Origin of the sequence: Microbulbifer agarilyticus S89 (assembly GCF_000220505.1) — a bacterium.
Lineage (GTDB): Bacteria > Pseudomonadota > Gammaproteobacteria > Pseudomonadales > Cellvibrionaceae > Microbulbifer > Microbulbifer agarilyticus_B.
The window spans coordinates 57,672-173,014 of the sequence record NZ_AFPJ01000009.1; the positions used below are offsets into that span (position 1 = coordinate 57,672).

91 protein-coding genes (2 of these 91 cut by a window edge) are annotated in these 115,343 nt (G+C 56.3%); 37 read left to right on the forward strand and 54 right to left on the reverse strand.

Annotation, left to right across the window (positions count from 1 at the left end):
- Positions 1 to 712 carry the 3' portion of a metallophosphoesterase gene (locus AS89_RS18095; RefSeq protein ID WP_081475656.1) on the forward strand. The gene continues 128 nt to the left of window position 1, outside the view, so the window shows 712 of its 840 coding nt (coding positions 129-840); the start codon falls outside the window, past its left edge; it ends in the stop codon at positions 710 to 712.
- 711 nt (positions 713 to 1,423) lie between these two features.
- Here AS89_RS18095 and ltrA read toward each other — a convergent pair.
- The 6 genes from ltrA to AS89_RS0102840 all read right to left on the reverse strand — a co-directional run bounded on the left by ltrA (position 1,424) and on the right by AS89_RS0102840 (position 9,090).
- Positions 1,424 to 2,686 (reverse strand): group II intron reverse transcriptase/maturase, encoded by a 1,263-nt coding sequence (gene ltrA / locus AS89_RS0102815; protein WP_010130801.1) that lies wholly within the window; start codon positions 2,684 to 2,686, stop codon positions 1,424 to 1,426.
- A gap of 700 nt (positions 2,687 to 3,386) precedes the next feature.
- A complete protein-coding gene (locus tag AS89_RS18100) occupies positions 3,387 to 3,776 on the reverse strand; it encodes a hypothetical protein (RefSeq protein WP_010130802.1) in 390 nt (129 codons plus the stop codon).
- Positions 3,763 to 5,760, reverse strand: coding sequence for a tyrosine-type recombinase/integrase (locus AS89_RS0102825; RefSeq protein WP_010130803.1), 1,998 nt, complete (start codon positions 5,758 to 5,760; stop codon positions 3,763 to 3,765). The genes AS89_RS18100 and AS89_RS0102825 overlap by 14 nt, the downstream gene beginning before the upstream one ends.
- Entirely contained in the window at positions 5,760 to 7,421 is a 1,662-nt protein-coding gene (locus AS89_RS0102830; protein ID WP_010130804.1) for a hypothetical protein, read from the reverse strand. Before AS89_RS0102830 ends, AS89_RS0102825 begins: the two co-directional genes overlap by 1 nt.
- Position 7,422: 1 nt before the next feature.
- Positions 7,423 to 8,529, reverse strand: coding sequence for a tyrosine-type recombinase/integrase (locus tag AS89_RS16775; protein ID WP_237709618.1), 1,107 nt, complete (start codon positions 8,527 to 8,529; stop codon positions 7,423 to 7,425).
- 195 nt (positions 8,530 to 8,724) lie between these two features.
- Positions 8,725 to 9,090, reverse strand: a complete 366-nt coding sequence (locus AS89_RS0102840; protein WP_010130806.1) for a secondary thiamine-phosphate synthase enzyme YjbQ — start codon at positions 9,088 to 9,090, stop codon at positions 8,725 to 8,727.
- Between the two features lie 104 nt (positions 9,091 to 9,194).
- On the opposite strand from AS89_RS0102840, the gene trmA reads away from it, so the two are divergent.
- Entirely contained in the window at positions 9,195 to 10,298 is a 1,104-nt protein-coding gene (trmA, locus tag AS89_RS0102845) for a tRNA (uridine(54)-C5)-methyltransferase TrmA (protein ID WP_010130808.1), read from the forward strand.
- Between the two features lie 61 nt (positions 10,299 to 10,359).
- On the opposite strand, the gene AS89_RS0102850 is transcribed toward trmA, so the two are convergent.
- From AS89_RS0102850 to rmuC, 3 genes are read right to left on the reverse strand one after another with little or no spacing between them, the layout of a single operon-like run.
- Entirely contained in the window at positions 10,360 to 10,824 is a 465-nt protein-coding gene (locus AS89_RS0102850) for a DUF2489 domain-containing protein (protein ID WP_010130809.1), read from the reverse strand.
- Positions 10,821 to 11,765, reverse strand: coding sequence for an AEC family transporter (locus AS89_RS0102855; protein WP_010130811.1), 945 nt, complete (start codon positions 11,763 to 11,765; stop codon positions 10,821 to 10,823). The genes AS89_RS0102850 and AS89_RS0102855 overlap by 4 nt, the downstream gene beginning before the upstream one ends.
- Positions 11,766 to 11,768: 3 nt before the next feature.
- Positions 11,769 to 13,172, reverse strand: a complete 1,404-nt coding sequence (rmuC, locus tag AS89_RS0102860) for a DNA recombination protein RmuC (protein WP_033229870.1) — start codon at positions 13,170 to 13,172, stop codon at positions 11,769 to 11,771.
- 116 nt (positions 13,173 to 13,288) lie between these two features.
- On the opposite strand from rmuC, the gene murI reads away from it, so the two are divergent.
- The 5 genes from murI to AS89_RS0102885 all read left to right on the forward strand — a co-directional run bounded on the left by murI (position 13,289) and on the right by AS89_RS0102885 (position 22,404).
- The gene (gene murI, locus AS89_RS0102865; RefSeq protein WP_010130815.1) at positions 13,289 to 14,140 is read left to right on the forward strand and encodes a glutamate racemase; all 852 of its coding nucleotides are present in this window, start codon (positions 13,289 to 13,291) and stop codon (positions 14,138 to 14,140) included.
- Between the two features lie 66 nt (positions 14,141 to 14,206).
- Positions 14,207 to 16,921, forward strand: a complete 2,715-nt coding sequence (locus tag AS89_RS0102870; protein WP_010130816.1) for a PD-(D/E)XK nuclease family protein — start codon at positions 14,207 to 14,209, stop codon at positions 16,919 to 16,921.
- Positions 16,918 to 20,433, forward strand: a complete 3,516-nt coding sequence (locus tag AS89_RS0102875; RefSeq protein WP_010130817.1) for a UvrD-helicase domain-containing protein — start codon at positions 16,918 to 16,920, stop codon at positions 20,431 to 20,433. Before AS89_RS0102870 ends, AS89_RS0102875 begins: the two co-directional genes overlap by 4 nt.
- Positions 20,434 to 20,750: 317 nt before the next feature.
- Entirely contained in the window at positions 20,751 to 21,824 is a 1,074-nt protein-coding gene (locus tag AS89_RS0102880; RefSeq protein WP_010130818.1) for a 3-deoxy-7-phosphoheptulonate synthase, read from the forward strand.
- 214 nt (positions 21,825 to 22,038) lie between these two features.
- On the forward strand, positions 22,039 to 22,404 hold the full coding sequence (locus tag AS89_RS0102885) for a DUF6632 domain-containing protein (RefSeq protein WP_237709619.1): 366 nt from the start codon (positions 22,039 to 22,041) through the stop codon (positions 22,402 to 22,404).
- A 22-nt stretch (positions 22,405 to 22,426) separates the two neighbouring features.
- Here the strand turns inward: AS89_RS0102885 and AS89_RS0102890 are convergent, their stop codons facing one another.
- Together AS89_RS0102890 and tmpT are read right to left on the reverse strand one after the other, a co-directional pair.
- Complete coding sequence (locus tag AS89_RS0102890; protein ID WP_010130820.1) at positions 22,427 to 24,064, reverse strand: sodium:solute symporter; 1,638 nt, start codon at positions 24,062 to 24,064, stop codon at positions 22,427 to 22,429.
- A gap of 52 nt (positions 24,065 to 24,116) precedes the next feature.
- A complete protein-coding gene (tmpT, locus tag AS89_RS0102895) occupies positions 24,117 to 24,749 on the reverse strand; it encodes a thiopurine S-methyltransferase (protein ID WP_010130821.1) in 633 nt (210 codons plus the stop codon).
- An 87-nt stretch (positions 24,750 to 24,836) separates the two neighbouring features.
- Here tmpT and hrpB point away from each other — a divergent pair, with 87 nt between their 5' ends.
- Positions 24,837 to 27,380: an ATP-dependent helicase HrpB gene (gene hrpB / locus AS89_RS0102900; protein ID WP_010130822.1), complete on the forward strand. Its 2,544-nt coding sequence runs from the start codon at positions 24,837 to 24,839 to the stop codon at positions 27,378 to 27,380.
- A 78-nt stretch (positions 27,381 to 27,458) separates the two neighbouring features.
- On the opposite strand, the gene nfuA is transcribed toward hrpB, so the two are convergent.
- Both nfuA and AS89_RS0102910 read right to left on the reverse strand, forming a co-directional pair.
- A complete protein-coding gene (gene nfuA, locus AS89_RS0102905) occupies positions 27,459 to 28,061 on the reverse strand; it encodes a Fe-S biogenesis protein NfuA (protein WP_010130823.1) in 603 nt (200 codons plus the stop codon).
- A 121-nt stretch (positions 28,062 to 28,182) separates the two neighbouring features.
- Complete coding sequence (locus AS89_RS0102910) at positions 28,183 to 28,860, reverse strand: type 1 glutamine amidotransferase domain-containing protein (protein ID WP_010130824.1); 678 nt, start codon at positions 28,858 to 28,860, stop codon at positions 28,183 to 28,185.
- 182 nt (positions 28,861 to 29,042) lie between these two features.
- Here AS89_RS0102910 and metH point away from each other — a divergent pair, with 182 nt between their 5' ends.
- Both metH and AS89_RS0102920 read left to right on the forward strand, forming a co-directional pair.
- Positions 29,043 to 32,738, forward strand: coding sequence for a methionine synthase (gene metH / locus AS89_RS0102915; RefSeq protein WP_010130825.1), 3,696 nt, complete (start codon positions 29,043 to 29,045; stop codon positions 32,736 to 32,738).
- Between the two features lie 118 nt (positions 32,739 to 32,856).
- Positions 32,857 to 33,081 carry a DUF2970 domain-containing protein gene (locus AS89_RS0102920; RefSeq protein WP_010130826.1) on the forward strand — a complete coding sequence of 75 codons (225 nt, stop codon included), beginning with the start codon at positions 32,857 to 32,859 and terminating at the stop codon, positions 33,079 to 33,081.
- Positions 33,082 to 33,237: 156 nt separating this feature from the next.
- Here AS89_RS0102920 and AS89_RS19010 read toward each other — a convergent pair whose 3' ends face one another.
- Positions 33,238 to 33,372, reverse strand: coding sequence for a hypothetical protein (locus tag AS89_RS19010; RefSeq protein WP_257787922.1), 135 nt, complete (start codon positions 33,370 to 33,372; stop codon positions 33,238 to 33,240).
- A 294-nt stretch (positions 33,373 to 33,666) separates the two neighbouring features.
- Here AS89_RS19010 and AS89_RS0102930 point away from each other — a divergent pair, with 294 nt between their 5' ends.
- The 3 genes from AS89_RS0102930 to AS89_RS0102940 all read left to right on the forward strand — a co-directional run bounded on the left by AS89_RS0102930 (position 33,667) and on the right by AS89_RS0102940 (position 37,179).
- Entirely contained in the window at positions 33,667 to 35,331 is a 1,665-nt protein-coding gene (locus tag AS89_RS0102930; protein ID WP_010130828.1) for a nitrite/sulfite reductase, read from the forward strand.
- On the forward strand, positions 35,315 to 35,890 hold the full coding sequence (locus tag AS89_RS0102935) for a DUF934 domain-containing protein (protein WP_010130829.1): 576 nt from the start codon (positions 35,315 to 35,317) through the stop codon (positions 35,888 to 35,890). Before AS89_RS0102930 ends, AS89_RS0102935 begins: the two co-directional genes overlap by 17 nt.
- Positions 35,891 to 36,036: 146 nt before the next feature.
- On the forward strand, positions 36,037 to 37,179 hold the full coding sequence (locus AS89_RS0102940; RefSeq protein ID WP_010130830.1) for a mechanosensitive ion channel family protein: 1,143 nt from the start codon (positions 36,037 to 36,039) through the stop codon (positions 37,177 to 37,179).
- Here the strand turns inward: AS89_RS0102940 and AS89_RS0102945 are convergent.
- A complete protein-coding gene (locus tag AS89_RS0102945) occupies positions 37,172 to 38,392 on the reverse strand; it encodes a CaiB/BaiF CoA transferase family protein (RefSeq protein ID WP_010130831.1) in 1,221 nt (406 codons plus the stop codon). The two genes, AS89_RS0102940 and AS89_RS0102945, sit on opposite strands and share 8 nt — an antisense overlap.
- A 294-nt stretch (positions 38,393 to 38,686) precedes the next feature.
- On the opposite strand from AS89_RS0102945, the gene AS89_RS0102950 reads away from it, so the two are divergent.
- Positions 38,687 to 39,037, forward strand: a complete 351-nt coding sequence (locus AS89_RS0102950; protein ID WP_010130832.1) for a DUF962 domain-containing protein — start codon at positions 38,687 to 38,689, stop codon at positions 39,035 to 39,037.
- Positions 39,038 to 39,054: 17 nt separating this feature from the next.
- Here the strand turns inward: AS89_RS0102950 and AS89_RS0102955 are convergent, their stop codons facing one another.
- Positions 39,055 to 40,488 (reverse strand): TyrR/PhhR family helix-turn-helix DNA-binding protein, encoded by a 1,434-nt coding sequence (locus tag AS89_RS0102955; protein ID WP_033229852.1) that lies wholly within the window; start codon positions 40,486 to 40,488, stop codon positions 39,055 to 39,057.
- Positions 40,489 to 40,705: 217 nt separating this feature from the next.
- Here AS89_RS0102955 and phhA point away from each other — a divergent pair, with 217 nt between their 5' ends.
- From phhA to AS89_RS0102975, 4 genes are all read left to right on the forward strand, one after another.
- Entirely contained in the window at positions 40,706 to 41,503 is a 798-nt protein-coding gene (phhA, locus tag AS89_RS0102960) for a phenylalanine 4-monooxygenase (RefSeq protein WP_010130834.1), read from the forward strand.
- A 289-nt stretch (positions 41,504 to 41,792) separates the two neighbouring features.
- On the forward strand, positions 41,793 to 42,263 hold the full coding sequence (locus AS89_RS0102965; RefSeq protein ID WP_010130835.1) for an Lrp/AsnC family transcriptional regulator: 471 nt from the start codon (positions 41,793 to 41,795) through the stop codon (positions 42,261 to 42,263).
- A 72-nt stretch (positions 42,264 to 42,335) separates the two neighbouring features.
- Entirely contained in the window at positions 42,336 to 44,000 is a 1,665-nt protein-coding gene (locus tag AS89_RS0102970; RefSeq protein ID WP_010130836.1) for an aminotransferase class V-fold PLP-dependent enzyme, read from the forward strand.
- Between the two features lie 147 nt (positions 44,001 to 44,147).
- The gene (locus AS89_RS0102975; protein WP_010130838.1) at positions 44,148 to 45,317 is read left to right on the forward strand and encodes a cation:proton antiporter; all 1,170 of its coding nucleotides are present in this window, start codon (positions 44,148 to 44,150) and stop codon (positions 45,315 to 45,317) included.
- Between the two features lie 20 nt (positions 45,318 to 45,337).
- On the opposite strand, the gene AS89_RS0102980 is transcribed toward AS89_RS0102975, so the two are convergent.
- The 3 genes from AS89_RS0102980 to AS89_RS0102990 form a co-directional block, all read right to left on the reverse strand.
- On the reverse strand, positions 45,338 to 48,493 hold the full coding sequence (locus AS89_RS0102980; protein WP_010130840.1) for an efflux RND transporter permease subunit: 3,156 nt from the start codon (positions 48,491 to 48,493) through the stop codon (positions 45,338 to 45,340).
- Positions 48,490 to 49,779, reverse strand: coding sequence for an efflux RND transporter periplasmic adaptor subunit (locus tag AS89_RS0102985; RefSeq protein ID WP_010130841.1), 1,290 nt, complete (start codon positions 49,777 to 49,779; stop codon positions 48,490 to 48,492). The genes AS89_RS0102980 and AS89_RS0102985 overlap by 4 nt, the downstream gene beginning before the upstream one ends.
- A 63-nt stretch (positions 49,780 to 49,842) precedes the next feature.
- Positions 49,843 to 51,306, reverse strand: a complete 1,464-nt coding sequence (locus tag AS89_RS0102990) for an efflux transporter outer membrane subunit (RefSeq protein WP_010130842.1) — start codon at positions 51,304 to 51,306, stop codon at positions 49,843 to 49,845.
- A gap of 330 nt (positions 51,307 to 51,636) precedes the next feature.
- Between AS89_RS0102990 and AS89_RS0102995 the strand changes: the two genes are divergently transcribed.
- The 4 genes from AS89_RS0102995 (at position 51,637) to AS89_RS0103015 (ending at position 56,334) form a co-directional block, all read left to right on the forward strand.
- Complete coding sequence (locus AS89_RS0102995; protein ID WP_010130843.1) at positions 51,637 to 52,821, forward strand: acyl-CoA dehydrogenase; 1,185 nt, start codon at positions 51,637 to 51,639, stop codon at positions 52,819 to 52,821.
- A 189-nt stretch (positions 52,822 to 53,010) separates the two neighbouring features.
- Positions 53,011 to 53,628, forward strand: a complete 618-nt coding sequence (locus AS89_RS0103000; protein WP_010130844.1) for a trimeric intracellular cation channel family protein — start codon at positions 53,011 to 53,013, stop codon at positions 53,626 to 53,628.
- A gap of 243 nt (positions 53,629 to 53,871) precedes the next feature.
- Positions 53,872 to 55,386, forward strand: coding sequence for an alpha/beta hydrolase (locus AS89_RS0103010; RefSeq protein ID WP_010130846.1), 1,515 nt, complete (start codon positions 53,872 to 53,874; stop codon positions 55,384 to 55,386).
- 87 nt (positions 55,387 to 55,473) lie between these two features.
- Positions 55,474 to 56,334: a sulfurtransferase gene (locus AS89_RS0103015; RefSeq protein ID WP_010130847.1), complete on the forward strand. Its 861-nt coding sequence runs from the start codon at positions 55,474 to 55,476 to the stop codon at positions 56,332 to 56,334.
- A gap of 15 nt (positions 56,335 to 56,349) precedes the next feature.
- On the opposite strand, the gene msrA is transcribed toward AS89_RS0103015, so the two are convergent.
- Both msrA and AS89_RS0103025 read right to left on the reverse strand, forming a co-directional pair.
- The gene (gene msrA / locus AS89_RS0103020) at positions 56,350 to 56,979 is read right to left on the reverse strand and encodes a peptide-methionine (S)-S-oxide reductase MsrA (RefSeq protein ID WP_010130848.1); all 630 of its coding nucleotides are present in this window, start codon (positions 56,977 to 56,979) and stop codon (positions 56,350 to 56,352) included.
- A gap of 40 nt (positions 56,980 to 57,019) precedes the next feature.
- Positions 57,020 to 57,637 carry a class I SAM-dependent methyltransferase gene (locus AS89_RS0103025; RefSeq protein ID WP_010130850.1) on the reverse strand — a complete coding sequence of 206 codons (618 nt, stop codon included), beginning with the start codon at positions 57,635 to 57,637 and terminating at the stop codon, positions 57,020 to 57,022.
- A gap of 244 nt (positions 57,638 to 57,881) precedes the next feature.
- Between AS89_RS0103025 and AS89_RS0103035 the strand changes: the two genes are divergently transcribed.
- Together AS89_RS0103035 and AS89_RS0103040 are read left to right on the forward strand one after the other, a co-directional pair.
- On the forward strand, positions 57,882 to 59,147 hold the full coding sequence (locus AS89_RS0103035; protein WP_010130851.1) for a porin: 1,266 nt from the start codon (positions 57,882 to 57,884) through the stop codon (positions 59,145 to 59,147).
- A gap of 45 nt (positions 59,148 to 59,192) precedes the next feature.
- On the forward strand, positions 59,193 to 59,753 hold the full coding sequence (locus tag AS89_RS0103040; RefSeq protein WP_010130852.1) for a molecular chaperone DnaJ: 561 nt from the start codon (positions 59,193 to 59,195) through the stop codon (positions 59,751 to 59,753).
- Positions 59,754 to 59,770: 17 nt separating this feature from the next.
- Here the strand turns inward: AS89_RS0103040 and AS89_RS0103045 are convergent, their stop codons facing one another.
- Together AS89_RS0103045 and AS89_RS0103050 are read right to left on the reverse strand one after the other, a co-directional pair.
- Positions 59,771 to 60,565, reverse strand: coding sequence for a methyltransferase (locus AS89_RS0103045; RefSeq protein ID WP_010130853.1), 795 nt, complete (start codon positions 60,563 to 60,565; stop codon positions 59,771 to 59,773).
- A gap of 6 nt (positions 60,566 to 60,571) precedes the next feature.
- Positions 60,572 to 61,276: a DUF599 domain-containing protein gene (locus AS89_RS0103050; protein WP_010130854.1), complete on the reverse strand. Its 705-nt coding sequence runs from the start codon at positions 61,274 to 61,276 to the stop codon at positions 60,572 to 60,574.
- A gap of 216 nt (positions 61,277 to 61,492) precedes the next feature.
- Between AS89_RS0103050 and AS89_RS0103055 the strand changes: the two genes are divergently transcribed.
- The 4 genes from AS89_RS0103055 (at position 61,493) to AS89_RS0103070 (ending at position 67,663) form a co-directional block, all read left to right on the forward strand.
- Positions 61,493 to 64,405 carry an insulinase family protein gene (locus AS89_RS0103055; protein WP_010130855.1) on the forward strand — a complete coding sequence of 971 codons (2,913 nt, stop codon included), beginning with the start codon at positions 61,493 to 61,495 and terminating at the stop codon, positions 64,403 to 64,405.
- On the forward strand, positions 64,402 to 65,172 hold the full coding sequence (gene cmoA / locus AS89_RS0103060; protein ID WP_010130856.1) for a carboxy-S-adenosyl-L-methionine synthase CmoA: 771 nt from the start codon (positions 64,402 to 64,404) through the stop codon (positions 65,170 to 65,172). The genes AS89_RS0103055 and cmoA overlap by 4 nt, the downstream gene beginning before the upstream one ends.
- A gap of 14 nt (positions 65,173 to 65,186) precedes the next feature.
- Complete coding sequence (cmoB, locus tag AS89_RS0103065; RefSeq protein ID WP_010130858.1) at positions 65,187 to 66,164, forward strand: tRNA 5-methoxyuridine(34)/uridine 5-oxyacetic acid(34) synthase CmoB; 978 nt, start codon at positions 65,187 to 65,189, stop codon at positions 66,162 to 66,164.
- Between the two features lie 113 nt (positions 66,165 to 66,277).
- Positions 66,278 to 67,663, forward strand: a complete 1,386-nt coding sequence (locus AS89_RS0103070; protein WP_010130859.1) for an L-serine ammonia-lyase — start codon at positions 66,278 to 66,280, stop codon at positions 67,661 to 67,663.
- A gap of 73 nt (positions 67,664 to 67,736) precedes the next feature.
- On the opposite strand, the gene AS89_RS0103075 is transcribed toward AS89_RS0103070, so the two are convergent.
- The 8 genes from AS89_RS0103075 to AS89_RS0103120 all read right to left on the reverse strand — a co-directional run bounded on the left by AS89_RS0103075 (position 67,737) and on the right by AS89_RS0103120 (position 74,241).
- The gene (locus AS89_RS0103075; RefSeq protein WP_010130860.1) at positions 67,737 to 68,534 is read right to left on the reverse strand and encodes a class I SAM-dependent methyltransferase; all 798 of its coding nucleotides are present in this window, start codon (positions 68,532 to 68,534) and stop codon (positions 67,737 to 67,739) included.
- A 67-nt stretch (positions 68,535 to 68,601) separates the two neighbouring features.
- Entirely contained in the window at positions 68,602 to 68,970 is a 369-nt protein-coding gene (locus tag AS89_RS0103080; protein WP_010130861.1) for an STAS/SEC14 domain-containing protein, read from the reverse strand.
- Positions 68,971 to 69,071: 101 nt separating this feature from the next.
- Positions 69,072 to 69,542 (reverse strand): putative phage-related minor tail protein, encoded by a 471-nt coding sequence (locus tag AS89_RS18105; protein WP_010130862.1) that lies wholly within the window; start codon positions 69,540 to 69,542, stop codon positions 69,072 to 69,074.
- Between the two features lie 341 nt (positions 69,543 to 69,883).
- Positions 69,884 to 70,402 (reverse strand): hypothetical protein, encoded by a 519-nt coding sequence (locus tag AS89_RS0103095; protein ID WP_010130865.1) that lies wholly within the window; start codon positions 70,400 to 70,402, stop codon positions 69,884 to 69,886.
- Between the two features lie 75 nt (positions 70,403 to 70,477).
- A complete protein-coding gene (locus tag AS89_RS0103100) occupies positions 70,478 to 71,128 on the reverse strand; it encodes an OmpA family protein (protein ID WP_010130866.1) in 651 nt (216 codons plus the stop codon).
- Positions 71,129 to 71,841: 713 nt separating this feature from the next.
- The gene (locus AS89_RS0103105) at positions 71,842 to 72,069 is read right to left on the reverse strand and encodes a SlyX family protein (protein ID WP_010130868.1); all 228 of its coding nucleotides are present in this window, start codon (positions 72,067 to 72,069) and stop codon (positions 71,842 to 71,844) included.
- Between the two features lie 38 nt (positions 72,070 to 72,107).
- Entirely contained in the window at positions 72,108 to 73,253 is a 1,146-nt protein-coding gene (locus AS89_RS0103110; RefSeq protein WP_010130869.1) for an EstA family serine hydrolase, read from the reverse strand.
- A 148-nt stretch (positions 73,254 to 73,401) separates the two neighbouring features.
- Positions 73,402 to 74,241, reverse strand: a complete 840-nt coding sequence (locus tag AS89_RS0103120) for an ion transporter (RefSeq protein WP_010130870.1) — start codon at positions 74,239 to 74,241, stop codon at positions 73,402 to 73,404.
- Between the two features lie 177 nt (positions 74,242 to 74,418).
- On the opposite strand from AS89_RS0103120, the gene yciH reads away from it, so the two are divergent.
- Positions 74,419 to 74,742, forward strand: a complete 324-nt coding sequence (yciH, locus tag AS89_RS0103125; RefSeq protein ID WP_010130871.1) for a stress response translation initiation inhibitor YciH — start codon at positions 74,419 to 74,421, stop codon at positions 74,740 to 74,742.
- Positions 74,743 to 74,814: 72 nt separating this feature from the next.
- On the opposite strand, the gene AS89_RS0103130 is transcribed toward yciH, so the two are convergent.
- Positions 74,815 to 77,496 carry a hypothetical protein gene (locus AS89_RS0103130; RefSeq protein WP_010130872.1) on the reverse strand — a complete coding sequence of 894 codons (2,682 nt, stop codon included), beginning with the start codon at positions 77,494 to 77,496 and terminating at the stop codon, positions 74,815 to 74,817.
- A 195-nt stretch (positions 77,497 to 77,691) separates the two neighbouring features.
- Positions 77,692 to 79,197, reverse strand: coding sequence for an alanine/glycine:cation symporter family protein (locus AS89_RS0103135; protein WP_010130873.1), 1,506 nt, complete (start codon positions 79,195 to 79,197; stop codon positions 77,692 to 77,694).
- A 247-nt stretch (positions 79,198 to 79,444) separates the two neighbouring features.
- Here AS89_RS0103135 and AS89_RS0103140 point away from each other — a divergent pair, with 247 nt between their 5' ends.
- Together AS89_RS0103140 and greB are read left to right on the forward strand one after the other, a co-directional pair.
- Positions 79,445 to 81,451 (forward strand): S9 family peptidase, encoded by a 2,007-nt coding sequence (locus AS89_RS0103140; RefSeq protein ID WP_050901632.1) that lies wholly within the window; start codon positions 79,445 to 79,447, stop codon positions 81,449 to 81,451.
- Positions 81,451 to 81,966, forward strand: coding sequence for a transcription elongation factor GreB (gene greB, locus AS89_RS0103145; RefSeq protein WP_010130876.1), 516 nt, complete (start codon positions 81,451 to 81,453; stop codon positions 81,964 to 81,966). The genes AS89_RS0103140 and greB overlap by 1 nt, the downstream gene beginning before the upstream one ends.
- A gap of 45 nt (positions 81,967 to 82,011) precedes the next feature.
- On the opposite strand, the gene AS89_RS0103150 is transcribed toward greB, so the two are convergent.
- From AS89_RS0103150 to AS89_RS0103160, 3 genes are all read right to left on the reverse strand, one after another.
- A complete protein-coding gene (locus AS89_RS0103150) occupies positions 82,012 to 83,169 on the reverse strand; it encodes an acyl-CoA dehydrogenase family protein (RefSeq protein WP_010130877.1) in 1,158 nt (385 codons plus the stop codon).
- Positions 83,170 to 83,232: 63 nt separating this feature from the next.
- On the reverse strand, positions 83,233 to 84,198 hold the full coding sequence (locus AS89_RS0103155) for a DMT family transporter (RefSeq protein WP_010130878.1): 966 nt from the start codon (positions 84,196 to 84,198) through the stop codon (positions 83,233 to 83,235).
- Between the two features lie 25 nt (positions 84,199 to 84,223).
- On the reverse strand, positions 84,224 to 84,727 hold the full coding sequence (locus AS89_RS0103160) for an Lrp/AsnC ligand binding domain-containing protein (protein ID WP_010130879.1): 504 nt from the start codon (positions 84,725 to 84,727) through the stop codon (positions 84,224 to 84,226).
- 149 nt (positions 84,728 to 84,876) lie between these two features.
- Between AS89_RS0103160 and putA the strand changes: the two genes are divergently transcribed.
- A complete protein-coding gene (gene putA / locus AS89_RS0103165) occupies positions 84,877 to 88,023 on the forward strand; it encodes a bifunctional proline dehydrogenase/L-glutamate gamma-semialdehyde dehydrogenase PutA (RefSeq protein ID WP_010130880.1) in 3,147 nt (1,048 codons plus the stop codon).
- A 120-nt stretch (positions 88,024 to 88,143) separates the two neighbouring features.
- Here putA and AS89_RS0103170 read toward each other — a convergent pair whose 3' ends face one another.
- The gene (locus tag AS89_RS0103170; RefSeq protein WP_010130881.1) at positions 88,144 to 89,028 is read right to left on the reverse strand and encodes a hypothetical protein; all 885 of its coding nucleotides are present in this window, start codon (positions 89,026 to 89,028) and stop codon (positions 88,144 to 88,146) included.
- Positions 89,029 to 90,240: 1,212 nt separating this feature from the next.
- Here AS89_RS0103170 and AS89_RS0103180 point away from each other — a divergent pair.
- Entirely contained in the window at positions 90,241 to 93,048 is a 2,808-nt protein-coding gene (locus AS89_RS0103180; protein WP_010130883.1) for a cytochrome c peroxidase, read from the forward strand.
- Positions 93,049 to 93,200: 152 nt separating this feature from the next.
- Here the strand turns inward: AS89_RS0103180 and AS89_RS0103185 are convergent, their stop codons facing one another.
- The 8 genes from AS89_RS0103185 to AS89_RS0103220 form a co-directional block, all read right to left on the reverse strand.
- Entirely contained in the window at positions 93,201 to 93,596 is a 396-nt protein-coding gene (locus tag AS89_RS0103185) for a hypothetical protein (RefSeq protein WP_010130884.1), read from the reverse strand.
- A 159-nt stretch (positions 93,597 to 93,755) separates the two neighbouring features.
- Positions 93,756 to 94,493 (reverse strand): hypothetical protein, encoded by a 738-nt coding sequence (locus AS89_RS0103190; RefSeq protein ID WP_010130885.1) that lies wholly within the window; start codon positions 94,491 to 94,493, stop codon positions 93,756 to 93,758.
- Between the two features lie 48 nt (positions 94,494 to 94,541).
- On the reverse strand, positions 94,542 to 95,135 hold the full coding sequence (locus AS89_RS18110; RefSeq protein WP_010130886.1) for a DUF2878 domain-containing protein: 594 nt from the start codon (positions 95,133 to 95,135) through the stop codon (positions 94,542 to 94,544).
- Positions 95,135 to 96,550: an SAM-dependent methyltransferase gene (locus AS89_RS0103200; RefSeq protein WP_010130887.1), complete on the reverse strand. Its 1,416-nt coding sequence runs from the start codon at positions 96,548 to 96,550 to the stop codon at positions 95,135 to 95,137. The genes AS89_RS18110 and AS89_RS0103200 overlap by 1 nt, the downstream gene beginning before the upstream one ends.
- Before the next feature lie 50 nt (positions 96,551 to 96,600).
- The gene (locus tag AS89_RS0103205) at positions 96,601 to 97,338 is read right to left on the reverse strand and encodes a DUF1365 domain-containing protein (protein ID WP_010130888.1); all 738 of its coding nucleotides are present in this window, start codon (positions 97,336 to 97,338) and stop codon (positions 96,601 to 96,603) included.
- Positions 97,338 to 98,630 carry an NAD(P)/FAD-dependent oxidoreductase gene (locus AS89_RS0103210; protein ID WP_010130889.1) on the reverse strand — a complete coding sequence of 431 codons (1,293 nt, stop codon included), beginning with the start codon at positions 98,628 to 98,630 and terminating at the stop codon, positions 97,338 to 97,340. The genes AS89_RS0103205 and AS89_RS0103210 overlap by 1 nt, the downstream gene beginning before the upstream one ends.
- Positions 98,630 to 99,418 (reverse strand): SDR family NAD(P)-dependent oxidoreductase, encoded by a 789-nt coding sequence (locus tag AS89_RS0103215; RefSeq protein WP_010130890.1) that lies wholly within the window; start codon positions 99,416 to 99,418, stop codon positions 98,630 to 98,632. Before AS89_RS0103215 ends, AS89_RS0103210 begins: the two co-directional genes overlap by 1 nt.
- Positions 99,415 to 99,861: a nuclear transport factor 2 family protein gene (locus AS89_RS0103220; protein WP_010130891.1), complete on the reverse strand. Its 447-nt coding sequence runs from the start codon at positions 99,859 to 99,861 to the stop codon at positions 99,415 to 99,417. The genes AS89_RS0103215 and AS89_RS0103220 overlap by 4 nt, the downstream gene beginning before the upstream one ends.
- 221 nt (positions 99,862 to 100,082) lie before the next feature.
- Between AS89_RS0103220 and AS89_RS0103225 the strand changes: the two genes are divergently transcribed.
- Positions 100,083 to 100,703, forward strand: a complete 621-nt coding sequence (locus AS89_RS0103225; RefSeq protein WP_100169236.1) for a sigma-70 family RNA polymerase sigma factor — start codon at positions 100,083 to 100,085, stop codon at positions 100,701 to 100,703.
- A 6-nt stretch (positions 100,704 to 100,709) separates the two neighbouring features.
- Positions 100,710 to 101,411, forward strand: coding sequence for a ChrR family anti-sigma-E factor (locus tag AS89_RS0103230; RefSeq protein ID WP_010130893.1), 702 nt, complete (start codon positions 100,710 to 100,712; stop codon positions 101,409 to 101,411).
- A gap of 79 nt (positions 101,412 to 101,490) precedes the next feature.
- On the opposite strand, the gene AS89_RS0103235 is transcribed toward AS89_RS0103230, so the two are convergent.
- Positions 101,491 to 105,015: an indolepyruvate ferredoxin oxidoreductase family protein gene (locus tag AS89_RS0103235; protein ID WP_010130894.1), complete on the reverse strand. Its 3,525-nt coding sequence runs from the start codon at positions 105,013 to 105,015 to the stop codon at positions 101,491 to 101,493.
- A 227-nt stretch (positions 105,016 to 105,242) separates the two neighbouring features.
- On the opposite strand from AS89_RS0103235, the gene AS89_RS0103240 reads away from it, so the two are divergent.
- Entirely contained in the window at positions 105,243 to 105,725 is a 483-nt protein-coding gene (locus tag AS89_RS0103240; protein ID WP_010130896.1) for an Lrp/AsnC family transcriptional regulator, read from the forward strand.
- A 128-nt stretch (positions 105,726 to 105,853) separates the two neighbouring features.
- Here AS89_RS0103240 and AS89_RS0103245 read toward each other — a convergent pair whose 3' ends face one another.
- The 5 genes from AS89_RS0103245 to AS89_RS0103265 all read right to left on the reverse strand — a co-directional run bounded on the left by AS89_RS0103245 (position 105,854) and on the right by AS89_RS0103265 (position 112,449).
- Positions 105,854 to 108,070, reverse strand: coding sequence for a M3 family metallopeptidase (locus AS89_RS0103245; RefSeq protein ID WP_029249746.1), 2,217 nt, complete (start codon positions 108,068 to 108,070; stop codon positions 105,854 to 105,856).
- Between the two features lie 397 nt (positions 108,071 to 108,467).
- Positions 108,468 to 109,145 carry a glutathione S-transferase family protein gene (locus AS89_RS0103250; RefSeq protein ID WP_010130898.1) on the reverse strand — a complete coding sequence of 226 codons (678 nt, stop codon included), beginning with the start codon at positions 109,143 to 109,145 and terminating at the stop codon, positions 108,468 to 108,470.
- A gap of 65 nt (positions 109,146 to 109,210) precedes the next feature.
- Complete coding sequence (locus AS89_RS0103255; protein WP_010130899.1) at positions 109,211 to 110,608, reverse strand: class II 3-deoxy-7-phosphoheptulonate synthase; 1,398 nt, start codon at positions 110,606 to 110,608, stop codon at positions 109,211 to 109,213.
- A gap of 30 nt (positions 110,609 to 110,638) precedes the next feature.
- Entirely contained in the window at positions 110,639 to 111,835 is a 1,197-nt protein-coding gene (locus tag AS89_RS0103260) for an amino acid aminotransferase (RefSeq protein WP_010130900.1), read from the reverse strand.
- A 92-nt stretch (positions 111,836 to 111,927) separates the two neighbouring features.
- Positions 111,928 to 112,449 (reverse strand): MarR family winged helix-turn-helix transcriptional regulator, encoded by a 522-nt coding sequence (locus tag AS89_RS0103265; protein WP_010130901.1) that lies wholly within the window; start codon positions 112,447 to 112,449, stop codon positions 111,928 to 111,930.
- 321 nt (positions 112,450 to 112,770) lie between these two features.
- Here AS89_RS0103265 and maiA point away from each other — a divergent pair, with 321 nt between their 5' ends.
- Positions 112,771 to 113,418, forward strand: a complete 648-nt coding sequence (gene maiA, locus AS89_RS0103270) for a maleylacetoacetate isomerase (protein WP_010130902.1) — start codon at positions 112,771 to 112,773, stop codon at positions 113,416 to 113,418.
- Between the two features lie 45 nt (positions 113,419 to 113,463).
- Here maiA and AS89_RS0103275 read toward each other — a convergent pair whose 3' ends face one another.
- The 3 genes in view from AS89_RS0103275 to AS89_RS0103285 are tightly spaced (at most 56 nt apart) and all read right to left on the reverse strand, a layout consistent with a single transcriptional unit that may run on beyond the window.
- Positions 113,464 to 114,348, reverse strand: coding sequence for a 2OG-Fe(II) oxygenase (locus AS89_RS0103275; protein ID WP_010130903.1), 885 nt, complete (start codon positions 114,346 to 114,348; stop codon positions 113,464 to 113,466).
- Between the two features lie 56 nt (positions 114,349 to 114,404).
- Positions 114,405 to 114,842 carry a hypothetical protein gene (locus AS89_RS0103280; protein ID WP_010130904.1) on the reverse strand — a complete coding sequence of 146 codons (438 nt, stop codon included), beginning with the start codon at positions 114,840 to 114,842 and terminating at the stop codon, positions 114,405 to 114,407.
- A protein-coding gene (locus AS89_RS0103285; protein WP_010130905.1) for a sigma-70 family RNA polymerase sigma factor crosses the window boundary here: on the reverse strand, positions 114,835 to 115,343 show its 3' portion. It continues 46 nt past the right edge of the window; only the last 509 of its 555 coding nucleotides appear in the window; its start codon lies beyond the right edge, outside the window; its stop codon occupies positions 114,835 to 114,837. The genes AS89_RS0103280 and AS89_RS0103285 overlap by 8 nt, the downstream gene beginning before the upstream one ends.

Consider the following 115,343-nt stretch of genomic DNA (forward strand, 5'->3'; position numbering starts at 1 on the left):
ATTGTTCTGCCTCGGAGATCTAGTGGACCGAGGCCCTGATAGCGAAGCCCTGCTCGAAATGATTGATCAACATACCTTTTTCAGTGTTTCTGGCAATCATGAAGCGATGATGATCGCCGGGTTTGAGAACCCCGAAACCGCAGCCAAGCATCGCACCAACGGCGGTGAATGGTTCTACACTTTGCCACTGGATCAGCGGCAGCACCTAGTGAACCAGGTCAGGCACTGGCCTTGGGCCATTGAACTGGATACCGGCAGCCGACGCATCGGGCTAATCCACGCCAACGTTCTCGGCGGCAGCTGGTCACGGACGCAGCGTGCCCTGGCCGCTATCGAAGAAGCCTGGTCAGCTGGCGCATCACTTGAAGAGGACGAGCGAATGGCGAGCGCCGCAGAGCAGTTCCTATGGGATCGCTCCCTGGCGCGCCAGCTGTACAGGTGCCTACTCGGCCTAGGCGATGCGAAGCGCACCCTGGTCGAATACAAACGACTATTTCTTGAGCGCCTGGACACAATTGACCTGGCCAAACCAGAAACACTTGCCCCCTTCCAGATCAGCGGCATCGAGGCACTCTACCTCGGCCACAATTTCGTACCCAAGCCGGTCGCCGTGGGCAACTGCCACTTTCTGGACACCTACCGTGGAGCGCAAGGCGAGCGGTTGGCTTTGGTTTGTGTCAATGAGTTTCCAATGTCCCCGTCACACCCGTAGTTCCAACCAAATTCCGCCCTGTAATTTAGTGTGCCACTACATTCTGGGTTTTGTTTAGAGCTTCGTATTCTCGGCCAGATTATTGCCGGCGAGCCCTATTTAGGTTCCGACCACTATGTGGTTCGGGATCGTACTGGAAAAATACCTGCAGACAACATCGCTGCGAATGATTGCCGACCTAAAAGTGGCTTGGGTTTACTAGCGGGTTGAAATGAGACACCTGCGCTAGCAGCACGCTGCGCTTACGCACAACTACATGCGAGCTGCTGCCCATGAAGTGAAGAAGGAAGATTACTTACGCTTACCCTTTTTTTCGCCATGCCGGACACCGTCCACCCAGTAAGCAGGCTATCCGATGGACTTATCCCGGGTTAGATGTGGCCCCCGGTTTTGATGTCATGTAATTAGTAACGACGCCTGAACGATGGTTCGCTTGTACTCGCCTTCTCGATTCATACTTGACGCACCACGTGGGCACGCCCTCTCCCTCAATGCTCACGACAACGGTCTTCAGCCAATGCCGCTTGAGGGTAGTTTGAAGCCGGCCCCTGCAGGCAGACTCCGGAGGGTCGATTCCTCCATCACTTCAGCAGCTTCTCTTGCTTCACAACTGGCTCCTGCCGATTGATCCGCAATGCTGCGGCACACGGTGAGTCAGCCGAGGGAACTGCCCCCTCAGCTGCTCTCAGAACCCGGCGTGAACCTCTCGGCTCACCGGGCTCCCATTACTTCAACCGAGAACGCCCCGCGTGCGCACCAATGTACGAACAAACCGGGGTAACTCCGCTTCACACGATCAAGCCAGGCAAATGCTCTGGTTTTGTGGCCGCGCAGGCGCTTATATTTTCTCATGGCCCAACGGACGATAACCTTGTCGATATAATCCGCAACAGGTTGAAACTCCGAGCCTCGGAAACGACAGTAGTATCTAATCCATCCTCGTACGCGAGGTGCTGTCAACCGGGCGAGATCGCCCAGTGATAACTCACTACGCAGTGAAAGATGCCCCCGCCGTATTGACTGACGCATCGCAGTCATAGCTGTGCGACTGACCGCCGGCGTGAAGCCTGTGCGAACCTTCCCACGCTTATCCACAATGCGTCTCGGCCGGAACGTATAGCCGAGAAAGTCAAAAGTGACACACTCGTGTGTTTCCGTTCGCCTGCTGTCCTTGCAGTACACCACCCGAGTCTTTTCCGGGTGCATCTCCAAGCCGCAGTCACGAAGGCGTGTGGCTAACTGCTCACGCAGCCAGTTCGCCTCAGCCTCGCTTCGGCAGTGCAAGATGCCATCATCAGCGTAACGGCAGAAGGGAGTGTCGGGGTGGTTTACCGATAACCAACGATCCAATGCATAGTGTAGAAACAGATTTGCGAGCACCGGAGATAGCGGACCGCCTTGCGGCGTACCCACAGTTCGCGACGCTCGAATCCCATCTTTTCCCTGCATTGGAGCCGTTAGCCAGCGCTCCACGTAGAGCAGTACCCATCGTTCGTCACAGTGATGACGAAGTGCTTTCAAGAGCAAACCGTGATTGATGTTATCGAACAAGCCGCGGATGTCGTACTCCAGCACCCAATCACGCTCCCAGCAACGTTTGCGCGTCGCCGAGAGTGCATCATGTGCTGACTTCCCGGGCCGGTAGCCGTAAGAGTCGTCATGGAAGACAGGCTCTAGTATCGGCTCCAGTAACAAGGTGACGACCGTCTGTGCAATCCTGTCACTGACCGTCGGCACTCCGAGAATCCGCTCCCCTCCCGTTTTCTTCGGAATCGGTACTGCTTTGACCGCCGGGGGAAAGTAGCTTCCCGACGACATCCGATTCCATATCCGGTAGAGGTTCCTGCTCTGGTCGCAATCAAAATCCTTGATCGACTGGCCATCAATTCCTGCGGCTCCTCGATTGGCCTTTACGCGCCGGTATGCCTCCCACACCAGGCGTTTTGAGATAACAAAGGGTTTCGCCGATGTCACCGGTTCATCCTCCCGAGGGAGTTGGCCCGTGACTCGACTGAAGCAACCTGACACCTTCGCTCCGCTCCCATTACAGGAGCATCTACGCTACTACGAGTCAGTCCGTCCTCGGACCGTGCATTGGTACTCTCAGTCTTGCTTTTCTTCACTTGACTTTCTTCCTTAACATCACGGTACCGAGTTCCCGCAGTTCCGCTAAAGCGCCCAAATCGAGCTCGCGCCATCTCTATGCCGGACACCGTCCACCCAGTAAGCAGGCTATCCGATGGACTTATCCCGGGGATAGATGTGGCCCCCGGTTTTGATGTCATGTAATCAGTAACGACACCTGAACGATGGTTCGCTTGTACTCGCCTTCTCGATTCATACCTGACGCACCACGTGGGCACGCCTTCTCCCTCAACGCTCACGACAACGGTCTTCAGCCAATGCCGCTTGAGGGTGGTTTGGAGCCAGCCCCTGCAGGCAGACTCCGGAGGGTCGGTTCCTCCATCACTTCAGCAGCTTCTCTTGCTTCACAACTGGCTCCTGCCGATTGATCCACAATGCTGCGGCACACACATCTATCCTGACACAGGGGGCTCCTTTAGGGACTGACCTTGTTTGGCGACAATCAGTCTAACCGTGGCCTACTCCTAAATCATCTACAGGCAAATTTACAGATGGGATGGTGCTCTACCTGAGCACATTCGCAATGGACCTATTCACGCCCCAATCGAGTTACTTTTCTTTCTCTAAGCAGATCATTCTCCCGCTCCAGCTCTTCGTTCAACCTGGTTAGCGAGTTGACAATATTTAACAGCTTTTCGTTCTGTGCCTTCAGGCGATTGATACGCTTAGCGTCAGACTCTCTGGATTTTTTGGCTTTAACTTTACCTGAAGGTTTAGAATTAATCTCAGCGTAGGCGGAAATCTCTATGTGCAGTTCGGGATATCTATCCTTTCTTAAACTCACAGGCTGCATTCCCGCCTCTTTCGCCACATTGGACAATGAAACCGGCGTGCCTTTAGGAAGGGTATTTGGCTCGTCGCGTTTGAGCCGTTCAAACGCAGCCCGCATCTCTGATTCAACACTCTTAGGCCGTGGCATATAAGTAAACCTCGATAGCTTCATTCTCAGCTTTCAGTTTTGAGTGCCTAGGGGAGTTTTCTACAAGATTTTTGAGCTCTTTAGCATTGTTATCGTACAAAGCTTTCAATCGCTTGTCGTTCCTCTTCGAAAACACCGCATCTTTACAAGGGCCCTTGCCATCAACGCCAGCGCAATGCACCGCTGACTCCACCCCACCGTATTCACAACTTTGGGTCATGCAAAAACCAAGAAGGGTGGGCCTTGCTGCAATTTCACCTTTCTTCGCGAGCGCCTCCAGCCTTTCGAAGTCGCGCTTCTCAATAAGCCTGAGCGTATCTGTAGCAATTAGATTCTTCCCGGTTGGATGAACGCTGTCGTCCAGAGTGTTCTTGGCGATTTCGATTAGATTTCGCACAGCGGTTCTATAACTTTCTAAAATTACGGCTTGTTCTGCATTGGCGTTTACTTTTAAGCGAGTGTAGTTACGACCATAGTAGTAACTTTGGTGAACAGTTTTATGCTTCATTAGCCACTGGATAACTGATGCTGGCACATTTGAGCTAAAAAGGTTTACGGCCAGTGTGCGCCTTAATTGATGGGCATTAAATGACCAGACACTACCGACTTTGAACCACGATTTCTCTGCTAGTTTCGGCGTAAGTTGGTAGGCAATCTTGTAGTCCTCTTCCGTAATGATGAGGCTTTGCGGATTAAATGTAACTGGGTTTAGCTCTACTAGCTTACCCAACCCCCACTGGGTTACATTGATAGCGCTCGTACCGGAGCCCCAGTGCTCTATCTTTCCTGTCATAAGGTAAGGATTTCTCTGAGTATCTGGGGCAACGTTTTTGAAAGTAGTATCCATCCGCAAACGAGCGAGGAAATTGAGAATTTTTACGGCCCTCTCAACTATCATCGGCACAACCCAGCGGGCGTCACTATCCTGGTCCGTCTTGGTGCTCTCCCCCACGATTAATGCCACCTTACCCAAGGTGGGATCCTGGTCCACAACGAAACAATCTGAACGCAAGGACAAGCCTTCACCGGCCCGTTGAATACTGTGAGCCAGAATAAACGTGAACGCACAATCTCGCACGAGACTCGCGTACGCGGAAAATGCATGTAGATCATGCTGTTGGTTTGGTATGTAGCCAACCCAGTAATTCAGAAGCTCCGCTAAACCGTGAAACTCAAAAAACGCGTTCGCGCCTCCAGGGTAAACCCGCCTGGGAGGTCGCGTCGGCTTCATTCTCCCCTTGACACTGGTATTTCGCCCTGGGTCTATAAAAGGACTCTTTTGTGTGTAGCCATTTTCAATGTTATGTCGATAAGCATCATATATCCATCTCCAAGCATTTCCGAAATCATCCTGATGCTTTTCAAAGTCATCCATAACAAGCTCGGTTGATCGAATTAGCGACATCCAAATTCGTGGAGGTATGTAAGCATTCTGCGTCGGAATATGAGGGACTTGGAGCCTGGTCAACTCTTCTATAAATGCGACGTCAGCAATTTTCCAACCCAGAACGTCTTCCACTCTCAACAACCGATTTAGAGCGTGAACCAGTCTAACTTGTTGTGCAGGACTAAAGCATCCAATAACATCACTTGCAAGTCGCGGAAACCGATAAAGCTGATCTACAGTAATTTCATTGGAATCAGAAAACTTACAAAGTTTACTGAGCAGTACAAACGTGCCCTTTAGTGATTTGATCTTCCCCGGAAATAATGGCATGTGATACAAGAACAGAAATGTCAGATTCTTGAGTAGCTCATTATTCCTTTGAGTAAGCCCTTGCGCGCGAAAGTCGAAACCTCTCGTGCCATATGCGCTGAAATCCCAATGGTCATCCGAATATCTTGAAAGCGCCCTACCATTTGCATCTACAGAAACGTAAAAATCACTTGCTGGAGGAAAGGTAACAGGTTTGTAATTGCAAAGCTTTGAAGCGTCTAAGGATAGCCCGTGAGAACCGCAAAAACGAAGTGAAAGAGCTTCCATCAGGACTCCCAAAAATTAATCACATTTTTCCAAGTTGAGTGATAACAACCCTCTTCAATACGCATTAGAGCCTCGGAAACCCACTTCTTTGAAGCGTGATTTAGCTCCTTGAAAGCTTCTATCTTTTCCGATAATCGCGCGACAACCAGGTCAGCAGGAATTTCACGTTTTACAGGTTGAGCAGCCTCAATCAGCTTCAGGTGCCTAAATGTTGCCAACGACCAAACATAATCCTCCGACTCGATATCACGATGACTAGTGCACCACAAGCAACCAGATTCGTTGACACAATTGGGAGCTATCACTTCCAACGGCTTATCTGCGCAAGATTCGGGTTGCGCGCCACAACCACTATTTATCAAGCTAACCGGCTGCTCAGGCCAAAATTTCGTCAATGCAGCCATGGCTCTATGTTGCGAAGGTCTATTATAATCCCGCCTAAACACCTCTCTTGTGTGCTGATTCATTTCAGCACTAAGATCTGAATCTCCAGTCATACGATTTAGGAAATTCGCGCGAGTATTTCGAGTTATTCTTGGAGGAACCCAGGGAATACCATCGCGTCTCAACTGAGACGTTAAAGTCTTGTAGGCTACAGAACCCCTACCTTTTGAGCTCTTATAGGAGACCGGAAATAGTTCAAGCTTATCCGGGAAAAAATGATCAACAAATTTAATTAAATTTTTTAATCGCTTTTTATAGTCCTTATAAATAGTAAACTTTATCGGGCCTTGCTTTCTACCTTTATAACATGTGACCAACCAGTCATTATTCCCCTGTAACTTATAAGAGAATCTTTTTCGTTCTATCTGCAGGATTTGCGATACGCTCATTCCGGTTTGATATACGAATATTACAAGCTCAGCAAGGATCCGAATTCTTATCAAGCTTCCACGAAATTTATCGATTTTCTCTGTTGGCTTGCAAAGAGTTCTAGCAGATTCCGACTTGCGTTTTCCCTTGTAATTGAGCATATTTATCAACCCCAAAGGCATCTTGATCTCATGAGGTGCGCCATCAAGATTTATCGTATTAACAGCTAATGGTAGTTGCCCATAAATAGATTCAATTGATATAGAGTCAGAAATATCCACACAATAATAGCCAAGTAACTGCGAGCTCGATAAATGCTGTTTCTCGGCCGCAGGACTGACAGAAGTTTTACGAGGGGCCGAATACGCTTTGATCGTCCTAGAAAGGTATTTTAGTTCCGCGTGAGCAGGTCTCTCCAAAATCTTAGAAAGTGACTGAGCAACATTAAAAACTGCTTTGTATGCTGTTATCGGTTTTATCTTTTTGTTGCCCCATGCCCTCAGATAGCAGAACTCATCATACGCTAGAAATATTTTTTCGAGTGTGTTGTCATCCAAGGAGATCTGTACTTTGTTCTCATCAATCCACTTCATGAAATTATTCATGTCATTTACATAGGTGTATATAGATGACTCTGAAGTCCCGCGCGTTACCTCATGATTAAAGTGATCTGTAGCAGCCTCAACAAAAGGTAATCGTTCTTTAATAGCGGTCTGCCATATCTTCGCCGTCACATCGCGATAGAACCACCTGGAATCAGTCGCTGCGCCCCCACTGATTAACCAACGACTGAGATTGGCCCACGAGCCTTCAATGTTCTTAATCTTTAGATGATCGGGACTTTCCACGTTACTCTTCCTTACCGCGAAAATTAGGCCCCAAAAATTGGTCAACGAATGCTTTGTTGGCTTTCCTCGCCGCCTTAGATTTCTTTAAGAACTTAATATATTTCCAAGTCGTGCTTTCATTTTTATGCATCAGCCAATCTCGAACGTAATCAATCGCATCAACCTCGTCACCGTACGCCATCCACTCTCGTGCCAGCTCTGTACCAAAAGTTGCCCGGGATTGATGAAATTTCAGATCATGGAACTGGGTCAAGCCAGCTTTCAGCAATGCCTTTCGAAGATCAGAAATAGCTGTATTAATGCTTCCTTCGCTATATGGCTTTCCGTCCTTGGTAAGAAAAACTAAAGATTTGTTTTTCTTTATCGCCTTCGCCTGCCGCTCAAGTCGAGTGATATTGGTTTCCGCATACTCAACAATGAAATTATATACAGGCCTAAGAAAGCGAAGATAACCAGCAACATCATATTTGGTGTCGATACCAGTACCGGGGCCGGCAGCGACAAGCATGATTCCAGGATCTACGGGATCCGGAGTAGCATTCTTCAGATTCTCAATACGGATCGTCCTTATTGATCCAATTCGTGCACCTGTAAAGAAGCCCAGCGCGAACATTGCATGCAGAACGGTATTCTGATCGCTTGCATTACGCTTCAAGTAGTTCAGCAACGAATCACGATCCTCGACAGAAAGTGGCCAAAGCCCCCCTTCTACAGTAGTGACGTTTGCTTTTCGATGGGGAATCCTTAGATCAGTGGTCCAAACCCCCACCGTTCGCTGAAAGCCAGTCGCATTAAAGAACGTAACCGCAACTTGCTGGTCCTCCCACATTTTCAGCTGCTTGTCGATTAGCCCTTTTGCCTTCGCCCACTTATAGAAATTCACGACAGCATTCATTCTTCTGGATGGAACTGCGCTCACCCCATTCGAAGAATTTATTAGATATCCCCTAAAACGGTCCAAGCATCGATCTTCCCTTCTGATTGGGAAGTGCAGCCAATGGAGGCCATTATCCTCTAGCCAATCAGCATAAGCCTTCAGGTCATAGGCGTTGCTACGAATAGTTGGAGCCTTTGCTCTTCTTTCGGAAAGGTAGCGGTGAGCCTCCATCCAGAGCTCTCCGTCAGACCAAAATATTGTGAATTTGGTCTCAGGCCTTCTAGATTCGCTGGGTGTCCATTCACAGCCACGACGGCTATATGGCTGTGCCGAGTACTCTTGGAGATATGCCATAGCCGTTTACCTGACCGATTATCATAATGTCAGGTATAGTTACTCTAAGGTGTCGTTTTGTCAACACTCCAACTAATGTGTAAGATAGATGCCCTGCCAGGTGCCCAACGCGAGGTGTCCATCGATGACCGGGATACTCAGGCTGGATGCCGTTAATGCGGCCTTGATATGCGCAGGCATGTCGTCCGGACCCTCCAGCGTGTGCGTATAGAGCGGGTCGTTTTCCGGCACCAGTCGGTTCAGCCAGTTTTCAAGGTCAACTCGGGCACTCGGGTCGGCGTTTTCCTGAATCAGCAGGCTGGCCGAGGTATGTTGAATAAACAGCGTGCACAAGCCATCGCCACCAGCGGACTGACTGGACAGCCACCCCTCTACCTCGCGGGTGAACTCGTGCAGCCCCTGCCCCCGCACTACAATCTCCAGCTGTCCTGTTGCCATAAATACTCCTGTCTCCAAGCCATCTCACATCGACTTGGGGTTTCCGTTATAATCCGCGCCCCAAATTTGAACACACTCAAACCTGTAATTGTACGGCTGATCCCATGGCACTTCACCGCGTAAATACCGACGAATACCAACAGCAACTGGACCAGAAAGTGGCCCGGCTGCGGGAGGCCTATACGCCCTATACGGAGCTGGCACCGGAAGTCTTTCCTTCCCCGCCCAGCCACTACCGCCTGCGCGCGGAATTCAAGATGTGGCAAGATGGTGGGCGCGTGGATTACGCCATGTACAAACAGGGCGAGTACAAAAAGCCGTTTGTGATTCAGGAGTTTACCGTCGGCTCGCGCCGGATCAATGAACTGATGCCGCCGTTGCTCGATGCCATTAACGCCAGTGAAATACTGCGCAAACGCCTGTTCTGTACCGAGTTCCTGACAACATTGAGCGGTGACGCGCTGATCACGCTGATTTATCACAAGCCCCTGGGGGATGAATGGGAATCAGAGGCGCGCGCGCTTCAAGAGCTGCTGGGTGTACCCGTGTTGGGGCGCTCACGCAAACAGAAACTGGTACTCGAACGCGACTATGTGATTGAAAAGCTGGACATTGACGGACGCGTATTCCAGTACAAACAAGTGGAAGGCAGTTTCACCCAGCCCAATGGCGAGATTTGTCGTTCAATGATCAGCTGGGCAAAAAGCTGTTGCCCCCAGCCAGGGGCAGAGCAAGCCAGCGGCGATTTACTGGAACTCTACTGCGGCAATGGTAATTTCACCATCCCTCTGGCGTCGCACTTTCGCAAGGCGTTGGCGACGGAGATTTCCAAGGTGTCTGTGAATGCAGCGCAGGAAAACATCGCCGCAAACGGCGTAGACAATCTGGCGATACTGCGCTTGTCCAGTGAGGAATTTACCCAGGCGATCGACAAGCTGCGCCCTTTCCGCCGCCTCAAGGACTTCGACCTGGACAGTTATGATTTCTCTACGGTGCTGGTGGACCCACCCCGGGCGGGCCTGGATCAGGATACCTGTGCGATGATTGTCCGTTTTCCGCGGATTTTATACATCTCCTGCAACCCGGAGACACAATTGGAAAACCTGGCGGAACTTACCAAAACCCATCGCATCGAGCGATTTGCGATCTTTGATCAGTTCCCCTACACCGATCATACAGAATCTGGCGTATTGCTCGTTCGGAAGTAAGCAGTACGCAGCGCGCCAGTCCGGGGCGGTGATGGTGACAGGCCGCCCCCAAATTAAGTAGTTAAAAACTCCTGCCGAGAATGCGCTTGGCCGCGTCCAGGGCAAAATCGCCCAACTCCTGCTCCACATTGAACATTTCTTTCTCGTACGCGAAGCGCTCCTTCGGGGAGAGCTTTTTCCATTCAGCAAGAATGGGTATGTGACTGGTTTTATCCGCGATTTGGTAGAAAGCCACAAACTCCTCTTTTACCGACGCATCCACCTGCAAGGAGTCCAGCAGGACGCGGATACGGATAGAAGCTTCAGTCAGCCCCACGCCCTCTTCCAGCAGGGTTTTGGCAATAATCTGGATACTGTTGTTTACCCGCTCGCGCTGTGCCTCAGCTGCTGCCTCGAGATCTGCCAATTGTTGGACCTGCCGTTTGCGCGCAGCGCGCAGCTCCAGACAGTAGTAAGTCGCTACCGCAGAGAGAATGAGAATAATCAGCCCGGCAATTACCAGAATCCACGCGGGAACTTCAGTCATGGGAGGTTTACCTTTAACAGGGCCAGTCCAAGACTGGCGGTAACAATAGAAAAGAGTGTACTGATCGCAATAATATTGGCGGCCAGCTGGCTGTTTCCGCCCAATGCCCGCGCCATGATAAAAGAAGCCGAAGCTGTTGGCGCGGCTGCGAGCAAAAACAGGATTGCCATGGACTGACTATCCAGGCCGAACATCCAGCCAATGGTAACCAACACCACGGGGACCACAAGCAATTTGAATGCACTGGCGACCACCGCGCCAAAGGAACTGCGGCGCAACATGCTCAGATCCAGCGACGCGCCAATACACAGCAGTGCCAATGGCAGCGTGACTGACGCAAGGTACTCTCCGGTTTGAACCACCATTTGCGGCAGCTTTAGCCCTATGGCTTTGGCCACTAGCGCTGAAACGATGGCCACAATCAGCGGATTGCGTGCGACGTCGATGGCCAGCTTTCGCCAGCTAAACTTCGCCTTTTGCGAATACACCGCAAACAGGGCGACTGCCGCAATATTATAAAAGATCGTGATCACCGCCATCAGTAACGCGGCCTGCGCCAGCCCCGATTGTCCATAGGCATTTACGGCCCATGCCAGACCGATAATCCCCAGGTTTCCGCGAAAAGCACCCTGGATAAACGCACTGCGGTCCCCGTACTCCAGTGGTCGCGCGCACAGCCACGCAAGCGGGACGGTTAGTACGGTTCCCAGCAAGCCCGCCAGCAGCAGAGGCCATTCGTTCGTCGGATTGGCATCGGAGCCGAAAATATTGAAAAACAACAGGGCCGGCAAGGTAATCAAAAACACCAGCCGCGACGCATCATCGACAAAAGAGTTGCTGAGCAGCTTTGCGCGTGCCAGCGCGTAGCCCACCAGCAGGGTCAGGAAAATAGGCGCAGTAACAGAGAGCGCAAACGAAAAGGTTTCAGCGACGGCGTCCAAGACTTATTCCACTTCCTCGGCAGTCGGTTGCGCGAGTTTCTTTTCCGAATCCAATGCGGGCAGTTTGTGGCTGTCTTCCGCCTTTTCCCGCAGATCGGCGGCAATCTGCTTGCGCGTCTTGGCGCCCAGTTTGCGCAAGCTATCGATGCGCTTCACCGCATTGCCACGGCCAGTGGCGAGCCGCTTATAGGTTTCCTGATAGGCCTCATCGGCCTGGCGGATACGGCTACCGAGGTTATCCAACGACTCCAATACCAGGGCAAACTGGTCGTGCAGCTTGCCCGCCTCATCGGCAATCTTTTCTGCGTTCTTGTTCTGCTTTTCGTAGCGCCAGATATTCTCCACCGTGCGCAGGGTTGCCATTAACGTCGTCGGGCTGACCAGTACAATCTGGCGCTCGTAGGCAAAGCGGAACATTTCCGGGTCTGCCTGCATCGCGAGCATGTAGGCCGCCTCAATGGGCACAAAAATAAATACGAAATCGAGGGTGCGCACGCCCTCCAGTTGTTCATAGGCCTTTTTGTTCAAGCCGGTAATATGCGCCCGCAGCGAGTTCACATGCTGCTTGAGCGCCTGGGTGCGCTCTTCGTCGGTCTCGGCCGACGCGTAGCGTTCGTAATCCACCAGTGAGACCTTGGAATCAATGATCAGGTCCTTGTTCTCTGGCAGGCGTACGATTACGTCCGGCTGGCGACGGCGGCCATCCGCACTAAAGCTGACCTGGGTTTCATACTCGCGGCCTTTTTGCAGCCCCGACTCCTCCAGCAAGCGCTCGAGTACCACTTCACCCCAGTTCCCCTGGATCTTGCGGTCGCCTTTCAGTGCAGAAGTCAGGTTCAGCGCTTCATCGCTAATACGCTGGGTCTGCTCGCGCAGCGCCTTGATCTGGCCCAACAGGCTATTGCGCTCTGAATTCTCCCGGTCATACACGTGCTCGACACGCTTGCGAAAATCGCCCAGCTGGCGCTCCAGCGGATCCAGGCTTTTACGCAGGCTGTCTTCACTGCGGCGCTGGAAGGCCTGCTGTTTTTCCTCGAAAATGCGATTTGCGAGGTTTTCGAACTGCTGGGTCATGCTCGCCCGAGTCTGCTCCAGCTGCTGTTTTTGCTCTGCGAGAGCCGCCTCGCCCTTCTCCACCAGTACCTGATGTCGCACCAGCTGTTGCGACTTCTGCGCTAGTTCATCACGCAGCTGCTGTATTTCCCGCTGAAGCTGAGCTTCTCGCTCCTGCAACACCTGCGCTTGGGCCTGCTGGACCTGTAGCTCGGCTTGCTGGGCGTGATAATGACTGATCAGACGCGATCTGCCGGCCCTGCCCCCCAAGAATACGAGCAGCAGCAACACCAGGATCAGGCCTCCGGCCAGCAATGACTGCTCGAGGGAAATTTGCAGGGGAAACCAGGTCATAAAAATCACTTAAACTTATTGGGTAGTGTTACCAAATTCGCTATTTATGGCGTCGGCTGGGGTATCCTTGCCGGCCAGAGGTACTTAGAGCTACTTAACGGGAGACAGGTTGTCGCATGCCAGTAGAGAGCGGCCAACAATCCAGCCGCCATTCTAACAAGGCCCCCAGTGCATTGATATTCGATTCCGGGGTCGGCGCTATCAGTATTGCGCGGGAAATCCGCCGGCAAATACCCGGTCTCACCCTGCATTTCGGTATTGATAACGGCTTCTACCCCTACGGCAACAAGCCTGAGGACATTCTGGGCCCGCGTATTGTTGAGATCGCGAGCCGGATGCTTGCTGCCTGCGACGCCGATTTGCTCGTGGTCGGCTGCAACACCGCCAGCACACTGGCCCTCCCCCCACTGCGACAAGCCCTGCGACAACCTGTGGTCGGCGTAGTGCCAGCCATCAAACCCGCTGCCGCCGGCAGCCTGACCGGCACCATCGCCCTGATTGCCACCGAGGGCACGGTCAATCGCCGTTACACGCGCGAGCTGATTGACCAGTTCGCCAACAGCAGCCGCGTGATTAACGTCCCCGCACCGGAGCTTGTGGCTCTGGCGGAAGCGAAACTGCGCGGCGAAACGATTACTCCGGCAGATTTGGCACCGGTTATAGAAAGACTGTTTGCCGGCCCCCATGGCGATGCCCTCGACACAGCGGTATTGGCCTGTACGCACTTTCCGCTGCTTCGAGAAGAACTCAACGCAGCCTCACCGCGGCCTCTCACCTGGTTAGATTCCGGCGATGCCATTGCACGCCGGGTGCGCTGGTGGCTCGATGAACTCAAACTTGCCCTGCCAAACGAACCGCAGAGCAGCCAGCTGCTCACCAGCAGTGACCATCAAGCTGAGCAGATTCTGCAGGCGTTTAGTGAATTCGCCCCAACGTATCAGCACCAGTCGATTGCGGTTAGACTGTAGCGCTGTGAAGCCCCAGCTTCTCGGCTTATAAAACAGCAATAAACATTCTATTCAGCGTCAAACTTTATGCTGCAACCTGCATTTCCTTTCCGGCAGATCCTCAATGAATTGCCGGAGGGCGGACTCCTGCTCACCCCGACCAATCGACTACGCAATCGCTGTTTGCAAGTCTTCGGCGCATTCCAGCCAGCGACGACCAAAAACTGGACACCACCGGCGGTGGAATCGCTGCAGGGCTGGCTCGACAAACTCTGGTTTGAACTACAGCAAAAACAATGGCCGCCGGCTTTGCGCCGGGTGCTTAACCGTGAGCAATGCCAACTCTTATGGCAGGCCTCTATCGATAGCACGCTGGATAAGGGCCTAATTAACACGCAACAGCTGGCAGGCCACTGTGACGGCGCATTGGCGCAATTGTTTCAGTGGTGTCGAATCGAGCAATTGGAAAACGCACAGGAGGTGTTGCAGCCTCACTTTGAAAATACTGGCTTACAGGCCAGCGACTATCCGCTATTCGCGCTATTGCCCAGGTTCCAGCAAACGCTTGCGCAACACAACGGGATCACCCGGGACCAGCGCGACCTGCTCATTTTGCGCGCTTTTGAAGAGGGGCAGTTGGCGCGTCTCCCGCAGCTCTCCCTGGCGGGCTTTGTGCAATCCTCCCCACTCAATGAAAAGTTGTTTGCCGTGGCGGCCGAAAACGTTGTGCGGTTCGGCATCCCCGCAGCCACGGCAAGCTCCCTGCAAGTGAGTCGCTGCCATAACCTTGAAGAAGAACTTCAGCAAGCAGCACGCTGGGCCGCCACCAAGCTGGCGCAGAATCCTGAAGCAAGCATTGGTATCGTCGTCAACAACCTGGGCCAGTGTCGCGCCCAGGTGGAACAGGTGTTTGCGCGCGTACTGGAACCTCAGTGGTTCTCTCCTACCCAGCCCGCGTACACTCTCCCTTTCAACTTTTCCGCGGGCACGCCGCTGGCAAAGACACCGGTTGGCTCGGCCTCGCTCGAGCTGCTGGAGATGCTCACGGATTCGTTTGATTACAGCACCCTGCGCAATCTGCTGTTCAGTCCGTTTTGGGGAGATGAAGGAGCAGCCGAACAGCATTTGCGCAGCGCCCTGATGCGGCGGCTGCAGAAGCTGGAATTGCGTGAGATACCCGGACACCTGTTGCGCACCTGGGCGGAAAAGCTCGCCGAGGAGCTTGCCCCCGAAAGCGCGCTGCCCGGTCAACTTAACCAACTGGGCGACTGGGCACGGCGCTGGCAACGCGCCCCAGCGGAAGTCTGGGCGCAGCGCTTTTCAGAGCTACTACTGAGGCTCGGTTGGCCCGGCACACGTAACCCCAACAGCCAGGAATACCAGCAACTGGTACTGTGGGAGCAGGCACTGGAAGGCTTTGCCAATCTCAGCGAGTTTACTGGCGCACTGCCACTGCGCAAGGCACTGCAGCTGTTGCGACAGATTGCCAGCCGCAGTCCGTTCCAGGCAGAAACTCGTGACGGGCCACTGCAAATCCTCGGGGTACTGGAAGCCGGCGGCCTGGCGTTCGAGCATATGCGTCTCGTGGGATTCGGTCAGCAGCAGTGGCCGGCACCGCCATCGCCCAACCCGATGCTCCCCATCCTGTGGCAGAAAGACTGGAAAATGCCACGGGCGAGCGCCGAGCGTGAATTGGAACTTGCTCAACAGCTTACCCGGGACTTGCTAAACAGTAGCAGTGATGTCGTGGTTAGCTACGCCTTTGAAGAAGATGGTGTAGGCCAATCGCTCAGCGCACTGTTTGACAGCCCTGCGCCCGCAGGTTGGATGGATAGCGACCCACTCCAGGCTTTTCACGAATCACTGGAGGTCGCGACTGCGCTGGAGAAAACGCCGGACGCAGCACTCCCGCCGCTCTCTGCCACAGAATGCGCACAGGTCCGTGGTGGCGCCGGGGTGCTGAAGGCGCAGGCCCTGTGCCCACTTAACGCGCAACTCCGCTACCGACTTGGCGCCGACAGCTTTATGCAGCCGGGTCTCGGTTTGAGCCCCGCCGAACGCGGCAACCTCATTCATGAAATGCTCGCTGCTTTCTGGGAAAACTGTAAAACGTCTCGCCAGCTTGTCGAAATGACACCAGAGCAGCGCAAGCTCCAGATCAACACCAGTATTGACGCCGCCATTGGGCGGCTAAAAAGAAAACATCCGGAGCTGCCGCAGGCATTCTGGTCGCTGGAAAAAAGTCGCCTGGAAGACATTTTCGAACAGTGGCTGCCGCTGGAACTGGCGCGCCCACAATTTGAGGCTACGCAAATTGAGTCACAAACAACCGTGAATCTCGAGGGGTTGACCCTGACATTGCGTCTGGACCGGCTGGACGACCTCATCACCGCGGATCAGCAAGAACAGCTGGTAATCGACTACAAAACCGGCCAAACCAGTGTCAGCGACTGGCTGCAGGCGCGGGTGCGTGAGCCTCAATTACCGCTCTACGCCCTGTACCTGCCAAACGTAAAAGGCATTGCCTACGGTGAGGTAAAAAATGGTGATTGCAAATATCTTGGTACCGGTGAACTCACCCATTCCATCAAGGGCATAAAAGCGGTTGGTGACAGCCAGAAGAATCCCGAAGCAGAATTCAGCAACTGGGATCAGCTGACCCAGCACTGGCAACAGGCACTGGCAACACTCGCCACAGAGTACAAAACCGGGTATGCCGCGCTCCGCTTCGACCGCCCGGCGGACAACGAAAACCAGAAAAATTTGTGGCCGCTGAATCGCTGGCCGGAACGACAGTCATGAGCAGTACAACACCTGTAGATGCCCAGCAGCGCGCGCAAGCGCTCGATATCACCCAAAGCTATGCGGTCTCTGCCCCCGCCGGCTCCGGCAAAACCGGCTTGCTGACCCAGCGCCTGCTCAAATTGCTTGCCGCCTGCAAACAGCCGGAAGAAGTACTGGCGATTACCTTTACCCGCAAAGCAGCGGGTGAAATGCGCGAGCGCCTGCTCGATGCCTTGCTCGACGCACGGGACAATCCGGAGCCAGAAAACCCCCATGCAAGAATTACTTGGCAGCTAGCAAAGAATTTGTTGCTCCACGACCAGACACATCAATGGCACCTGCTTGAGAGCCCACAGCGCCTGCGCATCCAGACCATCGATGGACTGTGCCGAAACATCGCCAGCCAATTACCGGTCGACAGCGGCTTGGGCGCACCGGGCGAACCCCTGGAACAGCCCGCGATCGCCTATGAGAAGGCGATTGCCAATCTCCTCGCGAAACTGGAGCAAGAACCGCTGGATAGGGATCTCGGCGAACTGTTGCTGCATCTCGACAACAACCTCCCGGAAGTGACCGGGCTGCTGCAGACCCTGCTGGAAAAGCGGGAACAGTGGCTGGAACCGCTACTCGCGGTGCATCAGGAGGAAGCGGAAGACTACTTCACCTTCGTAATAAACGAGTTGATTGAAAGCCAGCTTGCTGCACTAAAAGCGGGCTTGGGGACCTACCTCGGCGAGCTGATTGAACTCGCGGACTACGCGGGCACTAATCTCAGCAAAGACAAACCCGAACATCCAATAAGCCAACTGGCGGGTATCGCAGGCGCACCGAGCTGTAACGCCGAGGGTCTGCCACAGTGGCTGGCGCTGGCTGAGCTACTTGTCACCGGTACCGGTACCTATCGCAAGTCGGTAAGCAAAACCATCGGCTTTCCCGCCGCCGATAAAAAGTCCCCAGATGCAGACAAGGCTAAGGAACAAAAGGCCCGAATCAGCGCCCTGCTCGGCTCCCTGTCTGGCGATGAGACGCTGCTGCAACTCATCGCCGAGGTACGCACGCTCCCCGGCGGTATGGACGACGGGCAGTGGCAGATTCTGCGCTCTATGGCCCGTATCTTGCCGCTGCTGGTCGCAGAACTGAAGCTCGTGTTCCAGCAGGTCGGCGGCACCGACTTTACCGAGGTCGCGCAGGCGGCGCTGGCGGCACTGGGCAGCAGTGACGATCCCAGTGAAGTCGCGCTCAAGCTAGACGTGCAGATTCAGCACATACTGGTGGATGAATTCCAGGACACATCCCAGTTACAACTGGAGTTGCTGCAAAAACTCACCGCCGGCTGGGAGCCGCAAGACGGGCGCAGCCTGTTTATCGTGGGTGACGGCATGCAATCCTGCTACGGCTTCCGCAATGCCAACGTGGGCATCTTTCTGGACGCGCGCAACGAAGGTATTGGTGAGCTGCCGCTGGTACCACTGAATCTACAGGTGAACTTTCGCTCCAGTACCGCTGTGGTGGACTGGGTAAACAGCACCTTCGCGCGTGCCTTCCCAAGCAAAGACAATATTAGCCGCGGTGCCGTGCGCTATCTGGAATCCGTGGCATTCAAGCCGCGCTCCTGGGAAGGTGAGCCCGTCACCTTTTATGGCTGCACTGACGATAACGAACGTTTACTGGAGGCAGAGAAGACTCTGCAGATCGTACAAGATCTGCAGGCGCAATCGCCCTCGGCAAGCATCGCCATTCTGGTGCGGAACAAAAAACATCTGCAACAGATCTTGCCGGAACTCACCCGTGCCGGTATTCCGTACCAGGCCCAGGATCTCTCGCCCTTAGCCAGTAAAATGGTCGTGCTGGACTTGCTCAGTCTGACACGCGCCTTGCAAGATCCATCGGACCGCATCAGCTGGTTAGCGGTACTGCGCGCCCCGTGGTGTGGCCTCACCCTGCCCGACCTGCATGCACTGGCCAACGTCACTGCCGAGACCACTGCCGAGACCAAAAGTCTCGATGACAACGCACCGCCTCGGGATCCACGTGATCCGAAAAACGCGCCCCTGCTAAGCGTATTGCTAGACACCCTGCTCAACGGCCAGGCTATCGCGGGGCTGAGCGAGGATGGCGCGCAGCGCTTGCAACGAGCTTTGCCGGTGATCCTCGAAGCGTGGCAGCAACGCTACCGCAAGCCGCTGCGGGTTTGGATCGAAGGCCTGTGGCTCGCCCTGGGCGGGCCCGCGAGTGTTGCAGACAAGCAGGAACTGAGTAACGCTGCGGACTTTTTTCAACTACTGGAAAAATACGACCAGGGTGGTCGCATCGGCGACTGGCCCGCGTTCGAACAAGCCCTGGAAAAGTTGTTCGCACGCCCTGCGCAACAGGCCACCGTGCAGGTGATGACGATCCACAAGTCCAAGGGCCTGGAATTTGACCATGTAATCATTCCCGGCCTGGATAAGTCCGGCGGGGCCGGCGGCAGCGACCAGCTGTTGCGCTGGTGCAGTTGGCTAAATGCTGAGGCAGATAACCGTTTTCTGCTCGCGCCTAAAAGCCCGCGCAGCGGCAAAGACCCGCTCTACGCCTACGTGAAACACGACAACAGCGAACGCGAGCGACTCGAGGGCACACGCCTGCTGTACGTGGGCTGTACGCGTGCGATCCACAGCTTGTACCTACTGGCCAACGTAAAGTCTTCCGATAAAAAAAATGAGGACTACAAAGCGCCCACCCCCGCATCGCTGCTCGCCAGTATCTGGCCCGCGCTTAGCGAACAAGCAGACAGCAATTGGTGTCACTGGCTTGAAAGCCCGGAGCCTGCGGCCGACACCGCGTCTACGGATCACAGCTATTTGCTGCAGCTTCCATTGAGTTGGCAGCCCCCTGCGTACCCACATGGAAACCTGCTGGCCAGTTACCGCCTCGCAAGCACACAAGTGGCACTCGCTGAGGAGGCGGAGGACCTGACAGCAGCGCGCAACCTGCCCGAACTTGGACAGGTACACCAGCGCTGGTTCCGGCATGCAGGCACCGTGGCTCACGAAACCCTGGCAACGCTCACCGAAGCACCGCAGCGCTTGCAGCAACCTGCATCCGAATTACTTAGCGAATTACGCCCCCTGTGGCAATTGCGTCTCGCTCAGGCCGGATTGAGTGGGCGCAGCCTAGAAAGTGCGGCGCAGAAAGTTGAACAGGCAATTACCCGCACACTCGATTGCGCAACCGGGCGCTGGTTGCTTGATGCAAGCCACCAACAGTCTGCCGCCGAATTGGAAATTCACTCCGGGGGCGGCCAGCTGCGCCGCAACATTATTGATCGCACCTTTGTCGACGCCGAAGGCAGCCGCTGGATCGTCGATTACAAGACCACGGAACCTGCCGCAGGGGAAGAGCAGTCAGGCTTTATTGCCGCCCAACTTGAGCAGTACCGGAGCCAGCTGGACCGCTACCGACGCCTGTTTTACCAGCGTGGCGAAACGACTGTCCGCTGCGCGCTGTACTTTCCCTTGCTGCAAACGCTGGCGGAGCTGCCGCCGGAATAAGACCAGAAAAGCTTGGCCAGGATCTGCGGCTGGACCGAGGGTATAACAATCGCGTCCACCTCAGCCTGCGCGCGCGGATAACGCGCACGCGCTATCCTAGCCAGGCGCCACCACCAAAAGCCCAGAGCAAACTCATCCCTCGCTACCCGCGCAAAGCTAGACAAATTTTGCGCGGGCAGAGGAATCCCGTGACAGGTAAAACTGTTTCAAATGAAACCCTAGCCCTACCCCCAGTCACTAGGTAGCATAACTGCCCCGCAGTACTTAGCTGTGGGCAAGGACGCGACCAAATTATCTAAATAAGTAGTGATTTAACCATGACCACGCAGCAGTTCGACGACCTTAACGTCGTCTCCCAGGACATCCTGATTACACCGGAAGCGCTGAAATCAGAACTGCCCGTTAGTGAGGCAGCTGAAGCTTCTGTGGCCGCCGGCCGTGCCGCCGTGCGCGACATTCTCGACCGCAAAGACCACCGCCTGATGGTTGTGATCGGCCCCTGTTCCGTTCACGACGTCGATGCGGCCATCGATTATGCCAAGCGCCTGAAGGCGCTGGCCGACAAGGTCTCTGACACCCTGCTGATCGTGATGCGTGTGTATTTTGAGAAGCCCCGTACCACCGTGGGCTGGAAAGGATTGATTAACGATCCGCACCTGGACGATTCGTTCAAGATTGAAGACGGCCTGCACATTGGCCGCAAGCTCCTGTTGGATGTTGCGGAGCTGGGCCTGCCAACCTCCACCGAGGCACTGGACCCGATCTCACCGCAGTACCTGCAGGATCTGATTTCCTGGTCTGCGATTGGTGCCCGCACCACCGAATCCCAGACACACCGCGAAATGGCCAGTGGTCTGTCTTCCGCAGTGGGCTTTAAAAACGGTACCGACGGCAGCCTGGAAGTGGCTATCAATGCGCTTCAGTCCACCGCCAATCCGCACCGTTTCCTGGGTATCAATAAAGAAGGTCAGGTCGCCATCATCCACACTGCCGGCAACAAGTACGGCCACGTGGTGCTCCGCGGTGGCAATGACAAGCCGAACTACGACTCCGTCAGCGTGGCGATGTGTGAGAAAGAACTCGAGGCAGCAGGCCTGGTGGCCAACATCATGGTGGACTGCAGCCACGCCAACTCCAACAAGAACCACGAATTGCAGCCGCTGGTGGTGGACAACGTGACGCATCAGATTCTGGATGGCAACAAGTCCATTATCGGTATCATGGTGGAAAGTAACCTGAAGGCGGGCAACCAGAAGATCAATAAAGATCGCAGCAAGATGGAATACGGTGTCTCCGTAACCGACAAGTGTATCGACTGGGAAACCACCGAATCCCTGCTGCTCGGTATGGCGGAGCAGCTGCGAAAACCACTTCAGGCCCGCAAAGGCTAAACAGTTTCACGCTTATTACAGGCCGGCTTTGCCGGCCTTTTTTTTAACCGCGCAATAGCGTTTCTCGTTTACCGCCTCCCACCTATCATCCTGCGCGCACATGTGTCAGTGCGTGCCCGACCATCCGCAGAATCCTATCTACACTACTTGGATAGCAAGCAAACCCACTGCGCGTATTAGGCAACAGGAACCGACAATGACTGACGCACAGAGAATGACATATCTGAAGATCGCCCTCGTCGTCCTGGGCATCTTCTTTATCTTTGGGATCTACATCATGATGATGTGGGTATGGCCATCCGGTTGGGGTTGGACGCCGCGACAGCCGGAGTACGAGCAGATGATTATGGGGCTCTACGCGACGCTCGGGATATTCCTGATCAGAGCTGCGAAAAATCCCATGGAGAACCTCAGCCTTATCTGGTTTACCATTTGGTCGAGTATTGTGCACGGTGCCATCATGCTGGTTCAGGCCCTAGTAGACGAGACCGAACGGGCAAACTTACTGGGCGATGTACCGGCCCTGTTCCTGGTTGCCGCGCTGCTCTGGTATCTCATGCCCAAGCGCCATTCACATTAGCGTGCCCTATTCCTCTATTGCTCTATTGCAACCAGCGAAATAGCAAAAACAGGCACAGAAACCACACAAGGAGCCAGGCACTGCGGCGATACCAATTCACCTTGGCCTCCGCGCGCAAGTGGTGACCTATTGCCTGTTCGTATAAATCCGGCCCACCTTTGGTTGCTGCCGCTTCACTTTTGCGCTTGTTGCTGTGTAGGAAAGAAGCCACAACTGCCGCAACAACCGTCACGAAAAAGCCAATCACATTCCACCACAGCCAGGAAATCTCCGGCATAGTCAGCCAACATATGCCATTTACTGCCACCCCGACTGACAGCCCGACAATGACCTGCGGTCCTGTCACACGCTGCACCAAAAAGCCCAGAATGAACACCGCCAGAATCGGCCCATTCGCCAGTGAGCCGACTTTGTTGATTGCCTCCAACACTGTAGGCGCGATATCGCCCACGTAAAACGCCATCACCAGCGTAACAACGCCCCAGATTGCGGTTATGCCCCGTGAATAAACCAGCTCTTTGCGTGCCGTCCAACGTCCATGGTGGAAGCGCCGCACGTAATCTTCCATGGTCGTAGCACTTAACGAGTTCAGCACCGAATCGAGGGACGACATGGCGGCAGCAAACAACGCCACCAGACTCAGCCCTACCAACCCAACGGGTAACGCGTTGATCATGTAGAGCGGTACGGCGAGATTGTATTGGGGCCCCTGCCCGGTCGCCGGTAATGCAGCGACGAATGCCGGGTGCTGCGCGGCATACACGCCGATCCCCACACCCACCAGGCAATACAGGAATACCAGCGGGAAACGCAGCAGGCCATTGATCAGCAGCGCATTATTGGTAGCATCAATATTGCGGGTACTGAGTTGCCTCTGCACCTGGCTCTGATCGCAACCGTAATAGGAGACATACAGAAAAAGCCCACCTAACAGCATTGGCCAAAACGCGAACGTCTCGCCATCTCCGAAACCGTGGTGCGCAAAGTCGAGCGTGGTTTTCCGTTCACTGTCGAAGGCCTGCCACATTGCGTCCGTCCCACCAGCGGCGGTCGTCAGCGAAACCAGCACCACCACCAGCATGATTGCGAGAATGAGTAACTGCAATACATCGGAATAGATAACGCCACGAATACCGCCCATCACGTCATACACCACCGTGAATGCACCAAGCAGCAACACAGACGCGAAAAAGCCTAACCCGGTAATCAAATCGATCACCAGGGCAATGCTGTAGACGGTAACGGCAGTGGCAAACGCGCGCACAAATAGAAACAGCCCGCTGAGTGTCAGGCGAGTGGCAAGATCAAAGCGCTGTTCGAGGTAGGCATAGACAGAGACGAGATTGAGGTGGCGAAACAGCGGCATCACGAACAGGATCAACACCACCATGGCCAGGGGCACTGCCAGTTCATACTGCAGCCACAACAGGCCACCGCCCGCGGTAAACGCAACAAAGGCCGGTGCACCGAGGATGCTGTTGGTAGAGCACTGGGTGGCCATGATCGACAAGCCTACCGGCCACGGCCCCAGGTTGCGCCCCGCGACATAGTAATCTTCCCGACTGCTCTGGCGCCGCGACAGCCAGTACGCCATGGCCAGCAGGCCAATGCAGTAACCGGCAATAATCCCCCAATCAATCCCTGATATATGCTGCGTCATTGCTGTGTAATTTAGTTGTGTACTTTCCTTATGTGCTTTGTACGGTTCCCTGCTAGCTCAGTAGCCAGACGACCTCGCGTGCCGGCACCTTACCCTTCAAACCGCCCTCAATTTCGGCAGAACCCAGTTGCGCCGTCATGTAGGCCTTGTCGTAAAGTCGGTGAACCTCGGCAGCATCCACACAAAATGGCGGTCCGGGTAATTTATTCTGGTCGTAATCAATGGCTAGCAACAGCTGATTGGCGCCGCATGTGAGCCCAATCAGGTGGGCAGCGTATGCGGTGCGCATTGCCTCTGGTAGCGCCACCAGCGCAGCGCGATCGTATACCGCATCGATGGGGCCCAGCGCATCGCGCGTGAGTTCGAAAATATCGCCAACAAAGACCTCAAGCTGCCCACCGCGGTAGTGCTTTGCGTTACCTACGTTGCTAACTTGTGGCTCAATCCCAAGCTGTGCAAACAGCTGCTGAATGGCCAATTCACTCAACTCAGCGCCGACGACTCGAAAGCCGTTTTGCAATAACCAGGCAATGTCCAGGGTTTTCCCGCACAGCGGTAGAAACACCCTGGCACGGGCCGCAAGCCCAAGCGCATCCAGGTGCGTCACCAGTAACGGATGCGCGTCCGGGTTATGGAAGCCGATTTCGTTTTTGTGCCACTTATCCAGCCAAAATTTGTGTTCCATATGCCCCGTTCTCGCTGATATTCCGCCTTTGGCCCCAATGGCTCGCACCTAGCTGCACGGTGCCTTTTGCCCGGTATAATACCAGCTATGTTTGAGTTACCCATCCGCGAGGTGTTGCCCCAGTTGCGCGACACCCTTAATCAAAAAAACAACGTTGTGCTGCAGGCGCCTCCGGGCGCCGGCAAGACCACCACGGTACCACTGGCGCTGCTGGACAGCCCGTGGCTTGAGGGCCGCAGAATTATCATGCTGGAACCTCGGCGACTGGCAGCCCGGTCCACTGCCGCCCGCATGGCGGAACTGCTCGGCGAACCCGTGGGTAAAACCGTGGGCTATCAAATTCGTGCAGAGCGCAAATACGGCCGTGATACGCGTATTCTCGTGGTGACCGAGGGGATTCTCACCCGCTTGCTGCAATCCGACCCCGAGCTCACCGAAACCGCACTGGTCATTTTCGACGAATTCCATGAACGCAATCTGCAGGGTGACCTGGCACTGGCCCTGTGCCTGCAATCACAGGAAGTTTTGCGTGAAGATTTGAAGCTGCTGGTTATGTCGGCAACGCTGGATACGCAAGCCATTGCCGGCCTACTGGACAATGCTCCGGTAATTACCAGCGAAGGCCGCGCCTTCCCAGTCGATATAGACTACCTCCCCCACCAGCAGGTGCCGGAAAACCCCCGCCAATTGCCAACAACCGTGGCACGCAAAGTGAACGAGCTGCTGGCGCAGCAAGATGGCAGCGTGCTTGTGTTTCTCCCGGGGGTCGGCGAGATACGTCAGGTAGAAAGTTCACTTCGGGAGTCTCTCGGTAATCAACCAGACGTTGTAATCGCGCCGCTCTATGGCGACCTTAAAAAAGAGCAGCAGGACGCGGCCATTGCGCCCTGCCCCGAAGGCAGGCGCAAAATTGTGCTCGCCACCAATGTTGCCGAGACCTCTCTCACCATCGAAGGTATCCGTGTTGTGGTGGATGCGGGACTTATGCGGGAGTCGCGCTTCGATCCCAATACCGGCATGAATCGACTGGTAACCACACAAATATCCCAGGCCTCCGCTACCCAGCGCACCGGCCGTGCCGGACGGCTCAGCGAAGGGTATTGCCTGCGCTTGTGGAGCGAATCCACACAACGGGGCATGGCGAAAAAGAACAGCCCGGAAATACTGTTAAGTGACCTGGCCCCGGTGATGCTCGAGCTGGCCCAGTGGGGGGTGAGCGAGCCAAGTGAACTGCGCTGGTTGGACCTGCCACCACCGGGACTCACGGCACAGGCGCAAGAACTGCTGATCGAGCTGGGGGCGCTCGACACCCAGCTGCGGATCACCCCGCACGGGCAGCAAATACTGCAGTTCGGCACCCACCCCCGACTGGCGCATATGATGTTGCGCAGCGTGGAACTGGGTCTGCAAGAGCCCGCTACCCAACTCGCGGCACTCTTATCGGAGCGCGATATCTTCCGCGGGGACCAGCGCTGGGACAGAGACATCCACAAGCGCATGGAAGTATTGCTCGGGCGCACCAAGAACAGCCGTGCGGACTTCGCTTCGATGCAACGCATCCGCAAACAGGCTAAGACCTGGCGCGCCCAACTGACGGGGAGTGATGCCACGTCGGCGGCAATGCTGGACGCCCGCGACGCTACCGGTGTTTTATTGGGCCTCGCCTATCCCGACAGAATTGCAAAAAATCGACACGACCGCGAACGGCGCTTTCTGCTATCGAACGGGCGCGGCGCCCACTTCTCCCATGACGACGATTTGACCCAGGAAGCATTTCTCGTCGTCGCGGATCTTGATGGCCAGGGTCGCGACGCGCGCATTCAACTGGCCGCGCGCATTGAGCGAGAACTTCTCCACGAGTACTTTTCTGAGCTTATTGAGCAGCGAGAGGCTGTGCGCTGGGATAATAGTGCTGGCCGCGCTATCGCCAGCAAGCAGACCCTGCTTGGCAAGCTGATACTGGATGAAAAACCCGCACAGGATATTTCTCCCGAACTGATCAGCCGCGCGTTGCTCGATGCCATTCGCCAGGGCGGTTTGCGGCTGCTGCCGTGGACGAAAGAATCTGAGAATCTGCTGGAGCGCGTGCGCTTTCTTTACCGTGAGCGGGAGCAATTTACTGACTTGCTGGATGGGCTGGCATTGCCCGAATGGAGCGAAACCACCCTGCTTGAATCCCTTGAGTCGTGGCTGCTCCCGCACCTGAATGGCTTCAGTAAACTGGACCAGTTGAAGCAGCTGGACCTCAAAAGCATTCTGCTCGCACAGCTGGAGTGGTCCACCCAGCAACAACTCGATACGCTGGCACCGAGCCACATTCAGGTGCCCAGTGGATCACGTATCGCCATTGACTATGGAGAGTCGCCCCCCGTACTACCGGTTAGACTTCAAGAGATGTTTGGTCTCGGGCAAACCCCAGCGATTGTTAACGGCCGCTACCCACTGATGATTCACCTGCTGTCCCCGGCACGACGCCCGGTGCAAGTCACTCGCGATCTGGCGAGCTTCTGGGAAAATACCTACCAGGAAGTGAAAAAGGAATTACGCATCAAATATCAGAAACATTTCTGGCCGGATGACCCAACCACCGCACAAGCGACCAGTAAAACCAAAAAGCGGATGAATAGTTAGAACCCAGGCTAAATATTTCAGACACAAAAAAACGCGGCTTGAGCCGCGTTTTTTGAGTGTTTACAGGATTAAGCAGGATCAGTAGTAAGCCTGCGACTTGTCCGAGTGGTCGGTAATATCCTTCACACCCGCAAGCTCAGGCACCTTTTCTTTCAGGGTTTTCTCGACACCCTCTTTCAGGGTCATGTCGACCATGCCGCAGCCCTGGCAACCGCCACCAAACTTCAGTACCGCAAACATGTCTTCGGTAACTTCCACCAGGCTCACCTGACCGCCGTGGGAGGCCAGGCCAGGGTTTACCTCGCTGTACAGCACGTAGTTGATACGATCTTCGATCGGGCTGTCATCGGTAACCTTGGGCATGCGGGAATTGGGGGCACGAATGGTCAGCTGCCCCCCCATTTTGTCCGCCGAGTAATCAACACGGGCTTCATCTAGATACGGCACGCTGCGGCCTTCAAAGAACGCTTTGAAGCCATCCAGCTGCATTTCCAGGTCGCCCTCTTTTTCTTCACCGGGGCGACTGTAGGCAATACAGGTTTCCGCGTTTGGTGTACCCGGGTTGGAGACAAACATACGGATAGCGATACCTTCACAGTCCTGCTTGGCCAGGAGGTCCCGCAGATACTCCTGGGCGGACTCGGTGATGGTGACGTTCAATTCTGACGACTGTTCTGACATAGACCTTCTCAAATCTCAGGGCTTGCAATGGCCGGCACGGAATAACCGAGCTCTATGGTCGGGTATTCTACGCGCTAATCCCCGCAAGTAAAGCCGGCCACACCGTCACTCTTGGCGCAGATCAGGCAAGTGCCCCCAACAGCGCGCGCGCTGTGGCCTCCGAAGAGGCGGGGTTCTGACCCATGATCAGCAATCCGTCAGTGGTGACATGGCTTTGCCAGTCATCGGTCTTGGAGTAGTCGGCCCCATTCTGCTTCAGCATGTCTTCCACCAGGAATGGGACCACATCGGTCAGGCCGACCCCCTCCTCTTCGCTGTTGCTGAACCCGGTAGCCTTGCGGCCCTTAACCAGCGGGTCACCGTGGGAATCCACGGTATGGCGAAACACCGCCGGTGCGTGGCACACCGCACCCACAGGCTTGTCCGAGCGATAGAAGCCCTGAATAAGCGCTATGGAGCGCTGGTCCTCGGCCAGGTCCCACAGGGGACCGTGACCGCCGGGATAAAACAGCGCGTCGTAGCCCTCCACATCAACTTCATCCAGGGATTTGGTATTCGCAAGCGCCTGCTGCGCCAAACCGTCACTCTTGAAGCGGCGTGTGGCCAGGGTCTGCGCATCGTCCGCGTCGCTCTTCGGGTCGATGGGCGGCTGACCGCCTTTCGGCGAGGCCAGTGTGATATCTGCCCCCGCATCCACAAATACATAATACGGAGCGGCGAACTCCTCGAGCCAGAAGCCGGTTTTTTGCCCGGTATCTCCCAGTTGGTCGTGGGAGGTCAACACCATCAGTATCTTCACGCGCGTCTCCTCATGCCATGTCATGCCGTGCTGTGAGCCATCTGAGTGTAGCTCGGTAGCGCTATAACCTTTTGTTTGATCAGCATAAAAACAGGATCTTACCAAGTGACCAGAAAGCCGATGTAAGGGGGTATCTGTGCTAATATTGCCGCCCTTTTGATCCCTGGTTTAAGGAAAATCCGATGTCTGAGCAGTCCCGCGATCAACGCCTGAAGCAGTTATACGCCGCCCTGGGTGAGCGCATCCTGATTCTGGACGGTGCTATGGGCACCATGATTCAGCGGGCCAAGCTGGAAGAAGCCGACTACCGCGGTGCCCGCTTTGCCGACTACCCTTCCGACATCAAGGGCAACAACGACCTGTTGGTCCTGACCCAGCCCGATTTGATCGAACGCATTCACGGGGAATACCTGGAAGCCGGCGCGGACATTATTGAAACCAACACCTTCAACGCCACCCGCCTGTCGCAATCCGATTACGACATGGAAGACCTGGTGCCGGAGCTCAACCGCGTCGCGGCCGAAGTCGCAAGGCGCGCGGCCGACCAGTATTCCACGCCGGAGAAACCCCGCTACGTGGCTGGCGTACTCGGCCCTACCTCGCGGACCGCGAGCATCTCACCGGACGTCAACGATCCCGGTGCCCGCAACGTCACCTTCAACGAGCTGGTCGAGAACTACATCGAGTCCACCAACGCGCTGATCGATGGTGGGTCCGATATCATCCTGATCGAAACTATTTTCGACACCCTGAACGCCAAGGCGGCGATTTACGCCGTGCAGGAAGTGTTCGAACAGCGCGGCTTCGAACTGCCGATCATGATTTCCGGCACCATAACCGACGCCTCCGGGCGTACCTTGTCGGGCCAGACCACCGAAGCGTTCTACTACTCCGTTGCCCACGCCAAGCCCATCTCGGTGGGCCTTAACTGTGCCCTGGGCGCGTCCGAACTGCGCCCCTACGTCGAAGCACTGTCTGGCGTCTGTGCGGAACACGTCTCCGCGCATCCGAATGCCGGCCTGCCCAATGAGTTCGGTGAGTACGATGAGACGCCGGCAGAAACCGCAGCCGTGGTCTCTGAATTCGCCCGCGCCGGCTTCCTGAACATTCTTGGCGGCTGCTGTGGTACCACACCCCACCATATCCGCGCGATCGCCGACGCGGTTGCCGATGTGGCACCGCGCAAACTGCCCGAAATCAAACCTGCGCTGCGCCTGTCTGGCCTTGAGCCCTATGTGGCCGACGAAAACGCCCTGTTCGTGAACGTTGGTGAACGCTGCAATGTCACCGGTTCCGCACGCTTTAAACGCCTGATCATGGAAGAGGATTACGATACCGCCCTGCAGATCGCCGCAACCCAGGTAGAAGACGGCGCTCAGGTGATCGACTTCAACATGGATGAGGCGATGCTGGATTCGGAAGCGGCAATGCGTCGCTTCCTCAATCTGTGCGCGACCGAGCCGGATATCGCCAAGGTGCCGTTTATGGTCGACTCCTCCAAGTGGGAGGTGATTGAGGCCGGCTTGCAGTGCATCCAGGGCAAGCCCATCGTGAACTCCATCAGCCTTAAGGAAGGTGAAGAGGAGTTTATCGAGAAAGCGCGCTTGTGCTTGCGCTACGGTGCCGCCGTTGTGGTAATGGCATTTGACGAAACCGGACAGGCCGACACCTTTGAACGCAAGGTGGAGATCTGTAAACGCAGCTACGACGTGCTGGTAAATACGGTGGGCTTCAACCCCACGGATATCGTTTTCGACCCGAACATTTTTGCCGTGGCCACCGGTATCGAAGAGCACAACAACTATGCGGTGGACTTTATCGAAGCCACCCGCTGGATCCGCAAAAACCTGCCTGGTGCCAACGTGTCCGGTGGTGTTTCCAACGTATCCTTTTCGTTCCGTGGCAATAACCCAGTGCGCGAAGCCATCCACTCGGTATTCCTCTACCACGCAGTAAAAGCCGGGATGAACATGGGCATCGTGAATGCTGGCATGTTGGAAGTCTACAGCGACCTGCCCGATGAGCTGCGGGACAAAGTCGAAGATGTCATCCTGAACCGCAACGACAACGCCACCGAAGCACTGCTGGATATCGCGGAAAAATACCGCGGTGATGGCAGCGCCGCCGAGCGCAAGGAAGACCTGGCATGGCGCGAGTGGCCGGTAAGAAAGCGTCTCGAGCATGCGCTGGTAAAAGGGATTAATAACTTTATCGAGGAAGACACCGAGGAAGCCCGCGCGGCCTCGACACGTCCTCTGGACGTGATCGAAGGACCGTTGATGGACGGTATGAATGTGGTCGGCGACCTGTTTGGCGAGGGCAAGATGTTCCTGCCGCAGGTGGTGAAATCTGCCCGTGTCATGAAGCAGGCCGTAGCCTACCTGCAGCCTTACATCGAAGCGGAAAAAACCGCCGACAGCAAACCCAACGGCCGCATCCTGATGGCCACGGTAAAGGGTGATGTGCACGATATCGGCAAGAACATCGTCGGCGTGGTACTCGCGTGTAATAACTTTGAAGTGGTCGACCTGGGTGTCATGGTGCCCGCGGAAACCATTCTGCAAACGGCGAAAGAAAAGCAGTGCGATATCATCGGCCTTTCCGGCCTGATCACCCCATCACTGGATGAAATGGTACACGTTGCCGCCGAGATGGAGCGCCAGGAGTTTGATATTCCGCTGATGATTGGCGGTGCCACCACCTCCAAGGCGCACACCGCGGTAAAAATCGAACCGCAGTTCAAGCGCAACCAAGTGGTTTACGTCGCCGATGCGTCCCGCGCTGTCGGCGTAGCCAGCAACCTGCTGTCGGATGAGCTGCGCCCCGGCTTTGTACAGGGCGTAAAGGATGAATACGTAAAAGTGCGCGAGCGCACCGCGAACCGCAAACGCAACGATCCGCGCCTGAGCTATGCGAAAGCACTGGAAGCAGGCCCGCAGTTCGACTGGAAGAACTTCACCCCTGCCATTCCGAATAAGCCAGGCCTGACCGTGCTGGATGACTTCCCGCTGGAAAAGCTGGTGGACACCATCGACTGGACCCCATTCTTTATTTCCTGGGATCTGGCCGGTAAATACCCGGCTATTTTGAACGATTCAGTGGTCGGCGAAGCCGCCACCGACCTGTTCAAGAATGCGCAAACCATGCTCGCCGATATCATCGAGAACAAGCGACTGAAAGCCCGCGCCGTATTTGGCCTGTGGCCCGCCAATGCCGATGGCGATGACATTGTCGTATACACCGATGAGAGCCGCAGCGCAGAACGTGCGCGCCTGCATCAGATGCGCCAACAGGTATTGAAACGCGGTGGCGATGGATTCTGCCGCTCACTGGCAGACTTTGTTGCCCCGGTTGGCTCCGGTGTCGCGGATTATGTCGGTGGCTTTGCTGTGACCACCGGTATCGGCGCCGACGAGCTTGCCGCCGAATACGAAGCCAAGCACGACGACTACAGCGCGATCATGGTAAAAGCCTTGGCCGATCGCCTGGCCGAGTCTTTCGCCGAGTACCTGCACCGCGAGGTGCGTAAAGAGCACTGGGGCTATCAGGCCGAAGAAGCACTGAGTAATGAAGAGCTGATCAAGGAAGCCTACAGCGGCATCCGCCCCGCCCCCGGCTACCCGGCCTGCCCGGACCACACCGAGAAGGCCACGCTGTTCAAACTGCTGAGTGCGGACGATAATGCCGGTATCGAATTAACTTCCAGCTTTGCCATGATGCCTGCCGCCGCGGTGAGCGGGCTCTACTTTGCCCACCCGGAATCCAAATATTTCAATGTCGGCAAAATATCGCATGATCAGCTGGAGAGCCTCGCCGAGCGCAAGGGTATGCCAGTAGATGAGCTGGAGCGCTGGCTGCGACCCAATCTCGAAGACTGATCAGGTAGTAGTCGAAATCGGGTCGTCGGCAGTAGCGGATGGAAAGTATCGGATGCAAATGGTTCCGATAAAAACTATTGAAAGGAAAATACGCGTTCGCTGGAAAAAGGAATCCGGTATGAATCACACCGACGACAAAGATCAGCAGCAGAAACCATCGTTCGGCCAGGTGGTGCTCAGCACCCTGGCTGCAGCGGTGGGCGTGCAATCGGATAAGAATCGCGAAAGGGACTTCAAGGCAGGCAGCTTTAAGGCCTACATTGCTGCAGGCATTATCTTCACTGCCGTATTTGTGGCCGTGCTGGTTCTGGTAGTGAAAACAGTGCTGAGCAATATGGGGTAAACCCAAATCGCGCCGCGACTCAGCCTACCAGGCAATCGCTACCCTACTATCACCGCCCTACTATCACCACCCTACTCCACACCGGTCGATCACCGGGAGAACGCCGGCAAACAATCGGTGCGAAGTGGGGCTAGCGCGGCAAGGAGAGAACTGGAATCAGCCCTGCGAGGCAACCCAATACACGCAGGTTGCAACGAATATGGCCACCAGGGCCACCGCCGCAATGGCGTCTACAGCGTTGTCGCTATCGTCGGATACAACTACTACTTCTCTTACTACTTGGTCGTTCATCGGAATACTCCGTCACTCAAGAAATCATTATTGTTTTTAAAGGTAGCAGCACCGCTAAAAAAGCGGTTTCTCAAGTAGATCAAATCCCCGCAGGCGGTGCAACTGCACGCATATTCACCAACACCAGCAACACCGGCTACTTATAACCTTCTGTTACTAAGGTAGCGAAAAAAATTGTTATTTTTTGTATAAGGCGGCTGGTATGTTATGCGCCACTCAGGGTCATAGATAGAATCCAGAAGACCCTCTGGGCGCTGTTGAGCCGGCGCAAAAATGTAATGGAATCAAGCTCTTATGTATCGATACGACGAACAGGACCACAAGCTGATCCGGGAACGGGTGGCCCAGTTTCGCGGCCAGACCGAACGCTATCTCGCCGGTGAGCTGAGCGAAGAAGAATTTTTGCCCCTGCGCCTACAAAATGGCCTGTATGTGCAGCGTCTGGCCCCCATGTTGCGCATTGCGGTGCCCTACGGGCTGATGAACAGCACCCAAGTTCGTCGCTTGGCACACATTACCCGCAAGTACGACAAGGGCTACGCCCACTTCACCACCCGCCAGAATGTACAGCTGAACTGGCCGAATCTGGAAGATGTACCGGATATCCTGGCGGAGCTGGCGGAAGTCGAGATGCACGCCGTGCAAACCAGCGGTAACTGCATCCGCAATACCACCACCGACCAGTTTGCCGGTGTCGCTGGTGATGAGCTGGTCGACCCCCGCCCCTACTGTGAGCTGATCCGTCAGTGGTCCACCTTCCATCCGGAATTCGCGTTCCTGCCACGCAAGTTCAAGATTGCGGTTTGTGGCACTGAAGAAGACCGCGCAGCGATTCGCGCCCACGATATCGGTGTGCAGATCGTTAAAAACGACCAGGGTGAGACCGGTTTCCAGGTATTTGTTGGCGGCGGCCTCGGCCGTACCCCAATCCTCGGCGTGGCCATTCGTGACTTCCTGCCAGAAACCCACCTGCTGTCGTACCTCGAAGCCATCGTGCGTGTGTACAACCAGCTGGGCCGCCGCGACAACAAGTTCAAGGCACGTATCAAAATTCTGGTAAAAGCGATGGGCCCGGAGGAATTTGCCCGCCGCGTGGAAGCGGAGTGGGAGCAAATCAAAGACGGCGCCGACGAGCTTACCGTCGAGGCCATCGAGTGGGCCAAGCGCTTCTTCCCTGAGCAACCGTATAAAACCTTCAAAGCCGGCCACGGTGAAGCCGTACTACGCGACCAGGCAGGTGACGACAAAGCGTTTGCCCGCTGGCTGGAACGCAACACCTTCCCGCATCGCGTGGAGGGCTATCAGGCGGTTACCCTAAGCACCAAGCCAACCGGAATCCCACCCGGTGACGTGACCGACCGCCAGCTGGAGGCAATCGCCGACCTCGCCGACGAATTCAGCTTCGGTGAAGTGCGCGTTACCCACGAGCAGAACGTGGTACTGGCGGATGTGGAGCAGGAAAAACTGTTCGCGCTCTGGCAAGCGGCGCGCAAACACGGCTTTGCTACGCCGAACATCGGCACCCTGACCGATATGATTTGCTGCCCGGGCGGCGACTACTGCTCCCTGGCCAATGCCAAGTCCATTCCGGTGGCGGAAGCGATCCAGCGAAAGTTCGATGACCTGGATTACCTGTACGATCTGGGCGACCTGGACCTCAACATCTCCGGATGCATGAACGCCTGTGGCCACCACCACATCGGCCATATCGGAATTCTGGGTGTCGACAAAAAAGGCGAAGAGTTCTATCAGGTTCAGCTTGGTGGCAGTGCCAACCAGGACGCCAGTCTCGGCAAGGTACTTGGCCCGAGCTTCTCCCGTGACGAAATGCCAGCAACCATCGGTAAGATCCTCGATGTGTTTGTCGAGAACCGCCAGCCGGAAGAGTTCTTTATCGATACCTACAACCGTATCGGGCTGCAGCCATTCAAGGAGCGTGTGTATGCCAAAGCCAGCTGAGAATCCCGCGGTGAAGAAACCTGTCGGTGCACAACCGGAAAACCCCGCGCAACTGATCCTTGATGGAGAAGTAGCAGACAACCAATGGAACCTGCTGCCGCTGACGGGTGAAGAACAGATTACGGCCGACAAACTCGCCGCAGGTAAAATCATCTTGCCGGCGAGCGTTTGGCTGGCATTGCGCGAAGCACTGCAGGAGCGCAAGCAAGAGATCGGTGTGTGGCTCGACAGCGATGAAACCGCTGATTTCATCGGCGAGTATGCCCGCGAACTGCCGCTCGTTGCCGTGCATTTCCCGGCATTCACCGATGGCCGTGGGTTTACCGCGGCGCGCCTGTTGCGCGAACGCTATGGCTTCAAGGGCGAGCTGCGCGCGGTCGGAAACTTTATCCGCGACCAGCTCACTTACCTGACCCGCTGCGGCTTTAACGCTTTTGCATTTCAGGGTGCGCAGCCGCTGACCAAGCTTATCGACTCATTGCAGGACTTCAGCGATAGCTATCAAGCCACTGTTGATCAACCAAAGCCTATCTTTCGCCGCCGCGCACTGGCGAGCTAAAACTTCCCGCTCGAGCCGGCACCCTCTCGCGGTGCCGGCTATCTTCTGTATACCAGCACTCCCGTATAATCTCCTTGAGTGACACCCTCACCCTGTAGGAGACTATTCCGTAACATCCTGCATGACTTGAATGGAAATGGGTCCGCATGAGTTCAACACCTCCAGAAAACCAAACGGCAGCTGTCGGCGACTGGTTGCCAAAGCAGTTACAGCCGGCCATGGACATGCTGGCCGCCCACCCGCTGCTTGGTGCTGCTGCGATCTTCGTTTCTGCGATGATTCTCGCGATACTGTGCCGAATAGTGATATTCCGCCAATTGCGCCGTTGGCTGCCTCAAGATGGGGGCGGCCCGGGCTCACGGCTGCTTACGGAATTACAGCGCCCGGTATTTACGACCATTGTCTGCCTGGGACTTATTGTTGCGTGCCGGCTAGCGCTACCCGATAGCAGCCGTGTGCTTACCAACTTGTTGGCTACCGTAGTACTGGTGAGCTGGATGCTTACCCTATTCCAACATTGCGGCACTTTATTGGAACTGATGAGCAATCGTTCATCACGCTTCGCGCTCATCGATCACCGCGCCCTGCCGCTGCTCGATCTGACCTGCAAGATGCTGGTCATCCTGTTTGGTAGTTACCTGTTGCTTCTGGTGTGGGGCATCAACCCACTCGGCTGGCTGGCATCCGCTGGCGTCATCGGTATCGCCGTGGGCTTTGCCGCGAAAGATACGCTGGCGAACTTGTTCTCCGGCTTTTTTATTCTTGCGGATGCGCCTTACAAAATTGGTGATTATGTGAATCTCGATGCGGGTGAGCGCGGCAGAGTTACGCACATCGGCCTGCGCAGCACCCGCATACTGACGCGGGATGATGTGGAGATTACCCTGCCCAATTCGTTAATTGCCGCTGGCAAAATCATCAATGAAAGTGGTGGCCCCAGCTCTTCCATCCGCGTCACCATTGCGGTGGGGGTTGCCTATGGCTCCGACGCCGAGCAGGTATGCGACATTTTGCACGGCGTAGCCGTACAACACCCCGATCTCGTATCCAACCCGGAACCGCGCGTGCGCATGCGCCAGTTTGGCGCATCCAGCCTCGACTTTGACCTGCTGGTATGGATCTCCATGCCAGAAGAGCGCGGGCGCATCCGGCATGAGTTGCTCGTCAGCATCTACAAGGCGCTGGCCGAGAACCAGGTAGAAATCCCCTACTCGAAGCAGGACATTTATATTCGGGAGTGGCCCACGGCACCGGGCACGCCCGAGCCGGTCGACGACAACGCTAAATGACTCCAGCGGCGCGCAGGCGCTCAATTTCTTCGGCGTCTTTGTCGAGTTTGCGCAACACCTCGGCGGTATGCTCGCCCAGTACCGGCGGGCCCTGTTCATACGCCAGCGGTGATTGCGAGAATACCAGGGGATTTTTCACCGTACGCACCGTACCCGCCCGCGGGTGCTGCTGGTCCACGACCATGCCGCGGGCCTGCACCTGCGGATCGGCAAAGACCTGCGCCAAATCATTGATTGGCCCGCAGGGCACGTGCGCGTCGCTGAGTTTCTCCAGCCACCAGGCGGCCGGCTTGGTAGCGGTTGTGGCCTCTACCAATGGGACGAGGGTCGCTCGCGCCTTTACCCGACCTTGGTTTGTGGCATAAGCAGGATCTTGCGCAACCTCATCCAGACCCGCAATTTGGCAAAACTTCTGGAACTGCGTGTCGTTGCCTACTGCCAGCATGAAGTAGCCATCGCTTGCCGGAACAGCCTGATAGGGAACGATATTTGGATGCGCGGTACCCTGGCGCTCGGGGCTGGTACCGGATACCAGATAATTCTGCGCCTGGTTCGCCAGCCAGGCGACCTGAGTATCCAGCAAGGCCAGGTCGATATGCTGCCCCTCGCCGGTTTGCTCCCGGTGCACCGCTGCCGCGAGGATGCCGGACACCGCATACATCCCGGTCATCAGATCCGCCACGGCGACACCAACCTTCTGCGGCCCCGCCCCCGGTTGCCCTTCCGGAACCCCGGTAATACTCATCAACCCCCCCATGCCCTGGATCATGGCGTCGTAGCCGGCGCGCTGGGCGTAAGGGCCTGTCTGACCAAACCCGGTGATAGAGCAATAGATAATGCGCGGGTTAATCGCGCGTATCGATGGATAATCCAGGCCGTATTTCGCCAGCCCACCCACCTTGTAGTTCTCCAGCAAAACATCGCATTGCTGGACAAGTTCCTTAATGAGCGCCTGCCCCTCGGGTTTGGTGATATCCACCGTTATGGACTTTTTGCCGCGGTTGGCGCTCAAGTAGTAGGCTGCATCCGCAGTGTCATTGCCTTCGGCGTCCTGCAAATAGGGAGGGCCCCAATGGCGGGTGTCGTCGCCCTTGCCGGGACGCTCGATCTTGATGACCTCTGCGCCAAAGTCCGCCAACACTTGGCTGGCCCAGGGGCCAGCAAGAATTCGACTCAAGTCGAGAACCTTGAGGTGAGATAACGGGCCCGACATAAAACTTCCTTATGTTTCCGCGCTGGCAGCTCTGCACTGCCCCAAAAAGTGATCACAAATTGAATCGCAAGGTTATCAGATTTAGTACCCAATGGTCGAAAGCCGAGAGCGAAATTTGCGCTGCACGCTTGCTGGGGGGCCAAACCTGCGCGCAAAATGCCATGTCCGTTTACCACCAGCGCAAGCGCCTGCTTGCCGTTAGAATCGGTGATGCACCAAACTCACCCCAACCAGCCCCGTATAAAAATAAACAAGAAAACGGCAAGAGAACAACAAAGGAAATAGGATAGCGAGATGGCAGACAACACTATGCAAACACCGAAAGATGAAAAAGTCAGCGAAACCCCGCGCTTTACGTCGTTCCGCGAGTTCTATCCGTTTTACCTGAACGAACACAGCAACCTCACCTGTCGCCGCCTGCACTTCGTGGGCACCGCGCTGGTCATTGGTCTGGTGATTACCGCGATCGTCAGCCGCAACTGGGCATTGCTCTGGGCGGTGCCGGTAGCGGGCTATGGCTTTGCCTGGGTTGGGCACTTCTTCTTTGAGCACAACCGCCCCGCCACTTTCAAAAACCCCTTTTACTCCCTGTGGGGGGATTTTGTGATGTTCAAGGACATCCTGATCGGCAAAATCGAACGCTGAGCCCCGTGAGGGCTCGTCTAGTGCGCCAACAACTTGTACTTGCGCAATTTGTTGGCCACAGCCGTATGTGAAATACCCAGCGGCCGTGCAAGCGCGCGGCTGGAACGCTGGGCGGGAGGCAGACTCTCGAGCAGCTCTGCAAGAATACTGCGCTCTACCTTTTCCAGCTGTTCGGCCAGTGTTAAGCCCTTGCCCCACTCGTGCCACGGCAGCACGGTTGCACTGACCGCTTCCGGAAAGTCCTCGCTAGCCAGCACACTCCCCCCGCGCGCACGCATGTGCGCCAGCGCCGATTCAATCTGCTGGGCGAGCCCGGTGAAGTTTGTCGGCCAATCCGAGCGTTTTAACAGATCCACTACCTCGTGGAACCTCTCGGCTCCCTCTTGATCACCTAGATCACTGAACTCAGGCAGACCCTCACCAGGCGCCACCTGAGACAGGATCAGTCGCACAAATCGCTCGAGAGAGGGACGCATAGTGCGCAAGGTGGGCAACTGGATATGCTGGCTCGCAAAGCATTGCTGAAGCACAGGCAGCAAGGTAGAGACTACGGTGACGGTAACCATCAGCCGCGGCCCAAATCGGGTGCGCAACAGGCTTTCCGCCAATTGACGCTGCACATCCGCCGGCGCCAGGTCCAGGTCATCGAGTAATACCACGGTGTCTGCGGGAAGTGCGGCGAGGCGATGCATTCCGTCTGTGTCCAGCAACTCACCTCGGCAGCGGTAAACCTCCCCGCCCTCCGCCAGCGGACACAGGTAGTACGCCGCCTGCAAAAATGTCGTCTTGCCGCTGCCACGCTCACCACTTACCAGCAAAGGCGCGTGCAATGGAGCCATTTCCTGCAGGCGCAGGCAACAGGCACGGCGCGCGTCCAGATCCCAGAGTACCTGCGGTGTGGGCGGCAGCCGTTCAGGAAGCGCATCTTTATCCGGTGCGGCCGCGTGCAAGGTCAACACCGCACCAGCGAGCGACGCCGGCCCAGCCGAGCTGTCATCCACGGTAATTGGCGACCAGTCGAGGGTGTACGATTTGCCACGCACAGATACCGGGAAACCGTAACGGGGTGCAGTAAGGCCACGCAGCAGCTCCTCCAGCTGGAGCTTTGGTAAGAAGCGCTGCAGCTGCATCCCCGGAACCTGCCCCTCATTGACGCCGAATGCGCGGGCGGCAGCAAGGTTTGCGGCGATAATCCGCCCTGCACTATCCACCGACAGCACCGGGTAGGACACATGCCGCAGCAAGGTATCCAGCTCGAAGTGGCGCCGCTCGGAGGGGATTAAGGCGATACGGCGGACCCTCTGCACCCCGGGAACCTGCTGCAACGACTTCTCGATTGACTGAAACTGGGCCAGCAGCAGCCCAGGCGCCCACAGGTAAACCTTGTCCCCGCTGTCGCCGCCAATCTCGCCAGTGCGTACATTCACGCGGAAATCGGCAAAAATTGCCATGATTTCCTGCAAGATACCCACTCGGTCGCTACACGTAATCTCTACTCTCATGCCCCAAATGTAAACTTATCTTTACAAAAAGTGTAGCCAGTCAGCCCCATAGGTGCGCTTTTTCGCTCGGTCTGCCCTGCCACCCCGCCACTCTCGTGTCTAAGAATAAAAGGACGATAACAACAGAACTGGCGGCAAACTGTGACCGCCAACCGCGGAGATAGTCATGAGCAGCAAAAAGCCCAGCAAGTACGTGGCCCGTGAACCCGACGCTGAGGGTTTCATTGAATACACCGAGCTTGAGCACCAAACATGGCAGCGCCTGATCGAGAGACAGCTGCAGATTATCCCTGGCCGCGCCTGTGATGAGTACATGCATGGTCTCGAACTGCTGGACCTGCCTGTGGACCGCATCCCCCAGCTGGAAGAGGTCAATCGCGTATTGCGTCAGGAAACCGGCTGGGAAACCGCGCGCGTGCCCGCGCTGATCGGCTTCGAGACTTTTTTCCGCCTGCTCTCCGAGCGTAAATTCCCGGTGGCGACCTTTATCCGCACCCCGGAAGAATTCGACTACCTGCAGGAGCCTGATATCTTCCATGAAATCTTTGGCCACTGCGCCATGCTCACCAATCCCGCATTTGCCAACTTCACCCAGAAATACGGCGAGCTGGGCCTGAACGCCAGTCCCAAAGAGCGCGGCTACCTCGCCCGTTTGTACTGGTTCACCGTCGAATTTGGACTACTAAACACCAAAGATGGCCTGCGTATTTACGGTGGCGGCATCCTCTCCTCGCCAAAGGAAACGCTTTACGCGCTGAGTGACGAGCCAGTACGCGCACCTTTCGAAGTGGTTGATACGCTGCGCACGCCCTATCGCATTGATATTGTGCAGCCCATTTACTACCTGTTAAACGACCTGCAAGACCTGCAACAACTCACCGAAATTGATTTAATGGCGCGCGTGCGCGAAGCCATGGCGGCGGGATTGTTCGAGCCGATGTTCCCGCCCAAGGAAGCGGCGTAACACGGGCCTCGCCCCAAAACAAAGTTCCAACAACCCCCCTGTTGTTTGGCCGGGCATTGCCCGGCTTTTTTGATCCTGAAAATCCTAGAGAAAATTCCACTACTAGTGCATCGATACGGAGATTATCGTTACTAACGAGTTACGGGGTACAGCAAAGGATTCTTCCAAGAGCCGCCAACGTCGGATTTCTCAGTACCCTTAAAAAGTACCGGGGTAATTTGTTGCAAGGGAGCGAGTACCGGAGCAAGCAAAGGGAATACAAACCCGATTTATGGAGCTTTGTAGAACTATGTCTTCACTCGACGCTATTGATCGACAACTTCTTGCCATCTTGCAATCTGATGTTAGCCTCTCCATCGAGGAGCTGGCCGAGCGTGTGGGCCTCACGAAGACCCCCTGCTGGCGCCGGATACAGAAGCTGGAGAAAAGCGGCATTATTCGTCGCAAGGTCGCCCTGCTGGATGCCGAGGTACTCGGCCTTCCGGTATCGGTGTTTGCACAGGTAAAAGCGAATCAGCACAGTGCTGAATGGGCCGACTCCTTTGCGCGCACAATGGCTGACCTGCCAGAAGTAGTCGAGTGCTATCGCCTTGCCGGTGACTACGATTACATCTTGCGCATCGTGGTCAGCGATGTGGCCGCCTACGACCAGTTTTACAAAAAGCTGATCGCCCACGCCGGCATTGCCGATGTGGCCTCCACGTTTGCCATGGAGCAGATCAAGAGCACCACCGAACTGCCCATACCCAGCGGCGAATGACGCCAGCTCAATGACTGATACAGCGTTGCACCCGCGGGCTCATCCCCGCGGGTGCCGTCCATTGAGGTCGCTATGAATCATTCACACTCGGGGCAAAAATTTGCATCCACCTCCGACGAGATGGAAACCTTACTGCAGCGCATTCGCGACAATGTCATCGGCGAACGCATGCCCATGCAAACCCCTTTCGGCGAACGGCCACTGATTTACGCAGACTACACGGCTTCCGGCCGCGCACTGCAGTTTGTCGAGGAGGCCATTCGCAACAGGGTCCTGCCGTGGTATGCCAACACCCATACCGAAACCTCGGCGACCGGCCGCCAGACCATGGCATTCCGCGAACAGGCGCGCAGCGCTATTCGCAAATCTGTCAATGCCAGTGACGAGCACGCGATTATTTTCTGCGGCGCGGGTGCCACTGCCGCCGTCAACCGCATGGTGGATTGCCTGGGTCTGCGGAAAGACCGCTACGGCAGCATCGGCGGAACCAGTGGGGCCATTCCCGACAGTGCGCGTCCGGTGGTATTCATCGGTCCCTATGAGCATCACTCGAACGATTTGCCCTGGCGGGAATCGGTCGCAGAAGTGGTGACCATCCCGCTCAATAGCATGGGTGCTGTTGACCTCGCTGCACTGCAGGCAGCGCTGGAACAGTACGCCGCACGTCCACTCAAAATCGGCAGCTTTTCCGCCGCATCGAACGTCACCGGTATTCGCACCGACACCGTTGCGGTCACGCGGCTTTTGCACCAGCACAATGCCCTGTCCTTCTGGGACTATGCGGCGGCCGCACCCTACGTAGACGTCGATGTACAGGGCAATGACACCCTCTCGAGCAAAGATGCATTGTTTATCTCTCCACATAAATTTGTCGGGGGCCCCGGTACACCGGGCATCCTGATCGTGCGTCGCGCTTTATTACCGGAAAACCAACCTGCGGTAACTGGTGGTGGCACCGTGTCCTGGGTCAGCCCCGGACGGCACACCTACCTGCCCGCCGGCGAGCGACGCGAGGAGGCTGGCACACCCGCTATCGTGGAATCCGTGCGCGCAGGCATGATCTTCGCACTCAAAGATCAGGTGGGCTCAGACACGATTGAAGCGCGGGAAGCCCATTGGCTTGAACGCGTTTTCGCCCGCTGGGGAAGCAATCCAAACATAGAAATCCTCGGAGGCACCAATGCGGAACGGGTAAGTATCGTGTCTTTGCATCTACTGCAGGATGGCAAGCCACTGCACTACGGTTTCGTTGTTGCGCTACTGAACGACCTGTTTGGGATTCAGGTGCGCGGTGGCTGCTCCTGTGCCGGTCCCTACGGGCACCACCTGCTCCACCTAACGGATGAGCAGAGCATCGCCATTGAAAAGCTCGTCAGTGACGGCGAAAGTATTCTGAAGCCCGGCTGGGTACGCTTGAATTTTAATTACTTCCTGGATGAGGAGACCGTGGAATACCTCATCGATGCGATTGAACTGATCGCCGAGCACGGCCACCGGATGCTGCCCTTCTATCAGTACGATACGGCCGCCGGTGTCTGGCGCTATCAGGGGCAAGCACCGGTTCCAGCATTAGAGCTTGACCTCGATCCAGGCAGTGAAGCACCAGGCAAAGTCGCGTTACCGCTGCAGGAATATCTTGCCAAGGCGCGGCAGATAATCGCGAACCCGCCCGGCGAAATCTGCGCTCAGCCAATCCTGTCGAAAGAAGGAGAAGACCTGCGCTGGTTCCAACTGTAGCGAGTGACATTTCGCGTCGGCCCTGGATCTGACCTGGCTTTAAAGCAATTGCCAGAACTCGATCTAAACCTGCCCATTGAAAACAGGTCACCACAACACAGATAATACCGGACAGAGTCATTTTCCAGTCTGCTACAAGGATGCGCAGTGCCTGAGACCTCCCTGTTCCAGTCATTTTTCCTCATATTCAGCGGCGCAGCAGTGGTTGCCTCACTGGCGTTGTGGGGACGACAGCCATTACTCGTCGCCTATATTGCCCTCGGCTGCCTGCTGGGCCCGTCGGTGTTTGGTATCGTCGACAATGTTGCGCTAATGGCAGAGATGTCGAGTATCGGCATTGTTTTCCTGCTGTTCCTGCTCGGCCTCGATATGCAACCGAAGGCCCTGATGTCGGTGCTGCGCAAGGCGACCTTTGTTGGGCTGATCAGCTGTGCAGTGTTTCTGGCTCTGGGTTACGGTATCGGTCGCGTCTTCGGCTTCACCACGATTGAGTCCTGGGTGATCGGTATGGCGATGATGTTCTCCAGTACCATCATCGGCATCAAATTACTGCCGACCACCGTCCTGCACCACAAGCACCTGGGTGAAATGATGGTTGGCCTGCTCCTGTTTCAGGATTTCGTCGCGATCACCTGCCTGATGATCCTGCTCAGTGGCAGCACCGGCTCGGTGGATTTCGCCCGCTTGGGAATTTCCTTCGCGGCACTGCCGCTACTCATTGGCTTTGCCTGGGCCGCCGTGCGCTACGTATTGCAGCCATTGCTGGCGAAGTTCGACCGCTTCCACGAGTACGTTTTTTTGCTTGCACTGGGCTGGTGCCTGGGCCTTGCGGAGCTGGCAGAAGTAGTGGGTTTATCTCGGGAGATCGGTGCTTTTATTGCGGGCATTACCCTGGCAACCAGCCCTATTTCGCAGTACATCGCACTTAGCCTAAAGCCTCTGCGCGACTTCTTCCTAATCCTGTTCTTCTTCAGCCTCGGCGCCCAGTTTCATCTGGATATGGTGCCAGAGATCGCCGTCCCCGCACTGGTCGCAGCCTCTGCGGTGCTAATTATCAAACCGGTGGTGTTCCGCTATCTGCTCGGACAACAGAGTGAACGCAAAATACTCGCCTGGGATATCGGCTTCCGGCTGGGGCAAATCAGCGAATTTTCGCTGTTGATCGCCTTTCTTGCGGCGAGCCAGCAGCTCATTGGCAGCAAGGCATCGCACCTGATTCAGGCAACCGCGATTCTCACCTTCCTGGTGTCGTCGTACATCGTTGTGCTGAACTTCCCCAATCCTATCGCGATCAAAGATCACTTGCGGCGCGACTGACCGCACCCCGGGCCAAGGCCTCACTTTGCGGCTCGGCGCAATGCATGGTGCTTCAGCATGCCGAACAGGGCCGGGATGTCACGGGAAAACATCAGGTACAGGCAGGGAACCAGCAGCAAGGAAATCGCCGTAGCCGCCAGTATCCCGTAGCCCAGGGAGATGGCCATGGGAATCATAAACTTGGCCTGTACCGACTTTTCAAAAATCATCGGCACTAGGCCGCAAAACGTGGTTACCGTGGTCAGTACAATTGGTCGGAAACGCCGGGCAGCGGCGGCTTTGATGGCATCGGTAATTGCCACACCCTGCATCCGCAGGCGGTTGCCATATTCAATCATCACCAGCGTGTCGTTGATCACCACCCCCGCCAGCGCCACCATGCCAAGCAAGCTCACCATGCTGAGCCCATAGCCCATGATCAGGTGGCCCAGAATTGCGCCAATAACACCAAACGGGATGGCCACCATCACCGTAAGCGGTTGGATATAACTCTTTAACGGAATCGCCAATAGAAAATACAGCACCGCCAGTGTCAGCGTGAATGTCATCCCCAGTGATGAGAGGCCCTCACGTTCATCCGCTTGTCTCCCCTCGTAGGACAGGCTCAGTCCCGGATACTGCGCCAGCAATTGCGGCACCAGTGTCTGCTCAAGCTCGTTGATCACCAGCGCAGCCTGGTCTGCAGGCTCAACCTCTGCGGTCACCTTCATGACCCGTCGGCCCTCGCGACGATCGATGGTGGCAAAAGCACGCCCCTGTTCGACCAGCACCAGATCCGGTAGTGGCAACCACACGCCGTTGCCGGTACGGATCATGATGTTATCTACATCGTCCAGCGTCACCCGTTCCTCTTCTGGCAAGCGCACCATCACCTTTACCTGATCGCGCCCACGCTGCTGACGCAGCGCCTCGGCACCATACAGAGAGGCGCGTAGCTGGCGCCCTATTTCTTCGGCGGTCAGGCCGAGGCTTTTTGCGGTATCGGTCAGGGTCAGGTCAAGCTGGCGCTTTCCTTGCGAAACCCCGGCATCGATATCGCCCACTGCGAGAAAGCCAGACAATCCTGCGGCCAACTGTTGCGCGGCCTCGTCCAGCAAATCGGTGTCGGTGTGTCGCAGCTCAATGGTGAGCGCAGGCCCGGCACCGGGACCACCGTGATCACTGGCGAAACTCGAACTGAGCGCGCCCGGCACGGTGCCCACTTGGCGCCGCCACCGGCGTACAAAATCTCCCGTTGAAACCTCGCGCTGATCACCAGGCGTCAGGTAAACATCAACCTGTACGGTATCGTCACGGATCAGGCCACGCATGCCGATAAACACACCTTCCCTGCCCGTGTCGTCGAGGATGACATCTGCAGCACCCATGATCTGCATGCGCGCGCGTTCCAGCTGTGCTTCCGCAGTGCCGGGAGGAAATGTCACCTGCACCCGGCCGGTATCTCGCTCCACCCGCGGCATCAGGGTAAACCCCATACGACCACTGGCGGCATAGCCTGTCATTACGATAAGAATGGAAATCGCCAGGGATATGGTGAAGTAGCGATGCCGTACGCAAGTGTCGAGCAAGGGTTTGAAGCGTCGCTCGACGAAGCGGTCCAAACCGCGCGCCACCATTTTCTGGCGGGCCGCCAAGCGTCGCGCCGAGCGACTCCGGTGGCCGCGTTTGGAATGCGCCAAATGTGCCGGCAGGATAAACAGCGCTTCTATCCAAGACACAACGAATACGGACCCCACCACAAACGGGATAACGCCAAAGATCTTGCCCATAAACCCGGGCAATTGGCTCAGGGGGATAAAAGCAACGATATTGGTGAGAATCGCAAAGGTCAGCGGTACCGCCACCTGACGAGCACCCGCCACGGCCGCATCGAAATTGCTGTATCCGCGCTGGCGCCACTCGTAAATATTTTCGCCGGCAATAATCGCATCATCGACTACGATGCCCAACGCAATAATGAACGCAAACATGCTGACCATGTTGATCGATATGTCGATCCAGGGCAGGAACAGTAATGCTCCCAGGAAACTGATCGGAATACCCAGGGTCACCCAAAATGCGAGGCGCAATTCGAGGAAGATCCCCAGAACCACAAACACCAGCAGTAGGCCGATAAAGCCATTTTTCAATAACAGAGACAGGCGTTCTTTGAATATTTGCGAGTCGTCATCGCGTACCGTGACAAAAACTCCCGGCGGCAGGCTTTGGCGCACGTCATCGAGTACCGCGTGGGTAGCCTTGCTCACGCTCATCGGCGTTTGGTCACCAATCCGGAATACGTCGATGCCGGCCGCCGGTTCGCCGTTGAACACCATATTGCGCGGCTCATCCACCAGCGCGTCACGAATTGTGGCGATATCACCCAAACGCACCGTACCGCCGCCGGGGCTTTGCGCCACCGCGATATCGCCAAACTGTCGGGCCCAGTCCTTGCGTTCGGTGACCCGCACGAGGATTTCTCCGGCCTCAGACTTCACCCCGCCGGCAGGCACATCGACCGCCGCGTTGCGCACCAGTTGAGAGATCAGGGGCAAGGAGAGGTTGTAGCGCCGCAAATCGTCTCGATGTACCTCGATCGCAACCTCATAATCACGTACCCCATAGGCCTCGAGCTGGGTGATATCTGGATGCGCTTCCAGTTTGTCGTACACCTGCATGACGAAAGCGCGTAGGGTCCGATCGTCGACATTGCCGTGTACCACAATATCGAGCACATCCCGTTTGCGCTCGACGAGACTTACTTGTGGGCGCTCGATATCCGTTGGAAAGGTCGACACGCGATCAATCGCAGCCTGTACGTCCTGAAAAACCTTGTTCGCATCGGCGTCTTCCTCCAATTCGATGGTAAGACTCGCACTACCCTCACTGGCGCTACCGCGCAACTCCTTGATTCCCACGAGGCCAGTTACCGCCTGTTCTGCGGGCACCAGCACGCCCCGCTCCACCTCTTCCGGACTGGCACCCGGATATGAAATATTTACCGTAATCAAATCCAGGCTGAATTCCGGGAATACCTCCTTTTTGATGGTGAGAGAAAAAATCAGACCGCCAATCAAAAACACCAGCATCAACAGATTTGCCGTGACATGGTTGTGGGCCATCCAGGCGATCGCACCGCGCGAGGTATCGATTGGGGGGCGCTTGCCGCGAAACAGGGGGTCGTTAGGATTGCTCATCCACGCTCACCATCTGTGCCTTTCTCGATGGACTCTGGTGATTGCTCGGGGAGCTCAGGCGGTGGCGGCACGTCTCGCGAACTCGCAGGCTTGTTGCGCCGCCGTAACTCGGGATTGTCGGAATAGATTGGGTGCCCTGACGGCGCTGAACCTTTCCTGGTACGCACCGGCATATTCTCGGTAACGGCGGTAAGACGTGTGGTCACGAGCTGTTCGCCGCCACTCAAACCACTTTGCAGCACCGCATACTCCCCGTCGAAGTGCGATACCACGACCGGCTGGATCTGCAACTTGCCATCATCCACAACCCACACCCGGTTGCCATCCTGCAGCGCGGTCAGAGGAATACGTACTTGCTCGCCCGCACTGCGGCCTGTGATTTCTACCCGCGCAAGGTCATTCAGCAGCAGGCGCGGTTCACCGGGGTTTTCCATACTCAGGGGATCGGCCAGTTCAATCAGTACCCGCCCCAACCGGCCCTGCTCTTCCAGAACCGGAATGACACGAACAAATTCACCCGCCCGCGATTCACCCAAAGGCCACTGACTGCCATAAATACGAACTTTTGCGCTAGGGGTGTTGAGCTGTGGTAACTGTCGAGCGGGCACCTCCACTTCTATCTGGAAGCGGTCGGCGCCGGCGACGGTATACATGACCCTGCCCGGTGCGACCCGATCGCCGACATCCACACTCCGGGCCACCAGCAAGGCGTTAAACGGTGCGCTTATTTGGGTCAACCTCAGGTCGCGCTCGGCCAGTTTTACCTGCGCTTGCGCCGCGTCCACTCGGGCCTGGGCGGCAGCAAGCTGAGGTTCGCGCAGTACCAGCGAAAGGTCGGCGTCAGGCAGTGAGCTGCCGAGCAACTCGTACTCTTCCTCCGCAACCAGGCGCTGCCCCTGCTCCTGCTGGAGTTCCGCGCGCCGCTCCGCCAGTGCACTGCGCGCCGACTGCAACGCAAGCTGATAGGGTTCACGCTCAATCTGCAAAAGCCGCTCGCCTTTGGCAACGGTCGCACCCGGCCCGAGATCGTAATTCAACCACTCTACCCGCCCCTCCACCTGCGGTTGCAATTCAACCTCCTCACGGGCGGACACCTTGCCGAGAGCCTGGATGGTGAGGGGAAATTCACCACGCTGCGCTTGCGTCACTTCAACCAGCAAGGGCGGCGCCTTGCGCTCACCCCGCTGCATGGTCGGTTTTTCCCGCAGCAGCCAACTGGAGACGGCAGACGCCAGCACGATCAGCACGATCGGAATGGCTATATTCCAGTTGATTTTATTTAGCATTAAAGCTCCGGCTATTCGGCCCAGGGGCCGATTGATCTTCCAGTGTGTGCCAAGTTGCTGCGCTCAATCCATCTGGCCGCTGTAGATATCCAGCTCCACGGGTAACGGCTCGGGCAGATCTTCTATGGGCAATCCCCCCGACAATGCGCGATATAAGGTGACCCTGTTTTCCAGCAGCTCGCGCCGCGCGGTCAAAAGTTCACGCTGTAACAACTGTTGGTTATTTGTCGACGACAGGACATTGAGGAAATCTACAGAGCCCTTGCCATAGGCGCGACGCTGACGCAACGTAATCTGGTCTGCCAGCTGCGTGCGGGTTTCCAGGTAGGACAATCGCGTTCGAATCGCGTGCTCGTTAATCAGTGCCTGCTCCACCTCGGAAAGTGCCTGCATGACCGTGTTGCGAAACATGGCCCAGCGCTCCTGCTCCGCAGCGGCCTGCTCGCGCTTGCGTGCAGCCAGGTTACCGCCATCAAAAATTACGCCTTCCAACGCGACACTCAGGTTGAGCAACCAGTCATTGGCGATATCTGAGATCGAGGTGCCACCGCCCGAGAAAAACATATCGAAGGACAGGGTCGGCAACCGCTCGGCCCAAGCCTGCGCAGACAGGTAGTGCCCCTGCAACACTTCTCGCTGGGCCCGTTGCACATCCGGCCGACGCAACAGCAGAGCTGTGGGAAAACCCGTGTCGGGCAGTGCGGGCAAGACCGGCAAACCGGTATCGATAAAAGCGGCAGGTGGCAGCGCTTCCGCACTTAGCCCCAGCAAGGCCGCCAGCTGGGTCACCAGTAGGTCGGCGTTCGCGCGACTTTGATCAAGATCCTGCTGCGATTGCTCGACCAGCTGCCGTTGCTGCAACACATCGGCTGCGGCAATAATCCCGCTACCGAAGCGCAATTCCAGCGCACGCAGGGTTTTCTGATTCACATCAAGTTGTGCGGTCAACAGATGCGCCTGCCCCCGCTGCTCCTGTAACTGCAGCCAAACACCGGCAACTTCAGCGGCGAGGCTCAGCGCGGCGGTCTGTACATTCATTTGCTGTGCCAGGCGGCCGGCCTCTGCCGCACGCGCGCCACTGCGTACCCGCCCCCATAAATCAATCTCATAGCTCGCCGCCAAATTGCCGGTCCAGGTATTCCCCTGGTTCTCACCACTGGCAAAATCGAAGCCATCGGTAGCCGAGCGCTTTTGCTCCGTGTTTTCGAGCCGCCCGCTCAACCGCGGCCAGAAGCCACTGCGGGCCTGTGCTGCCAGTGCGTCCGCCTGCGCCAGGCGCCAGTAGGTGGATTGCAAGTCCGGATTCTCCGCCAGTGCATGGTCAACCAAGGCATCGAGCCGCGGATCGCCAAAGCTCTGCCACCAGCGTTGATCGGTGTGTCCATTACCACTGGCTATAAACTGGTCGGGCAAGCCAAGCGCTTCTTGCGCGAGCCCGGGTGGTAAAGGAGGCGCCCCACTGCACCCGGCAAGGCCCAGGGCTGCCAGCAATCCAGTTACGGCAATAAGTTTTGGCAGTTCGTCCATGAAGCCCGCTTGCCTTAGCCTAAGGTCCTAGACACGTATATTTTCATTATCAAAGCCAATATCCCGGGCACCAACACGATTTACCTTTGTTTACCCGAGCATCCACTTCTGGACCGTCCGGCCAAAAAAAGTGATCACAAACGTGAAATTGGCTCTGAGCTCCGCTATGATGGCGCAGCAATTGATCATGCGCCGCCACTTCGTGACCGGTCATCCGGCCTGAGCCCTCCGCTCCGGGGTAGCAACCGTTGAATCTACGGTGATTTGCTTACCATAGACGTATGCGTGATCGAGAATCCCTTGTTTACTGACCATGTACGGGTTCAACACATGAGCAAAAATCAGCCACTGGCACACTGGGACGACATCCTGCTACTGGACCGTCAACTGAGCGACGAAGAGCGCATGATCCGCGATACCGCACGCGAATACTGTCAGTCGAGACTGATGCCGCGTGTGCTTGAAGCCAACCGCAATGAAATTTTCCATCGCGAAATTATGGAAGAAATGGGCGAGCTTGGCCTGCTGGGATCGACCATCGAAGGCTACGATTGCGCCGGTTTGAACTATGTGTCCTACGGTCTGGTGGCACGCGAAGTTGAACGCGTCGACTCCGGCTACCGCTCTGCCATGAGCGTGCAGTCCAGCCTGGTAATGCATCCAATCTATGCCTACGGCAGCGAAGCCCAGAAGCAGAAGTATCTGCCGAAGCTCGCCTCCGGTGAATGGGTAGGTTGTTTTGGTCTTACCGAGCCGGACGCTGGTTCCGACCCCGGCGGTATGAAGACCCGCGCCAAGAGTGTCGATGGCGGCTACCGCCTCAGCGGCTCCAAGATGTGGATCACCAACAGTCCGATCGCCGATGTATTCGTGGTTTGGGCCAAAGATGATGAAGGTGATATTCGCGGTTTCGTGCTGGAAAAAGGCATGGAAGGTTTGAGCGCGCCAAAAATCGAGGGCAAGTTCTCTCTGCGCGCTTCCATCACCGGTGAAATCGTGATGGACAACGTGTTTGTTCCGGAAGAAAACCGCTTCCCCGACATCAAAGGCCTGAGCGGCCCGTTCGGCTGTTTAAACCGCGCCCGCTACGGTATTTCCTGGGGTGCCATGGGCGCCGCCGAATACTGCTGGCACGCCGCGCGTCAGTACGGCCTGGATCGCAAACAGTTCAACAAGCCACTGGCACAAACCCAGCTGTTCCAGAAAAAGCTTGCTGACATGCAGACCGAAATCACGCTGGGCCTGCAGGGTTCCCTGCGTGTTGGCCGCCTGATGGACGAACAGAAAGACTTCGACCCAACAATGATCTCGCTGGTGAAGCGCAATAACTGCGGCAAAGCCCTGGAGATTGCCCGTATCGCACGGGACATGCACGGCGGTAATGGTATTGCCGACGAATTCCACGTTATTCGCCACGCGATGAACCTGGAAGCCGTTAATACCTACGAAGGCACCCACGATGTGCACGCGCTGATTCTCGGCCGCGCGCAAACCGGCCTGCAGGCATTTTTCTAAGAGCCTGTACTCCGCGCGCCCTTCGGGCCCATAATCTGGGTAACTGAGGGCGCGCGCTACTACCGACCGGCAACCCAAGTTCTGCCGTCACTCCCCTGCAACATCAGCGTCTAGGCGCCCTCTTCCCGATCGACAGGTGCTCTTTAACCCGAATCACCTCTTACTCTGTACCCACGTGGCCCGGACCGGATGGAACAACTTCTTTACTGGTGTGACCTGATCGGTATCGTCGTTTTTGCCTTTACCGGAGTATTGGCCGCGGGTCACAAGCAGATGGATCTGTTTGGCGCGGTGGTGCTTGCCTGCGTCACCGCCGTCGGTGGCGGAACTATTCGCGACATGATTTTGAATGTACCGGTATTCTGGCTTCACGGTGGCCATTACCTGGGCATTGCCGCGGCCACTGGTGTCGTCAGTTTCTATGTGATCCGCTATTTCAGCGTGCCCATGCGACTGCTGATGATCGCCGACGCCGCGGGGCTGGCGGTATTCGTTGTTATTGGCACACAAAAGGCGCTTAACCTCGGGTTTTCGCCGGGCATCGCGATAGTGATGGGCGTGATGACCGGAACCTTTGGTGGACTCATACGCGACATCCTGTGTGGCGATATCCCGCTGTTACTGAGACGGGAAATTTATGCCACCGCAGCCTTGAGTGGCGCCGCCGCTCTGGTGATACTGGACGACCTTGCGGTGCTACCCGGCAAAATCGTGGTAGCCATCGCAATACTGGCCACGCTGTCAATCCGCCTGGCCGCCCTGCGCTGGAACCTGTCCGCGCCGATCGCCCGCTTCGGGCCGGAGTGAAGCACCAGCCGTCGTATTATTTGGATTCAGAACCTTCTTATGCCGTTACCCTCTCTCACTTGCTCGCACCGGTTAAACCCGCCACCTGTTCGCCGTATCTTCCTCACCGGATTGCTGATATTGGCGGCCGTGCTGGGCGGCTGCACACGCGAGGACCCGACGGAGCCCGTATCGCCTAGCAGACTGATCCCCAAGTCCTGTTGGTTCAGTACCGAAGCAAGCTGGCCAACCACCCAGTGCTTCATGATGGAAGTCCCTGAGGATCACGCCAAACCCGAGGGCCGCAAGATCCAATTCCCGGTGGTGCGCTTTTACGCGGAGATCAGCGACCCGGATAAAGACCCCCTACTACACCTGGGTGCTGGCGGGCCGGGCGCAAGCCTCGGACTGGAACCCCAGAATGCCAGCGACTGGTTGTGGGTGAACTATTCCTCGATGACCGTGGAAGACGGACGCGACCTGATCGTAATGGATCCGCGCGGTACCGGCATGGCAAGCCCGAAGCTTTCCTGTGATGAATTTATCGAGGATGCAGACCTCGCCTTTACCCGTCGCCTGAGTAGCGACGAGGAAGCACGGGTATTTACCTATAGCATGGAGCGCTGCTATAGCCGGCTCAGTCAAATAGCAGACCTTTCCCAATACAACAGCGCCGTGGTTGCGCAGGATGTGGAAGCCCTGCGTGAAGCGCTGGGTGTCCCCAAACTGAATCTGTACGGCGTATCCTATTCGACCCGCTACGCACTGACGGTTGCCCGCGACTTCCCGGAATCCGTGCGCGCAATGGTGCTCAACAGCGCCGTCTTCCCGCAAATTATCTACACCCAGACACTGCCCGAGGATGTCACGGCGGCGTACCGGAGGGGTGTGGATTTCTGCCGCCAGGACAAGGAGTGCAACAAACGCTACCCGGACCTCGAACAGCGCCTGGAAGCGCGGGTGCAGGCACTGGATGAGTCCCCAATCGTGGTGGACACTGGCAATATCCACCCAGGCGAACAGTACCCGTTTGTACTCAGTGGCCAACGGCTATTGCGGGTACTCTTCCAGGCTCTGTATAACGAAACCTTTTTCAAAGAGCTGCCCGCAATTATTGAAGAGCTGGAGTCTGATCAGGCCGAGCTACTCAAGCCCGCCATTGCCCGCTTTATGGGCCTGGTGCTTGACCCTAATTTCGGCGATGCCGCAGGCATCAGCCACTTCTGCTTTGAAGAAGCCCCGTTTGTTGATTTTGAAGAGGCCAGCCAGCTGGCGGCCAAGAGCGGCATCCTCGGTCGTTCGGTGCGCGCTGACATCGATATGATGCAAATGCAGTGTCGAATTTGGGCGGTACCCGCCGCGCCTTTGCTGGAGTCGCAGGCCATTCAAACCCAGGTGCCGACGCTGGTCATGCACGGTGCCCTGGACCCGGTACTCTCGGTCGACGATGCCGACCGCGCGCGCCAAGAACTACCAAATCACCAGTGGGTAGTCTTTCCCGAGTTGGCACACGATGTCATTTCGGCAAGCGAGTGTGCTGAGCAAGCCGCCGCAGACTTTCTGGATCAGCCAGAATCCTCAATCGCCGAGAGCGTACTCAATTGCCGCAAGGAAGAGCTCGCGCGGCAAGCCCAACTGGAGGCAAAAATTGCCGAGCTGGAATCGGAACGCGCCCAGGAAACCGGTGAGCAGGCCGAGCCTGCCAGCGAGACAACGCGCCCCGAGGGCCCACGCCACACACCAAGGGTCAGTGGTAGTCGATACACCGAGAGCCCTTAACCTGCGCAAGGCGCCTCGCAGCCGCTGGACAAACGCGCTGTAGAAGCTTAATTTGAGGGGATATAAAGACAATAAAAAGCAGTAGCTATGAATTATCAGGGTGTAATTGAAGTTGCCGAACTGGCTGCACTGCAGGCGCAGCAGAGCCGTGAAGATGGCCAGTTGGTCCTGTTGGATTGCCGCTACGATCTGGCTGACATCGAGGTCGGGCAGCAAGCATTTCTCAAGGCGCATATTCCCGGCGCGCAGTATGCCAGCCTGCACCGGGACCTCTCCGCCCCGATCGAACGCTACGGCGGCCGCCACCCGCTCCCCACCGCACAGCAGTTTTCCGAGTTTGCCCGCCACTGCGGCATCCACGAACACACGCAGGTCGTGCTATACGATGCCCAGCGCTGTGCCTTCGCAGCCCGCGCCTGGTGGTTGCTGCGCCATTTCGGCCATACCAATGTCGCAATTTTAAATGGCGGCTTCGGTGCCTGGCAGGCTTCAGGAATGGATACCGAGAGTGGCGAACCACAAGCACCCGCACCGGGCAACTTTACGGCAAAGACTCAGGCCGGCGAGCTATTGAGCTATAGCGATATCTACCCCAACCTGGAAAATCCACCATGGAAACTGGTGGACGCCCGAGAGAACAAGCGGTTTCTCGGTAATGAAGAGCCGATTGACCCGATCGCCGGGCACATTCCCGGCGCTATCAATAAACCCTGGCAGGAAATAACCGACACGGACGGCAAGATTCTGCCTCCGGCTGCGCTGCGTGCACACTGGCAAAGTATTCCCGCGGACGATGGCATCGTATGTTATTGCGGCTCAGGGGTTACCGCCTGCGTGAACCTGTTTTCGCTGCACCTGATCGGTCGCGAGGCCCGTTTGTATCCGGGCAGCTGGAGTGACTGGTGCGCGCACATACTGCATCCGCGCAACGCACCAGCCAAGGCGTAAGGCGTAAAGCAGGAATCAGCGCAGTAGACAGGCACCCGTACCAGCTAAACCACAGTAACCACCGGGGTTTTTCGCCAGATACTGCTGGTGATCTTGCTCCGCATAGTAGAAGGTCGGGGCCGGCTGGATCTCTGTGGTGATCGCACCGAAACCTTTGTCCTCCAGCGCCTGCTGGAATGCCGCTTCCGATGCCCGCGCCTGCTCGGCCTGTTCGTCGCTGTAGGTGTAAATCACTGAGCGGTACTGGGTTCCCAGATCATTCCCCTGGCGCATACCCTGGGTTGGATCATGCTCCTCCCAGAAGTGACGCAATAACTCCTCGTATCGCACTTTCGCAGGGTCAAACACCACCAGCACCACTTCCGTGTGGCCGGTGCCACCGGTACACACCTCGCGGTAATTTGGATTTAGCGTGACGCCGCCGGCATAACCGACCGCCGTCACCCAAACTCCATCGATCTCCCAGAACAAACGTTCAGCACCCCAAAAGCAGCCCATGCCAAACACCGCCTGCTCCATTCCTTCAGGGAATGGCGGCACCATCGCGTTTCCGGACACAAAGTGCTTGCCAGAGATCGGCATAGGCTCCTCGCGGCCTGGCAGCGCCTCATCTGGGGTAGGAATACGGGACTTGTCGAACTGCATGGTGTGTACCTCAAATATCCGTGGTCGCCGGCGGCGTGAACTATTCGCCTGCGAGCATAATACAGCCGGAGGCCTTCATTGGCTGCGCAGTCTGCCACTCGAAGTATTGCGCGTCGAGTTTTTCCACCGCGCGCTCACCGAGGCGGCGAAATGGGGAGCGCCCTGGGTCGACCAGCATCACCCGCCCAACCCCCGCGCGCATAGCCCGCCGCGTCAGGTTAAACAGGGGCGCCTCTAACTGGTCCCAAAAGCAGATATCCGTGCCAATAACCGCATCAAACTCCGCCAATGCGGTCTGTGTCACTTTCTCATAGCGGCATTGCCACGTGGTGATTACTACGCCGTTGAGCGCGGCGTGGTAATTCGCAAATGGAAATACGCTGGGGTCGGCGTCCAGGGAAGTCACTTTTGCCGAAAATGCTTTCGCGCAGAAAATGCCACCCAGGCCCCAGCCACAGCCCAGATCCAGCACACGCGCGCCCTTCTTGAGCGGGTGCTTCCTCAGGTAGTCCATGGTGAGGCAGGAACTCTTCCAAAACTTGTTGCCATGCAGGCTCGCGTCGCCGGCCTCGCGGCGCAATTTGCGCATGTCCGGGTGCGCATTTTTTCGCACAACCAGTCCAAACATGGAACGGCTCAGAGAATCACTTTCAATCAATGAAGTACTCCATATGGGCTGAGGTTAACCAAGTGGCCAGGCGGAGAAACTCGCAGAAACAAGGTTGCCCGTGCCAAATATCCGCAGTGTACCTATTCCACGGTACCAGTTCAGCCAGCTGGTCTATTTTTGCTGATGAGCCGCCATCAGGGCTAGCGTCTTTATCGTGTTCTTGATCGTGCTCTTGATCGCGATGGTGACGTGCGGCAACCACATAACAGATTCTGTAAAAAGAGGCACAGAAATGCATAAAAATACTCGCAGACAATGGCTGGCAGCTGCTGCCCTGCTTTTGGTCGGCGAGAGTTACGCCGTGCCGATTTACGAGGGCAATGACGTAACCCTGGAGATGACGGGATACTTTACCGCGCATATGGTGAATTCCTACGGCGAAACCATTATGCAGGATGGCGCATCCAGGATCGCATTCAAACTTGACGTTCCTGTTTACGGTGATTGGGACACCGGCTTCCACCTCGAGTGGGGTGTGGCCGCCATCTCATCGGCACAGGACCTCATCGTTCAGGGTGATCAGCAGGTATCTCCAGACAATCGCGATTTATCCCTGTATCTGCGCCAGGGAAATGCGCACGCGGAGCATGAAAAGTGGGGACGCTTCTCTGCCGGTAAACAGTGGGGCGCCTATTACGAAGTCACCTATATAACCGACTGGTTTAACGTGTCTGGTGGCTTGGCGAGCGGCACTTACTCCTACGGAACCGATGGAGGCAGTACCGGCAGTGGGCGTGCGGATAGCGCGCTTGCCTGGCGCAAAACCTGGGTGTTTGATGACAGTGAGTTCAAGATTGCACTCCAGCGTGCCGCCCATGTGGCAGATCTCAACATCAGCATACGCGATGCATTTGGGCCGAATACGCTGTTTGTATGCCCGCCACGGGATTGTGAGTTTGGACAGAGCCATGGCATTGCCATGGTATACCGTGCCAATGTGGGCAAAGGCATTATGCTGGGCGCGTCCTACAATCGGGTCAAGCTCGATATCAACTCAAATAACGGCGAGGTTTTCGAATTCATAGATGGCGAGGAAGTTCTCATCGCCCGGAATGTTCCAATCAGCGCAAGCACCAACACCTGGGCGAGTGCCATCGGCGCCTATTACGGAGGCGCCCCCTTTACCAAGGGTTGGTACGTTGCCGGTGTTGTGCAGCGGTCCCAAAACAACGAGTTAGCACCGGTTGGCTCCGTAACCGGTATCACCAACTTCTTCGATGCCAAGGGTTCGGAATCCTTTTTCAGTTACACCTGGGGTGCGAACGACTGTTACTCAGTGTACGGTGGCCACAACTACCTGGTATCCGACGACCCAGAGTTTGACGCTGCACTGGTGGAGGACAGCCGATTCAAGTTGGCCCAGTACTATTACGGCTTCCAATACCAGTGGAACAAGCGTGTGCGGCTCTACTTCGAAAATGCAGCCGATGCGAGCAACCGGGTCGCACGCCCGGTGGTCAATGACTTTATAGCCGTCGGCTTTCGAATCGACATCTGATAGGCTTGTGCCCTGAGTCAATATTCGATCCCGGAGCAGTAGACCTTGGGCCGCATCATTCTTTTAATTGCCGTGGCGATTTTCGCCTGGCTGGCCATCCAAAAATTCAAGTACAGCCCGCCGGAACAACGGCGCAAACTGGTGATTCAGTGGGTACTGATCGCGCTGGCCCTGGGCGCGGTGTTGCTTGCGGTGACCGGCCGCCTGCATTGGGTGGGTGCTGCGGTGGCGGTGGTCCTGCCTATTCTCAACCGACTCTGGCGTACTTTCGGCCGTCACCTTCCCTGGATTGCGCCTCTCATCGCAAAGCACGCGCAGGCGCGCGCGCAAAAGCAACAGGATAAATCGCAACGCACGCAGTCTGGGGAGTATTCTGAGGAATCTGGTGAGGATCAAGCACACGCGAAGCCGAATTCGGAACCCCAGCTCACGCTCGCCGAAGCACGCAAGATCCTGAGTGTGCCCGCCAACGCCAGCCGCGAAGAGATTATTGGCGCCCATCGCAAACTGATCCAAAAATTCCACCCGGACCGCGGTGGCAGCGACTATCTGGCCTCGCGCATTAATGCAGCCAAGGCTCTGTTACTCAAAAACCTGGACGGCTAGCATGCGCAACCGCCCACCTAGGCGCGGCGGCACAGCAAGTGGACGTATCGCGCCAGTTGGCGGTACGGGTCAATGCGGGAGTAGCGCAATTCTTTTTCCACGATCGGCTCTGGCGGCAACTTGTCGCGCATCTCCGGCGTCATAAAATCGTGAAAGCAGCGGATGCCACTGTGCGCCACGATGCTGAGACCCGCCTGCGCTACCCAATCCATGACATCTTCCGGAACCAAGGGATTCTGTGGTGTGAGGCTACCGGGATGACCGCTCCAATTGCCGTTTTCCAAGTGGCGATCGAGCTGCCGCAAACTGCCGCGCTGCAGCAGGCGAAATTCCAGCGCACGGCGGTTGTAGAAGGTCAGTGACAAATAGCCGCCCGGCTTCAGTTTGTCCGCCAGTTGGAGCAGCGCCGGTTGCGGCTCTGCCAGCCACTCCAGTACCGCGTGGCACAGCAGCAGGTCCGCCGGTGGTATATCGACGGTTTGCGGCAGCGCCTGCAACGGTAGCTGCTTAAGGGTGACACGCTCCTGCAGGCCCGCGGCTTGCACCGCATTCTGCGCCAGATCGAGCATCGCGCGGGAAATATCGGTAATCCACACGCGGCTGCCCGCTTTGGCCAGATCCAGTGCGAACTGCCCCTGCCCTCCACCGGCATCTATGACCACCGGAGCAGCGTCATCGCCCTGCTCCCGCGCCAATTTCAGATAGGGGGCCAGATCCCGCTGCAATACGGCCAGGCGGATGTCGCCCTTCAAGCCTCCGTAGATACGCTTCTTGAAACGCGCAGCAAGATCGTCGAAATTTCGATCAGCCATCGACGGTTACTTGTCCCGCGCCTGGTCTAGGGTCCGCCCCTCGGCCGCAAGAATGACCTGCAGCGTGCGGGATCGGAACTCACGCATGTACAGGACCCACACCACGGACAGGAAGCCGAATACAAAAAGCAGCGGGTGTACAAACCAGCCCATCACCGCCATCGAGAAATAGACGCAGCGCAGTCCGTAGTTATAACTGTGCCCAGCCTGGTCAATCACCTTGGCCGCGCTGATGGCGTAGCGGCGCCGGTCATCGGTGGAAACTTCGTCCTCTTTTACCGCCGGAGCCGCGCCCAGCAATACGTTGGCGAAAGAGTACTGACGCAGCGACCAGGTAAAGTTAAAGAACGCGAAAATATAGATGAGGATCAGCACCAGGACCTTGAGCTCGAATTGCTCAACCGTTGTCGTCTGCGCAAACGGCAGGCTGCTCAGTACCTCTACCGCGGCAATGTTTGCCGACAGTGCCGTCACCAGACCCGCGAGAATCAGAATGCTGGTGGACGCGAAAAAACCGATTACCCGCTCGAGATTGCTGAGGATGGCCGCATCCGCCACGCGCATATCCCGCTCCAGCATGCGCAGCATCCACTCGACCCGGTACCATTGCATCGATGAAGCCAGGCACCAGGCGGTCTTGGCCTTGCGGCGAGCGAACACGGTATAGCCTGCCCAGGTAAGGCAAAAGCCCGCAAGACTCGCAAAATCCATCCAGTTCAACGCACAACCCCCTTTGGACTACATTTATGGCGTCATCGAAATATAGGTAAAACAGGGTGCGAAGTTTCGCACCCATGGCGCATGTGTCAACAGCGGCCTGTCAACCCTGTCAATTCATTGCCGCTCAGCGCTAAAATGGCCGCCGATTTTGCCCCGGGAATCGCCAAGCCCACCCGGGGAACGCTAATTACCCACTGGAGCTTTCTTTTGAGCAACGTACACCCCGCATTCGAACCAGTAACCAGTGCCGAGATCGAATCCCTCGGCGTTCGCGTGGAAGAGTACCGTCATCGCGCCACTGGCGCCCAGCACCTGCACATTGCGGCAGACAATTCAGAAAATGTATTCCTGGTGGCCCTGCGCACCGTCCCCCACGACTCCACTGGGGTGGCGCATATCCTCGAGCACACTGCACTGTGCGGCAGCGAGAAGTACCCGGTGCGCGACCCCTTCTTTATGATGATCCGGCGCTCACTCAATACCTTTATGAACGCCTTTACCAGTTCCGACTGGACCGCCTACCCGTTTGCCAGCCAGAACCGAAAAGATTTTGACAACCTGCTGGACGTCTATCTGGACGCCGTATTCTTTGCCCGCCTGGATCCCCTGGACTTTGCCCAGGAGGGACACCGCCTGGAGTTCGCTGAGACCGAGAACCCGCAAAGTGACCTGGTTTTCAAGGGCGTGGTCTTCAATGAAATGAAGGGTGCCATGAGCTCCGTCACCTCGCAGCTGTGGCAAAAACTGAGCAAATATCTGTTCCCCACCAGCACCTATCACTTCAACTCCGGTGGCGAGCCCGCGGATATCCCAGATCTCAGCTACCAGCAGCTGGTGGATTTCTACCGCACCCATTATCACCCCAGCAACGCGATCTTTATGACCTTCGGTGATATTGATGCCGCGGAGCATCAGGCGGTGTTCGAAGAAAAAGCCCTGCATAAATTCGACCAACTCGACGAAAAAATTGCCGTTGAGCGGGAAAAATTGTACGTAGCACCGGTACGCGTCGAGGAAAACTACCCATTGCCCGCCGAAGAAGGCGACAAGGAAAAGACCCACATTGTGCTGGGCTGGCTGCTCGGTGATGTTACCGACCTGGAACAATCGCTGACTGCACATCTATTGGCAGGGGTACTCCTCGACAACAGTGCGTCGCCACTGATGCGCCTGTTAGAGACCACCGAGCTTGGGCAGTCCCCTTCCCCGCTGTGCGGCTTGGACGACAGCCAGCGTGAGCTGGTGTTTGTGTGTGGCATTGAGGGCAGCGAGCGTGAGCGTGCCGACGAACTGGAGCAACAAGTTCTCAAGGTGCTGGAAGATGTCGCCGAAAATGGTGTGCCTTACGAGCAGGTCTCCGCGGCACTGCACCAGCTGGAACTGCAACAGCGCGAGATCGGCGGCGACGGCTACCCCTACGGCCTGCAGCTGATCCTTACCGCACTCACTGGCGCTACTCACCGCGGTGATGCCATTGGCCTGCTCAACATTGACGCGACCCTGGAAAAACTGCGCGAGCAAATCAAGGACCCGCAATTCATCGCCAATGCGGCGCGCCAACTGCTGCTCGAAAATAATCACCGCGTCCGCCTGGTGCTGGCGCCCGACAGCAACATGGCGGAGCGCACCGAGCAGGCCGAGAAAGTCCGCCTGGAAGAGATCAAAGCGGGCCTCAGCGACCACGAAAAAGAGCAGATCATTGAAACCGCCAAGGCACTGGCGGATCGCCAGCAGCGTAAAGATGATGAGTCCATCCTGCCCAAGGTTGGGGTTGAGGATATCCCCACGGAACTACCGCGCGTGGATGGCACCATAGAAGACCTCAACGGCAACAAGATCAGCCGTTACGGTGCCGGCACCAACGGGCTTGTTTACCAGCAACTGGTTGCCGCATTGCCGGAATTCACCGATGAGGAACGCCTGCTGCTGCCCTACTACTGCCAGAGCCTGAGCGAAGTGGGTCTGGGTGACAAAGACTACTTGGAAGTGCAGCAGTGGCAAGCCGCGGTGGCCGGTTCACTGCACAGCTTTACCACCCAGCGCACCGCACTGGACAATCTCGACAGCCAGACCGGCCACTTCATTCTTTCCGGCAAGGCGCTGGCCGCAAACCAGGCGGCACTGACCGAACTGATGCAGGCCACCATGGAACAGGTGCGCTTCGACGAACTGCCGCGGCTCAAAGAGCTCCTGCTGCAGACCCTGGCCCGTCGTGAACAGTCCGTGGTCGGCAACGGTCATGCGCTTGCCATGGCCGCTGCCAGTGCCGGCTTTAACCGCGCTGCGGCCGATGGCCACGAGTTTGGTGGCCTGCAAGGGCTTCGTCAGCTGCGCGCGCTGGTTAAAGAGCTGGATACCGATCACGGTCTCGAGAATATTGCCGCCACGTTTAACGGCATCCACCAGAAAGTGCTCGGCGCTGAGCGCCAGTTCCTGGTGATTGGCGAAGAAGACAAACTGGACGCGTTCACCAGTGCGCTGAACCCACTGGCCAGTAGTAGCAGCGGCAACAGCGCCACAGCCAATGGTGCCTTCACACCGCGCCGGGTTCAGGAAATGTGGATTGCCAACAGCCAGGTGAACTTCTGTGCCAAGGCCTACCCCACCGTGCCCATGTCACACCCCGATGCGGCACCGCTGGCAGTACTTGGCGGCTTCCTGCGCAATGGCTACCTGCACCGTACCATTCGTGAGCAGGGCGGAGCCTATGGCGGCGGCGCCAGCCACGACGTCACGATCGGCGCTTTCCGTTTCTACTCCTATCGCGACCCGCGCATGGCCGACACGCTCAAGGACTTCGACGCATCCGTGGAATGGCTGCTGAACGAATCCCATGAAGACCTGCAGGTAGAGGAAGCCATCCTTGGCGTTGTTGGCGGTATGGACAAGCCCGGGTCGCCTGCGGGCGAAGCGAAGAAGTCCTTCCACTCCAACCTGTATGGCCGCACCCACGAAGTGCGCCAGGCTTTCCGTCGAAAAGTCACCGAGGTAACCCTCGACGACCTGCAGCGGGTAGGCAAGACCTACCTGCAGGCGGATAAAGCCAACACCGCCGTGGTTACCGGCAACCATGGTCGCGATGCAGGCCTTGCCCTCGACCTGCACGAAGAGAAACTGTGAGTAACCGGCGAGAAACCGAGAAGCACGTGAGCAAGAAAGACGACATCTTCGCCAGCCCGCTGGGACAGGTAGCCGGGTTTAGCTTTGACCAGTCTGTGGTGGAAGTATTCCCGGACATGATCCAGCGCTCGGTCCCGGGCTACACCACCATTGTGGCGATGATTGGCACCCTGGCGGAGCGCTATGCCCAGTCAGGGAGCCGTTGTTACGACCTGGGCAGCTCCCTATGTGCTGCCACCCTGGCCATGCGCCACCGCATCCCCGCGGCGGATTGTGAAATCGTCGCGGTGGATAATTCACCCGCGATGGTGGAACAGGCACGTGCGGTACTGGCGGCCGACAGCGGTCAAATCCCGGTGCAACTGGTGTGTGACGATTTGCAGAATGTGGACATTGAAAACGCCTCGGTGGTGGTGCTCAATTTCACCCTGCAATTTATCGCCACCGAACAGCGCGAAGCTATTTTGCAGAAGATATACGACGGCCTGCGCCCGGGCGGTGTGCTGATCCTATCCGAGAAGGTAGCCTTCTCCGACACCGACCATCAGGAGTTAATGATCGACCTGCATCACTCGTTCAAGGCGGCAAATGGCTACAGCGCGCTGGAAATAGCACAGAAACGCAGTGCGCTGGAAAATGTATTGATCCCGGAAACCTTGTTCGACCATCGCACGCGCCTGAAAAACGTCGGCTTCAGCAGTGTCGATGTTTGGTTCCAGTGCTTTAATTTCGCTTCGCTGATTGCGATCAAGCAGCGCAACCCGTAAGCGGAATGACTGGCATGATTGACTACACCCAGTTGTATGCGGGTATCCAGCACACCCCGGCCCTGCGCGCATGGCTTACCACCCTACCCCAGCAAGTTGCTGACGGACTTGACCCGTCGCGCTGGGGAGATCTGGCTGACTGGCGCGAGGCACTCGACAACCTGCCAGATATTAAGCCGTCCACATACACCCTCGAGGATGAGGTCCGTATTGGTAATACGTCCGATGCGACCGCGGAGCAGCTCGCAACACTCGAAACGGAGTTGCGCAAGCTGCATCCCTGGCGCAAAGGCCCCTGGACGCTGTTTGATATTTTTATCGATACCGAATGGCGCTCGGATTGGAAGTGGGACCGCGTAGCCCCACACCTGCATGACCTGCAAGGTCGGCTGGTGCTCGATGTGGGCTGCGGCAGCGGTTACCACTGCTGGCGGCAGTTTGGCGCCGGAGCCCGCCGGGTTATTGGCATTGATCCGTCGGCAAAATTCGTCGCCCAGTTTTATGCGCTGAAGAAATACCTGGGGCTGGAGAAACCCGTAGACGTTCTGCCGCTGGGAATCGAGGCTCTGCCACCGGCACTACGCGCCTTCGATACAACCTTGTCGATGGGCGTGCTGTACCACCGGCGCTCACCGCTGGACCACTTGCGGGAATTGCGCGACACACTGCGCCCCGGCGGCCAGTTACTCCTGGAAACTTTGGTGATTGAAGGGGGGCTCGGTGAATGCCTGGTGCCTGAAGGGCGCTACGCCAAGATGCGCAATGTGTGGTTCTTCCCTACCACCGCAACGCTGGAAAGCTGGTTGCGCAAGAGCGGGTTCACCGAAGTAAAGACCGTCGATGTGGACCAGACTTCGACCAAGGAACAGCGCAGTACCGACTGGATGCGGTTCGAATCACTGGCAGATTTTCTCGACCCGAACGATCCCAGCAAGACCATTGAGGGGCACCCTGCACCACTGCGCGCCACGCTCACTGCAACCGCAGTTTAGGGCTACGTCTGCCATCCAAGTCTCCGGTGGGCCAGGCCCCTTGGCCCACTAACTACACTAAACACATATTCGCTGGCGTTTGCGGCGGGTTTGTCCAGATACTTGGGGGCCAAATGAGCATCAGTGTTTTCGAACTATTCAAGGTTGGCATTGGCCCATCCAGCTCGCATACGGTCGGCCCCATGGTGGCGGCACAACGGTTTGTCTGCCACCTGGAATCCCGCGGCGACCTGACAAAGGTCGAACGCGTGGAGATCCACCTGTACGGTTCCCTGGCACTGACCGGTGCGGGTCATGGCACCGATATGGCTGTGCTGATGGGACTCGAAGGCGAGTCCCCCGAGACCATCGATATCGATCGCATCGACGGTCGCCTGGCGGCCATCGATCAGCACCAACAGCTCATTCTCAATGGCCTGCGTGCCATTCACTTTGAGCGCGATCGCGACCTGATTTTCCACAAGGAAGAATTCCTCCCCCAGCACTCCAATGGGCTGACATGTAAAGCCTTCGTCGGCGATCAATGCCTGCTTGAACGCAGCTATTTTTCCATCGGCGGTGGCTTTGTATTGTCGGAAGAAGATTTCTCTCACAAAGAGCAGATAGCTACCCTGCTGCCCTACGATTTCAGCTCGGCGAAAGACCTGGTCGCCCTGTGTGACCAGTATCACTGGAGCATCGCAGAACTCGCCATGGAGAACGAGAAGGCATTCCGTTCAGAACAGGAAATCACCGAGCTGCTTTGGCATATCTGGGAAGTGATGGAGGCATCGATCGAGCGTGGCTGCCACCAAAGCGGTGTACTCCCGGGCGGGCTGGGCGTGCGCCGGCGCGCCGAAGAACACTTTCGCGAGCTATCCAAACAAACCGATGAAGAGCGCCGTCAGGGGCTCGCCATCTTGGACTGGGTCAGCCTGTTTGCCCTGGCCGTCAACGAAGAGAATGCGGCCCGAGGACGTATTGTTACCGCGCCCACCAATGGCGCTGCCGGTGTTATTCCCGCGACGATCGCCTACTACGTGCAATTCGTACACCGCCCGGAAGACCACGGCGACTTGAAAAAGCAGGTGGTGAAATTCCTCCTCACCGCCGGCGCCATCGGCATGCTATTCAAAAAAAATGCCTCGATCTCCGCTGCCGAAGTGGGATGCCAGGGTGAGATTGGCGTGGCCTGTTCCATGGCCTCGGCGGGGCTTGCCGCGGTACAAGGTGGCAGTAACGCGCAAATAGAAAATGCAGCGGAGATCGGCATGGAACACAACCTGGGCCTCACCTGCGACCCAATTGGTGGTCTGGTGCAGGTCCCATGCATTGAGCGCAATACCATGGGGGCGGTTAAGGCGATCAATGCGGCACGACTCGCACTGCGCGGTACCGGTGCGCATATTGTGCCTCTCGACAGTGTGATTGAAACCATGCGCCAGACCGGAATCGACATGCAGCACAAGTACAAGGAAACTTCCCTTGGCGGACTCGCAGTGAACGCGGTGAACTGCTGATAGGCGCCGGGCAAAGAATCAGACAATGTTTCGGGCAGTGTATCGGGCAATGCATCGAGCGCTGCAGAGCTGCCTAGCCGGGAATACCGTGACGGGTATAGATATCAAACCGGCCCGACTTGCCCTCAAAGCGGAGGCTCGGTTTCTGCTCATTTAGATCTGGGGCCAGTCGCGGCCGCTTCACCACCGTGCGGTAGTAGCACGCCGCAAACGCAGGCGCCAGCAAGCTATTGGCGTCTTCATCACTGCCCACGATTTCATGGAACGCGACCATCTCTTTTTTCACCTTGGCGCTCTTGCCGCGGCTGGGAAACATGGGATCGAGATAGACAACCGGTATGCTTTCCTGGTTTTGTGCACTCAGCCACGCCTCCGCGCTTTCCACCCTGGGCTCAAGATGCAGTCGTTCGGCAATAGGCCCCAGCTCTGGGTCTCGCTCTGCAGCCTGGCGCAACCGGCCAACGCCATCCTCAAGCAGCGCATACACCACGGGGTTGCGCTCAAGCATGCGTACCTTACTGCCGAGAGAAGCGAGCACAAAGGCGTCGCGCCCTAGCCCTGCGGTGGCATCGACGATATTGGGATAAAAACTCCCGCGAATCCCTACGGCCTTGGCAATCTGCTGCCCTTTACCACCACCATATTTGCGGCGATGTGCAGCGGCACCTCGCACGAAGTCGACAGCCACCGGCCCGGGCGCTTTGCGACCCGTAGCGCACAATTGCAGCAGGTCGCCTCGACGCAAAACAAAGGGATACTGGTCAATGAATTTCTCCGGGGTAATACCCAGATAAGGGACCGCTAGTGCCTCCGCCAGTGCTGCTGCCGCTGGTTCATGGCTTTCGTCTGCGGCAGTAACTGCCAACTGCATGATAGGAATACAACCAGATTTAATTATTGGGTACCGAGATGGAACTCAGCCGATCGAATGGGGCAATTTACCCGTGATGGGCGAGCCATGCCAGTGCCGATTCTTCGGCTTCGCTGGGAAATGGCCGTACTTCTGCGGAAACGAAGTGGTTGAGGAGCTGAGGCATAAAAGCCAAAAGCGTATTATCCGATAGCACCGCGATGCGATGGAGCTGTCGATGTTGATTGCGCGTAAATACACAGTGGGAAACCAAGGCTGCGAAATTCTGCCAACCTCGAAAATTGCGCGCGTCGATCAGTAAGCCATGCAGGGCTCCATGTTGGCAGATCACCGGATCCACCTGTGCTGCCAAGGCGCGGAATTCGGCGGGTTTCAGCTCCGCCACCGGCCGAATTTCAAGAATATCGTGATCGTGATGCCAGCAGTGTTCGATCATGGTCCGTCATACTTTCGTCACTTCCTTTTTAAGCGTAGGAAAGAAAAAGGCCGCGAACCAGTCGCGGCCTTTTACGATCGTAGACTTAACCGAGCTTCCGCTCACTGCTGTGGCGTGTCCTCGGTTTTGTCCTTGTCTCGCATATCATCGAGCGCTTTTTCTGCCGCATCTTTGGCATCCTCTGCGGCATCTTTGGTGGCACGGCCGGCGTCTTCCAGCGCATCACCCGTATCTCGCGCCGCATCTTTCAATACATCACCGGTGTCCTCTGCGGCATCTTTCACTGCGTCACCGGTATCTCGGGCTGCGTCCTCCACCTTGTCACCCAAATCACGAGCCGCGTCTTTGGTGTCATCCATCATGCGCTCGCCGGTCGACTGCGGGTCGGCGGTAGAAGGCGCCACGTCGTCACTCTCTTGTGGCATGGTTGGATCGGTTGCCGGACGGGTTTCTTCCGTCGATGGCGTTTCCATCTTGTCGTAAGCATCGTCAACCGAATGATCGGACTTCTTCGACATGAAGTAGCCGATAATCAGCAACAAAATAATGAGTGGCAGCAGTAATTTCTTCATAGTCCCGTGGACCCCTCGTCGGTTAGAAAGAGTTCGAAACGATCAGGCAAGACGCACAGCCTGGTAGTATCCGCAGACCTGGCACCTACCTCGCCGTTGCCGGTTGGCGCTGTACTGGACCACCGAGACCCGACTTCATCGAAGAAGCCCACGCCAATACTGATAAGAATAATCCCCATTTGCTGCACTTCAAGGAACATTGTTCCGTTGTTCAAGTATTTATGGTTCTAAAAGCGCACGGGGATATTATGTGGAATGCTATGCCACCATCTGACGGGACATGCGGGGCGCGCTATAAGGCCGACGCCGGACTTACGCGGGGCCTACGTAGAGTAACCAGATCAACCCTGGTAGTACTGGTGGAGCTGGGCGAGGACGCCCGTCGCATCACTTTCAACAATGGCGGCATCGCAGCCGGAAAGCGCCATTTCGCCGAAGGTATTGCGCTTGGCAAATATCAAATATCGCGCTCCCAAGGCCAGCTTTTCCTCACAGTCACCAAGATTAAGCTGGAAGCTTAGCTGCTTGTGTGTTGCGCCCTTCCAGACTTTTCGCGCAATCGCCGAGTACAGGTAGCCGGATACCGCCGCCATCCCGGGCTCGGAAAGGGCTCGATCCAACAAACGGTGCACTGCAACAATTTCAACCTGGGCGACGAGTTCGACCGAGGCAACTTGTTGATGGATCTCAGCCGATAGATCGGTGAAGTTCCCCGGCTTGTCACTGCCGTGAGCAACACCGCACCACAGGCTAAGCGCCGCCAAAAACAGCCAGCTGCGGAAAAGAACCCGCATGCGCATTGGGCCATCGCCCAGGCCGCGCGCCCTAGTGCGACGCAATCCTTTACCAGTAACGGTCATTGCCACTCCCTTGACGATTTATGTACGTTTCAGACGCACACAAAAAAGGGCGCCGGGGCGCCCTTTTCCAAGTAACTATTGCAGTGGTAACAGTTCCAGTTCTACGCGGCGGTTCGCCTGACGACCTGCGTCGGAGTCGTTGCTGGCGATTGGGTAACGCTCGCCGTAACCAACGGCCTGAACACGACCGGCCGCCACACCACGGGTAGTGAAGAAGTTGGCAACGGAGCTGGCACGACGTTCACTCAGGTTCTGGTTGGTGACATCTGAGCCGGTGCTATCAGTGTGGCCACTCACACGAATTGCGGTTTTGTCGAACTCATTGAGTACCAGTACCACAGAATCCAGGGTGTCATAGAAATCGGAACGGATTTCATAACGGTTGGTAGCAAAGGTAATGTTGCCCGGCATGATCAGGCGGATATTGTCGCCCTCACGCTGTACACGAACACCCGTGCCTTCCAGACGCTGGCGCAGAGCCATTTCCTGGCGGTCCATGTAGTAGCCGATGCCACCACCCACCGCAGCGCCGCCCAGCGCACCGGTGATAACGCCTTTCTTGCGATCGTTTTTGCTCGCCGTAGCCGCACCAATGATGGCACCAGCCACTGCACCAGCACCTGCGCCCTTGGCCGCATTACTGGTTTTGCTTTCCTGGGTATAAGGGTCCAGGGTGGTACAGCCAACCAAAGAACCCAGGGCAAGAATCGCTACCCATTTTTTCATTAAGCTTCTCCTAACGCTTTTACTGATGACGGGTGAAATTTGTTGGCAGTGTCGCTGAGTCAAGCTGACTGCACGCTGAACCGCCCTCGTCACTGGCACGAAGACTATGCGGAAAGTCAGCTTAGGTCTACTGCCTAGATCCCAAAATGGCGGGTTAATCCATTGGCGCGGTTCTATTTTTTTGCTGGCTGACATGCGCTGGGAACGGCGCTCTCGGGCACAGCCCACGACAATCCAGATATCGATTCATACATTCATCCGGACTTCCATGCCGGCGCTGATTCGCGCCTTCCACAGCTGGAGGCCCTCCTCGTGTAATTGCCTGTAATCCGTTCTTCCACAGCTTCTGTGGATAACTCTGTGCATGAATATGCTAAATACGGCTCGATGTGGCGGCATTCCTTGCCCCCAGCATATTGCACACTTTTTGCCCCACAATTTTTTACTAGTAAAATCAATACGTTAGCAAGCATGGAGCGAAAAATGCCGGCGAATAAGTGAAACACAGGGCCTCTTATTTATGCACCGACCCTGTGTGGAAAAGATTTGTCAAGGGGAAACAAGAAGGGAAAAATCAAATTTTGCAAAATTTCCAGAAATTGGCGTAGAAAACCGCGCAAAGATGGAAACCGCCGGGAGAGCAGATGCAAGTCTGCATGTCAGTGAGGTGTAGGTCGAGCTGGCGAGTCACCCGACTCTCCAGCTGCAGGGAATCAGTAATGCGGTGGGCGCTCGTCGCCGGGCTTACCGCCTTTGTTCATCTCAAACGCCAGGTCTCGGTACTTCTCGGACACCTCTTTCATATTCCCGACAAGCGCGCGCAGCTGCGCGTCCTGTTTGGCGATGGTGTCATTGAGCTGGCTGAGGGTGTCCTCTTGAAACGCGAGGCGCGTTTCCAGCTCATCAATACGTGCTACCAACTGCTCTACTTCTTTACTCATTACCGCTCACTCACTAGTGTTTGCTCAAGCTGTCTCGCTTATATCAGTCGATACAAGCAGTCTTTCAGCCCAACCGCCCGTTGATCCATAAACAGGCTTTGCCCCATACGCGAGGTCACGTAACCGAACCCCACTTCCACCTCCGGGTCCGCAAAGCCAACGCTGCCCCCGGCACCGGGATGACCAAACCCCCTGCTGCCACCAAACGCCAGATCCTGCGCACTACCCGACTTCAAAAAACCACAACCAAAAGCGACATCGGTTTGCAGTATGGCGTCCTGGCCACGGGTTTGCTCTTGCGTCGCTTGTGCGAGCGTTTCCGCTGCGAGCAATTGGGGGTTATCACTTGCAAGGTCACCATAGACTGCTGCCAGGTCACGGGCACTGAAATGACCATTGGCTGCTGGAATCAACGCACTTCGCCACGCATGACCGTTGGTACCCATCATAAGCGAAACCGGGTTGGTGAACGCCGTAGCCACCGGGCCCTGCCGATCTTCTTTGATGGAGCGGCCGATCGCATTATCACGCAGCTCCGGTAGAGGTTTTTTCAATGGCCCTACATCGGCAACCCGCGAGGAGCGGTGCCCCACTGCGCCGAAACCGCCATCCAGCGCCAGTGGATCACCCACGCCGCTGCGATACAGGTCCCGCACACTGAGACCACTGGCTGCTTCGATCAATCCGCCGAGGGTCCACCCGTACAGGAAAGGAGAATATCCCTGTTGACTGCCGGGCTCCCACCAGGGTGCCGTTACCGTTACCTGCTGTAAGGCCCGCTGCCAATCGTAGATAAGGTCCTCGGCGACTTTCTCGGAAAACGCGATTACCCCGCTGCGATGACTCAGTAGCTGGCGACCGGTGATCGTCGATTTACCCGCTTCCGCAAAGGCCGGCCAATACTCGGTCACAGGCAGGTCCAGGTCCAGGTTGCCCGCAGCGACCTGCTGCAATGCGATAAGGGCAAGAATGCCCTTGGACGATGAGAATACATTGACGAGGGTATCTTCCTCGAAGTCCTGTGTGCCGGCACGATCGGTGGTGCCAGCCCAGAGCGAAGCGACGACCTCGCCCTCCTGCACTGCGCAAAAAGACGCACCCACATCACCGTGATCGCGGAAGTTTGCCGCAAAAGCGTCGTACAGGGCCTCGAAGCCCGGGGCGCAATATCCCTGAATATCCATTGGGTACAGTTACCAGTTGATGGTGGAGGCTGAGATCTGCCGCAGACAGCAGTTCAGCGCGAGAATCGATCGGGACATAGATGGGGCCATCGATGAGACCAAAGGGGCGCAAGGATAACGGATCGCCAGATAGCTGTTAAGCGCAGCCCTAGGGCTCCTCGTCGGCAGGCTCTTCGAAGTCCTCAAGGCGATAGCCGCACTGCTTGCAGTACTCTGCGTCGGCGTCGTGCCCACTTTTGCCACAGTTATGACAACGGGCAAGCTGCTTCTCTCGCCCGAGTTCGTGCGCCAGTTCGGCGGTGACAATCCCGGTGGGAACCGCAATGATGGAATAACCAATCAGCATGGTCATCGATGCAATGGCTTGCCCCAGGGGGGTGTGCGGCGTGATATCACCAAACCCGACCGTGGTGATGGTGACGATAGTCCAGTAGATGCTTTTCGGGATACTGGTAAAGCCATGCCGCGGCCCTTCCACGATAAACATGACGCTGCCAAAGATGATGCAAAGCACCAGGACACTGGTGTAGAACACCAGGATTCGACGACGCGCCTGCCACAGTGAGCGCACCAGGAGATTGGCATCGCGCAGATAGCGCACCAGCTTGAGCACGCGAAAGATCCGCAGCACCCGCAGCAAGCGGATCACCATCAAATAGGTGGCGCCGGTAAAAATCAAAGCGAGATAGCTGGGCAGGATTGCCAGTAAATCGACGACGCCATAGAAACTGGTGACATATTCGCGGCGGTCTCGCGCACAGTAAATACGCAACAAGTATTCCACCGTGAACAGCCCAGTGAAAAACCACTCCAGGGCATAGAACGTCTCCCCAAAACGTACCCACAGTGATTCCACTGACGCGAATAGTACCAGCGCAACGCTGAGCAGAATTGCCCAGATCAGGAACACATCAAAATACTTACCCGCAGGCGAATCGGTGCCGAATATAATTTCATTCAGCCGTTTGCGGGTCCCGGTAAGCGCCATGAATTCGAGCCTTTCGCCTTATTGAACTGGGTGACATTCTAGCCGACCTCAGAGTCGCAGAATACGCCACAGCTTTGTCCGCTTCCACCGTATCCGCTATCCTTCGCCACCGGATTCTTCCGGGATCCCTATTTCCTCCCCTTTTTCACTGAATGAGCTGACTGACCGGGAACTGACATGCGCGACAAAAGCCGACTTGTATACTCCACTGACCGCGGCCGGATCAAAGAAGATAAGCCTGCAGAAAAGCGCCATAGCGGCGATGGCATCGTGCGCATCCAGCGCGAGACCAAGGGACGCAAAGGCAAAGGAGTCACCTGCGTGCGGGGTATAGAAGGCACCGATAGCGAGCTCAAGCTATTGCTGGCAGAGCTTAAGAAACGCTGTGGCTGTGGTGGCGCGCTAAAGGATGGCGTGATAGAGATTCAGGGCGACAAGCGGGAAGAGATCAAAGCAGTTCTCGAAGCAAAAAGCTATCAGGTGAAACTCGCCGGGGGCTAAGCCCCGGCCCGGACAGTGCCTGGCTAGCCCTGAGGCTGCCAATTTAGCGGGCCAACTGGGTTAGCGGTCAAACTAGGCAGAAATTGCCGCGAGACGCAGAGGTTTCACCTTAAGCCGCTTCTCTTCTTCGAGGCATAGTTTCAGCAGGCGAGCCAGCTCCAATTGATAAGCTTCCTGCACAACGCCACAAACCGTCTTGCACCGCAGTTCGAGCGCCTGAAGTCCGCTGGCGAGCTCGTCCTTGCGCCCATTCACCGACAGCGCAATAACCCCTTCACCGCAGGCAGACAGCTTTTGCTGCTGCGGTGCACTCATCACCACACCAGTGCTTGCAACCAGCTGGTTGAGCTTGCGCACCTGTTCACCGACGATCTGCGGGTACTTTTGCAACAAAGCTTGCGGCAGCTCCTGATTCGGCAAGCGTTCAATCAGTTCGCACACCACATCGCCATAGCGACCCAGTACGGTAAGCGGCTCGGCCAGCGCGTCGAAAGCACGCAAGCGTGAAACTGCCGCTTCAGCACTCGTGCGGGTGCCAGCTTCCATCGCGACAATGGTGTGCGTGATACGCTGATAAAACAGACTGTGAATCGAGTGTCGCTGCTGCTGGCACTCGCCGAGACGCACCCGGTTATCACGGATGGATTCGTCCGCAGCAGATGGCGTAGTACCACTCAGGTCGTAACTGCGCGGATCAACCCGTAAATTCGCCCGTACCAGCGCCGCGCCAACCTGAATACGTGCGCCACTCAGCTGCAGTTGTGCGCGACGCTGTTCCAGCTCCTGCAGGTCGAGCAAGCGCGAACGCAGCCAGTCAATCGATGCCTGCAGGTCTAGCTCCGCCAACTCGTTGTTCTTGGGGAGCTCGAGATGCAGGAAATCCCGTGGGATTACCCGGTTGAAATACTCCAGCAAAACCTGTTGTGCTGCCTCGCTCTCCTTGTCCGACTCCAGCAGCAAACGGTTTTCTACCGGGCGGCAGCTTTCGTCACCATCCGCCCGACTAACCCGGCCGCACAGCTCGGCAAAATCGTCAAACAGCTTTTGCAGTGAAAAGTCGACGCGCTGTAATTGAGGCGGGTAATCCTGCGCCTCTACCGCGGCAATCCGCTGGTGCCCCGCGGGTTCGTCGGTTGGCCAGAACTCCGTTTCCTGCCCCATAGCGGCATCGATGCCGGTTTTGTCTTCATTGCTGAGATTGCTATACATCCAACGAACAGCGCCCGGTACGTCGGCCAGCTTCTTGCCGATCAATTGCGCCTCGCGGTTAATCTCGCTACAGATCAGGTCTGAATGGACAAGGTAGTTCCAGCGTTCCGCGAAACCCTGAAAACCATCGCTGCCCAATAAATGCGCCACGGTTCTATCCGCTTGCGCCTCCAGGTGGCGTCCCAAACGCCCACTCAAGCGCGCGTGCATACTCTGCAGGCGCTCCACAACCGGGATCAGTGCATGACCGCACAGAGCAAGCACACGGTGCAGCGGTCGCAGCGGGGTAATGACACTCTCATCGCGGCCGAAAATGGAGCGCTCCTGTTCGAATGCGTCCTGCATGTTCTGTAAGCGCTGGGCGGTACCAACAGATAGCTCGGTAGCCAGACGGCTCCAGCGGTCTCGGTAATAGCTGAGCGCCCGAGTGATCAAGCCAAGCACATCGCCACCCTGCAGGCTGGCAATTGCCGCAAGTCCGAGGGACAACTGGAATTGCCCCTGGCCCGCCTTTATGACTTTGACTTGTGATCCAGACGTCACTACTACCTGCGTGCCAACCACTGCACTCGACAGGTTTTGTGGGCCTTTTTGCTTGCTCGCAATGCCCAGCCCGCAGGTATCTTCAACCACATCCAGTAGCAGAAACAAACCCGGGGCTTCTTTCTTGAGCAAGCGCAGCGCCTGATTGTCCTGCTCTGCTTCTTTGTTGCCTTCAGAGCTTCCGTCCGTGCCGCCAGCACCGCAAAAGTCGCGGGCAGCGTAAAACGGATAGACCACTACCGCCCCCACAAACAGCACAAGCAGTGCTGTGAGTGCGGCGCTCAACATGGTGGCCGCACCAAACTCACCTGCGAGGGCTGCGGCAGGCAGCGACCACAACGCCATGCCCAGCTGATACAGACACAGACACACCAGCAGCGCAAACGTCACCGGCACGACAGCGGCAGCCAGCATGTGCGGGAGTAACGCAATACGCGACGCCACAGATTCCTGCTGAGGTGCCACCTCCTCCTGAAACAAGCCGCGCAGTTGCTTCCATGCAGTGCCGTTCTTGTGGCTATCTGGCGCCTTCTGGTTTACGGCTTCGCTCGCTGCGGCTTGCTTTACCTGCTGCGGCGCTGCCTCACGCACCACAGATTCCGTGACACCTTGCGTTGCTGTGGGGTTGAGGTTGTCTTTGGGGGCCGTTGATGCAGACACAGCTTCTGGCTGGCTTGTATCAACTGCAGACTGGCCCCCCTGGCTTTTCCGTGCCTCACGCTGGCGGGCAAACTTGAGGCGCGCAAGAATGGCTTGATTGTCGAACGTGCCTGCGGGGTGAACTTCGATTTTCAGCCCCAGCTGCTGCAATTGCGTGCGGTACTGAACCACCTGCGCCGACGACAGCTGATCTTTGATTACCCAGCCCTTCAGGAACAGCTTTTTGCCCTGCTCAGCACCAATGGAAAACGCACTGATCAGTTGTTGCAGAACTTCCTGGGGCGCCTTGGCGCGTACGGTCTTGCCCGCAGAGACAATTTGAAACCTATCCTGGTTTGCCATGAATTCCTCGCCGCCACCGGGGCTAGATTTATAGTGATGCAGGCGAGACTAAGGGATTCCTTTCGCGGCAGATGGGGACTGGTTCTCACTGGAATAAGGTATTAACGGTCGAGCGACCAATTGCACACTTGGTCACAGCAATGCCGCTAACCAGATCCCAGAGCCGGGTGCGGCCTGCGTCACAGGCGTACGGCGTTAATTCGGATGTTTTGGCTTGCCGTCAGTGGACGTGTCCGGTGACCATACGGACAATTCAACCCCGGGGATGTGATGCTCCCGCGCATCAAACACGGGCTCCTTGATGCCGCGGCGAAGCTGGGCCTCATAGTCGGCAAATACCTTCAGGGCCACGCCAGACAACAGCAGGATCGCCAGCAAATTCGCCGACGCCATAAAGCCCATGGACATATCTGCCATATTCCACAGCAGTGAAAAATTGTCCGAACTGCCGCTGTAGGCCACCCAGGCACCAAACAAGATGAAGCAGATATATAGCGCCCGGTAACAGAAGATGGATACGCGGGTATGCCACAGGTAGAAAATATTCGTTTCCGCGTAGTAGTAATTGGCAATAATCGAGGTGAATGCAAAGAACAGCAGCGCTATCGCCAGGAAGCCGTTCCCCCAGGGCCCCACCTCACTGGCGAGCGCAGCCTGAGTCAGTGTCACGCCCTCTACGGCACCGGCATAGTCCACACCACTCAGCAGGATAATACTGGCCGTCGCGGTACAGATCATCATGGTGTCGAGAAACACCGAGGCCATCTGCACGTATCCCTGCACCACCGGATGCTTAACGTCTGCAGCAGCACCGACGTTGGGGGATGAGCCCATCCCAGCCTCGTTCGAGAACAAACCACGCTTGATACCATTGGCGATGACCGCGCCAAATGCCCCCGCACCCATCTCCTGCGCACCGAAGGCACTACCAATGATCAGGCGAAATACTTCAGGCAGGCGCTCGATATTAAGTATGACGATGGCGAAAGCGATGGCGATGTAGCACAGCGCCATAACCGGCACGACGATACCTGCGAAGCGGCCGATGGAGTGAATACCGCCGAACACAATAACACCGGCCAGCACGGAGATCGCACACCCCACCAAGAGCGGATTGATACCCCATGCCTCGCGCACCGCATCCGCCATGGCGTTGGCCTGCACCGCGTTGAAAAAGAAGCCGAAACAGATCACCAGGAAGATCGAGAAAGCCACCGACAACCACTTCCAGTTCCGGCCAAGACCTTTGTCGATATAGTAAGCAGGCCCGCCGCGAAAGGTGCCCGGCTCATCGCCGGTTTCCTTGAAGGTTTGCGCCAGGGTGTTCTCGATCAAACTGGTGGCCATACCCACCAGCGCCACAACCCACATCCAGAAAACCGCGCCCGGTCCACCGGCGGTAATCGCCACCGCCACCCCGGCGATATTTCCGGTGCCAACCCGCGCCGCCGCACTGGTGGCAAATGCCTGGAAAGAGGAAATTGAGTCATCACTTTCTTTATGAAAACTGTGTGCCATCACGCGAATCATGTGCCCGAAGCCGCGTATCTGTATAAACCCGGTGCGCACAGTGAAATAGAGACCTGCCGGTAACAGCGCGGCAATCAGGATACCGACCCACCAGATACCCCCTACCCCGCCCCAGGTAATCTGGTTGCCTATGCTGATGACGGAGTGGAAAAAATCTGAAAGTGCCTGCATACCTATTTTTACTCTTGTGAATACATACGTGAAGGCCCTGTACGAATACCCAGCGCGGCAGTAACGTTTGGCGCGACCGCCGACAAAACTAGTGTCTATAGAAAAAACTAGTGTTTATAGATTCAGTAAAGATCAGCTGCCGAAAAGCGCCAATGCCACCCTTGTTACCGACCAGCGCTGACGTACAATATTGCCAAACCTGTCCGCGCAAATGACTGAAAAAAGAACAAGGAATCGCCTCAACATTATGCCGTCTCGCAATGACTCTTCTCCCGCTACGTCCACGCGTGCCAGCGCAACAAGGGCTCCCTATGGCAGCTGGAAATCCCCAATAACCGCAAACCTGCTCACCGGCGGTAATGTCCGCCTCAGTGAAGCTCAGCTCTTCGGGGGCAAAGCATATTGGTTGGAGTCGCGCCCAACAGAAAAAGGGCGCTCCGCGCTGGTGGAATGCGACTATTCAGATCCGGCAAGCCCGCAAACACGCGACTTGCTGCCGGCGCCTTTGAGTATCCGCTCAAAGGCACACGAATATGGTGGCGGCGTTTACACCATCGGTGGTGGTCAGGTCTATTTCGTGCTCGCGGCCGATCAGCGTATTTACCGCATGCCGCTGGACGGCAATACCCCAGAGGCCATTACCCCGGAGGGCCCGTTCCATTACGCAGATTTGCAATTTGACGCGTCCCGTAACCGCCTTGTTTGCGTGCAGGAAGATAATTCAGTCCCTGCTGCAGAAGCAGTGGCGCGATTGATTGCCATCGACCTCAACCAGGTTAACGCGTGTGATTCGACGCCGGCACAAGCCGTACTCGCAGAAGGCGCAGACTTTTATGCATCGCCGAGTCTCAGCCCGGATGGAAAACAGCTCAGCTTCCTGCAATGGCATCACCCCAACATGCCATGGGATGCAACGGAGCTCTTGGTCGCCAAGCTCGACGAAGATGGCGGTATCCAGCAGGTGCAAAAAATTGCCGGAGGCGAAGGCGAATCCGTCTTCCAGCCCCAGTGGTCGCCCGGCGGAGACCTGTTCTACGTTTCTGACAAGACCAACTGGTGGAATATTTACTGGGCTGGAAGTGACAAACCAATCTGGGAAATCGACGCCGAGTTTGCAACACCACAATGGGTGTTCGGCATGTCCACCTACGGATTCCTGGATGCCAACACGATATTCTGCACCTATACCCAACAGGGAATCTGGAAGCTCGCGCGCATCGACTTAAAGCGTGGGCAACACTCACAGCTTGAGCACCCCGGTTGCGATTTTGAAAGCATCCGCTGTGGACAGCATCAGGCCGTATTTATCGGCAGTGGCACCACGGATTTTCCCGCGGTTTATCAATACGCAAGCGCAAGCAATAGCTTTCACACTCTCGCCAGCAGTAGCTCAGTACCCGTGGATACCAGGTATTTCTCCCCTGCACAGCCATTGAGCTACACCATTGGCGAACGCGAGGTGCATGCCTTTTTCTATCCACCGCATAACCCGGATTACCTGGCGCCCACTGAAGAAAAACCCCCGGTCATTGTCTTCGGGCACGGCGGCCCCACCGGCGCCACTTCTGCCGGGCTCAACCTGAAGGTGCAGTACTGGACCAGCCGGGGTTTCGGAGTGCTCGACGTCAATTACTCTGGTAGTACCGGCTATGGCCGGAGCTATCGCGACCGCCTGGAGAACAGCTGGGGCTTGCTCGATGTGGAAGATGTTTGCGCAGGCGCCGAATATCTGGTTGAACAGGGTCTCGCCGATCCCAAACGAATGCTGATAAAGGGCGGCAGTGCCGGTGGTTATACCGTGCTGGCCGCGCTCACTTTCCACAATACCTTCTCTGCCGGTGCCAGCCACTACGGCATTGGTGACCTCACCACCCTCGCCCGGGATACACACAAGTTCGAGTCGCGCTATCTCGACAAGCTGGTTGGTCCCTGGCCGCAGGCGGAAGATGTCTACCAACAGCGTTCGCCGATTAACCACATCGAACAGTTAGAGTGCCCGGTAATCTTCTTCCAGGGATTGGAGGACAAGGTGGTGCCCCCAAACCAGGCGGAGACCATGGTCAACGCGTTGCGCGGACGCGGCATACCCGTGGCATACATCACTTTTGCAGAAGAAGGCCACGGTTTCCGCGCCGCCAGCAGTATCGAAATGGCCTTGGAAGGCGAGCTTGAGTTCTACAGCCGGGTATTTAACTTTGCGCTGGCAAACGCCGGGCCCGGTATCCAGATCGATAACCTCGAGGAACATCACTAATGGGCCGCTGGCGACCACCCCGCCCTCGCGGCTCCCGTTACATCACCCCAGAAGGTGCCGCGCGCATGCGTGCCGAAGTAAAGCAGTTGTGGGAAGTTGAACGCCCGCGGGTTACCCAGGCAGTCAGCGATGCCGCAAAGCTCGGTGACCGCAGTGAGAATGCGGATTACATCTACGGCAAAAAGCGCTTGCGAGAGATCGACAGTCGGGTACGCTTCCTGACCAAACGTCTGGAAGAAATCACCGTTGTCGATCGTATTCCGGACGACAAGGACAAGGTCTTCTTTGGCGCCTGGGTGACGCTGGAGGATGAAGAAGAAAAGGAAGTGAAGTACCGCATTGTCGGGCCCGACGAATTCAACGTGAAAGAGGGACTGATCTCCATGGACAGCCCCGTAGCCCGTGCGTTATTGGGAAAACGACTCGACGACGAGATCGAGATTCAACAACACGAGGTCTGGGTGACCTATTACATCACCGATATTGAATATTCAGAAAACCCTACGATCGATTAGCACCTGGCAAAAAAATGGTGGCCAAGGCCACCATTTTTCTCCAACTTAACGCACGCCGTCGAGCAGGTGCCGTGCGATGATCAATCGCTGAATCTCACTGGTCCCTTCGTAGATCGTGGTAATACGAACGTCGCGCGCCATTCTCTCCAGCGGATATTCTCTCGTATAGCCAACACCACCATGCATTTGCAGCGCCACATAGCAGGCTTCATTCGCCTTCTCGGACGCGTACAACTTCGCCATAGAGGCCGCCGGGCCAAATGGCTGGCCTGCGTCTTTCTGCCAGGCCGCCTGCAGCAGCAACAAGCGTGCGGCTTCCATTTCTGTGTACTTGTCAGCGAGCTGCCACTGCAATCCCTGGAACTGGGCCAGTGGCTTGCCAAACTGCTCGCGCTCCTGCAAGTAGGCGCGCGCGCAATCCAGTGCTTCGAGGCCAATGCCCAGTGCTAGGGAACCAATGCCAATGCGCCCACCCGCCAGTTCCCCGGCAGCGATACGGAATCCACGGTTTTCTTCACCAAGCATATTTGTGGCGGGCACGCGGCAATCCTGAAAGGAAACCTCATTGGTAACCGAGGCTTTTTGCCCCATCTTTTCTTCGGCTTTGCCAATGACCAGCCCCGGCGTACCGGCTTCCACCAGAAAACAGGAAATACCCTTCCCTTTCGGTGCAGCCGCATCGGTAACCGCCCAAACAACAAAAACACCGGCAAACTCGGCACTGCTGATAAACAGCTTGCTGCCATTTAACACATAGTCATCGCCATCTTTGACTGCGCGGGTGCGCATGGCGGCAGCATCCGATCCCGACCCGGGCTCGGTCAGGCAGAAAGAACCTGCGGGGTATTCACCACTGCATATTTTGGGTAGAAAGTATCCTTTTTGCTCTTCCGTACCCTTCGCCTGAATCACTTCCGCCACCATATTGGTTACCGAGGTGGTGGTGGCGGTGGATGCGCAACCCCGTGCAATTTCGGCGATGGCAAGCGCGAACGCGATGGTGCCCGCGCCGGTGCCGCCGAAGTCGGGATCGATATTGATTCCCATAAACCCCAGTTCCGCCAACTGCTTGAGCTTTTGCAGAAGCAATTCGCGGTTACCCGTATGATCCAGCTCCGCCGCCACCGGCTTCAGTTCGCTCTCGGCAAACTGGCGGGCTGCTTCCTGGATCATTTGTTGTTCATCAGACAGTTCAAAATTCATGGTATTTCTCGCTCATCACTCAACGCCCCGTGAAAGATTTTCACTGGACAGCGTTATTGTTATTTATTTGTTTCGTGTTGCCGGTCGCCCTAACCTTAACCGCCGCGCGACGCGCTTAGCCATAGCCTTCACCATACCCTGCTGAATCGCTACACCCAGCAAAATCAGCCCGAGCCCGGCCATCGTTGCCGGATGAATATGCTCACCTACGAGTAGCGCAATCAACAGTAGTGACAGTGGTGGGGACAGGTAAATGTAGTTGCTGATGCGCGCCGTGTTATCACAGTGCATTAACGCCGCCTGCCACAACAGAAAGGCGATGCCCATTTCAAATAGGCCGACATAAACAGCACCAACCCATCCTGCCAGCGGCGGCCACTGCCATCCGCCCTGCCACCAGAGCGCTGCGGCAAGCCAGGGTAATCCGCAGCAAAATGTCAGGAATAGATTCACCGCCGCGTTGCCACCAATACGCGTATTCAGCAACCAGTAGCAGGCCCAAATTATGGTACTGAGCAACGCCAGAGCGACGCCGAGGGGTTGCTCAAAGCGCAAGTCTCCCAGGTTGCCCTGGGTCGCAATCACCAGAACACCGGTGTAACACACGATCCCCGCCACAAGATCCTGGCGCCGCAGGGTTTGCTTCAGAACCGGCACCGAGAGCAACGCCAACACAACGCCCCAGGTGTAATTCAATGGCTGCGCCTGTTGCGCCGGCAGCAGGTCATAGGCGTTGAACAAGACCAGGTAATAGAGGAAGGGATTGCAGAACCCCAGCGCGATAAACCATCCACGGGACCGGCGCCAGGCACTGGCAACCCGTGCGGTGTGGCCTCGCCAAATGATTACCCCCGCCATAAACAGCGTGGAAACGATGGACGCGATGGTCACCAATTGCAGTGGTGACAGGTACTGCAGTGACAGTTTGAAGGCGCTGGCCACGGTGGACCAGCAAAGCACGGCCGCCAGCGCAAACAGGGTTGCGCGGCGGTTATCGGTGTCAGCGCTCTGCGTGGCGGTCAGCGCCATAACAGGACCTCCCGAGGCTCAAGGCTCAGCGCTTGCCGCTTTTCGGCTCCGGCTCCGGGATGGCAACGGAGGTATCAGTCTTCACTTCCTCGATTACCACATAGGTATGGGTCTCCCGCACACCGGGTACCGAGGCCAGTTTTTCCCCGAGGAATTGGCGATATCCGAGCATATCCTTAATACGGATTTTGATCAGGTAGTCAAAGCCACCGGCCACCATATGGCACTCCTGCACTTCTTCCAAGCTAGACAGGTGCTTGTTGAAGGCTTCCAGTGCTTCTGTGGCGGTGTCGGTCAGGGACACCTGGATATAGACCACCAGGCCGGCGTGTACCTTAAGAGGATCCAGCAGGGCGACATATTCCTTAATGAAGCCTTCTCGCTCCAAACGCTTGACCCGCTCAAGACAGGGTGTGGGGCTGAGATTGACGCGGCGCGCCAGCTCCACATTGGGAAGACGGCCTGCATGCTGAAGAATTCGCAGGATCTGACGGTCGATACGGTCCAGATCTTCCAACTTTCGAGACATAGCAAAATACCCTACTGGTAATTAACCGGATAACCCCTACATTTAACCACACCTTTTCCCAAAATGGAGATTAATTCTGGGATATTTCCCACATAATCCGGTTTTTTATTCTGACCAAGTTTTCCCTAGGGAGTTTCGAGGAAATACCTATGCCCACACACTTCTCCGGAGACCTCAAGAGTGCACGCCAGAAGGCACGGGAATACCTGCACGCCGACGAGAACCAATGCGTCAGTGAGCTACTGGCTGCCCCCCGTCCAGGTGAAGCGCTGCGCGAGAAGATCCTGGCAACGGCCAGTGAGCTGGTGGTCAAGTCTCGCGAGCAACGCAGCAAACGCGGTACTCTGGATGCCTTCCTGCAACAGTTTGGACTGTCTAATAAGGAAGGGGTTGCACTGATGTGTCTGGCGGAATCCCTGCTACGGGTGCCCGATGCCGACACCGCGGACAAACTGATTGCCGAAAAGGTGCACTCCGGGAACTGGTCGAGCCATCGCGGTCAATCCGACTCCCTGTTCGTAAACGCGTCGACCTGGGGCCTGATGCTTACCGGCAACATCGTGGAGCTGGACCCGGACATTACTGAAAAGCCTTCGACCTGGATGAAGCGTCTGGTCAGCCGTATGGGCGAGCCAATGGTTCGCACCTCGATGATGCAAGCCATGAAAATCATGGGTGGGCAATACGTACTGGGCCGCACCATTAAGGAAGCCCTGAAGCGCGGCCCGGCCGAAAACAAGCCCGGCACCCGCTTCTCCTTCGACATGCTCGGTGAGGGCGCGCGCACCATGGCCGATGCCCAGCGCTACTTCGATGCCTACATGATGGCTATCGAAGCGATCGGCGCCGATAACACGAAGCGCGATGTAGTCGAAGCGAACGGTATCTCCATCAAGCTTTCCGCCCTGCACCCTCGCTACAGCGAGCTGCAGCGGGAACGGGTAATGACCGAATTACTGCCACAGGTAAAAGCCCTGTGTGTGGCAGCCGCCAACTACGACATGGGCCTCAATATCGATGCGGAAGAAGCCGATCGCCTGGATATTTCCCTGGACATTTTCGAGGCTCTGGCCCGTGACCCGGAGCTGAAAAGCTGGCAGGGACTTGGCTTTGTACTGCAGGCCTATCAGAAACGCGCACCGCACGTGGCCGACTGGCTGATCGCCCTTGGCCGCGACACCGGCCGCAAACTGATGGTCCGTCTGGTAAAAGGTGCTTACTGGGATACCGAGATCAAGCACGCCCAGCAAATGGGCCTCACCGATTACCCGGTTTACACCCGCAAGTGCCACACGGACCTGTCCTATCAGGTGTGTGCCAAAAAGCTGCTCGACGGCCGCGATGCCATTTATCCGCAATTTGCCACGCACAATGCCTATACCGTTGGCCTGATTCTCGAACTGGCCGGCGACGCAACCAATTACGAGTTCCAGCGCCTGCACGGCATGGGTCACCTGCTGTACGACCAGATCGAAGCGGTACACGGCAAATCGGTCCCGGTACGGGTTTATGCGCCGGTAGGCGCGCACAAAGACCTGCTTCCCTACCTGGTTCGCCGCTTGCTGGAAAACGGTGCCAACAGTTCCTTCGTCAACCGTTTTATGGACGAGAAGACGCCAGTCTCCGAACTGGTGCAGGACGCGCTGAAACAAAGCGAAGCCTGCAACCCCTATCGTCACCCGGAAATCCCGGTGCCCGCCGACATCTATATTGGTCATGAGGGCCTGCCGCGCAAAAACTCCCACGGCATCGAGTTGACCGACCCGCTTGCGGCCGCACCATTACTGCAGGCAGTTGCCGACAGCGCCAGCAGTACCTGGAGCGGTGGCCCGATTGTGGATGGGATTGCGGCCAGTGCGGACCTACCCGTAGTGAACCCGGCGACCGGCGCGCTAGTTGGCCACACCGCGAATGCGACTGCCGAGCAGATCCAGCAGGCTTTTGCATCCGCCGACACAGCGCAGCGCAGCTGGGACCGTTTGGGTGGTAATGCGCGTGCGAAGATCCTCGATAAAGTCGCGGACCTGTATGAGCAACACTCAGATGAACTGGTGGCAATGATCTGCCGCGAGGCCGGCCGCACCCTGAACGATGGGATCAGCGAAGTGCGCGAAGCCATCGATTTCTGCCGCTACTACGCCAATGGCGCACGCAAGCACTTCAGTACTCCCACCACCCTGCCTGGCCCCACGGGCGAGAGCAATGAACTGAGTTTGTGTGGCCGCGGTGTTTTTGTGTGCATCAGCCCGTGGAACTTTCCGCTGGCGATTTTCACCGGCCAGGTTGTTGCAGCCCTCGCCGCAGGCAACGGCGTGCTGGCAAAACCTGCGGAGCAAACCCCACTGATTGCCGCACGCGCAATTCAGTTGATGCACGAAGCCGGTGTGCCGAAACAGGTTTTACACCTGATTACCGGTACCGGTGCCGCCGTAGGCCAACCGCTGCTGGACGATCCCCGTGTCGCGGGCGTCGCGTTTACCGGCTCCACGGAAACCGCAAAACACATCAACCGACAGTTGGCGGAAAAAGACGGCCCAATCGTGCCGCTTATCGCAGAGACCGGTGGCCAGAATGTGATGATCGTGGACTCCACCGCACTGCCGGAGCAGGTAGTGGACGACGTGATTCAATCGGCGTTCCTTAGCGCCGGTCAGCGCTGTTCTGCGCTGCGCATCCTGTGTGTGCAGGACGTCATCGCAGACAACCTCCTCAACATGCTGAAAGGTGCCTGCGAGGAGTTGACTCTCGGTGACCCAGCCAAGCTGGACACGGACATCGGCCCCGTAATTGATGAGAAGGCGCTTGGCCTGCTGGAAGCACACCGCGAGCGCATGTCTGTCGAGGCCAACCCGCTGTTTGCGTTCGATCCAGCCAAGCAGCCGACCAACGGTACTTTCTTCGGCCCGCAGGTGGTGGAGATTAAAGACTTCAACCTGTTGCAGCGCGAAGTCTTCGGTCCATTCCTGCACGTGGTTCGCTTCAAGGCCGAGGAGCTGGAAGACGTCATTCACCGCATTAATGCTACAGGCTACGGACTGACCTTCGGTTTGCACTCACGCATCGAAGGACGCGCCGGCGCCATCTTCAAGCGCGTGGACGCAGGCAACTGCTACGTAAACCGTGACATGGTTGGTGCAGTGGTTGGCGTAAACCCGTTTGGTGGTATGGGCCTGTCCGGTACCGGACCCAAGGCTGGCGGACCGCACTATCTGTTCCGCTTCGCAAACGAAAAAACCAAAACGGTAAATACCGTTGCCACCGGTGGCAACACCCAGCTATTTACCCTTGGGCAGTGAGCACTTAACAGAGTGCACAGTAACTGCCACACGAAAAGGCGCATTCTTCCGAATGCGCCTTTTTAATGGAAGTTCACTTTTACTGGAACTTCAGATTTGTCCAGCCTTCAGACCAGAATACTACTGGACGATAAGGCCAAAGTTGGCAGTACCCACCTGGAATACCACCGCGGTATCACCAGTACCAAACGCCTGGATCGTGCTATGCACGTTGTATTCACCCACTTGTGTGGTCATCGCGTTCAGGCTGTAACCGGCCTGCACGGTTGAAGCGAAGTTGCCAACACCGAGTTGCAAGGTTGTCTGGCTCAGGTCAATACCGATCTGATCGACGAATGCGGTGTTGTACTCGCCGTCCTGAATGATCAGCGAGTCGCTGTAGAAGGCACTTTGCAGCGTAACTGCATTGTTTCCGGTACCGTACTGGAATGTGTAGGCATCGGAACCGTGGCTACCTACTTGCAGGGTATTGGCATAGTTGCCCAGGCCATATTGCTCAATGTTGATATTGGAATAGGATGTACCCCACTGCGAAGCGACCCCATTGTTGCCATAGCCGTGCTGGATTACAGCAATCTCGCTGGAATTACTCCAGCTTTGGTCTGTATTCGCGTAGTTAAACCCACCGTACTGGCGAACCTTCACATAAGTATCGTAGCTAAAGGCCTGATAGGTAGAAGCCTCATTCAGGAAGCCGACCTGACGCACATTCGCAAGGTTATCGTAGCCATCTTCTTGCACAGAAGTGGCCATATTCAGCTCACCTTCCTGGTACTGATAAATGGCACTGCCAGTCTCTGTTCCGCCCTGGGTGGCATCCGCCATGTTTCCGAAGCCGAACTGTTTTTGCAAAATGTAATTGTTTGCTGAATCTGGGCTCTCCTGGTCGGCACTGGCATTATTCAAAACACCGTCCTGCAGCTGGGTAGCCACATTGTTGTCAGCCATGGCTACTGAGCTGACCGCAAACATCACTGCTGCGGCAATCGGGGTATACGCCTTCATGAATATCTCCTTAAACATCTACAAGCCGGAAGTCCATTTCTCGGACAAAGCTATCCGACTAATTCAGGTGTGGTTCGACACCCGGTTTTGGTGATTCACAGATTACCCGCCGAGCCCGCGGCAGATGGAAAGAGGTATCGATGGACTTAACGTTGGTGCGCGATACCAGTGATGGACCGCACACATAAGTGCCAGTTGCCTCATACCCAAGCGCCGTAAACTCACTTGTTCGGTGAAAACTGCTTGATTAGACAAGGCCCGTGCTAATTAAAACCAACCGGTGTGTGACAGCAAAAACAACATCACAGGATGAATTAGTCGTCTTACCTTGAAAGACTGATCTTATTTCGTACAACCTGATCGAATTACGAACAATCGACTTTGATTTTTGAACGCGGTGCCCGCGCTCGCCATAGGAGAGAAGTTTTAAATCCCTAGGAAGAAAGTGGTAAATCGATGGGAACGGCGCAGCGCTCAACTGCAAAAGACGGGACAGGTGCCACCTGGTGTATCCGGCAGCGATCAAACCTCAGCGCGCGCTACCCGTAACACGCATAGCAATTTGCACTGAAGAAAACCGCACGTAGCAAATACCGGAGAATGCCCAGGCAAAAATATCGCCCCGACGAAATGCACCGTAAATATTTCTCAATTTTTCGCCTCCTTTTCTCCCCCTTTTCTCCCACCTTTTCTCGTAGCAACTCCGCGCAATCCGTACAAGATTTCTCACGATACGCAACTTGTTAGCGACTGTTTTGCATAACGTTTTTGCGCGATTGCCGTAATTTGCTGCTTTTGCCCAGCGCTGATACCGGGCCTGAAGCCGTGAGATCAACTTCTCATACGCGAGCGGTACCTTCAGGTACTTCCTTCTCATACACCACGTTTTGCACGTCCTTGGACATTTGTCATCTGCGATTCAGAAACCTATTTTTTATATGTTGCCGAAAAAATGATCAATCTTCGGAATGAATGCTGTCGTTTATTCTGGACGATTCATGCGAAGGGGATCGCTCGGCAATCAGTGAAACGATCAGCGTAACTAGCGAGAGGGATCTAGCCATGCCTTGCCGAAAAGGCGATTACCGTCCACCCCAGGATGGACGGCCAATTGCACCACCCGACCCGGAAAGCAAAACATTTCCAGGAACAAGAAAATCATTAGCCCGTGCTTTTTTGCATAGAGGCGGCGCCTGGGGTTTATCCCTTTCGTTGATCGCCGGCCCTGCCCTCGCCGACGTGCCACCACTCAGCAAAGTTGCGGTGCCCGATGTGAACGTACTGGGGCTACTCGATGGGCAGGGAGATGGCTTCAATCCAGCGGAGTGGGAGCAGGTCACCCACCCCAATAAGCGCACCGATCTCCAACGGCTCGGCAAGCTATTTTTCTTCGATATGCAGGTCGGTAGTGATGGTGTACAGGCCTGCGCGAGTTGTCATTTCAATTCCGGCGCCGATATTCGCACCGTAAACAGTATGAGTCCGGGGCTGAAGCGCGGTGATACTTCACATCAATTGCTGGGCGTGAACAAAGCACTCACCGTGATGGACTTTGGTGGATTGAGTTCCCCGCGCGGCCTACCAGTTAGCGAGAGCGCGCTGATCGGCGCGGGCGCGACGCCGGACCAAGAAGACGGCACACCCGGTAATCTCGTCGACGCGGCGTTACTCGGCTCGATAGCCGGCCAGGATGTCAACGATGTCGTATCCTCCCAAGGGGTCCGGGCAACTGATTTCACCGGCTTGATTCCTGGGTCTATCCAAGACGCAGGTATCCTGCGGGCCACCGATGAAGGCTTCGACAGCAGCGATTCACTGTTCGACGGATTTCCCAACAATGCAGCAGGTGTTCCAGACACTGTGCGCAGGGTTGAACCTCGTAACACACCTACCACATATAACGCGATCTTTAACCAGAGCAGCTTCTGGGATGGCCGAGCGGATATGTTCTTCAATGGGGTGAACACGCTGGGCTTCCGCGACCCGGATGCCAAACTTCGCGTTTACGAGGGTGGCAATTACGCGCTTGAGCACTCGGTGCTCATTCCGTTCTCGTCATTAGCGTCACAGGCTGTGGGCCCGACCGGCAGCGATTTCGAAATGGAATTTATTCATCGCGGTGGCGGTGGCGGCGATGGGTACAACCTCGGCCGCAAGCTGGTGAACCTTACTCCGCTTTACGGGCAGTGGGTGAACTGTAACGATTCTTTGTTAGGCTCGTTAACCAACTGTGGTCCGGGTGAGCAACAGGTACGCGGTATTGACAGCCACCTCTACTCAGACTTTATCAAGGATATTTTCCTCGAAAAATTCTGGGGCGATGGTTCTGGCAACGACGTCTGTCTGACTAAAGCATCGAACTTCACCCAGAAAGTCGACATGAGTAATTGCGGCTACGAGTCGGAGAACAGAACCCTAATGGAGGTTAACTTTAACCTCTTCTGGGGACTCGCCGTACAGGCCTATGAGGCCACGCTCACCACCGGCAATACGATTGTCGACCTGATGGCAGGCGGCATGATCGATTCCGACCCCGACGGCGACCATGGCCCGGAAACCATTATTGAGCACATCAGTGCCGACGGCCGCACCATGGTCCGCCTGGACATCGGCAAGAGCCGTCCGCCGGCAGGCACACCGTCACGTAGCTTCAAGATGATCAATGGCCGCTTCATGATCGTGCTGGACTGGACCGGTTTGCAGCCCGATGGCGACGGTGTTTCGTTTGAAGACTGCTCGGTAATGTTGCCGCCTTCGTCGACTGAAGTGGAAGCCACCGCGGCGTACGACGCATGCGCGATGAAGTTTGCCGAATTCATCCATCCAAAAGCTGAAACGGGTTCTGAAGCACCCAACGCCCCCAACCAACCGGAAAGCGGAAAGTTGGTCGCCGGTGAGCCTATTGGTGGATGTGCCCCGCCCTACAATTCTCGTGTGTGCGAGGCCGCCGCGGCGACCATTGCGAACATCGACGAAGGTATGGGCCGCTTCCAGGCGGGAGCAACCGACTGTGCCGAATGCCACGCATCCGCTGAATTCACCGGTGCAACCATCAGTGGTACTACCGGCTTCGGTGTCGACCCGCTACCTCCCGGTGAAGAACCGCCCGCAATCCTGGAGCGCATGAACACCTTTGAAAATCAGGGTGTATATGACGCCGGCTTCTACAACATCGCGATTCGCCCCACCGGTGAAGACCTGAGTGTTGGCGACAACATCACCACCACCAATGGCGGTGTGATTCCCCTGTCAAAGGCCAAGCTGGCACAGCTGATGGGCATGCTGCCAGGCGACTTGCCGGCACCTTACGACAGCCCGGAAACCAAAGCCGTACTCCAAAAAATTGCAGACAGCCTGCAAGCCGGTGTTGGTGTTGGCGGTGTGCAGATTCCAACTGCGCCCGGTAACCTCACCGCCAAACCGTTCGCCATGAACCTGGCATGTGACCCAGAAATGGGCGCGGTAGTCTGTGACCCGACTGTACCAAGCGATGACCTGGTACTGCGCAATGGCTTCTTCAAGACGCCCACCGTGCGTATGACAAAGTTCACCGGTCCATTTATGCATAATGGGTCGAAGATGAACCTGCGTCAGGTACTGGAGTTCTACAAAACTGTGGTGGACTTCGACCTGAGCGATGACAAGCGCTTTGGTGTTGCCAACCTCAACTTACACAATCTGGACGCCGGATTGCGTATTGTAGATGTAGGTGCAGACCGCGAAGCGGCAATGGTGGAAATGATGGAAACTGGCTTGACCGACTGGGGCGCAGCCTATCAGGAAGGCAAGTTTGACCATCCGCAAATTTGTGTTCCAAATGGCCACGACAACAAGGGTCGAACCAAGCTTGCGAATATTCCTGCCGTCGGCGCAGATGGTCATGCAACCCGGATTATTACCTTCCAGGAAATGCTGGAAAACATCACTGGGTTTGCCAATGACTTAACCGATCCTTGCGATATGGATATTGCCAACAACAATGGCAAATCCAAGATTGAAGTGCCCTACGCGGCTCCCTAACCGCATAAACCACTAATAAAGCCCGCACGGAAACGTGCGGGCTTTTTTTTTGTCTATGTAAAACAAATATGCAAAACCAAAAAAGCCGGAGGATAAATCCCCCGGCGAAAGCCAAGTCCTGTGAGTGCCGAATAGGAGTTGGTTTTAGAAACTCAGTTCAATACTCGATAGCCACGACCGCGCAGACAGTTTCGGGCGATATAACCCTCTTCTGCATGGGCACTGCCAACACCGCTCACACCACCGACGATGGCACCAGCTCCTGCGGCCGCGGCAGCAGCGCTACTGCTATCACCAATGATTGCACCCAACGCACCACCGAGTAACGCGCCACCCGCAGCGCGTGAGAAACCTCGCCGGCCAGCGTCATTGCGCGCAGCCATCGATAGTGTTTTGCAATCTGCCAGATCGAGCTGGTACTGGCGCATGTTCACGCCCTGGGTATCGATGACGATATTGCCAGCACCGTAGACCTGTTCCTGTTGGGTAGCACAACCCAACATCGTTGTCGCCGTGAACATCACGCCGAGGACGAGCTGTTTCTTCATTGGCGCACCTCACCACATATTGTCGCCTTTGTCCTCTTAGGTTTAGACGATGGTGGGATTACGCGTCAGGAGAAATCGCTATATAAGAATGGTCACTTAGAAGAAATCCGTCGACAGCCCTACTGGCAACATGCATTGCGGGCGATGGAAACGGCTACCTCACGGATAAAAGTAACGGATATCGAGCGTCTGAGACTTTCCGGCGTCGCTTAGCAAATTAACCGTGCCGGTAAAACGCATCAAACGCGCAGGTTCTGTTGTCGAATCCCCGCTGGCAGGCGCAGCATACTCGAGATAGATCTTGCCGCCAGCGAGCCAGCGCAGGAAACCACTCGACAATTCCACATCAATGCAAAGATCGGGTTCAGGCGCTATACACGCAGCCTGCCGTGCCCGCAGCGTAATCACGCGACCATGCAATGGCGATGCAAAGCCAAAGTTGAGCGCCTGCCCGCTGGCAAGTGCTGCATAGTTGGCGCGCACAAAAGCATCGAACCCAGCGTCAACCACATCCACCTTGCGCGCCGGCACGCGCGTCTCCTGCATTGAAGCCCCCTGCTGTGGACGGTACCGCAGCAGCCACTCGTCTTGCTGTTTTACCGCTTCACGGACTTCACCGAAACGAAAGTCCTCCTGGGCCACATCGGGACGCGCAGACACAGGCAAGGTGCCCTGCCCGCCTGGACACGCCACACGCTTTTCTGCGATTTTCTGGCCATCCGGTGCGAAATACAGCACGCGCCAGCTGTCCGCACCCGGCAGAAAATACTCGCAATACTGCACTTGACCGCTCGCCGGCAACATCGCGCGACCAACAACCTTGGCCTCATCCAGTACCGTTTGCGGCGCGCTACAGCCTGTAACCGAGAGAGAGAGAGCGAACAGGGAAGCAATCATGAAGTACGTCCTTCAACTCCATAGGGAACAACCAGGCACTACACGAAATCAGTGCCTGCGTGACGCTGGGTGATGCTGTGTGACAGAGAGAAAACGTAAAATCAGCGGTAAGAAAATGCACCACAGCAATGCCAGAACTAACAACGTCAGCCACAAAGGCGTGGCCAGTGCGACCTCACCACCGATTTTTGCCCCTATCAGATAACTGAGAGGTCCACCGAAAAAGCCAAACACTGCGGCGAGCCACATCCGTCCATGTAAAAACACGAAGGCATAACGAACTGCAAGGGCGAAATTCACCCACAGGCAAGCAAGCCACAACGGCACGACGGATGGTGCTGGCTCCGCAATAAACAACCCGCTGCGGAACAGTGCGGCGTCCATGGCAATACCGCCGGCGGTTACCGCAAACAGCCACAGGAGTGACGAATTCAGGGAAGGCGCCCCGCCCTGGTTTAAGGCAGGGCTATGGAAGAGAAACAGATGAAAACCGACATTCAGTAGCGTTAACGCCACTACAGCAAGCGTCGAGGGGTCCAGCACGCAGAGCAGCCAGATTCCCTCAAATATCAAACCACTGACCAGCATTTTCCAGAAGGGAGCCGGTGTGCTAGCCGCCTTTTGCACCAACGGGATAGCCATCAGTGCAGCGGTGGCAGCTTACGGCAGCGCGGTTTAGCAAAGGTAAACTGTGCAGTGCTGATGACACGCTCCAGGAAGCCGCCCTCGCAATAGCACAGATAGAAGTCCCACATGTTGATAAAGCGCTGATCGAAACCCTGAGCACGTATCTCATCAATATGCTCGAAAAACGCGGTGCGCCAGGACGCCAACGTTTTGGCGTAATCAAAGGTAATATCGTCCAGGCCGACGATCTGCATATCGGTATCTTCCGCGATATGCTTCGCCACCACCTGATTGGAAGGCAGGCAGCCACCAGGGAAAATATACCGTTGGATGAAGTCTACGCTGTTTTTGTACGCGTCAAACCGCTGATCCTGAATCGTGATCGCCTGCATCACCATGATGCCGTCATCCTTGAGCAGCGCGCTGCAGCGGCCAAAGAAGGTCGCATAGTACTCGTGCCCCACTGCCTCGATCATTTCGATGGACACGATCTTGTCGAATTGTCCCTCAAGCTCACGGTAGTCTTTGAGCAGTAAGGTCACACGATTCTGTAACCCTTCCCTCTCGACCCACGCCTTGGCGTGTTCATATTGCTCGCGAGAGATGGTGGTCGTCGTTACCTTGCAGCCATAATGCTTCGCCGCGTATACCGCCATGCCGCCCCAGCCTGTGCCGATTTCCAACAGGTGGTCAGTTGGCTTCAGCTGTAGTTTGCGACATATCCGCGCCATCTTAAACTGGGAGGCCTCTGCCAGACTCGCGCCTTCCGAGGGAAATACGGCGCTGGAGTACAGCATGGTGGGATCGAGAAACAGGCCAAAGAAGTCGTTCCCCAAATCGTAGTGGGCAGAAATATTCTTCTTGGATCCATTAATCGAGTTTGCATTCAGGCGGTGTAAAACGCGCAATGCCGCTTTTTGCAGAAATCCCCAGCGAGAATCCAGGTTCTGCAGTAAATCCTGGTTGGCCACCATAAGCCGAATTACCTGAACCAGATCCGGAGAGTGCCAGTCACCGTCCATGTAGGCTTCACCAGAACCGATAGTGCCGTTCATCAATACTTGGGTGTATGTCGCCGGTGAGCGAACATGCAGATGGGCCTCAATGTCAGAAAAGCCAGGAGTTTGCCCAAATTGCAGAATCTTGCGTTCTCCGAACAGCTCATGGACATATAAAGTGCCGATACTAATCGCGGAGAGCTTCCCGAGTACCAGCTTGCGCGCGAGGCGCTCAAACCAGTTAAGCGCATTCTCTTGCTGGCCGACGCTTTGTTCGCTGGCCACCTGTGCCTGCGCAGCATCATTGCTGACCAGGCTAATATTGGGCTGTCCTGAAAGAGGTGTAGGAGAATCAACCGTCATCGATTGCGCCTCTTCTTCTGATACCGACGAATGCGCAGCTTTCGCGACGTTCTTTTGCATCAAACTCATGATCGAAAATTCTCCCGGAGGCTTAGATTCTTAATTTAGTGAAGAAAATTTCAGGTCTGTGGATGCGAATACAGCGGCACCCTTTTTATAAACAACTTGAGTGCTTGCCAGTATATGGCGCCAATGACCTTTACGGTAAACAACGGATACTGGATCAATTTCCGAATCAGCGATGAGGCGGAAATTTCTTCTCGTTCTAACGACATACAGGCATCGAAAACGCACTCCCCGTCCTGAATCGAGCGGATACTGACCGTCAGATGTTTACCCGGTGTGGTACTTCGCCACTGGTAAGCCTGATTACAGGGCATAAACGGGGATACGTGCAGCGCCTTTTCAAAAACCGCTTTCTGCACACGACCTCCGGAGACAGGCAACACATACCCATGTCGCTCATTCCAGGGCGTATTGTGCACATCCACCAGCAGGGACTCTACCTGCTCTCCTGACCGATCAAAACAGTAATAAATACTGATCGGATTCATGTTGTAACCGAGATAGCGCCAGTTAGCGAGAAAGGCAATTGGCCCCTGCGGGCGTTTACCCAACTCTTCTGCAACCCTGGCCCTGACAGCCTCGTCCAGAGACATTTCTGGATCGCCGTAAAAATCGGCCCGACAGAAGCGTGCGGGTGCCAATTTTGAGCGCGACCAAAGACGTGTTTGTGCAAGTATCTCGGGCAGCTCATCGAGGAACGCAAACATCATAAAGCCCCGGTAGCGAAACCGGTGCTCTCTCGGCGCAAAGCGTCGATGCTGTATCCAACCGGAGTAGATACCGCTACGCATCAAAATTCGACTCCCAGAGCCTTCGCCACACGAATCGCGCTTACCACACCATCCTCATGGAAGCCGTTAGCCCAATAAGCGCCACAAAACCAGGTGCGATTGACGCCATTGATTTCTCCCCAGCGTGCCTGGGCACTATTTCCATTCACGGAAAACTGTGGATGCTCATATTCGTACTCACCAATAATCTTGCTCGGCTCAATCAGATGATCTGCATTTAGAGTGACACAATAGGTCTTACTGGTCTCTAAACGCTGCAAAATATTCATGTTGTAAGTCAGCGCGGGCAAGGCAGTATCATCACCCTGCAACCGATAATTCCAGCTCGCCCAGGCAGATTGGCGTTTCGGCAGCAGGCTGGTATCGGTATGCAGCACAACCGAATTTTTCTCATACGGGATATGCCCGAGAATTTCACGCTCAGGATTTGACGCGTCACCGAGGATTGTCAGCGCTTGGTCCGAGTGACACGCAAAAATTACCTGATCGAATTCCTGCATGTGCTTTTCGCCAGACGCATTGACATATTCTAGCTGTACATGCGGGCCCACTCGGGTGACGCGCTGCACCGGGCTGCTCAAATTAATACGATCTTTAAAGGATTCGATCATCGGCGCGATGTAGGATTTGGAACCACCGCGAATCACTCGCCACTGCGGCCTGTTAAAGATATTCAGCAGGCCGTGGTTGTAGAAAAATCGCACAAAAAAATCGACAGAAAAATCCAGCATCCGCGACATACTGGCAGACCAGATGGCAGACCCCATAGGTACCAGATACCGCGATGCAAATTCAGCAGAGTAGCCATTGGTATCCAGATACGCCCCGAGCGTTGTTGTTTCACTGAGCTCGCCACGCTTCCAGTCGGTAACTGCATCGCGATTAAAGCGTACGATATCGCGCAGCATGCGCCAGTGCCCACCATCGAGCAGGTTTCGGCGCTGGGCAAACAGGGAGTTCAGGTTGTTACCCGCATACTCAAAGTCTTTGGCAAACTGACCAGGTCCGTTTGGACCGGATCCGAGGGCGGATACGCTGAACCCCATATCCGTAGGCTGATTCTCAACACCCAGTTGCGACATCAGCTTAATAAAATTTGGGTAGGTCCAATCGTTGAAAACGATAAACCCTGTATCGATGGGGATCGTCTTACCATCCTCCTCCACATCGATAGTAGCCGTATGCCCCCCAAGCCGGGAATCCGCTTCGAACAGGGAAATCTCATGCTTTTGATTCAGCAAATAGGCTGACGTAAGCCCCGAGATACCACTGCCAATAATTGCAATTCGCATTACACCTTCCTCAATGTTCGAATTCTTGTCATTCGGGGTGCGATCAGATTGAACCAAACCGGGGATAGTGCCCCCAGAAGTCGCAGCGGCCAGGCCAGTCGTTTCGGGAAGTCGATCACCGATGCATTACCTTTCAGACCACGCAAAATGCGTTGCGCTGCCTGCTCCGCAGTCAACAAGAACGGCATATCAAAGTCGTTCTCTCTTGTTAGCGGAGTGTCGATGAATCCGGGGCGCACCAGCACAGTGCGCAGACAAACATTCGCCGTATCCGCACGCAGAGCCTGCATAAAATAATCCACGGCAGCTTTGGACGCGCCGTACGCTTCAGCCCGTGGAAACCCAACCACAGATGAGAGACTGCTCACCGCAACAAACACGGGTTCCCGGCTATTACTCAGTAACGGCAACGACTCTCTCAGTGTATTTACCACACCAAAAAAGTTTGCATCAAACACTCGGCGATAGCTTGCTATGTCCAAGGTTAACCCATCGTCGTACTCACAGGTACCTGCGCAGGCGATTACCATGTCGAGTTGGTCGGTTATATCGCGCAGCGTCGCCCCAGCTTCCGCAATGGACGCGTCGTCTCCGACATCACAGGTGAGCACACGAATCCGCTTGGGAGACGCTTGCTGAAGCGCCAGCAATGGCTCGCGGCGGCGACCACTGATAATCACATAGTGGCCCTCTTCAACGAGTAGCCGCACCAACGCGGCACCGATACCGGACCCGGCACCGGTCACCCAAATATTCAGCTTGGAACACCACTGCTGGGACTCACTCATGATGCACTCCCATTGTCTGCCAGCCGCCGCTTAACACTTCGCACCACACTGCCGAGCAGCGGTACCTGCTCATATACCATTGCGCCGAGATCGTAGACATCTTCGTGGCGTACGACTCGGTCGCTTGCCTGATCAATTTCCAAGAGGCTCGCACCGCGGAGCTTCAGCAGCTTGCCGCCGCCAAGGCGGGGATGGCGATATTCCATCATCCACCACAAGGTGCCCCTGCCCTGCTGGTGCGCATCGAAGTCAAACTGGAATCGGCACTCCTGCAAGTTCTGGGAGACACCGGCAAAGTACTGTTGCATTGCCTCCAGCCCACGCACTTCATGTACGGGGTCCCTGAACACCACATCGTGTGCGTAGACACTGGCGATTGCTGCCGGGTCAGCAGCAAGAAAATCGGTATACAGCAATTTGAGACGCTCAATTGCGGCACTCATTTTCGCCTTCCTTTGAGTCAAATAACGTCGTGAAAAAGTATCTTCCTCTATTTACGCGCCTCTCTACCGTTCGGATTAACCCACAAGCAGCCCAGAATTGGCACAGATGACCTCCTTTTTGGCAGAAAACTCCTCTTTTTGGTGATCCAGACTGTGTCCAGGGGCGTAGAAAGGCCAAGGAAACTGCTAATTCGCAGAATATGGAGTCAGGTTTCGCTATCATGGCCGTGAAATATATCAACCGGGGGAGTGCCGCCACTGTGCAGGCATCTGAGAAAACCAGAGACGACGAGTGGAGTAACCTGCTGGTTCGTGTCGGTAAAGATCGTGACCGAGCTTCATTTGAGCAGCTGTTCGGGCACTTCGCGCCCCTGATTAGAGGCTTTCAATTCAGCCGCGGGGGCCAGAGCTCGGCACCGGAGGCGGCCGACGAGCTGGTACAGGAGGTTATGTTCCGGGTGTGGACCAAGGCGCCCACATTTAACCCCGACAAAGCGTCCGCCAGCACCTGGGTCTTTACCATCATGCGGAATTGCCGCATTGACGCACTGAGACGCAGTAGTCGCCAGCCGGTAACCGACGAGAGTCTGAGCGTCGAAGACATTTGGGACGACAGTCAGGATGAGCAGCCCCTAGTGTTCTTACAGCAATCGCGCAATCAGAGCGCGATCGCACAGGGTTTGCAGAGTCTGCCTCCGGAGCAAAGCCATGTAATCGAAAAGGCGTATGTGGAAGGTAAATCCCACAGCGAGATATCAGAAGAGTTGGGGCTACCCCTAGGCACCGTAAAATCGCGCGTGCGACTAGCCCTGAAGAAACTTCAAAGCACACTTGTCAGGTAGGGCACCATGATTCAATACCACCCCGACAACAATATGTTGCTTGAGTATGCCAGCGGCAGCCTGAACTGGGCACAAAGCCTGGCGGTATCAGCACATATTCATTTTTGCCCTCAATGCGCGGCGCAAATGAAAATGCTTAACAATGTAGGCGGCAATCTGCTCTCTGCATCGGCACCCGTGGCGTCTGCGCAGCGTGAAGATACCGCGCTGTTCGGCGATCTGATGCAGCGCATCGAAGCGCGCGAAAACGAAGAGCGCGAGGAGCCTGCCGCACCAGCTAAAACGGTCAAAGAGCGCGTGTCACGGGACCCGGCCTTTTCAGCGATTCCACCGGTAGTCAAGAAACTGCTTGCTCAGAACCCGGTACTCAAGTGGCGCAGGCTGTCGAAAGGCCTGAAAGAAGCACGCCTGAAGACCGGCCAGAATCAGTTGGAAGTCGCATTTCACCGTATTGCCCCCGGGAGCAAGGTGGCTGAGCACGACCATCGCGGCAAGGAAATTACCCTGGTTCTCTACGGCAGCTTTTCCGATGGTGAAGGCGTCTATTCCAAGGGGGATTTCTTGGTGCGGGAACCCGGCCAGGTGCACCGCCCGACCGCGACCCAGGACCAGGAATGCCTGTGTCTCTCCGTTGTCGAGGCACCGGTTGCGCTGACCGGGCTTCTCGGCAGAATGATGAACCCTTTCCTTTCGCTGAAACCACAGTAAGCGCAAGGTAAAGACTGAAACCGAAACGTAAAACGCCCGGCAACAGCCGGGCGTTTTACGTTAAGCAACCGGAGGAAAATCAGCGCTCGGACGTGAGCATACCCCGAGCACGGGAGCGCCCCCTGCCTGAGCTGAAGTCCGATTTCAGTAAGCGCCAGCGTTCACTGATCTGATCCATCTTCTGGGCACGCACATGACCATAGCCACGCACTTCCTGCGGCAGCGACATCAGCTCCCGTGCCCGTTCGACATTCGCCACAGAGAGATTGCTAGCGACCGCAAGTACCGCGTCTCGGACTTCGCGGGCCCAGCGGCGCTCGCCACGGCGCTCGGCGGTATAACCAAATAGATCCAGCACAGTACCGCGTAAGACCTTACCTTTTGCCAACACAGGCAGCACACGGGTCATCCATGAGCCCAGGGCAATCTTGCGAATCCGGCCGCTTGAATCTGGTCGTGCAAGCAGCGGCGGTGCCATCAGGAACTTCAGTTTGTAATCGCCACTGAAGGTATTCTCGAGCTGCTGTTTAAAACTCTCGCTGCTATAAAGACGTGCTACTTCGTATTCATCTTTGTAGGCCATGGCTTTGTACAGGCTCTGCGCAGCAGCTTCAGTAACCGGAAAGCCATTGCCGCCCATGCGCGATTCAGCGCGATAAAGCGCTTCAATCGCCGATGAATAGTGGCGTGCGTAGGCCGCGTTTTGGTATTCGGCCAACTCGCCAGCCAGACGCGTGACCAGCTGCTGGGTGGTTTCCGTTGGCTCCACCAGTTTTACTGCCTGCTCTGGCACCAGCAGCTGCTCAATCGCCGCCGGGTTTTCCGCGAGCAAGCGACCAGCGCGGAAAGCGCGAAGGTTGTTCTCCACCGCCACGCCATTGAGCGTCACCGCCTGCTCCAGCGCAGCGCGGCCCACCGGCAACAAACCTTTCTGGCAGGCATAGCCCAGTATCATCAGGTTCGCGGCAACCGCGTCACCAAATAATGCTTCGGCGTAGCGGTTCGCATCAAAGGCAAAATATTCGCCCGCGGCAGAACGAATGCTGTCTGTCGTGGCATCGGCCGGGAAAGCGAGCTCATTGTCTCGCACGAACGCCGCCACGGGAACTTCTGCGGTGTTCACCAGCGCCTTAATAGCACCGTTCGCAAACTTGGTGCGCTGACCCGCGGCAGTGACCATGTCACAACCCAACAAGAGGTCTGCAGCGCCGTCACGAATGCGCGCGGTGGTAATTTCGTCCGGTGCACCCGCAACTTTTACATGGGCCACAACCGCACCGTTTTTCTGCGAGAGGCCGGTAAAGTACAGGGTGGTACTGCCCTTATCTTCAAGATGCGCCGCCATTCCGAGCAGCGCGGCTACGGTAAGCACGCCACTGCCACCGATGCCGGCAACCAGGATATTCAGCGGCTGCGCCAGCTGCGGCGCCGGTGCAGCCTGCAAACTTGCGCTGGCAGCGTCGATCGCTTCAGCCAGCGTGGTCAACTCGGGCTTCTTCAGCTCACCGCCTTCGACGCTGACAAAACTGGGGCAAAAGCCATCCGCACAGCGCATATCTTTGTTACAGCTCGACTGGTTCACCTGGCGCTTGCGCCCGTAGGGCGTTTCCAGAGGCTCGACCGCTATACAGCTGGACTGCACGCTGCAGTCGCCACAACCCTCGCACACGCGATGATTGATCAGCAGACGGCGCGCAGGATCATCCATCTGGCCTTTTTTACGCCGGCGGCGCTTCTCCGCCGCACATACCTGCTCATAGATAATCGCCGTCACCCCGGGGGTATCGCGCAGCGTGCGCTGTACCGCGTCGAGTTCATCGCGATGAAAAATTTCGAGGCCTTGGGGTATCTGGTCATTGTGGGTGCGCCAATGCTGCGGGTTTTCACTCACCAGACACACACGCCCTACCCCTTCGGCCAGCAACTGGCGGGAAAGCGTGGGCACCGTAACCTCGGCATCAGTGGGCTGGCCGCCAGTCATCGCAACGGCGTCGTTCAGCAAGATTTTGTAGGTGATATTGATTTTGCTCGCCACCGCCTGGCGTATGGCCAACAGTCCAGAATGGTTATAGGTCCCATCGCCCATGTTCTGGAATATATGCTTGTCGCTGGAGAACCGGTGCAGCCCCACCCAGTGCGCGCCTTCGCCGCCCATATGGGAATAGGTATCGGTGCGCAGGCCTTTGCCGAGGGCCATAATGTGGCAGCCAATGCCAGCACTGCCAGTGCTTCCCTCCGGCAGTTTGGTCGAGGAATTATGCGGGCAGCCGGCACAGAAAATCGGCTCGCGAGCCAGCAAGCCGCCCACTTTGCATGGCGTAGAATCGCCAATTTTTTCTGCAAGCGGAATCAGTTTTTCCGCCAATTCGGTATCCGCTAACCAACGCGTAACTGCCTTCGCCACCTGATCGGGCCCAAAGCCCCAGATCGCCGGCAACAGATCATTGCCCTGCAGGTCTTTCTTACCCACCACTTTGGGACGCCGCGCATCCTCCCAGGCATAAAACAGATTCTTGATCTGATCCTCTACCAGCGGACGCTTCTCCTCCACCACCAGGATTCGCTCCATGCCCTCCGCAAATTCACTCATGCCACGGGGTTCCAGCGGCCAGGTCATGGCGATCTTGCGAATGGATATCCCCGCATCAAGCAAATCCTGCTCGGTGAGGTTCAATAGCTTGAGCGCCTCAAGGAGATCACCGTGGGTTTTACCCACAGTGACAATACCGAAGCGCTTTTGCGGTGCCTGGACCAGGTTCTTGTCCAAACCATTGGCGTAGGCGAAAGCCCGCGCCGCCGGCAACCGTTCCTCCAGCATGCGGCGCTCGTATTCCATGCGTTCCGCAGGCCAATTCAGGTGCGGGTCATAATTCAGCCCGTGAGCAGGAATTGGGAAGCCTTCCGGCGCGGTAAAGGTGGGGAGCGACGGCACCATAATCGATGCACCGGACTCGACCGTCTCGGTAATGGTTTTGAATCCGACCCAAAGGCCGGAAAAACGGGAAAGTGCGATACCCGCGAGCCCCAGTGTGAGGTATTCATCGATCGTCGCCGGGAACAGCAGCGGCATCATCACCGACTCAAAAATCTGATCAGTGTTGTGGGAAAACATGGAGGATTCGGCGGTATGATCGTCGCCGCACAGGGCCAGAACACCGCCGTGTCGAGACGTACCCTGAATATTTGCCTGGCGAAAAACGTCGGCACTGCGGTCAACACCGTGCCCCTTGCCATACCAGATTGAGAAAACACCGTCGCGCGTTGCCTGCTGGCGATAGTGATCCAGCAGCTGGGTGCCCCAGATATTGGTGGCACCAAGGTCTTCGTTGATACCGGGCTCGAAATGAATGTCGCGGCCAGCCAACAACTTTTTGTGGCGCCACAGGGACTGATCGTAGCCACCCAGAGGTGAACCCCGGTAGCCAGAAATAAATCCTGCCGTATTTAGACCAGCCTGCTCGTCCAGGCGCTTCTGCATCAGCGGCAAGCGCACCAGGGCATCAATTCCGGTCAGAAACACACGCCCGCTATCGCGGGTAAATGCGGCTTTGAGCGAATATTCGCTGTCAAAACCGAATTCCAGATCGCTCTCAACCATCGCCATCGTGGGGTACCTTCTCTCGTACTGTCGGCTACATTAACCGCGACGCCGGCCCGGATAGGGGTAGCTCAACGTCGTTTATTGTTTTCTGTAAGCTATCACCGGCAGTGGAGGCAGGTCATACCAAAATCACCAATAATGCACACCCAGACGAGCACAAATCACCACATGGCATCCAATTTCTGCAATAATTGAGTTCTTTGACCGCAGATAAACAGTCAGGTACCACAATGGCCTATCTACTGGACGCCATCGATAAGCACATTCTGGAAATTCTCCAGGAAGATGCCACCATCCCAAATATCGAGCTGGCAGAAAAAGTATGCCTCTCCCCCTCCCCCTGCTCCCGCCGGGTAAAGAACCTGCACGAGCAAGGCTTTATCAAGCGCGCAGTGACGCTGCTGGAGCCAGACAAGGTAGGCCTGCCGGTAAGTGTGTTTATCCAGGTGACACTGAACCACCAGGTAAAGAAAGAACTGCAGCACTTTGAGTCAACCATTGGCCAGTGGCCCGAGGTCATGGAGTGCTACCTGATGACGGGAGATTTCGACTACCTGCTACGCGTAGTGGTCCCGAACCTGCACGCCTACCAAGAGTTCCTCGACAAGAAGCTGACCGAACTCCCAGGTATTGACCACATCAAGAGCAGCTTCTCGCTCAAGCAGGTGCGTTACCGCACCGAGCTACCGCTGGATCAGCTGCTGGAAAAGTAGCGACAAGCCGATGTAACTAGCCCGCAAAAGCCGGCGCACACAGAAGCCAAAACCGACCCCCGGCCCCAGACAAAAAAAGGCCGCGATGCTCACCACATCGCGGCCTTTTTGCTTGCCCGCAGCTGGAATTATTCGCCCGCTGCTGCCGTTTCCTCAGTGTTCTCGCCAGGCAGCGGGAAACCGCGGTCACGCATCAGCGGCTCAATACCGGCATCGCGACCTCGGAACAGACGATACGCCTCTGCCGGGTCGATCGCGTTACGCGGAGCAAACAGGTACTTGACCAGTTTGGCAGCCACTTCCTTGTCGTAGAAACCGCCTTCTGCTTCGGCAAATGCTTCCGACGCGTCGGAAGTCAACACGTCCGCCCACATGTAGCCATAGTAACCGGCAGAATAACCTTCACCGGAGAAGATATGCCCGAAATGCGGGGTGCGGTGGCGCATTACCAGCTCGGAGGGCATGCCCAGCGCATTCAAGGTTTCACGCTCGAACTTGTCCGGATCGATACCGGTCGGATCAGTGGTGTGCAACTTGATATCCACCAGCGCGGAAGCCAGGTATTCCGTCGTGGCGAAACCCTGGTTAAAGGTCGCCGCCTGCTTGATCTTCGCTACCAGATCCGCCGGAATCGGCTCGCCGGTTTTGTAATGGACCAAATAGTTATCGATGATCGGATCTGTGCTCAACCAACGCTCCAATAACTGAGACTGGAACTCGGTGTAGTCGCGCACACCACCATTCAGCGTCGGATAAGAAACGTTGGAGGCCAGGAAGTGCAGCGCATGGCCGAACTCGTGGAAGAAGGTCTCCGCATCATCCCAACTTACCAGTACAGGCTCACCGGGTGCGCCCTTGATAAAGTTTGAGTTGTTGGATGCGAGAACCGTTTCCTTGCCATCAAAGGTGGTGTGGTCGCGGTACATGCTCGCCCAGGCACCGGAGCGCTTACCGGAACGAGCAAAGGGATCCAGGTACCACAAACCGATATGTTCGCCCGAAGTCTTGTCGGTGACTTCCCAGACTTTCACATCTTCATGGAATACTGGAACGCTGCCCTCTTCCACCGGGGTGAAAGTGAAATTGAACAGTTCGCCTGCAACATAGAACATGCCCTCGCGCAGGTTGTCGAGCTGCAGATACTGCTTAACCTCATCGGAATTCAGGTCGTATTTCGCTTTGCGCACCTTCTCCGCATAGAAGCGGTAATCCCAAGGCGCGATCTTGATGTCGGCTTTTTCAGCATCAGCCACCGCCTGCATATCGGCAACTTCCTCATGCACTCGTGCTACTGCCGCTGGCCACACTGCCTCCATCAACGCGATCGCACGCTGCGGGGTTTTCGCCATACGATTCTGCAAGCGCCATGCGGCGTAGTTATCGAACCCGAGTAGCGCAACACGCTCATCACGCAATTGCAGGATTTCTGCAATGATTGCGTTGTTGTCGTGCTCGTCACCATTGTCGCCACGGCTATAGTAATTGTTCCAAACCTTTTCACGCAGCGCACGATTTGTGGAGTACGTCAGGAAAGGATCCATGGAAGAACGGGTATTGGTAATTGCGTATTTACCCGGCTGACCTTTCTCTTCCGCCAGCGCGGCGGCTGCTTTGACGAAAGACTCCGGCAATCCATCCAGCTGATCTTCCGACAGGAACAGATCGTAGCCCTCTTCATCGGCAAGCACATTATTTGCAAAGCTGGTGTGCAGCTCTGCAAGGCGATTATTGATTGCCGCGTAGCGCTCTTTCGCTTCACCGCTCAAGGTTGCACCATTGGTGGCGAACTCATCGTAGGTCAGCTCGACCACGCGAATCTGCTCAGGCGTGAGATCGGAATCGTTGCGCGCGTCAAACACGGCTTTAACACGCTGGAACAGCGTGTCGTTTTGAATGATCTTGGAGCTAAATGCCGCAAGCTTAGGTGCCATTTCGGCCTGCACTGTGCGGAACTCGGGCGATGACATGTTACCGCTCCAGATTCCCCAATAGGTAAACACACGGCTCAGGGATTTTCCGCTGCGCTCCATTGCTGCAATGGTATTGGCAAACGTCGGCGCCGCAGGATTATTGGCAATCTCTTCGATCTCAGCTAGGTTTTCAGCCATGCCGAATTCGAGCGCTGGCTTCAACGCATCGATATCCATCGCATCAAACGCCGGCACCCCACCATAAGGACCGGACCATTCGGCCAACAGCACGTTATCGACCGGCGCAGCTGCAGCAGCGATCTCGGCAACCTGTTCAGCAGAAGGTGACTTCGCCACTGGTTCAGACTCCTTGCTACAGCCAGCGGCTGCAACCATCGCAGCGGAAATAGATAGGGCGATCAATGTTTGACGCATCGAAAATGGACCTCGTTATAGTTACTATTTTTGGATATCAGACTAATGCTTTTGTCATCACGCAAGTCTACCCCCCTGCAATAGAAGCATCTAGGATTCGACCACAAAGCCCCAACTATTGACGGCAAAATACGGCCACAACAGAACTCTCCTCTGCTTCTGACTAACAAATCGGATATTCCTGTGGGGCAAACTTGATCAGCCGAGTTGATAACGACTTAATACGTGGATACTTTTGCTCGGGAAAAACAACAGAGCCCAATCGTAATTCACGACCATCGGCAGGAATTCGCGGTCATCACCAACAAAGAGATACGGGATAAGCGAGCCACAGGAAGTGACCCGCTGCGAGAGAGATACCAGCCCGAGAGCGGTTTATTGGCTGGAAAACCCAGGCTTACTGGCGGCGATCCTCGACGATGGAGCCAACGGCCACCAGCTCCTGATCATGAGCAACTTCGCGCCAAGGTTCCTTGAGCGCTTCCTCGTACCAGGTTTGCATTCCAGGCAAGGCGCGAATGTGCTCGGCATAAGCCATCGCCTTTTCGCCCAATGACAATTGATAGCCATACAAGCGGAATACCACCGGGGCGAAGAACGCATCCACCGCAGTAAATGTATTTCCTGCCAAGAAAGGCCCACCGAAACGTTCCAGACCCTGCTGCCACAGTTCCTCTAACCTTGCCAGGTCCTTTTCGAGTGCCGCATCCACCTGGTGCATCGCTACGGTAACACCACAGTTCATGCTGCACTGGTTGCGCAGCGCGAAAAAGCCGGCATGCATCTCGGCGGCAGCGCAACGTGCCCAGGCCCGGGCCACTTTATCCGCCGGCCATACGGCAGGATAGGATTCGTACAGATACTCTGCAATCGCCAGAGAGTCCCAGACGGTCGCTTTGCCATCGACCAAACATGGCACCAGGCCGGTAGGTGAGAAAGCGCGAAACTTGTCCCAGCTGCCACCCTCATCAAACGGCACAAGTATTTCTTCAAAAGGGATCTGTAGTTCGGTGGCCAACAACCACGGACGCAACGACCATGAAGAATAGTTTTTATTTCCGATATACAGCTGCATGCGCTTCCCTCCCCTATTCAATGAATTGCAGACAAAGGTCAACCAGAGACAAACCTCGGAAGCAATCAGGTTTTTCCATTTCGCCCATCGCGAAGCAGTTCTGAGATACAGAATGCCAGCTCCAGTACCTGATCCGCATTCAGTCGTGGATCACACTGGGTTTGATAACAGCTGGCGAGATCCGCTTCAGAAATTTTCCAGGCGCCGCCGGTGCACTCGGTAACATGCTGCCCGGTCATTTCCAGGTGGATGCCGCCCGGATGGGTACCCTCGGCGCGGTGCACAGCGAAGAAATCGCGGATCTCCCGCAGAATATTGTCAAAGTTGCGGGTCTTGTAGCCACTAGAGGCTTTTTCCGTATTCCCATGCATGGGATCGGTACTCCACACAACGGAACGCCCTTCCCTCTCTACCGCGCGCACCAGTGCAGGCAGCTTGTCCGCCAATGTGTTCGCGCCCATCCGGGTAATCAGGGTTAGCCGGCCCGGTTCATTGTTGGGGTTCAGACGGTCAATCAGGCGGATCAGCTCATCGGTATCCATATTCGGACCGACTTTTACGCCGATGGGGTTCCACACACCCGCCAGGAACTCCACATGCGCAGCATCCAATTGACGGGTACGTTCACCGATCCACAGCATATGGGCGGAGCAGTCGTACCATTTTCCGGTGAGGCTGTCGGTGCGCGTCAACGCCTGCTCGTAGTTCAGTAGCAGTGCTTCGTGCGAGGTGTACAGTGTGGTTTCACGAATCGCTGGCGTATTGCTGGAGTTAACCCCGCACACCGCCATAAATTCCAACGCATCCTGAAGGCGCTCGGCCAATTGCAGATAGCGATCACGCTGCGGATTATTTTCCAGGTAGCTCAGGTTCCAGGCGTGGACCTGATGGAGATCCGCAAGGCCACCCTGCGCGAATGCGCGCAGGAGGTTCAGGGTTGCCGCAGACTGGTTGTAGGCGGTAAGCATTCTCTGGGGATCGGGCACCCGCGCACCCGCAGTGAAATCAATCCCATTAATGATGTCACCGCGGTAACTTGGCAGCTCCACGCCACCGATGGTCTCGGTATCCGCCGAGCGCGGCTTGGCATACTGCCCCGCCATGCGCGCCACTTTCACCACCGGCAAGTTGCCAGCAAATGTCAGCACCACCGCCATCTGCAGCAACACCTTGAAGGTGTCGCGAATACGATTCGCATTGAAGTCACTGAATGACTCCGCGCAGTCGCCGCCCTGCAGTAGAAATGCTTTGCCCTCTGCCACTTCCGCCAGTTGCCGACGCAGCTCACGCGCCTCCTCGGCAAACACCAATGGTGGGTAGTTAGACAACTGCTGCTCAACTGCTTGTACGTCGCCCGCAGACCGATACTTAGGCTGCTGATGCGCAGTGCGTTCGCGCCAGCTCGCGGGATCCCAGGGTTCAACAACAGATTCTGACACGCTAGCTTCTACCTCAACGTCCATTTTCGGCCAACTCTTTGACTCAATTACGACTTAGCTTTCCAGTACTTCTGCAACCGATGCACAGAAGTAATCCATATTGTTCCGGCTCAGGCCGGCAATGCTGATGCGACTCGAATCCACCATGTAGATCGAGTAATCCTGCTGCAGCTTCTGTACCTGCTCCGGGGTAATACCCAAAAATGAGAACATACCTTTTTGCTGCTGAATAAAGTGGAAATCACCCACAGCGCCCGCCTTCTCCAGGCTCTCGACCAGACCTGAACGCAGGCTGTTGATGCGCTCGCGCATTTCAGTCAGCTCGGCCTCCCAGTTCGCACGCAGGCCCGCATCAGTCAGGATAGCTTCCACGATGGCACCGCCGTGATTGGGTGGCATGGAATAGTTGCCGCGCACCACGTTCAGCATCTGGCTTTGTCCGCGGTCGGCGGAATCCGCATCGCGGTAAATGGCCATCGCCATACCAACACGCTCTCGGTACAGGCCAAAATTCTTTGAGCAGGATGCAGCGACCAGCATTTCCGGCACGGACTCTGCCATCAGGCGCAGGCCATAGGCATCGGCGTCCAGGCTATCGCCAAAGCCCTGATAGGCCATGTCAATGAAGGGGGTGAAGCCCTGTTTCTGTGCCATTTCTGCCAGCACCTGCCACTGTTCGCGACTCAGGTCAGCGCCACAGGGGTTGTGGCAGCAGGCGTGGAACAGCACCAGCTCACCCTCTCCCACTTGCTTGAGGGTTTCCACCATGGCGTCGAACTTGAGGCTGCTGGTGGCGCGATCGTAGTACGGGTAGCTCTTGATTTGCAGGCCCGCATTGCCGAGCAGCGGCACATGGTTTGCCCAGGTAGGGTCGCTCACCCAAATAGTGGCGTGCTCCTTAGCGCGATTGGCAAACTCGGCGAGTACACGCAGCGCACCACAACCACCGGGGGTTTGTGCGGAGCGAACGCGGTTACCGACCAGCGCCGGGTGGCCAGCACCCAGAACCAGCTCCTGCATGGCTGTATTGAAGCCGGCAGTGCCCGCCGGGCCCACATACGCCTTGGTTTCTTCACTGCGCAGCAAGCGGGTTTCGGCTTCTTTTACCGCCTGTAACACCGGAGTGTGCCCAGCTTCATCTTTATATACGCCCACCCCCAAATCGATCTTGCGCGGGTTTTCATCGGCCCGGTAAGTCGCCAAAAGACCGAGGATGGGGTCTGCAGGCAGGCTGCTCAGATGGTCAAACATGGTCACTCCTAGTAGTTCTGGGCGACACACACAATGGGTGCCGACCAATGAAATCTATAGATGGAATTTAAGAATGGCAGAGGGAAAGCCGGTCAGTCGATCAGGCCGCGGTTGGCCCAATCCTGCGCACGCGTCATCAGCTTTTCAATAATGCTGTCCAGCTGGCCGCGCTCTTCTGCCGAAAGCGAGCCCATAAGGTCATTCTCATACTGCTGCGCCAGCGGCACGATACGGTCGTATACATCGCGGCCCAACGGGGAAAGGTTCAGCACCTGGCGGCGACGATCGGCGAGGTCTTCACTGCGGGTGATGTAGTCGTTCTTAATCAGAATGGAAACCGCGCGACTGATCGCCACCTTGTCCATTGCGGTCTGCTCCACCAGGTCCGCTGCAGAAAGGTTTGGGAAGCGACCGAGAATCGCCATCACCCGCCATGCAGGGATGGTGAGGTCAAAGCGCGCGCTGTAGGCATCCGCAATGGCGTTACTCACTCGGTTGGAGAGAACGGACAGGCGATATGGCAGGAATTTTTCCAGCCGCAGATCATCCGGACGCACGGCATCGATAGGGTCGGAAAATTCCGTAGATGAGCTGTTGGAGTTATCGGTGGTCATCGCGGTCTCTACACCTGCTTAGGATCGGGTTGTACCAAATTTCAAATGTATCTAAAATTGGTTTCAATTGTAACCACTGCTGCAGGTTTTTTTGGGCTGCGTCGCAGCTCTTACAGGCAGCACGGTATAACCAGAAAAAATGAAAGAGCAAATTTCATCCGATTGGTCGCGCCCGCACCACCCTGAAAGTTCGGCCACGATTATACGGTGTTTGACGCCATTTTTGTCACAATAGGGGTAGCGCACCCGCTATTTGCTTAACAGGGCGCACTCTTCGCCCTGCCGGGTCACCCACAGAAAACAATGTAAGGATTCAACGTGATGGAGCTCCACGGCTATTTTCGCTCATCTGCCAGTTACCGGGTACGGATCGGACTGAACCTCAAGGGGCTGGCGTACCAGTATCACGCAGTGAACCTACTGAAAGGCGAACAAAAAGATGCCAAGCACCGGCAGCTCAACCCTCAGGGCCTGGTTCCCGCGTTGATCGACGACGGCAATGTGTTGACACAATCGCTGGCAATCCTGGAGTGGCTGGATGAACAACACCCATCCCCCGCCCTATTACCCACATCGCCTCTGGCGCGCGCGCAGATACGAGCACTGGCATACAATGTGGCATGCGATATACAACCGATCCAGAATCTGCGGGTGCTCAAATACCTACAGTCGGAGCTTGGCGCGAGTGATGAACAGAAGGTTCAGTGGGTGCGTCATTGGATCGGGCTGGGGTTTGCAGCACTGGAAACCCAACTGGCGGGACACATGCATGCGCAGCGCTATGCATTTGCCGCCGGCGACACACCCGGGCTGTTTGAGTGCTGCTTGATACCACAGATTTATAATGCCGAGCGCTTTGGCGTGGCGGTTTCAGACTACCCGACGATCTCGGCAATTGCGGATGCCTGTGACGCCCTTCCCGCGTTCCAGCAAGCGCGGCCGGAGAACCAGCCCGACAGCACCCTGTAGCAGCTGGGCGCGACCATCAAAGGAAAGATGTTCAAAGGCGGGCTATTAATAAGCCGGATACTCTGCAGCACGCAGCCACTTGGTCGCGATCCACTTTTCCCCCGCGAGCACGGGGCTACCTCCATGCAGGCTCTGCAGATCCAGCTTGCCGTGCTCCCCCACATAAGAAAAGAACAGTGCAGCGCCTTTTTGTGGCTGCACCTCGAGCCCGACCCGCGGAAAAACTGTTGCCCCGCCAGACTCCACATCACTTAAATACATAATCAAGGTGCCTACTCGCTGCCCACCGGCTGCGAGCACCTCCTGATTACCCGGCTTCTCCGGGTCAAAAAAATCATAGTGCGGACGATACTCGCCACTCACGGGGTAGTGCAGGATCTGTAGTGGCTCGCCATGTGCCTCTGGCACCTTGAGCAGGCTTGCTATGCGCGCTTCGATGTCGGCAATTAATGGCGTTTCCCCGCGCGCAAAATGCGTGCCGCCACTGGTTCGGGAGGGCTTTAGTTCGAACGCACCATGCTGTGTGTTCACCACACGAGAGGGACTCAGGTTTGGCCGAGACATCTCGACGAGTGCGTCGCACTCCCATTCGGCAAGGAAATTGGCAAACAACACAATATTGGGTTGCCTAATGGCGAAACGCGCCTCCACTTGCTGGTCCCCCAGAGGAATGACACCCGTATTGAATGTGGGAAAGCGTACGTCTGGTTTGCGACTGGGAGTGACTGATGACGCAGCGCCCGGCGGCTGCTCACTGGGCGCGTCTTCTGCTGGAGCGTGAGCGCGGAAACACTGCTCAACCGCGTTGGCGATGGTTGGCTGGTAACCGGCCTTGAGCAGCGCGTCGACTACCGCCGAACGCGACCGGCCATTGTGGATGGCATCCAGCATCCATTGCTGGAGCTCGGATTCAAGCTCTGCAAATTCCATAGGCGATCCCGGCCTACACAAGTGGTGCCCCGGGCTGAACACCCGGAGCGAAAGAGTCAGCGGCGCGCCGCGACGATCCCTCCCGTCATGGCAGCAAATGCGCCGAGAATGCCGACGCCCACCAGGCTATACAAGCTAATGCTGTGCTCTGAGATACTCGCCAGCAGGTCCTGGAGGGGGAACTGCCAGCACACAATGGCAGACGCTGCGACAACCGCCGCATACTGATAACGGGTCGCACGGCGCTCAGCGCGCTTTGCTGGCACCGGCGGTAACTCCGCCAATACGCGGTCACAGAAGCCCGCATCGTCTACATGTGGCTCGTTGAACTGAAGCTGCTGGGAAAGCCACGTGTCAAAGTCAGGCTCGCCATCCATTGCCGGATGAGAGCCACTTACAACACCGTTTTTTATCACCATACCTGTTGATCCATCTCTCTTGTGAGAGGAAATACCCTTTTCGGGCTTCATGGACTGTTTATCGAAATCAGCCACTCACTACCTCCTCCTGCCAGGCCTGAAGCAGAGACTGCAACTTGGCCCGCGCGCGGTTGACATGGGATTTTACCGTGCCCAGCGGCAACTTCATAATACTGGCGGCTTCTTCATGTGAAAAACCGCGCTGCATACACAAGTGCACCGCCTGTCTCTGGGCGTCACTTAACTCCCCCATGGCCGAATTCAGGTCCCTGGCCATACCCAGCTGTTGCGCTTCTTCGACGCTTTCCTGGGCCTGTGCGGAATCTACCGCATCCTGATCGACTACCGGAGCATTCTTACGCTTATGGCTCATGACCAGATTGTAGGCGATACGGTACAGCCAGGTGCTAAACCTGGCATCGCCCCGGAATGCCGGCAGCGCCTTGTAGGCTTTGATAAAAGCCTCCTGCGCCATATCGTCCGCAAGCCCCTGGTCGCCATCGCACAGTTGACGAAGCGAGAATCGCAACTGTGACTGATAGCGACGAACCAGCTGGGCGTAAGCCCGCTGGTCCC

Bases quoted from the DNA above. Each gene is read 5' to 3' on its own strand.
- AS89_RS18100 (WP_010130802.1), bottom strand. From the start codon at position 3,776: ATGCCACGGCCTAAGAGTGTTGAATCAGAGATGCGGGCTGCGTTTGAA.
- AS89_RS0102825 (WP_010130803.1), bottom strand. From the start codon at position 5,760: ATGGAAGCTCTTTCACTTCGTTTTTGCGGTTCTCACGGGCTATCCTTA.
- AS89_RS16775 (WP_237709618.1), bottom strand. From the start codon at position 8,529: ATGGAGGCTCACCGCTACCTTTCCGAAAGAAGAGCAAAGGCTCCAACT.
- AS89_RS0102840 (WP_010130806.1), bottom strand. From the start codon at position 9,090: ATGGCAACAGGACAGCTGGAGATTGTAGTGCGGGGGCAGGGGCTGCAC.
- trmA (WP_010130808.1), top strand. From the start codon at position 9,195: ATGGCACTTCACCGCGTAAATACCGACGAATACCAACAGCAACTGGAC.
- AS89_RS0102850 (WP_010130809.1), bottom strand. From the start codon at position 10,824: ATGACTGAAGTTCCCGCGTGGATTCTGGTAATTGCCGGGCTGATTATT.
- rmuC (WP_033229870.1), bottom strand. From the start codon at position 13,172: ATGACCTGGTTTCCCCTGCAAATTTCCCTCGAGCAGTCATTGCTGGCC.
- murI (WP_010130815.1), top strand. From the start codon at position 13,289: ATGCCAGTAGAGAGCGGCCAACAATCCAGCCGCCATTCTAACAAGGCC.
- AS89_RS0102870 (WP_010130816.1), top strand. From the start codon at position 14,207: ATGCTGCAACCTGCATTTCCTTTCCGGCAGATCCTCAATGAATTGCCG.
- AS89_RS0102875 (WP_010130817.1), top strand. From the start codon at position 16,918: ATGAGCAGTACAACACCTGTAGATGCCCAGCAGCGCGCGCAAGCGCTC.
- AS89_RS0102880 (WP_010130818.1), top strand. From the start codon at position 20,751: ATGACCACGCAGCAGTTCGACGACCTTAACGTCGTCTCCCAGGACATC.
- AS89_RS0102885 (WP_237709619.1), top strand. From the start codon at position 22,039: ATGACATATCTGAAGATCGCCCTCGTCGTCCTGGGCATCTTCTTTATC.
- AS89_RS0102890 (WP_010130820.1), bottom strand. From the start codon at position 24,064: ATGACGCAGCATATATCAGGGATTGATTGGGGGATTATTGCCGGTTAC.
- tmpT (WP_010130821.1), bottom strand. From the start codon at position 24,749: ATGGAACACAAATTTTGGCTGGATAAGTGGCACAAAAACGAAATCGGC.
- hrpB (WP_010130822.1), top strand. From the start codon at position 24,837: ATGTTTGAGTTACCCATCCGCGAGGTGTTGCCCCAGTTGCGCGACACC.
- nfuA (WP_010130823.1), bottom strand. From the start codon at position 28,061: ATGTCAGAACAGTCGTCAGAATTGAACGTCACCATCACCGAGTCCGCC.
- metH (WP_010130825.1), top strand. From the start codon at position 29,043: ATGTCTGAGCAGTCCCGCGATCAACGCCTGAAGCAGTTATACGCCGCC.
- AS89_RS0102920 (WP_010130826.1), top strand. From the start codon at position 32,857: ATGAATCACACCGACGACAAAGATCAGCAGCAGAAACCATCGTTCGGC.
- AS89_RS19010 (WP_257787922.1), bottom strand. From the start codon at position 33,372: ATGAACGACCAAGTAGTAAGAGAAGTAGTAGTTGTATCCGACGATAGC.
- AS89_RS0102930 (WP_010130828.1), top strand. From the start codon at position 33,667: ATGTATCGATACGACGAACAGGACCACAAGCTGATCCGGGAACGGGTG.
- AS89_RS0102935 (WP_010130829.1), top strand. From the start codon at position 35,315: ATGCCAAAGCCAGCTGAGAATCCCGCGGTGAAGAAACCTGTCGGTGCA.
- AS89_RS0102940 (WP_010130830.1), top strand. From the start codon at position 36,037: ATGAGTTCAACACCTCCAGAAAACCAAACGGCAGCTGTCGGCGACTGG.
- AS89_RS0102945 (WP_010130831.1), bottom strand. From the start codon at position 38,392: ATGTCGGGCCCGTTATCTCACCTCAAGGTTCTCGACTTGAGTCGAATT.
- AS89_RS0102950 (WP_010130832.1), top strand. From the start codon at position 38,687: ATGGCAGACAACACTATGCAAACACCGAAAGATGAAAAAGTCAGCGAA.
- AS89_RS0102955 (WP_033229852.1), bottom strand. From the start codon at position 40,488: ATGGCAATTTTTGCCGATTTCCGCGTGAATGTACGCACTGGCGAGATT.
- phhA (WP_010130834.1), top strand. From the start codon at position 40,706: ATGAGCAGCAAAAAGCCCAGCAAGTACGTGGCCCGTGAACCCGACGCT.
- AS89_RS0102965 (WP_010130835.1), top strand. From the start codon at position 41,793: ATGTCTTCACTCGACGCTATTGATCGACAACTTCTTGCCATCTTGCAA.
- AS89_RS0102970 (WP_010130836.1), top strand. From the start codon at position 42,336: ATGAATCATTCACACTCGGGGCAAAAATTTGCATCCACCTCCGACGAG.
- AS89_RS0102980 (WP_010130840.1), bottom strand. From the start codon at position 48,493: ATGAGCAATCCTAACGACCCCCTGTTTCGCGGCAAGCGCCCCCCAATC.
- AS89_RS0102985 (WP_010130841.1), bottom strand. From the start codon at position 49,779: ATGCTAAATAAAATCAACTGGAATATAGCCATTCCGATCGTGCTGATC.
- AS89_RS0102990 (WP_010130842.1), bottom strand. From the start codon at position 51,306: ATGGACGAACTGCCAAAACTTATTGCCGTAACTGGATTGCTGGCAGCC.
- AS89_RS0102995 (WP_010130843.1), top strand. From the start codon at position 51,637: ATGAGCAAAAATCAGCCACTGGCACACTGGGACGACATCCTGCTACTG.
- AS89_RS0103000 (WP_010130844.1), top strand. From the start codon at position 53,011: ATGGAACAACTTCTTTACTGGTGTGACCTGATCGGTATCGTCGTTTTT.
- AS89_RS0103010 (WP_010130846.1), top strand. From the start codon at position 53,872: ATGATGGAAGTCCCTGAGGATCACGCCAAACCCGAGGGCCGCAAGATC.
- AS89_RS0103015 (WP_010130847.1), top strand. From the start codon at position 55,474: ATGAATTATCAGGGTGTAATTGAAGTTGCCGAACTGGCTGCACTGCAG.
- msrA (WP_010130848.1), bottom strand. From the start codon at position 56,979: ATGCAGTTCGACAAGTCCCGTATTCCTACCCCAGATGAGGCGCTGCCA.
- AS89_RS0103035 (WP_010130851.1), top strand. From the start codon at position 57,882: ATGCATAAAAATACTCGCAGACAATGGCTGGCAGCTGCTGCCCTGCTT.
- AS89_RS0103045 (WP_010130853.1), bottom strand. From the start codon at position 60,565: ATGGCTGATCGAAATTTCGACGATCTTGCTGCGCGTTTCAAGAAGCGT.
- AS89_RS0103050 (WP_010130854.1), bottom strand. From the start codon at position 61,276: ATGGATTTTGCGAGTCTTGCGGGCTTTTGCCTTACCTGGGCAGGCTAT.
- cmoB (WP_010130858.1), top strand. From the start codon at position 65,187: ATGATTGACTACACCCAGTTGTATGCGGGTATCCAGCACACCCCGGCC.
- AS89_RS0103070 (WP_010130859.1), top strand. From the start codon at position 66,278: ATGAGCATCAGTGTTTTCGAACTATTCAAGGTTGGCATTGGCCCATCC.
- AS89_RS0103075 (WP_010130860.1), bottom strand. From the start codon at position 68,534: ATGCAGTTGGCAGTTACTGCCGCAGACGAAAGCCATGAACCAGCGGCA.
- AS89_RS0103080 (WP_010130861.1), bottom strand. From the start codon at position 68,970: ATGATCGAACACTGCTGGCATCACGATCACGATATTCTTGAAATTCGG.
- AS89_RS18105 (WP_010130862.1), bottom strand. From the start codon at position 69,542: ATGAAGAAATTACTGCTGCCACTCATTATTTTGTTGCTGATTATCGGC.
- AS89_RS0103095 (WP_010130865.1), bottom strand. From the start codon at position 70,402: ATGACCGTTACTGGTAAAGGATTGCGTCGCACTAGGGCGCGCGGCCTG.
- AS89_RS0103100 (WP_010130866.1), bottom strand. From the start codon at position 71,128: ATGAAAAAATGGGTAGCGATTCTTGCCCTGGGTTCTTTGGTTGGCTGT.
- AS89_RS0103105 (WP_010130868.1), bottom strand. From the start codon at position 72,069: ATGAGTAAAGAAGTAGAGCAGTTGGTAGCACGTATTGATGAGCTGGAA.
- AS89_RS0103110 (WP_010130869.1), bottom strand. From the start codon at position 73,253: ATGGATATTCAGGGATATTGCGCCCCGGGCTTCGAGGCCCTGTACGAC.
- AS89_RS0103120 (WP_010130870.1), bottom strand. From the start codon at position 74,241: ATGGCGCTTACCGGGACCCGCAAACGGCTGAATGAAATTATATTCGGC.
- yciH (WP_010130871.1), top strand. From the start codon at position 74,419: ATGCGCGACAAAAGCCGACTTGTATACTCCACTGACCGCGGCCGGATC.
- AS89_RS0103130 (WP_010130872.1), bottom strand. From the start codon at position 77,496: ATGGCAAACCAGGATAGGTTTCAAATTGTCTCTGCGGGCAAGACCGTA.
- AS89_RS0103135 (WP_010130873.1), bottom strand. From the start codon at position 79,197: ATGCAGGCACTTTCAGATTTTTTCCACTCCGTCATCAGCATAGGCAAC.
- AS89_RS0103140 (WP_050901632.1), top strand. From the start codon at position 79,445: ATGCCGTCTCGCAATGACTCTTCTCCCGCTACGTCCACGCGTGCCAGC.
- greB (WP_010130876.1), top strand. From the start codon at position 81,451: ATGGGCCGCTGGCGACCACCCCGCCCTCGCGGCTCCCGTTACATCACC.
- AS89_RS0103150 (WP_010130877.1), bottom strand. From the start codon at position 83,169: ATGAATTTTGAACTGTCTGATGAACAACAAATGATCCAGGAAGCAGCC.
- AS89_RS0103155 (WP_010130878.1), bottom strand. From the start codon at position 84,198: ATGGCGCTGACCGCCACGCAGAGCGCTGACACCGATAACCGCCGCGCA.
- AS89_RS0103160 (WP_010130879.1), bottom strand. From the start codon at position 84,727: ATGTCTCGAAAGTTGGAAGATCTGGACCGTATCGACCGTCAGATCCTG.
- putA (WP_010130880.1), top strand. From the start codon at position 84,877: ATGCCCACACACTTCTCCGGAGACCTCAAGAGTGCACGCCAGAAGGCA.
- AS89_RS0103170 (WP_010130881.1), bottom strand. From the start codon at position 89,028: ATGAAGGCGTATACCCCGATTGCCGCAGCAGTGATGTTTGCGGTCAGC.
- AS89_RS0103185 (WP_010130884.1), bottom strand. From the start codon at position 93,596: ATGAAGAAACAGCTCGTCCTCGGCGTGATGTTCACGGCGACAACGATG.
- AS89_RS0103190 (WP_010130885.1), bottom strand. From the start codon at position 94,493: ATGATTGCTTCCCTGTTCGCTCTCTCTCTCTCGGTTACAGGCTGTAGC.
- AS89_RS18110 (WP_010130886.1), bottom strand. From the start codon at position 95,135: ATGGCTATCCCGTTGGTGCAAAAGGCGGCTAGCACACCGGCTCCCTTC.
- AS89_RS0103200 (WP_010130887.1), bottom strand. From the start codon at position 96,550: ATGAGTTTGATGCAAAAGAACGTCGCGAAAGCTGCGCATTCGTCGGTA.
- AS89_RS0103205 (WP_010130888.1), bottom strand. From the start codon at position 97,338: ATGCGTAGCGGTATCTACTCCGGTTGGATACAGCATCGACGCTTTGCG.
- AS89_RS0103210 (WP_010130889.1), bottom strand. From the start codon at position 98,630: ATGCGAATTGCAATTATTGGCAGTGGTATCTCGGGGCTTACGTCAGCC.
- AS89_RS0103215 (WP_010130890.1), bottom strand. From the start codon at position 99,418: ATGAGTGAGTCCCAGCAGTGGTGTTCCAAGCTGAATATTTGGGTGACC.
- AS89_RS0103220 (WP_010130891.1), bottom strand. From the start codon at position 99,861: ATGAGTGCCGCAATTGAGCGTCTCAAATTGCTGTATACCGATTTTCTT.
- AS89_RS0103225 (WP_100169236.1), top strand. From the start codon at position 100,083: ATGGCCGTGAAATATATCAACCGGGGGAGTGCCGCCACTGTGCAGGCA.
- AS89_RS0103230 (WP_010130893.1), top strand. From the start codon at position 100,710: ATGATTCAATACCACCCCGACAACAATATGTTGCTTGAGTATGCCAGC.
- AS89_RS0103235 (WP_010130894.1), bottom strand. From the start codon at position 105,015: ATGGCGATGGTTGAGAGCGATCTGGAATTCGGTTTTGACAGCGAATAT.
- AS89_RS0103240 (WP_010130896.1), top strand. From the start codon at position 105,243: ATGGCCTATCTACTGGACGCCATCGATAAGCACATTCTGGAAATTCTC.
- AS89_RS0103245 (WP_029249746.1), bottom strand. From the start codon at position 108,070: ATGCGTCAAACATTGATCGCCCTATCTATTTCCGCTGCGATGGTTGCA.
- AS89_RS0103250 (WP_010130898.1), bottom strand. From the start codon at position 109,145: ATGCAGCTGTATATCGGAAATAAAAACTATTCTTCATGGTCGTTGCGT.
- AS89_RS0103255 (WP_010130899.1), bottom strand. From the start codon at position 110,608: ATGGACGTTGAGGTAGAAGCTAGCGTGTCAGAATCTGTTGTTGAACCC.
- AS89_RS0103260 (WP_010130900.1), bottom strand. From the start codon at position 111,835: ATGTTTGACCATCTGAGCAGCCTGCCTGCAGACCCCATCCTCGGTCTT.
- AS89_RS0103265 (WP_010130901.1), bottom strand. From the start codon at position 112,449: ATGACCACCGATAACTCCAACAGCTCATCTACGGAATTTTCCGACCCT.
- maiA (WP_010130902.1), top strand. From the start codon at position 112,771: ATGGAGCTCCACGGCTATTTTCGCTCATCTGCCAGTTACCGGGTACGG.
- AS89_RS0103275 (WP_010130903.1), bottom strand. From the start codon at position 114,348: ATGGAATTTGCAGAGCTTGAATCCGAGCTCCAGCAATGGATGCTGGAT.